The sequence below is a fragment of the Anoxybacillus andreesenii genome (assembly GCF_030813005.1).
GTDB classification, from domain to species: Bacteria; Bacillota; Bacilli; order Bacillales; family Cytobacillaceae; genus Robertmurraya; species Robertmurraya andreesenii.
Map to the genome: position 1 here is coordinate 57,672 of NZ_JAUSTU010000002.1, position 115,343 is coordinate 173,014.

84 protein-coding genes and 5 pseudogenes (2 of these 89 cut by a window edge) are annotated in these 115,343 nt (G+C 38.9%); 26 read left to right on the plus strand and 63 right to left on the minus strand.

The genetic code is table 11. From position 1 onward, the window contains the following. The 3 genes in view from J2S07_RS02365 to J2S07_RS02375 are tightly spaced (at most 29 nt apart) and all read right to left on the minus strand, a layout consistent with a single transcriptional unit that may run on beyond the window. Positions 1-724: the 5' portion of a DUF2800 domain-containing protein gene (locus J2S07_RS02365; RefSeq protein ID WP_307148797.1), read on the minus strand. It extends 428 nt beyond the left edge of the window; 724 of the gene's 1,152 nt are visible here — the first part of the coding sequence; its start codon is at positions 722-724; its stop codon lies off the left edge, out of view. After that, complete coding sequence (locus tag J2S07_RS02370; protein WP_307148798.1) at positions 724-1,038, minus strand: rRNA biogenesis protein rrp5; 315 nt, start codon at positions 1,036-1,038, stop codon at positions 724-726. The genes J2S07_RS02365 and J2S07_RS02370 overlap by 1 nt, the downstream gene beginning before the upstream one ends. Before the next feature lie 29 nt (positions 1,039-1,067). Further along, on the minus strand, positions 1,068-1,322 hold the full coding sequence (locus J2S07_RS02375) for a hypothetical protein (protein ID WP_307148799.1): 255 nt from the start codon (positions 1,320-1,322) through the stop codon (positions 1,068-1,070). A gap of 156 nt (positions 1,323-1,478) precedes the next feature. On the opposite strand from J2S07_RS02375, the gene J2S07_RS02380 reads away from it, so the two are divergent. The 3 genes from J2S07_RS02380 to J2S07_RS02390 are packed head-to-tail and all read left to right on the plus strand — an operon-like array spanning position 1,479 to position 3,331. Further along, the gene (locus J2S07_RS02380; protein ID WP_307148800.1) at positions 1,479-1,844 is read left to right on the plus strand and encodes a helix-turn-helix domain-containing protein; all 366 of its coding nucleotides are present in this window, start codon (positions 1,479-1,481) and stop codon (positions 1,842-1,844) included. Continuing rightward, positions 1,841-2,902, plus strand: coding sequence for an ImmA/IrrE family metallo-endopeptidase (locus J2S07_RS02385; protein ID WP_307148801.1), 1,062 nt, complete (start codon positions 1,841-1,843; stop codon positions 2,900-2,902). The genes J2S07_RS02380 and J2S07_RS02385 overlap by 4 nt, the downstream gene beginning before the upstream one ends. A gap of 36 nt (positions 2,903-2,938) precedes the next feature. After that, the gene (locus tag J2S07_RS02390) at positions 2,939-3,331 is read left to right on the plus strand and encodes a hypothetical protein (protein ID WP_307148802.1); all 393 of its coding nucleotides are present in this window, start codon (positions 2,939-2,941) and stop codon (positions 3,329-3,331) included. Positions 3,332-3,480: 149 nt separating this feature from the next. Here J2S07_RS02390 and galE (J2S07_RS02395) read toward each other — a convergent pair. The 22 genes and pseudogenes from galE (J2S07_RS02395) to J2S07_RS02505 form a co-directional block, all read right to left on the minus strand. Beyond that, positions 3,481-4,254 (minus strand): annotated as a pseudogene (gene galE / locus J2S07_RS02395) (UDP-glucose 4-epimerase GalE); the annotation flags it as partial. 318 nt (positions 4,255-4,572) lie between these two features. Next, entirely contained in the window at positions 4,573-6,825 is a 2,253-nt protein-coding gene (locus tag J2S07_RS02400; protein WP_307148803.1) for a hypothetical protein, read from the minus strand. 353 nt (positions 6,826-7,178) lie between these two features. Then, the gene (gene galE, locus J2S07_RS02410) at positions 7,179-8,168 is read right to left on the minus strand and encodes a UDP-glucose 4-epimerase GalE (protein ID WP_307148804.1); all 990 of its coding nucleotides are present in this window, start codon (positions 8,166-8,168) and stop codon (positions 7,179-7,181) included. Between the two features lie 109 nt (positions 8,169-8,277). After that, positions 8,278-9,378 (minus strand): UDP-galactopyranose mutase, encoded by a 1,101-nt coding sequence (gene glf, locus J2S07_RS02415; RefSeq protein WP_307148805.1) that lies wholly within the window; start codon positions 9,376-9,378, stop codon positions 8,278-8,280. A 6-nt stretch (positions 9,379-9,384) separates the two neighbouring features. Next, positions 9,385-10,824, minus strand: a complete 1,440-nt coding sequence (locus J2S07_RS02420) for a flippase (protein WP_307148806.1) — start codon at positions 10,822-10,824, stop codon at positions 9,385-9,387. 81 nt (positions 10,825-10,905) lie between these two features. Then, positions 10,906-11,958: a glycosyltransferase gene (locus J2S07_RS02425; protein ID WP_307148807.1), complete on the minus strand. Its 1,053-nt coding sequence runs from the start codon at positions 11,956-11,958 to the stop codon at positions 10,906-10,908. A gap of 101 nt (positions 11,959-12,059) precedes the next feature. Next, positions 12,060-13,349 (minus strand): DUF6337 family protein, encoded by a 1,290-nt coding sequence (locus tag J2S07_RS02430; RefSeq protein WP_307148808.1) that lies wholly within the window; start codon positions 13,347-13,349, stop codon positions 12,060-12,062. 33 nt (positions 13,350-13,382) lie between these two features. Next, complete coding sequence (locus J2S07_RS02435) at positions 13,383-14,489, minus strand: glycosyltransferase (RefSeq protein WP_307148809.1); 1,107 nt, start codon at positions 14,487-14,489, stop codon at positions 13,383-13,385. Between the two features lie 134 nt (positions 14,490-14,623). Further along, positions 14,624-15,775, minus strand: coding sequence for a glycosyltransferase family 4 protein (locus J2S07_RS02440; RefSeq protein ID WP_307148810.1), 1,152 nt, complete (start codon positions 15,773-15,775; stop codon positions 14,624-14,626). 41 nt (positions 15,776-15,816) lie between these two features. Then, on the minus strand, positions 15,817-16,983 hold the full coding sequence (locus J2S07_RS02445; RefSeq protein ID WP_307148811.1) for a nucleotide sugar dehydrogenase: 1,167 nt from the start codon (positions 16,981-16,983) through the stop codon (positions 15,817-15,819). A gap of 39 nt (positions 16,984-17,022) precedes the next feature. Continuing rightward, positions 17,023-17,784: a glycosyltransferase family 2 protein gene (locus J2S07_RS02450; RefSeq protein ID WP_307148812.1), complete on the minus strand. Its 762-nt coding sequence runs from the start codon at positions 17,782-17,784 to the stop codon at positions 17,023-17,025. Positions 17,785-17,802: 18 nt separating this feature from the next. Beyond that, positions 17,803-18,438 (minus strand): sugar transferase, encoded by a 636-nt coding sequence (locus tag J2S07_RS02455; RefSeq protein ID WP_307148813.1) that lies wholly within the window; start codon positions 18,436-18,438, stop codon positions 17,803-17,805. Between the two features lie 1,120 nt (positions 18,439-19,558). Further along, a complete protein-coding gene (locus J2S07_RS02460) occupies positions 19,559-19,933 on the minus strand; it encodes a type II secretion system protein (protein ID WP_307148814.1) in 375 nt (124 codons plus the stop codon). A 204-nt stretch (positions 19,934-20,137) separates the two neighbouring features. Further along, positions 20,138-21,019, minus strand: coding sequence for a UTP--glucose-1-phosphate uridylyltransferase GalU (galU, locus tag J2S07_RS02465; protein WP_307148815.1), 882 nt, complete (start codon positions 21,017-21,019; stop codon positions 20,138-20,140). 246 nt (positions 21,020-21,265) lie between these two features. Next, complete coding sequence (locus J2S07_RS02470) at positions 21,266-23,086, minus strand: polysaccharide biosynthesis protein (protein ID WP_307148816.1); 1,821 nt, start codon at positions 23,084-23,086, stop codon at positions 21,266-21,268. Between the two features lie 333 nt (positions 23,087-23,419). Next, positions 23,420-24,187, minus strand: coding sequence for a tyrosine-protein phosphatase (locus tag J2S07_RS02475; protein WP_307148817.1), 768 nt, complete (start codon positions 24,185-24,187; stop codon positions 23,420-23,422). Between the two features lie 98 nt (positions 24,188-24,285). Continuing rightward, positions 24,286-24,981 carry a CpsD/CapB family tyrosine-protein kinase gene (locus J2S07_RS02480; protein ID WP_307148818.1) on the minus strand — a complete coding sequence of 232 codons (696 nt, stop codon included), beginning with the start codon at positions 24,979-24,981 and terminating at the stop codon, positions 24,286-24,288. Next, positions 24,981-25,712 carry a YveK family protein gene (locus J2S07_RS02485; protein WP_307148819.1) on the minus strand — a complete coding sequence of 244 codons (732 nt, stop codon included), beginning with the start codon at positions 25,710-25,712 and terminating at the stop codon, positions 24,981-24,983. Before J2S07_RS02485 ends, J2S07_RS02480 begins: the two co-directional genes overlap by 1 nt. 251 nt (positions 25,713-25,963) lie before the next feature. After that, complete coding sequence (locus tag J2S07_RS02490) at positions 25,964-28,192, minus strand: 5'-nucleotidase C-terminal domain-containing protein (protein WP_307148820.1); 2,229 nt, start codon at positions 28,190-28,192, stop codon at positions 25,964-25,966. Between the two features lie 254 nt (positions 28,193-28,446). After that, complete coding sequence (gene dprA / locus J2S07_RS02495; protein ID WP_307148821.1) at positions 28,447-29,538, minus strand: DNA-processing protein DprA; 1,092 nt, start codon at positions 29,536-29,538, stop codon at positions 28,447-28,449. Positions 29,539-29,540: 2 nt separating this feature from the next. Continuing rightward, positions 29,541-31,067 carry a YifB family Mg chelatase-like AAA ATPase gene (locus tag J2S07_RS02500; RefSeq protein ID WP_307148822.1) on the minus strand — a complete coding sequence of 509 codons (1,527 nt, stop codon included), beginning with the start codon at positions 31,065-31,067 and terminating at the stop codon, positions 29,541-29,543. A gap of 105 nt (positions 31,068-31,172) precedes the next feature. Then, a complete protein-coding gene (locus J2S07_RS02505) occupies positions 31,173-31,757 on the minus strand; it encodes a transposase (RefSeq protein WP_307148823.1) in 585 nt (194 codons plus the stop codon). Positions 31,758-32,055: 298 nt separating this feature from the next. Between J2S07_RS02505 and J2S07_RS02510 the strand changes: the two genes are divergently transcribed. After that, a complete protein-coding gene (locus J2S07_RS02510) occupies positions 32,056-33,927 on the plus strand; it encodes an LTA synthase family protein (RefSeq protein WP_307148824.1) in 1,872 nt (623 codons plus the stop codon). Positions 33,928-34,210: 283 nt separating this feature from the next. Further along, complete coding sequence (locus J2S07_RS02515; protein ID WP_307148825.1) at positions 34,211-35,176, plus strand: NERD domain-containing protein; 966 nt, start codon at positions 34,211-34,213, stop codon at positions 35,174-35,176. A gap of 278 nt (positions 35,177-35,454) precedes the next feature. Here J2S07_RS02515 and J2S07_RS02520 read toward each other — a convergent pair whose 3' ends face one another. The 6 genes from J2S07_RS02520 to J2S07_RS02545 all read right to left on the minus strand — a co-directional run bounded on the left by J2S07_RS02520 (position 35,455) and on the right by J2S07_RS02545 (position 46,866). Then, the gene (locus tag J2S07_RS02520) at positions 35,455-36,786 is read right to left on the minus strand and encodes a D-arabinono-1,4-lactone oxidase (protein WP_307149040.1); all 1,332 of its coding nucleotides are present in this window, start codon (positions 36,784-36,786) and stop codon (positions 35,455-35,457) included. Then, the gene (locus J2S07_RS02525) at positions 36,786-37,952 is read right to left on the minus strand and encodes an amino acid deaminase/aldolase (protein WP_307148826.1); all 1,167 of its coding nucleotides are present in this window, start codon (positions 37,950-37,952) and stop codon (positions 36,786-36,788) included. Before J2S07_RS02525 ends, J2S07_RS02520 begins: the two co-directional genes overlap by 1 nt. Before the next feature lie 522 nt (positions 37,953-38,474). Continuing rightward, a complete protein-coding gene (locus J2S07_RS02530) occupies positions 38,475-40,343 on the minus strand; it encodes an FAD-dependent oxidoreductase (RefSeq protein ID WP_307148827.1) in 1,869 nt (622 codons plus the stop codon). 195 nt (positions 40,344-40,538) lie between these two features. Further along, positions 40,539-42,386, minus strand: coding sequence for an FAD-dependent oxidoreductase (locus J2S07_RS02535; RefSeq protein ID WP_307148828.1), 1,848 nt, complete (start codon positions 42,384-42,386; stop codon positions 40,539-40,541). A gap of 199 nt (positions 42,387-42,585) precedes the next feature. Beyond that, entirely contained in the window at positions 42,586-44,667 is a 2,082-nt protein-coding gene (locus J2S07_RS02540; protein WP_307148829.1) for an S-layer homology domain-containing protein, read from the minus strand. 204 nt (positions 44,668-44,871) lie between these two features. Beyond that, on the minus strand, positions 44,872-46,866 hold the full coding sequence (locus J2S07_RS02545; protein WP_307148830.1) for an S-layer homology domain-containing protein: 1,995 nt from the start codon (positions 46,864-46,866) through the stop codon (positions 44,872-44,874). A gap of 212 nt (positions 46,867-47,078) precedes the next feature. Between J2S07_RS02545 and J2S07_RS02550 the strand changes: the two genes are divergently transcribed. Next, the gene (locus J2S07_RS02550; protein WP_307148831.1) at positions 47,079-47,984 is read left to right on the plus strand and encodes a polysaccharide deacetylase family protein; all 906 of its coding nucleotides are present in this window, start codon (positions 47,079-47,081) and stop codon (positions 47,982-47,984) included. Positions 47,985-48,119: 135 nt separating this feature from the next. On the opposite strand, the gene J2S07_RS02555 is transcribed toward J2S07_RS02550, so the two are convergent. The 6 genes from J2S07_RS02555 to J2S07_RS02580 all read right to left on the minus strand — a co-directional run bounded on the left by J2S07_RS02555 (position 48,120) and on the right by J2S07_RS02580 (position 60,121). Beyond that, positions 48,120-50,429: a M14 family zinc carboxypeptidase gene (locus tag J2S07_RS02555; RefSeq protein ID WP_307148832.1), complete on the minus strand. Its 2,310-nt coding sequence runs from the start codon at positions 50,427-50,429 to the stop codon at positions 48,120-48,122. Positions 50,430-50,728: 299 nt separating this feature from the next. Next, the gene (locus J2S07_RS02560) at positions 50,729-51,790 is read right to left on the minus strand and encodes an S-layer homology domain-containing protein (protein WP_307148833.1); all 1,062 of its coding nucleotides are present in this window, start codon (positions 51,788-51,790) and stop codon (positions 50,729-50,731) included. A gap of 126 nt (positions 51,791-51,916) precedes the next feature. Then, a complete protein-coding gene (locus J2S07_RS02565) occupies positions 51,917-53,035 on the minus strand; it encodes a polysaccharide deacetylase family protein (RefSeq protein WP_307148834.1) in 1,119 nt (372 codons plus the stop codon). Between the two features lie 176 nt (positions 53,036-53,211). Then, a complete protein-coding gene (locus J2S07_RS02570) occupies positions 53,212-56,736 on the minus strand; it encodes a S8 family serine peptidase (RefSeq protein ID WP_307148835.1) in 3,525 nt (1,174 codons plus the stop codon). A gap of 346 nt (positions 56,737-57,082) precedes the next feature. Then, positions 57,083-58,441, minus strand: coding sequence for a protease complex subunit PrcB family protein (locus tag J2S07_RS02575; protein WP_307148836.1), 1,359 nt, complete (start codon positions 58,439-58,441; stop codon positions 57,083-57,085). 216 nt (positions 58,442-58,657) lie between these two features. Further along, entirely contained in the window at positions 58,658-60,121 is a 1,464-nt protein-coding gene (locus J2S07_RS02580; RefSeq protein WP_307148837.1) for an S-layer homology domain-containing protein, read from the minus strand. Between the two features lie 297 nt (positions 60,122-60,418). Here J2S07_RS02580 and J2S07_RS02585 point away from each other — a divergent pair, with 297 nt between their 5' ends. Then, positions 60,419-61,507: an S-layer homology domain-containing protein gene (locus J2S07_RS02585; protein WP_307148838.1), complete on the plus strand. Its 1,089-nt coding sequence runs from the start codon at positions 60,419-60,421 to the stop codon at positions 61,505-61,507. A 152-nt stretch (positions 61,508-61,659) separates the two neighbouring features. Here the strand turns inward: J2S07_RS02585 and J2S07_RS02590 are convergent, their stop codons facing one another. The 3 genes from J2S07_RS02590 to J2S07_RS02600 are packed head-to-tail and all read right to left on the minus strand — an operon-like array spanning position 61,660 to position 64,069. After that, positions 61,660-62,325 (minus strand): S-layer homology domain-containing protein, encoded by a 666-nt coding sequence (locus J2S07_RS02590; RefSeq protein ID WP_307148839.1) that lies wholly within the window; start codon positions 62,323-62,325, stop codon positions 61,660-61,662. Between the two features lie 17 nt (positions 62,326-62,342). Next, the gene (locus tag J2S07_RS02595; protein WP_307148840.1) at positions 62,343-62,990 is read right to left on the minus strand and encodes an Ig-like domain-containing protein; all 648 of its coding nucleotides are present in this window, start codon (positions 62,988-62,990) and stop codon (positions 62,343-62,345) included. Further along, positions 62,990-64,069 carry an Ig-like domain-containing protein gene (locus J2S07_RS02600; protein ID WP_307148841.1) on the minus strand — a complete coding sequence of 360 codons (1,080 nt, stop codon included), beginning with the start codon at positions 64,067-64,069 and terminating at the stop codon, positions 62,990-62,992. Before J2S07_RS02600 ends, J2S07_RS02595 begins: the two co-directional genes overlap by 1 nt. Positions 64,070-64,461: 392 nt before the next feature. Between J2S07_RS02600 and J2S07_RS02605 the strand changes: the two genes are divergently transcribed. Then, entirely contained in the window at positions 64,462-68,601 is a 4,140-nt protein-coding gene (locus J2S07_RS02605) for a S8 family serine peptidase (RefSeq protein ID WP_307148842.1), read from the plus strand. 371 nt (positions 68,602-68,972) lie between these two features. Here the strand turns inward: J2S07_RS02605 and J2S07_RS02610 are convergent, their stop codons facing one another. The 8 genes and pseudogenes from J2S07_RS02610 to J2S07_RS02640 form a co-directional block, all read right to left on the minus strand. Further along, a complete protein-coding gene (locus J2S07_RS02610) occupies positions 68,973-69,548 on the minus strand; it encodes a hypothetical protein (protein WP_307148843.1) in 576 nt (191 codons plus the stop codon). A gap of 401 nt (positions 69,549-69,949) precedes the next feature. Continuing rightward, positions 69,950-70,516 (minus strand): hypothetical protein, encoded by a 567-nt coding sequence (locus J2S07_RS02615; RefSeq protein ID WP_307148844.1) that lies wholly within the window; start codon positions 70,514-70,516, stop codon positions 69,950-69,952. Further along, on the minus strand, positions 70,516-70,839 hold the full coding sequence (locus J2S07_RS02620) for a hypothetical protein (protein WP_307148845.1): 324 nt from the start codon (positions 70,837-70,839) through the stop codon (positions 70,516-70,518). Before J2S07_RS02620 ends, J2S07_RS02615 begins: the two co-directional genes overlap by 1 nt. Beyond that, positions 70,836-71,579 (minus strand): hypothetical protein, encoded by a 744-nt coding sequence (locus J2S07_RS02625; protein ID WP_307148846.1) that lies wholly within the window; start codon positions 71,577-71,579, stop codon positions 70,836-70,838. Before J2S07_RS02625 ends, J2S07_RS02620 begins: the two co-directional genes overlap by 4 nt. Positions 71,580-71,652: 73 nt before the next feature. Next, on the minus strand, positions 71,653-71,865 hold the full coding sequence (locus J2S07_RS02630) for a magnesium chelatase subunit ChlI family protein (RefSeq protein ID WP_307148847.1): 213 nt from the start codon (positions 71,863-71,865) through the stop codon (positions 71,653-71,655). Beyond that, positions 71,866-72,115: pseudogene (locus J2S07_RS21895) on the minus strand (ATP-binding protein). Positions 72,116-72,462: 347 nt separating this feature from the next. Continuing rightward, positions 72,463-72,930, minus strand: a pseudogene (locus tag J2S07_RS02635) (IS110 family transposase); the annotation flags it as partial. A gap of 344 nt (positions 72,931-73,274) precedes the next feature. Continuing rightward, positions 73,275-73,436 carry a YozF family protein gene (locus J2S07_RS02640; protein ID WP_307148848.1) on the minus strand — a complete coding sequence of 54 codons (162 nt, stop codon included), beginning with the start codon at positions 73,434-73,436 and terminating at the stop codon, positions 73,275-73,277. Positions 73,437-74,391: 955 nt separating this feature from the next. On the opposite strand from J2S07_RS02640, the gene J2S07_RS02645 reads away from it, so the two are divergent. From J2S07_RS02645 to J2S07_RS02680, 8 genes are all read left to right on the plus strand, one after another. Beyond that, positions 74,392-75,441, plus strand: coding sequence for a helix-turn-helix domain-containing protein (locus J2S07_RS02645; RefSeq protein WP_307149041.1), 1,050 nt, complete (start codon positions 74,392-74,394; stop codon positions 75,439-75,441). A 23-nt stretch (positions 75,442-75,464) separates the two neighbouring features. Next, entirely contained in the window at positions 75,465-76,421 is a 957-nt protein-coding gene (locus J2S07_RS02650) for an acetamidase/formamidase family protein (protein WP_307148849.1), read from the plus strand. An 85-nt stretch (positions 76,422-76,506) separates the two neighbouring features. Next, on the plus strand, positions 76,507-77,244 hold the full coding sequence (locus J2S07_RS02655) for an alpha/beta fold hydrolase (protein WP_307148850.1): 738 nt from the start codon (positions 76,507-76,509) through the stop codon (positions 77,242-77,244). A gap of 206 nt (positions 77,245-77,450) precedes the next feature. After that, positions 77,451-77,882 (plus strand): helix-turn-helix domain-containing protein, encoded by a 432-nt coding sequence (locus tag J2S07_RS02660; protein WP_307148851.1) that lies wholly within the window; start codon positions 77,451-77,453, stop codon positions 77,880-77,882. Next, positions 77,882-78,616 carry an ABC transporter ATP-binding protein gene (locus J2S07_RS02665; protein ID WP_307148852.1) on the plus strand — a complete coding sequence of 245 codons (735 nt, stop codon included), beginning with the start codon at positions 77,882-77,884 and terminating at the stop codon, positions 78,614-78,616. Before J2S07_RS02660 ends, J2S07_RS02665 begins: the two co-directional genes overlap by 1 nt. After that, entirely contained in the window at positions 78,613-79,344 is a 732-nt protein-coding gene (locus J2S07_RS02670) for an ABC transporter permease (protein WP_307148853.1), read from the plus strand. Before J2S07_RS02665 ends, J2S07_RS02670 begins: the two co-directional genes overlap by 4 nt. Before the next feature lie 191 nt (positions 79,345-79,535). Next, on the plus strand, positions 79,536-79,889 hold the full coding sequence (locus tag J2S07_RS02675; protein ID WP_307148854.1) for a maltose acetyltransferase domain-containing protein: 354 nt from the start codon (positions 79,536-79,538) through the stop codon (positions 79,887-79,889). A 12-nt stretch (positions 79,890-79,901) separates the two neighbouring features. Next, complete coding sequence (locus J2S07_RS02680; protein WP_307149042.1) at positions 79,902-80,060, plus strand: DapH/DapD/GlmU-related protein; 159 nt, start codon at positions 79,902-79,904, stop codon at positions 80,058-80,060. Between the two features lie 345 nt (positions 80,061-80,405). Here J2S07_RS02680 and J2S07_RS02685 read toward each other — a convergent pair whose 3' ends face one another. Then, on the minus strand, positions 80,406-81,641 hold the full coding sequence (locus J2S07_RS02685) for an IS110 family RNA-guided transposase (protein WP_307148855.1): 1,236 nt from the start codon (positions 81,639-81,641) through the stop codon (positions 80,406-80,408). A gap of 325 nt (positions 81,642-81,966) precedes the next feature. On the opposite strand from J2S07_RS02685, the gene J2S07_RS02690 reads away from it, so the two are divergent. From J2S07_RS02690 to J2S07_RS02720, 7 genes are all read left to right on the plus strand, one after another. Continuing rightward, on the plus strand, positions 81,967-82,353 hold the full coding sequence (locus J2S07_RS02690) for a DUF3221 domain-containing protein (protein ID WP_307148856.1): 387 nt from the start codon (positions 81,967-81,969) through the stop codon (positions 82,351-82,353). Positions 82,354-82,778: 425 nt separating this feature from the next. Continuing rightward, complete coding sequence (locus J2S07_RS02695; RefSeq protein ID WP_307148857.1) at positions 82,779-83,537, plus strand: nuclease-related domain-containing protein; 759 nt, start codon at positions 82,779-82,781, stop codon at positions 83,535-83,537. A 166-nt stretch (positions 83,538-83,703) separates the two neighbouring features. Then, positions 83,704-84,597 carry a tyrosine-type recombinase/integrase gene (locus tag J2S07_RS02700; RefSeq protein ID WP_307148858.1) on the plus strand — a complete coding sequence of 298 codons (894 nt, stop codon included), beginning with the start codon at positions 83,704-83,706 and terminating at the stop codon, positions 84,595-84,597. Between the two features lie 5 nt (positions 84,598-84,602). Then, the gene (gene xerA / locus J2S07_RS02705; protein ID WP_307148859.1) at positions 84,603-85,433 is read left to right on the plus strand and encodes a site-specific tyrosine recombinase/integron integrase; all 831 of its coding nucleotides are present in this window, start codon (positions 84,603-84,605) and stop codon (positions 85,431-85,433) included. After that, positions 85,417-86,988: a tyrosine-type recombinase/integrase gene (locus J2S07_RS02710; RefSeq protein WP_307148860.1), complete on the plus strand. Its 1,572-nt coding sequence runs from the start codon at positions 85,417-85,419 to the stop codon at positions 86,986-86,988. The genes xerA and J2S07_RS02710 overlap by 17 nt, the downstream gene beginning before the upstream one ends. A 14-nt stretch (positions 86,989-87,002) precedes the next feature. Further along, positions 87,003-87,842 (plus strand): tyrosine-type recombinase/integrase, encoded by an 840-nt coding sequence (locus J2S07_RS02715; protein WP_307148861.1) that lies wholly within the window; start codon positions 87,003-87,005, stop codon positions 87,840-87,842. A gap of 371 nt (positions 87,843-88,213) precedes the next feature. After that, positions 88,214-90,316: a hypothetical protein gene (locus J2S07_RS02720; protein ID WP_307148862.1), complete on the plus strand. Its 2,103-nt coding sequence runs from the start codon at positions 88,214-88,216 to the stop codon at positions 90,314-90,316. A gap of 379 nt (positions 90,317-90,695) precedes the next feature. Here the strand turns inward: J2S07_RS02720 and J2S07_RS02725 are convergent, their stop codons facing one another. From J2S07_RS02725 to J2S07_RS02745, 5 genes are all read right to left on the minus strand, one after another. Next, positions 90,696-91,913, minus strand: coding sequence for an IS256 family transposase (locus tag J2S07_RS02725; protein WP_307148863.1), 1,218 nt, complete (start codon positions 91,911-91,913; stop codon positions 90,696-90,698). 245 nt (positions 91,914-92,158) lie between these two features. Beyond that, the gene (locus tag J2S07_RS02730) at positions 92,159-93,697 is read right to left on the minus strand and encodes a YifB family Mg chelatase-like AAA ATPase (protein WP_307148864.1); all 1,539 of its coding nucleotides are present in this window, start codon (positions 93,695-93,697) and stop codon (positions 92,159-92,161) included. Positions 93,698-93,707: 10 nt separating this feature from the next. Next, the gene (locus J2S07_RS02735) at positions 93,708-94,484 is read right to left on the minus strand and encodes a transposase (RefSeq protein ID WP_307148865.1); all 777 of its coding nucleotides are present in this window, start codon (positions 94,482-94,484) and stop codon (positions 93,708-93,710) included. Positions 94,485-95,789: 1,305 nt separating this feature from the next. Beyond that, positions 95,790-96,056, minus strand: a complete 267-nt coding sequence (locus J2S07_RS02740; RefSeq protein WP_307148866.1) for a hypothetical protein — start codon at positions 96,054-96,056, stop codon at positions 95,790-95,792. A gap of 415 nt (positions 96,057-96,471) precedes the next feature. Then, the gene (locus tag J2S07_RS02745; protein WP_307148867.1) at positions 96,472-99,102 is read right to left on the minus strand and encodes an S-layer homology domain-containing protein; all 2,631 of its coding nucleotides are present in this window, start codon (positions 99,100-99,102) and stop codon (positions 96,472-96,474) included. A gap of 501 nt (positions 99,103-99,603) precedes the next feature. Here J2S07_RS02745 and J2S07_RS02750 point away from each other — a divergent pair. Next, the gene (locus J2S07_RS02750; protein WP_307148868.1) at positions 99,604-100,596 is read left to right on the plus strand and encodes a C40 family peptidase; all 993 of its coding nucleotides are present in this window, start codon (positions 99,604-99,606) and stop codon (positions 100,594-100,596) included. A gap of 57 nt (positions 100,597-100,653) precedes the next feature. Here J2S07_RS02750 and J2S07_RS02755 read toward each other — a convergent pair whose 3' ends face one another. From J2S07_RS02755 to J2S07_RS02785, 8 genes and pseudogenes are all read right to left on the minus strand, one after another. After that, the gene (locus J2S07_RS02755; protein WP_307148869.1) at positions 100,654-102,288 is read right to left on the minus strand and encodes a S8 family peptidase; all 1,635 of its coding nucleotides are present in this window, start codon (positions 102,286-102,288) and stop codon (positions 100,654-100,656) included. A 67-nt stretch (positions 102,289-102,355) separates the two neighbouring features. Further along, positions 102,356-103,768: an N-acetylmuramoyl-L-alanine amidase gene (locus tag J2S07_RS02760; RefSeq protein ID WP_307148870.1), complete on the minus strand. Its 1,413-nt coding sequence runs from the start codon at positions 103,766-103,768 to the stop codon at positions 102,356-102,358. A 179-nt stretch (positions 103,769-103,947) separates the two neighbouring features. Beyond that, on the minus strand, positions 103,948-105,024 hold the full coding sequence (gene csaB / locus J2S07_RS02765; RefSeq protein ID WP_307148871.1) for a polysaccharide pyruvyl transferase CsaB: 1,077 nt from the start codon (positions 105,022-105,024) through the stop codon (positions 103,948-103,950). Continuing rightward, positions 105,021-108,494 carry a DUF5693 family protein gene (locus tag J2S07_RS02770; RefSeq protein WP_307148872.1) on the minus strand — a complete coding sequence of 1,158 codons (3,474 nt, stop codon included), beginning with the start codon at positions 108,492-108,494 and terminating at the stop codon, positions 105,021-105,023. The genes csaB and J2S07_RS02770 overlap by 4 nt, the downstream gene beginning before the upstream one ends. After that, the gene (locus tag J2S07_RS02775; RefSeq protein ID WP_307148873.1) at positions 108,487-109,227 is read right to left on the minus strand and encodes a WecB/TagA/CpsF family glycosyltransferase; all 741 of its coding nucleotides are present in this window, start codon (positions 109,225-109,227) and stop codon (positions 108,487-108,489) included. Before J2S07_RS02775 ends, J2S07_RS02770 begins: the two co-directional genes overlap by 8 nt. A 355-nt stretch (positions 109,228-109,582) precedes the next feature. Further along, positions 109,583-110,104 (minus strand): annotated as a pseudogene (locus J2S07_RS21900) (N-acetylglucosaminidase); the annotation flags it as partial. 546 nt (positions 110,105-110,650) lie between these two features. Further along, positions 110,651-111,235 (minus strand): annotated as a pseudogene (locus J2S07_RS21905) (S-layer homology domain-containing protein); the annotation flags it as partial. 183 nt (positions 111,236-111,418) lie between these two features. Then, a complete protein-coding gene (locus tag J2S07_RS02785) occupies positions 111,419-112,498 on the minus strand; it encodes an S-layer homology domain-containing protein (RefSeq protein ID WP_307148875.1) in 1,080 nt (359 codons plus the stop codon). Between the two features lie 116 nt (positions 112,499-112,614). On the opposite strand from J2S07_RS02785, the gene J2S07_RS02790 reads away from it, so the two are divergent. Both J2S07_RS02790 and J2S07_RS02795 read left to right on the plus strand, forming a co-directional pair. After that, positions 112,615-112,740, plus strand: coding sequence for a hypothetical protein (locus tag J2S07_RS02790; RefSeq protein WP_307148876.1), 126 nt, complete (start codon positions 112,615-112,617; stop codon positions 112,738-112,740). Positions 112,741-112,804: 64 nt separating this feature from the next. Next, positions 112,805-113,878, plus strand: a complete 1,074-nt coding sequence (locus J2S07_RS02795) for a C40 family peptidase (RefSeq protein ID WP_307148877.1) — start codon at positions 112,805-112,807, stop codon at positions 113,876-113,878. Positions 113,879-114,601: 723 nt separating this feature from the next. Here the strand turns inward: J2S07_RS02795 and J2S07_RS02800 are convergent. After that, positions 114,602-115,343, minus strand: the 3' portion of a protein-coding gene (locus J2S07_RS02800; RefSeq protein WP_307148878.1) for an efflux RND transporter periplasmic adaptor subunit. The gene runs 581 nt beyond the window's last position; the window shows 742 of its 1,323 coding nt (coding positions 582-1,323); its start codon lies off the right edge, out of view; it ends in the stop codon at positions 114,602-114,604.

Consider the following 115,343-nt stretch of genomic DNA (forward strand, 5'->3'; position numbering starts at 1 on the left):
TTTCATTTGCTCTTGCCCTGCAGGTTGCTCGTACTTTACAAAAGCGACAGTGGTCACCAGCAACAAAATCCCCTTCACCTTTAAAGGCTAATTCCGCTCTGGGCCTAACAACCGTTTCTGCCCAATCAAGCAAATCCTCCACAGACATTTCAAAAGTAGAAATGCTGTCGAGCCTTGGTTGGCTAATGGTCATTTGAATCGTCTCAAGGTCATACAAGATACCAAATTGGTTAATTGCTCCGAGAGCATACAGTTTCATTTGTGGATTCTCATATGCACTAACGGCAATTCCTTTACCATACTTCAAATCAATGATTTCTAATGTTTTATCTGTAATAATCGTTGTATCTGAAGTTCCAAACCCTTCAGGCACCCAAGGGCTATAGTCTAATCTTTGCTCCAGCATGATAACGGCATCCTTTGTCGCAGCTTTTGCTTCATTAAACCGCTCGATGCAAAACTCTTTATGAACATCCGTCGCCTTGTCCATTTCTTCTGTAAAAAACGGATCCAAACGAAGCTTTTTAATCCTGTTCGCGTACTTTTGCTTTGAAATGAGCCCTGCTTCCTTTGCAATTTTCAGTTCCGCAATTTCGTGCGCTAGGGTTCCTTCCTCAGCATAGACTGATGTTTCCTCTTCCATCATTTCCTCCAACCTTGGAGCCTTTGTACATTCCATCCAGCGATGTGCGCCAGAAGCGGATAGTAATGCGTGTTGTGCCATTACAATTCCTCCGCTTTCTTGAGTATTTCCACATATTTTTCTGCTGGAACATCACTTAATTTCTTAGCCCCAAACTCAGTAATAAGTGCCTTTACTTCTTTTTGTTTTCCATCTTGCGACAACGCTGCAAGCTTAGCCCTAACCTCTTCTAATGTAGGTTGTTTCGTTTCAGGTTCTGATATCACTTCCGTACTTTCCTTTGTTCCTTTCTTTTCAGGTTGATTCCTTTCAATTGCTATCACCAAGTCTTCAATACTCATGGCTAGGTTTCGTAAATCATTTACAACATTGAGAGCAAGTTTCGTTTTACTCATACGTTTTCTCCTTTCTTTGTTTCTACCAATTAACATCGTTGATTTAATTCAACACTTTCTATAAAAAAATATTTTTCAAATGGCTCATTAGGATACGCATTTTTAAATTTCGCAATAAACTCTTGCCCGACAGCACTACTTTTAGTCTTAATTCTCCAAAGCTGAGATCGACTAACATTTAATTTCTTTGCCATTTCAACTTCAGTTAAATCTCCTTGAAGCTTTAAAAAGTTTGCTAGATTCAATCTGATATTCCCATGAATTCCTTTATTACAAACTATCATTCTGGTTTACTCTCCTTTCCAGCTAAGTGTTGATTTGATGTTACAAAAATCATAACACGACATGTTCCATCGATTCAACAAAAAACACATAATTTCCCAACAATGTTGCATTGATGTTACACTTGTACTATAATGAACATAGAAGGAGGTGCTATTATGTCTACTAATTCTATAAAAAGAGAGATGACTTTAGGAAAATACATTGCTATAAAAAGACAAGAAAAAGGTCTGAGTCAGCGTGAATTAGCAAAGGATACAAAAGTAAGTCATTCTACAATCTCTAGAATTGAAAAAGATGATGGTATTTCTCCTGATAATGCGACATTAAAAGCGTTGGCAACTAGATTAGGACTAGATTATAACTACTTATTAGCACTGAATAATTCAATTGATGATGAACCTGAAATTCGAGTGATCCAAAGAGCAGCCAAAAAGATGACTGATGAAGAAAAAGATAGGATGCTGCAAATTTTAAAACTTTCTTTTAAAGATTTATTCGAGGAGGATGAGGATGTTGAATGACACCGAACTATGATCGAGCAGTAGAAGAAAGTATAAACTTATTACAATTTTATGATATAGATCAAGCTCCCGTTGATCTTGATAAAATCTTAGACGGGATGCGTTTAACCGTTAAATGCTGCCCCTATAGCCGCTTTTCAAAGCAAACAGGTAAAGACATTGATGAGATATGCAACCTTTTTGATAGTGAGCTAGGGGCAGTTGCTTATATTAGAGAAAAAGAAAAATATGTGATTTACTACAATGATACAATGAATCATCGTGGCTTAGAACGCTTTACTATAGCACATGAACTAGGTCATATTTTTTTAGGGCATCATCAGGATGCAAAAACCGACATCCTTCTCAGGAAAAATATTTCTGATGCGCAATATAAAATATATGAAAAAGAAGCAAATTGTTTTGCTCGGAATTTGCTTTCTCCCATTCCACTTGTTGAACGTGTAACCGACGTTAACCAGGACAGCTGTATCCATGATATGATGGAAGCTTTTGATATTTCACATACGGCGGCAGTTGTAAGGCGAAACTGTTACATATTAGATAAATTTAGAATGCAGCTTGACTATTACGAATATTTCAGTAGCTACAATATTCTATACGACTACTACTGCTTGAACTGCGATAATGCGGAGGTTAATACCCAAGGGTATTGTAAAATTTGTGGGGAAAAAGATGTCTATTTTGAACGTAAATGCGATAGAACATACTATGAGGGTATTGAGCTAGATCCAGATCATCGTGTTATTCAGTGTCCAAAGTGTAGGAATGAAGTACACTCAGATATCGCAAGATTCTGCAAAATTTGCGGTACATTTCTATTTAATTTTTGTGAAGGGATACCTATCTATGATTCCGTTGGTAGAGTAATAGACTACATCTACCATATTAACGATGGCAATGCGAGATATTGTACAGAATGTGGTTCACAAACAATCTTCTATAAGGAAAAGTTTTTAAAGGATTGGAAGGATATCATGGTAACAAAATATGAAGTTACCAATTCTTTCTATGGAACGGTTGCTGAAACGAAGTCACCTAAATATAGTCCTAATTAATATAGTGAGACAGGTAGGAAAGGAGAGACATCAATAGTGAGGTATGAAAAGGGGTATGTTGTAGATGACAATATGAGGGTAATGAAATGCCCAAAATGTGACAATGAAGTTTTTTCAACTAATGCTAGCCATTGTAAATTATGCGGCACCGAACTTTATAATAAATGTGAGGGCACACCAGAATATGACGGCTTTGGCAATGTGGTCGACCATGAATATCACAATAATCCCGGCAATGCGAGATATTGCGAAACTTGTGGGGAACCTACCTATTTCTTCAAACAAGGGTTTCTAAAACCATGGGAAGACGAAAAAGCTGAGCTTGAACAAAAAGCTGAAATGGACATGTTAGAGTACCATACTCTAGATGGGGAAGAGGAAACTCCAATATTCGAAAATGATGTTTTTGATGAGAATCTACCTTTTTAGAGGTATTAAGTTCGAAAATAACAGTGGCACAGCAGCACTTAATAAGTTGTGTCACTTTTGTATATTACCGCATTAAAGTGAGTAGGTTAAAAAAAGCTACCCGCCAAGCTGCCAAATTAGACAGCCCAGCGGGTAATAACTAAAATTCCCTACTCTTTATAATTCTTCTCAAACCGCCATGCATCCCGACACATAGCAATAATGTCACGCTTTGCTGTCCACCCTAGTTCCTGCTTTGCTTTTGAAGCATCAGCATAGCAGGCAGCGATATCCCCCGGTCGTCGATCCACGATTTCATAAGGAACGTCAACATCATTCGCTTCTTCAAATGCCTTCACCAATTCCAGGACACTCGTGCCTTTGCCCGTGCCCAGGTTATACACATGCACACCTTCAGTCAGGTTCTCCAGTGCAGCAACGTGGCCTTCTGCAAGATCCACTACATGAATGTAGTCACGGACACCCGTGCCGTCTACTGTCGGGTAGTCCGCGCCAAACACACGCAGCTTCTCTCGTTTGCCGGTTGCTACTTGCGTTATATAGGGCATGAGGTTATTTGGAATACCGTTCGGTTCTTCACCGATTAATCCGCTTTCGTGGGCACCTACTGGGTTGAAATAGCGCAGGATCGACACGGAAAAAGCAGGGTTGGCATGGGCGATGTCCGTTAAAATCCGTTCACTCATCGCTTTTGTTTCACCGTATGGGTTTGTTGTTGGTGAGAGAGCCATTGTTTCTGTAAATGGTGCTTTGTTATCTCCATACACGGTGGCTGATGAGCTGAAGACGAATCGGTTGACCTCATGTTTCTGGCAAGCTTTTGTGAGAACCATTGTGCTGACGATGTTGTTGTAATAGTAGTCGAGCGGTTTTTCCACTGACTCGCCGACTGCTTTTAGGACGGCGAAGTGGATGACGCCGTCGCAGTGTCATTCCGGTGAACACCTTGCTATTTTAGAACACCGGAAAAACGTGTACGAGCAGGCGAGATTGAAACGCCCAGAACGCTGGTCCAGAGCCTCCCGAAACTGGACGGCGAAGGAATTCGTTGCGTTGAACCCAGTCAAAGAGACAGAAGTACCAAAACCGTAATGCCTAGTTTGATCCTTACAGCCTGTTCGTGAAACGGGCTGTAAGGCCACCAAGCGGAAGCGCAGTAGAAACACGCACTTTTTTGTAGGTTTTTTATGAAGCAAAATGCGACAACTATATTGACAAACACCGCCCTTAAATCACCTTATTTAAAGTAGCTTACGCAATTCATCTATTGCTTCAATGTCGTCTTTATTCAATAAAAATTTATTCTCCAATTGTCTACTTGCTTCGTTAAAATATTGATCCATCTTTCCTATTGCTGCTATTTCCAGCGCTAAAAATCGGTATATTTTTTCCTCTGGATTTTGTCGAACGAGGAACTCTACTGTTTTAATGGCGTCATCATGATACTCTAGCCTAGACAAAGCTATGGCTCGATTCATAATTAATACGTTCTGGTTCCAATCAATTCGGATAGCCCCATTTGCAACAGCCTCATAAAAATGTTTGGCTTTCTTCTCATCCTTGATGGACAATTCGTCACCAATTAATATAGCTACTTTTCCATAGTTATGGAGATCAATACATTTTAAAATATCTTTTACCTTTTCCTCATCCACATTCGTTTGTCTCAGCAATCTAGGAATATACCTTTGCAAACAGTTAATAAGTTGAGGGAAATAGGTGGCCTTGGTATATTTTTCGTAATATATTACAAAACCCTGCTCTAAATACATTGAACTTAATAATGTCAAGGAAACTAAAATTTTATTTTGTACTGTTAGCTTATCTAATTGCTGTAAAAGAAAGCTACTAAAGTCTACCTCATCTCCAGAATGTCTCCCTAATCCATTAATCCTTCGAATGCCATTATGCTTAGCATCAATTAAAGCCAACGAATAAAATGCCACTCTGGCAACTAAGGGATCATTCGAGTTGGTATTTTTCTTAAGCAACTCTATGATATCCATCTCATACACATCAGAAATTTCACCGAACATGTCCAGTAATAATAACTTTCCTTCACGATTACTAATATCAGTACTCATCTGATAGAGTAATGTAGATAGAATATGAGATGTACCGATATTGTTCGATTTAATTATTCGGTGTAGAACTCTTATAGTAAGTAAATCATGCTGATTCTCTCTCAGTTTGTTTTCTATAAATTGGTGCACAATTCGATATTCAGGGTATTCATAACGAGTTGCATGCAACCCTATCGGAATTTCTCTTTGCCAAGAGGAGATTGCTTCCGAAGAATAAAATGCACGACCAAAGTAGTCAAGTGCATTGCCATCATCCTTCCCCTCTAGTAATAATGTATCCCAAATATCACTCATCGCCTCATATGTATAAGGTAAAGGTGTAAAGCTCTTTGCTGGAATAGACGAACTATCATAAGCCTTTTCCGGCTGACCAGTTGTCTCAATTGCATCTGGAATAGGTGTTGGGCCCAGTTGACTGATCTTTAGGGTTTGATCCGTCCTACATACACGCTGAAACAATTGCAACATGTCTTGAAAAAGAAAATAAAGATCATTTGGATTTAATGCATCGAACTGTGTAAGTAGTGTCTTCATTGAAGAATTCGAGTCAATATGTGCACCAATTATGTTACGGATTCCCCTGAATCTTTCTACTTCGACTAAAATCTTCATATCACTCTTTACTTTATCGAAAATTGCAACAGCCTCTTGTAAGCTATGTCTCTCCACCACAGTATCTAACCCGTCCATATATTGCTTTGAAGAAGTCGATATGTTACGTGTAAACAAGGTATCTGCAAAACTAATAATATCTACTAATACTAATGTTTTGAAAATTAATCTGAGATCTTGTTGTGAAATTCGACTGAGAACATTTAGTTCATAGTCAATGATTATCTTAAGAGAATTGAGTATCGCAGGCTTTACATGAAGCTCGTGTGTATTTATCGCTGAAACAGTATTATAACGGCTTAAGGCAAGAATATCGGTTCCCATCATGGGTCTTTTCTCAAGATCATGCTGCTCTGATATTTCTTTAAAAACAGCCATATCTTTCTCTTCCAATGTATATTTTTTACGTTGTCCAGGTACGAGAAGGTCAGTTATTTCTTCAGCAAGATCGAAAAAAAATATCATCTTGTCCGCTTGAATCTCACTCCAAAGTTGGATTCTTTCAAAATAATCCTCGTCTTTAAAATGACCGCCAAACTTATTACGTTGATCTTCAAGATATTCTTGGTAAAGATTAGAAAGTGTATTTAACTCTTCTTTCACCTTGGCATGATCTGCTTTTGAGCGATTTCCCTTCGTCTCGTTATTTACCATACGAGCATATCTAATGAAATCAGGAAGTCGAATCAAAATTATTCGAGAAATGACTCTCTTGAAAAAACTACTATTTTTAATAGAAAGAATAGAATTAGCAACTTGCATGTTCCTTAGTGCATACATCATTTTTTCCAAAGCCATTCACGAAACCTCCCTTTTGACAATGTCATTTTCTTAGGATGGGCTTCCAGCAGTGTTCAATCCAATAAAACCAAAGTTAGATGTCAATCCTGTGTTTACTGAATCCGTTTAGTTCCCCAAATAACACTGGGGAAAGTTCATCCTAATGAAATGACTGTTTACTTTATATAGCCCAGCTGGAACCTAGATGTATATGTTAATCATCTATATTGAAAAGGGAGCGTGCACCAGCCACTACTCCCTATACCCCTTCTCAAATCGCCAAGCATCTCGGCACATGGCAATAAGGTCTCGTTTAGCTGTCCAGCCAAGTTCTCGTTCAGCCTTGGAAGCATCAGCAAAGCATGAAATAATTATTTTGTTAAGTAGCCATTTGGATTATTCTTATGCCAATTCCATGCATCAGTTATGATTTTCTCTAATGAATCAAACTGCGGTCTCCAACCTAAGACACGTTTTGCTTTCTCAGATGAAGCAATTAAAATTGCCGGATCTCCCGCTCTTCTCTCTTTTACTTCTGCTGGAATTGGATGATTCGTCACTTTTCTTGCTACATCAATTACTTCTTTGACTGAGTAACCATTTCCGTTACCTAAATTAAAAATTTCACTTGGATTACCTTTTCTTAAGTATTCTAATGATTGATAATGAGCAGAAGCTAAGTCCATTACATGAATATAATCCCTAATACATGTACCATCTTCTGTAGAATAATCATCTCCGAACATATAAATCCTATCTCTCTGACCAAGTGGTACTTGTAAAATCAAAGGAATAAGATGTGTTTCTGGATCATGATCTTCTCCAATATTTCCGCTTTCATTTGCTCCTGCAGCGTTAAAATATCTTAAAGATGCATATTTAATTCCGTAACCTTGATCAAACCACTTCATCATCTTTTCCATTGCTAATTTTGTCTCACCATAAGTGTTCGTAGGATTGGTTTCATTTTCTTCAAGGATTGGGATATTCTTAGGTTCCCCATAGGTAGCTGCTGTTGATGAAAATACAATCTTGCCCACATTATTTTCTTGCATAACATCCAAAAGACACATCATTCCATACACATTGTTATGGTAATATTCATACGGCTTTTCCATACTTTCGCCAACTAAAGAGTTAGCTGCAAAGTGAATCACCGCCTCAATATTATGATTCTTAAAGACCCTGTCTAAAGCTACCTTATCTCTTAGATCTATCTCGTAAAAATGCTCAACATCAATAGATTTTCTATGACCACTCTGCAAATTATCAACAACAACAACATCTTCATTTTGTTCTAAAAAATATTTAACTGTATGGGAGCCAATATACCCCGCTCCACCAGTTATTAGTATGGACACGACTATCTCACCGCCTTTCAAAATCCTTATCAATCAGGAGAAAATTTTTATTATATAATTAATTACCTTAGTAAGAAGCGAATAGAATCCAAAGCTGTCTTTTTCTATCTTATACAGAAAATTCTCTATCAACCGCTACAAGTGCTGCCCCGATTACTTGATGCATATCATAGTATTTATAAGTAGCCAATCTCCCTCCAAAGATAATGTTATCTTCCTTTTCAGCTAGTTCTTTATATTTTGCATATATCTGATTATTCCTATTGTCATTTATTGGATAATATGGCTCATCACCCTTCTCCCACTCTTTTGGATATTCTTTCGTTATTACAGTTTTTTCTTGGGTACCGAATTCAAAATGTTTATGTTCTATAACTCGGGTATACGCTGTTTCTCTATCAGTATAATTAACAACTGCATTTCCTTGATAATTTTCTATATCAAGTACTTCATTCTCAAATTTTAAACTTCTATAATCTAATTGTCCAAATTGATAATCATAGAATTCGTCAATCATACCTGTAAATACTATTTTCTTAGCTTTCCCTTCTAATTCATCTCTATTTGCAAAGAAGTCCGTATTTAATTGCACATCTACACCTTTAAGCATTTTTTCAATGATTACGTTATATCCCCCAATCGGAATACCTTGATATTTATCATTGAAATAATTGTTATCATAAGTAAACCTAACTGGTAACCTCTTTATAATAAAGGAAGGTAATTCTTTAGCAGACCTCCCCCATTGTTTCTCAGTGTACCCCTTAACAAGTTTCTCATAAATATCAGTACCGACTAATGAGATAGCTTGTTCTTCTAAATTATTAGGCTCAGCTATTCCAGCTTCTTTTTTTTGTTCTTCAATCATATTTTTAGCCTCTTGTGGAGTAATAACACCCCAAAGCTTATTAAAAGTATTCATATTAAATGGTAAATTGTATATTTCACCTTTATAATTTGCAACAGGAGAATTTGTGTATCTATTAAACTCTGTAAAACTATTAACATAATCCCATATCTTCTTGTTATTTGTATGGAAAATATGTGCACCATATTTATGAACATTAATACCCTCTATGTTTTCAGTATACACATTTCCACCAACATGATTTCTTCTGTCAATAACGATACACTTTTTACCTCTTTTTGTAGCTTCATATGCAAATACTGATCCAAACAGGCCAGCGCCAACAATCAAATAATCATACATATACACTTACCCCCTATTTTTTACTTTGCGTATTAGGATTGAAATAATCTTATTATTTAGTTTTTCTCTTAATATCCATAAAATCATTACATAAAAACATAGTCCCAAAGAACTTTGGACTAAAATTGTTAAAAATCCATCCTGCATTATATATCCAATCGTTCTTACAATAATAAACATCAGAAAAGCTGCTGTAGCATACTTCAATACCGAAATCAGATAATCTTTTTTATTTATTTCATTTCTTAAGAAATAGTATTGTACTATTGCTACAGAAAATTCAGCAATAACAGTTCCAATAGCAGCACCTGCTGATTTCAATAGTGGTATCAATGCTATATTAAACATTACATTCACAATAACACCAACGATAACAGAGATTGTAAACTCTTTTGTTCTATTAGCCGGTAATAAGTATTGCATTCCCATTACATTACTCATTGCTATAAAAAATAATATTGGCGCTAAAAGTATGAGTAAATAAGTTACTGATTCAAAACCTAAACCAAAAAACCAAGGTACAAACTCATAAGAAATACTAGCTATCCCAATACTCATCGGAATAGCTATATATGCAACACCTTTTAGACTTGAGTTTAGATACTTATTCATAGTCTTTTTGTCACCAGTAGCAAAAATATTGCTCATCCTTGGTAACATAACTACCCCTAAAGCTGTTACTAAAGACAACGCAGCCTTAATAATTTTTTGTGCTTGATCATAGTAACCAACTTCGCTAACATTTGTAAGGAATCCAAGCATAGCCTTATCAAGCACTGCATATACTTGAATTGCTATTTGCGGTATAAATAGTTGTATGGCTGGTACTAAATGTAAAGTCAAATCTTCAAATTTAAGCTTTACTTTACTTACAGTCTTTGGTAAATACATCCATAATACAAGGTTTCCTATTAACATCATTAGCACATTTATCAATACATATAGGTTTGTATCATTTTTTGTCTTTACAAAAATAAATATTAAGCATACCCCTATTATCTTAACTGCTAAATTTCGTATAACAGTCTTCTTGAAATCTTCAAGCCCCATAAACAACCAAGATATATCTACCATAGCTGCAATTAAATTCAGTGTTTGAATCATAAATACCAAATGGTATTCTTCATTGTTCCAAAATAATATTGAATAGAGTAAAGTCGCAATTCCTGTAGTTATAAACCGCAATAATAGAATTGACCAAAAGGTTCTCGACATCTTTTCTTTATCATTACGTGTATACGCAATCTGTCGATTACCATATGTTGTCATACCTAGAGTACCGATAATAATAAAAAACTGTGTGATGGACAATGTATAACCATAAGTACCTATTCCTTCTGCCCCAATTACTCTAGATACATAAGGTAGTGTAATTAATGGAAGAATTATAGTTACTACTTGAAGCAGGACGTTATACATTAGATTTTTTGCTATACTATTCCCCATTCTTAACTTCCTTATCGTCAAAATCCTCTTTCACTTATCTAATCGTTTTTAAATCCTAAAATTCACTGTGACTATTTATTATTAAGGTTCTATTCTTTCTATTACTTGCACAATAGCCTTTTCTGTATAGAAACCAGAGCGCGTCTTATCTCGTAAATTATTTATATTTTTAATGTATTCATTATAAGAAGTATCGTCTAAATCATTAAATCGGTTAGGGATTTCCGACAAACTGTCTATTGTAAAACCTATATTGTTTTCAGTTACAAATTTTGATATCGCAGCTTTAGACCAAACGATTACCGGCAATCCTGCTGCAACATATAACGATAACTTATGTGGATTGTTATACCTAGTATATTCTCCGAATAAACCGTCACACGTTTCTATTGAAGGGCCATCCCATACTAAACCAAAGCTCCCATCTAAATTTTCTACTACCTCATTTGGAGCAAAACTGCCCTTATAAACTATATTTTCATTTTGTATGCGATTACTATCAAAATTTGATCCATATAAGTTCAATTGAAAATTAAGCTCTTTTAAGCTTGATAATTCATCAAGGAAACTACCCTTTTTTAAATTCCCAGCATAAACTACTGTTCTTGATATTTCTCTAGGTTTTGGAGTTGATTTAACTGCAAGATAATCAAATAAATTAAGTTCTTCAACAACCTTTACAGTTAACCCATTTCCCTCTAGCACTTCCCTCATATTATTATTGTGTACAATGAGAGCTGAAGCTTTATTTAATAAAACTATTTCATTATCTAATAGATTATTTCTTTGCTCTTTTGGAGCCCTCAAAGCATCTATATCATGAATAATAAAGCATAGTTTATTTTTCTTTTTTGCAATATTTAATGCACGATGTAAAATCGGGCCTTTAACGACGGGATACTGGCAAAAAATAACTCCCTTTTTTATGGCTATAATTTTGAAAAATAATTGTAAAGCACCTATAAAACTTTTAGCGAAATATTTACTATTTCTTTCGCTCATTTTAGACACGATAGCATTATTGTTAATTTTTCGCCATTCAAAATCTTCAAACATTTTTTCTATATCATTTCGGGCTTTACTTCCTGCATTATGCCCCCTATCACTAAACTCGGATATATAATAAATATTCAAATTTCCACCCCATATCACATTCTAATATGCTATAACTACTATTATTTTATTCATTTGAATAAAATACAAAATGAATAAAACCTAATCTCAAATTATAATATTTATTTTAATATTAATAGTTTTTTTTGATTCAGTTGATTAAAACTTTGTTTCTCCTTAATATCCACTCTCTCAGCAAACGAAATAATCAATAAAGACAAGGCTATTTCCCAAACATTAAAGGTTCCGAAAAAGTTATTAAAGAAAGATAAAGCCAATACTGCACATAAGTAACTATTTAATGGTAATCTTGGCAAACTAGAGTATTTGATCATTTTATAAAAATTATAATAAACAACACATGCTATTATGAGAATTAAAATAATAGAACCAATAAAAGAAGTTTCATAATGTAAAGCCCCAAAAAATGTAAATACATTAGTTGAAGTATATGAACCTTGTAAATCTACTGTAACGAAATCTGCAACAGTTGATGTAAAGTTATTTCCTGACAATAAATTTAAAATATTTATTATTGGAGCAAAAACAATACCAAATCCCGCTGATCCATCTAGATTAAGCTCTAATACTTTTGAAAATGCGTAAAATGAACCAGTCAAATAATACTTAAAGTGATTAAATATAAATTCAAAAGGTATATTCTTAAGGTTAAATCCTTCGGACAAAAATCTAGCGATATAAACAATAATAAACAAACTTGAGGCTATTATACTTATGACACTCAATTTTTTAAAATTTATACGCATATATTTTATATATGAATATTCAAATATAAGTACAAAAACATAAATATACATGGAATATTTAGCTTGTGCTACTAACAAGAATAAAACCCAAAATACGCTTAGGAACAATTGTATTTTCCTTTTCCAGTTACCTCTATTATTAAGAGCTGAAGAAAAATTGATAATCATTAGAACAGTTACAAAGTTTGTAACATGGGCAGGCAAACCATGAGAAAAGAAAGATTTAATCTGAGTTAGTTCAGGTAACCTGACACCAAAAGCTAATAAATAACAAGATATTATATAGGTTAGTAGTATTAGCAGCATACCAAAGTAAATTTTCTCATATTTAAAACCTACTTTAACATTTCTCTTCTCTATTAAGTCCGCTTTTCTCTCTAATCTAGTTGGTAAGAAAATTATACTTAATAATCTTCCTACTATTGAAAAAAATATAATATATACACAACTTAGCAATGGTACCAAAAAAGACATTTTGTAACTCTCATCACTTCCAAAAGTGTCAATAAGAGCTACAAGAATCATAATTATTCCATAAGGACCTCCCAAGGCTAAAACGGGGGTAATCTTGTATTCACTTCTTCTTTCTAGTTTGTAAAAGCATAATACAATTACTATGAATATTATTGATAATAACAATGACATAACTTTCTATAACCTTTCTAGATAGCTATTATTTTACTCCCTTGTGGTTCCTGTAATTCTCTTTAACAACTCTACTTCCTTGCCACTAGTGTTATCCGCAAAGTATCTACTACTCTTTTCATAAGGTACACCGGCCGAGAGTCTTTCAAGTATAAATTGTAAGTCTATTTTTGTATTTTCATTAGAAATAAATTCCACATTTTTAAAACCGTCCAATATTTCATGACATACATTTAAGTTTGAAGTTATTACTGGCATACCATACGTCGCCATCTCACAAGTCATTACACCTTGAGTGTCTCGACGAGTAGGTAACAAACCACACTTCGATTTGTTTAACAAATCTAGCATCTCATTATGTTTTAAAAGCCTATCCATCCAAATAACATTATCAGCTTTTTTTATGTGATTGAAGAACTCTCCTTTACCAATAACCAAGAATTTTAACTCTGGATTATTTATAGCAAGTTCATTTACAATATCTATCCCATAATTCGAACCATCTAATACTCCTCGGATTGTAATAAAATCATACACTTTTTTAACATGTTGATCATATTTTTCTTTTTCAAACACCTCGCCTACACCATTATGAATTATAGAATACTTACCTACTAAAACAGTTGGATTTATTTTTGTCCAATGCAAAAAATCATTATAAAGCTCTCTACTAACAAACACAAAATGAGACTTATTAGCTACTTTAGTAAAGTAATCTTTCCATAATTTTAACTTTAATGTATCATAAATATCCTGTACAAGCCGCATTACTCTTTTAGATTGTTTTTTAAAATAATATGGTTTTGGATATACCGCATTAATTCTCACTACTTCGTGTCCATGAAAGAAAAATACTATTTTTGGAAAGTTCCTCTCATATTTCTTTAGGAACTTATAATGTTGCCTTATATTGGGAGCATGGCAAACGAGAACATCATATTTCTCAGACTGATTTTTATTATATTCATCTAGTGTAATCACCTTAATCCCGTCGATTGTATAGTTTTCATTAGCACGAAAATTCAAGATAGTTATACAAATTCCTTTTTGCTTATAGTATAAGTTTCTAACATGCAGATACATCATTTTACTTTTTTCATTTGGATTAGCATAATCAGGTGCAGCAATCAGCAGTTTCATTTTAAATTCCTTTCTGAAAACTGAATTAATTATATGTGGGAACCTTCAAAAACTTTGACTAAAGATATTAAAATATCTTGAATAAGACTAGAATAAAGTTTTCAAATAAAATCGGCTTTACTTAATTAAACAATTTATTTAATATCTAAAAGTATCTTATTCCACTTATCTTTAATGAAATTCTCATTGAAATCACCACTATTAGATATCTTGAAAGAGTTTAACGCCATTCTAACTAGTTCATCTCTATTTGTGTTTAAAAACATTATCTTATTAAATAAGAAATCAACAATATTATAGTCGATATAGTCTGAATAAATCGTACCCTCCCTATTATTCCAAACATTCTCATTAGGCAAATTGTCATAATTAAAGAATCTGAATTTTGGTTTTGTTAAATAACCATTGTACCCATTTTTTACCATTTCTGGTATTGCATATAAGTCTGTTGTTAGTACTGCATTTCCAGATTTCATTGCTTCTAGAACCACTAATGAAAAACTATCTTGCCTGGTTGGATTTAATAGAATACAAGAGTCGTTATATACCAAATTTAGATCTTCTTTGCTAAACTTAAAGTCAGATATGCTTACATTTTCATTTTCTTCAATTTCTTTTTGGACACTCATATCAATTGAATCTAATTGAGTAATAATTTTTAGCTTTACATTGTTAACTCCCAAATCTTTAAGTTTTTTAAAGGCTAGTAAAATATCTCTACCTCCTTTTAATTTGAAATTAGAAGAAATGAATAAGCATGTAATCACTTCTTTTCGACATTTGACTCTAATACTTTCTTGACTTGTCAAATCATTAGCCTTAACAAGAGGATATAATTGACTAATTTTCACACTATTAGGTATTGAGTAAAATTGATTAACAGTCTCATAACACGCCTTAGATAGGCAAATAATAGATTTTAATTTTGGGTCACTAAGATACTTTCTTAGTCTACCTTTGCTTAGCAAAGTTTTATTTCTGCCCGTTGAATAATGTACCAAAGCTAATGGGTTCTCTAGGTATATTACATATTCTGCTTCTGATTTTAGAAACCGATTATAGCTGAATGCACCTTCAAAAAAACCTTTTTTGACCCTTATCCTTTGGATTAAGCCTAGGTGATCAGCAATCCTAGATTTTACTAGCTTAGATATTAATATTTTCCGCTTTGAATTTGTTTCATATATTTTTTTAGGATCATTAATAAACTCAATATTATCAAATTCACTATTGAACAGGTTCAATAAGAACCCCCTTGCTTTTGTAGCAACATAAATCTTTTTCATATATTACCTTCCTTAATCTTTGTGCATTTGCATACACCTTATTAATCCCTACTAAACAAATCCCTTGTATATACCTTGTCCTCTACATCACGTAAATCATTAGACAATCGATTAGCAACAATGACATCTGAAATTCTCTTAAACTCTTCGAAGTCATTAATTACCCTAGAATTAAAGAATTTCTCCTCATGAAGAACGGGCTCATATACAACCACTTCAATTCCCTTAGCTTTAATACGCTTCATAACACCCTGGATAGCTGATTGTCTAAAGTTATCTGAGTCCATTTTCATGGTAAGCCTATAGATACCAACAATCTTAGGATTCTTCTTAATAATCATTTCAGCAATGTGATCTTTTCTAGTTCTATTTGCATCAACAATGGCTGTCATTATATTATTAGGAACATCCGCATAATTCGCTAGTAACTGTTTTGTGTCTTTAGGCAGGCAGTAACCGCCATAACCAAATGAAGGGTTGTTATAATGAGTACCAATGCGTGGGTCAAGCCCAACCCCATCAATAATCTGCTTACTGTCTAATCCTCTAACTTCTGCATATGAATCTAGCTCATTAAAAAAAGCGACTCTCATCGCAAGGTAAGTGTTAGCAAATAGTTTAATAGCTTCCGCTTCAGTTGAATTTGTAAATAAAACAGGAATATCTTCTTTAATAGCTCCTTGAACAAGTAAGTTAGCAAATACTTTAGCTCTATCGGACTGTTCACCAACAATTATACGTGAAGGATACAAGTTATCATAAAGTGCCTTTCCTTCACGTAAAAATTCAGGTGAGAAAATAATATTGTCTGTTTCAAACTTCTCTTTAATTTTCTCTGTATACCCAACAGGAACTGTTGATTTGATAACCATTACAGCATCAGGATTGATAGATAATACATTAGCTATGACTGCTTCAACAGTTCTTGTATTAAAATAATTCTTATCTGGATCGTAATCTGTTGGAGTAGAGACTATAACATATTCTGCATCTTTATAAGCTTTATAATTATCTGTTGTTGCAATCAAATTTAAATCTTTAGTAGCTAGAAATTCCTCAATCTCGTTATCAATGATAGGAGATTTTTTATTATTAATCATATCTACTTTCTCTTGAATAATATCAAGAGCAATAACTTGATTATGTTGAGCTAGTAAAATAGCATTTGATAATCCCACGTAACCAGTTCCAGCTATAGTGATTCTCATTTTTCGATTCACAGTCCTTTTTAATATTGGTTTTTTTAGTTAGGAAAAATAATACTTTTTAACATTATTTAAAACGTAAAACAAATAGTAATAAATACATTTTATCAGCGGTAATTTAATGACATTTCTATAATTAGACCATTGTCTTTTTAAAGCTTTAAACTTATTGTTTGATAAAGATCCACTCACTCGTCTATACTCAGCGAGGCTTTCATTCAGGCCATATGCAATATGTCCTTTCTTAAGTATCATTAGCCAAGTTAAATTGTCTTGTCCTCGCCTAACTAAGGGCATCCTAAAATCACCAATAATATTTTTGTCTATTACTACAGTTAAACACCCGATAATAGTGTTTTTTAGAGCTTGGCTATAATTGAGCGATTGTGGAACACAAAAGATTTTATCTTTATTATTTTTTTCATCTTTAATATACTCGTAGGATGTAAACGTAAAACCAAAGTTATTACTTAACATAAAATCAATTTGTTTAGATAACTTGTCCTTTTTCCATTTATCATCCGAATCAAGAAAAGCTATAAAACGGCCGTTTGCTTTTTCTAAAGCTTTGTTACGTGCAAAGGCTGCACCAGAATTCTCATTTAGATTTATTAATTTTATTCTTGAATCTTTTTTTATATATTTTCTAATTACTTCTTCAGTATTATCGGTTGACTTATCGTTGACTATAATCATTTCCCAATTGAAGTAAGTTTGAGCAACCACGCTGTCAATTGTTTCAGATATATATTGTCCACAATTATAAGCAGGTGTAATAATCGATACTAAATCTTGATTTTCCATTCATTAAATCTCCATTCTTTATTCTATTATCTGCCCTTTACTACTAGGACCTTCTTTCTTCGCTGTAGTTCCAGTCCCGCCTTCAACAACCCCATCACTCTTCGCTACGCTCACAATGGTCCCAAAAAAACACTTAACATCCATCCAGAAACTAATCTTCTCAACATACTCCCCATCCAGCTTGGATTTAATCTCAATAGGAAGCTCATCCCTACCATTAATCTGTGCCCAACCTGTCAATCCAGGTGGTACGTCATTAGCGCCATATTTATCTCGTTCAGCAATTAGATCATATTGATTCCATAGCGCAGGCCTAGGCCCAATAATACTCATCTGGCCAACAAATATATTCCAGATCTGCGGCAGCTCATCAAGTGAAGTTTTTCTCAGAAATTTACCCATCTTTGTGATATACTGTTCTGGATTACCTAATAAGTGAGTTGGAGTGTCCTTCGGTGTATCTATTCTCATCGTACGGAATTTCAAGATGTTGAAATGTGTCTTGTTAATCCCTACACGCTTTTGCTTAAATAGAACCGGGCCTCTTGAATCCATTTTAATAGCAATGATTAGAATTAAAAATATGGGTGATAAGACAATAAGTCCTATTAAAGAAAGAATGATATCTATCAATCTTTTAACCTTCATATACATCCAGCTACACTCCTTAAAATTTGTTCTTTAGTAGATTAGGACTTACTTGGAATCTTCAAAACTCCAACCAACTACTAAACCACTAAAATTGTTATCTACTACTGATAGCCACCTCGTAAATAATATTCAATATGAGAAATAGATAAAAATATCAACATATAGTATGCTTTGTTGTTAAAAACTGATTTCCAATACTACATATTGTGTTTTGTTATCGATTTCCGATACTCACCTCGCATTATATATGCAATATGCGAAATAGATGAAAAAATCAACATGTAGTATATTTTGTGCAATATATCGAAAATAGACACTATATATTGTGTTTCGTTATCTTATTACGATACTCACCTCGTAATATCTATTCAATCTACGAAGTAAATACGAAATAGATATTCTTGCATTTGTCACCCTAAACCGAGTTTCTTCCTATTATATAAACCATTCAATCAATCTATAATCCTCACTAAAAACGCCTCAACCCCTTATCCCTCAAGGTTTCTAACGTTCAATCTAACTATGATAGTCAGTTCCTTAACTGGATTCAATCTGTTTTCAGAATATTCACACTTAAAAAGCCCGTCAAATCAACGTTTTCAGGTCCCTAAATTTTCCAAATAGCCAATTTATCTACTCCATAGTAACCCCAAGACCAGTATGCGCAATAGACAAATTCCATATTTTGTGTTATTTATTGATTTCCGTGGGTGTTTACACACTATATATCGTGTTGGTCTATAAACCATTCTCACTTCCCAATGTTTATTCAATCATTTTTCCATTTTCAGGAATTTAAAAAGCCCGTCAAATCAACGTTTTAAAAATCCAAAATGCCCGATTTTAGCCATTTTATCTTTATATACTAACAAAATGGTACTATGTTATATAGATAAATCCTATATATTGTATATTTTTGTGATTTTTCACTGATTTTAACACAATATGTTGTGGTTATCTATCGACCATTCTTACTTCCCCACCACCATTCAATAATCTCCAGTAACTCACAAGGCCGCAAGGCCCCCAAAACCACTACCTCCAAATCAAAACTAAAACAACAAAACAACAGGCTGTCACTGACAAATAAATTGTCAGACAGCCTGTATAAGATAATTAATAATTATAAATAAGGAACTTCGCCCTCTTTTTCAGTGTTATCCTTTGGGTGAATGGTACACTGTACTTCTCCATCGAAATAACGATAATCCTCAGTAGAGTCGTCAAGGTTTGCCTTCATAAAAGTTACAAACAGTTGATCCGTATGCTCCAAATCATTAGCGATTAAATGGGATTCATACATTTTCTCAAGCTGTGTTGCGTTAAGTTCGCAAATATCTACTTTTGCTTTTGCTAATGTGCTATGAACCGAAGGAATTGCGATACCAGCGACAAGTCCCATTATTGCAAGGACAGCAAGTAGTTCTACCAATGTTAATCCTTTAGAGTTTGCAAAGCTTTTTTGGAACCTTTGTTTAAAACCTTTAGTACGATTCATCTTTCAATCAACACCTCTGGATATTTATTTAATATCCAGTATGGTCAAAGATAAACGTTAATAAACATATTATTTGAAAATTAAAAATTATTAGAGATGATAGTTAAAATCAATAATTTGAAGAGCTTCGAGTTTCTCTTAACTATGTACATTAGCTATGAAACCGTCATCCCGCAACCACAGGAACTCCCAAATCAACTAGCCTCAAATTACCTTATTCTTCCCCAACATCTCCTCCATATACCCCAACAACTCTTCCCGCAACCCCTCATCCTGCAAAGCAAACTCCAACGTCGTCTTCACAAACCCAAGCTTCTCCCCTACATCATATCGTTTACCCTCAAAATCATAGGCAAAGACACGCTGGATTTGGTTCAGCTGCTGAATCGCATCGGTTAGCTGGATTTCTCCACCAGAACCTGTCTCCTGCTTATCAAGGAACATAAAAATTTCCGGAGTGAGAATGTATCGACCCATAATCGCAAGATTAGATGGTGCGGTACCAGGTGCCGGCTTCTCCACAAAATTCTCCACCTGATACCTTCTTTCAGTTTGAATCGAAGGTTCTACAATCCCATAGCGATGAGTCTCATTATCCGGAACTGTCTGAACCCCAATCACCGAGGAATGAGTTTCCTCATACTGTTCAATTAACTGTCTTAAGCACGGGGTCTCACTTTGAACAATGTCATCCCCAAGTAAAACGGCAAACGGTTCATCACCAATGAAGTTACGGGCACACCAAACGGCATGTCCAAGGCCCTTTGGCTCCTTCTGGCGAATATAATGGATGTCTGCAAGATTGGTAGAATAACGCACCTTTTCTAACAGATTAAGTTTTCCTTTTTCCGCAAGGTTTTGCTCAAGCTCAAAGGCAATGTCGAAATGATCCTCGATTGCACGTTTCCCTTTCCCTGTGACGATAATAATATCTTCAATTCCAGAAGCAACAGCTTCCTCGACAATATATTGAATCGTTGGCTTGTCCACGATCGGCAGCATTTCCTTTGGCATGGCCTTTGTTGCAGGGAGAAATCTGGTCCCTAAGCCAGCTGCCGGAATAATCGCTTTTCTTACTTTTTTCACTTAATCCCTTCCTTTAAAGCTCTTTTCTAAAGGCACTTTTCTCAAATATTGTTGCCTTTACACTAAAAATATATAGATTTAACCTTGTTTAGGCAGTCCATTTATGAAGCTAACAGAGAAAAGTGCGGCTCATTCTATGCGTATCGCAAGCTTAGAATGGAACGGAATGGCTGGTAGTAAAGCCATTCCAAAAACAACAATCCGTACGAAAACAGCCTTTCTCAAACCCTGTTACTTTGACCCTTATTAATTCGCCACCATCTCCACCAATACTCGACGATTATTTGCTAAATCAAGTACATAGTCCGCAAGCTCTTTTTCACTCATATCCTTATATTTCCTCAGCAAATAATCAATCTCTTCCTGTGGCTGTAAGGTGGTCTTTCCAATGAAAATTTTCGGGAATATGGCTTCCTTATGGACTTCATTTTCATTTAATAATTCTTCGAACATCTTCTCTCCAGGACGAATTCCCGAGAATTCGATCCCGATTTCTTCTATTGTATAGCCAGAGAGACGAATAAGGTTACGAGCAAGATCCACGATCTTGATTGGTTCACCCATATCAAGGACAAAGATTTCTCCACCTCGTGCAAGAGCCCCAGCCTGCATCACGAGTCTTGAGGCCTCAGGGATTGTCATGAAGTAGCGTGTCATATCCGGGTGGGTGACGGTAACCGGTCCACCAGCCTGAATTTGCTTTTTGAATAACGGAATAACACTTCCGCGACTTCCTAGGACATTCCCGAATCTGACCGCAACAAATTTCGTATTGCTTCCTTTAGCTAGTTGCTGAATCAGCATTTCGGCAATTCGTTTTGTCGAGCCCATGACATTTGTTGGGTTGACCGCTTTGTCGGAGGAGACAAGTACAAATGTGCCGACGCCAAATGTGTCGGCTGCCTCCGCAACATTTTTCGTTCCGAGGACATTGTTCTTGACTGCTTCCTTCGGATTATATTCCATCAGTGGCACATGCTTATGGGCCGCTGCATGATAGACGACATCTGGCTGATACTGCTCGATTACGTCAAAGATACGCTGTCTGTCCTGAACATCAGCGATCACAGGAATGATTTCCAAACCGTCCTGATATTTGTTTCGCAGCTCTATATCGATCTGGTAAATGGAGTTCTCTCCATGACCAAGAAGGAGAATTCTTTCTGGGTGGAAGCTGCATACCTGGCGGCAGATTTCCGAACCAATTGAGCCGCCGGCACCTGTTACGAGAATCGTCTTTCCTGTTAGCTTTTCTTGAATGCTCTTACTATCGAGTTCCACTGGTTCGCGGCCAAGGAGATCCTCGACCTCCACATCACGGAATTGGTTCACCGATACACTCCCGAGCATGACATCCTCAATAAGAGGCATGATGACGGTCTTGGCATTGGTCTTGGCACATTCTTCATAGATAGCCTTCATTTCTTCTTTCTTCAAGGAAGGAATGGCAATGATGATTTTATCAATTTTTAGTTTTTCTACTACACGGCCAATCCACTTGGAATCTCCTTCGACGTTCAACCCGTGAATTTGTAATTTGTACTTAGCTGGATCGTCATCAATAAATGCAATTGGTTGAATGCCACTGTCATAGCTTTTTAGCAGCTGTCTTGCTAGCATCGTTCCCGCTGCACCTGCACCGACAATCAGAGCACGCTTGACATCTTTTTTCGGTTTAATATAGCGATCGCGGAGTACTCTCCAGGAGAAACGCGAACCCCCGATTAATAAGATATGGAGCATCCACGTTATCGCTAGAGCTCGAAAATAAATATCGTGGAAGACAAATTGTTGTACAATCGCCGTTGTAAAAATAGACAAAGTCACGGCTTTTGCGATCGCAATCAATTCACCGACACTTGCATATTCCCATGCTTTTTTATACAGGTTGTAAGCCCCTGCAAATAGATGATGACTGACGAGTAAGATGAATGACATAAAAAACAGCGTCTGATATGTAAATATTCGTAAAGTTGGATTGATAATGAGATAACTGACATAAATTGCAGTAAGTACAATGATGGAATCTAATATCATTAAGGACGCCACTCTTTTTTGATACGACAACGTTTCTCCCCCCCTTTTTTTCCCCTATATAAAAAATAAATATCTAATGGTTAAACACATTCGTCTCGAGTATGTTCAATCGTTAGATATCTACTTATTTTTTATTTTAATGGGCATCTAACCCGCCCTCACATCACACTATCGACGACTCGCGTCTAAGGACAATACTACGAAAGTCCCACAGTATAACCGAGTGCCTCCATTGATAACGGTAAGGAGACATTGCCGGTCAGGTCTTTGGCCTGACTAATCTGATGTGTTTGACCGGTTGCCTTACTCATAATAGTATGGTTGATATATTGTTTGACACATAGGCCAACATATCTATACAGACTAGAAAATCCCCAGAAACTTCTTTGTTTTCAGTCGTATTGGGATTTCTTTATTAACATTCTTCCCTTGCACAAGAAGGTCTGCATTTTCTTTGAACAAATAAATCATGTCTACGCCATATTTTTTCTCTATCACATCAAGGGCCTCAACCATCTTGAAGGAGCGACTCGAAATATTATGGGCATCAGACGAAACGAAATGTGTGAGATTTGCGTCTATTAATTGAAGAGAGAATTTCTTGATATTTTTCCCGAAGAATCCAGCGACGCTTGCCGCTGTTATTTGGGTGAGTGCACCCTTTTTCACTAGCTGATATAAGGTATCTGGTTGCTCCATTAGCTCTTGGTTTCTCTCCGGATGAACAATGATGGGCGTCAAACCCTTCATTTGAATATCAAAAAGAAGCTGTTCGGTATAACGAGGAACATGATTAGACGGAAGTTCAATAAATAAATATTGATCTCCGTCATTAAGGGTGAGGATCTCCCCATTCTCGTAATCTGGGATGATATCCCCATAGATTCTTGGCTCTTGGCCTGGCAGAACGGTCAACGGAATGTTCTCCTGCTCTAGCACTTGATTAAGCTCCTTCACTCTTTGGAGGATGACTGGTTTTGCATTTTCATAGCGACCGTTCTTATGGTGAGGAGTGGCAATGATTGTATGGATCCCTTCTTGAACAGCCATACGGGCTAAATCAAGGCTGTCATCTAGTTCTTTCGCACCATCATCTATTCCCGACAAAATATGACTATGGATATCAATCATTGCAAAATCCCCCTGTTTTTGACAAATATTAGCATAATCTTAGAGTACTATTATCCTAGCATCACGTCAATATTTGTCACTGAATATTCCTGCTTCCACTATTTATCACCATAATAATAGTAATATTGACTTTGCTTCGCTTTCTTTTGATTTAGAACAACTCCTAGAATCCTCGCCTTTGAATTAACAAGGAGCTCCTTCGCTTTCATGGCAGCCTCAGTTTCTGTCTTCCCACTATTGACTACTAAGATCGTTCCGCTACACTTGTTCGACAAAATCTGCGCGTCCGTCACCGCAAGCACCGGGGGCGTATCGATTAGCACTAAATCAAATTGCTCATTCGCTTCCCGAAGTAGCTCTTCCATTCCTTTAGACCCAAGAATTTCAGCTGGGTTCGGTGGAATTGGACCGCTCGTTAGGATATAGAGATTATCCTCCGACTTTTGGACCGTTTCGGATAAGGTACGCTGCTTTTTCAAAATATTGGTTAGCCCAAAATTATTCTTCATGTGGAAGGTATAGTGAGCTGTGGGCTTTCGCATATCAGCATCAATCAAGAGAACCTTCTTTCCTTGCTGTGAGAATACTACAGCTAAATTGGAAATGGTTGTTGATTTCCCCTCACCAGGTCCCGAAGAGGTGACCACGATTGAACGGATTTCCTCATCAAAGGAGGAATATTCGATGTTTGTACGAATGGTCCGATATTGTTCAGAAATCGGTGAACGCGGGTTCTGCTTTGTGATTAATTGACGGCTATTCGTTCCAAGCTTTTTTTCCCTTTTTTTGAACATTATGCTGTCTCTCCTTTAGGCCTTCTAGACTTCACCGAACGCTCTTCATCCTCAGACGTAATCGTGGTGATAGCTCCTAAAATTGGCAGCCCTAGTACTTTTTCTATATCTTGCTCGCTCTTAATCGTGTTATCCATATACTCTAATAGGAAGGCAATCCCTACACCTACCATCAGTCCTACAACAAAAGCAATCGCCATGTTCAACATCGGCTGCGGCTTAATCGGGCTTGGGTTATCCGCTAATTCTGCAGGAGATAGAATATGAATATTATCAATTCGCATTAATTGGGAAATCTCTCGTTGGAACACCTTTGCGATTTCATTCGCAATCAGAACAGCTTCTGCAGGGTCCTCATTGTTCACACTGATGGTAACAACCTGAGATTGTCCCTGCTGGGAAACACTCACATTCCCATTTAGCTGTTCCGGGGTTGTATCCAAATCTAACTCCTCTATCACTTGATCTAGTATATATGGACTCTTCATGATCACATTATAGGTTTCTATGTACTTCGCATCGGCATCAAAAGAAATTCCAGCGATCGAAGCTAGCGATCCTGCTGCTGCTTGACTTACTAGAATTTGAGTCGAAGCTTGATAAATTGGAGTCAAAAGAAAAAAACTTGCCACCCCACTAACCGCTGTTGCAAGTACTGTTATTACGACAATTAATGACATCCTTTTCCTTAATACTTCAAATAATTCTCTCAGACTTATTGTCTCTTCCATTTTCTCCTCCAAAAGTTCCGTTATTTCTACAAATCTAGTAGATATTATAACATACAATATTTACAAGCAGTAGACCAAAAAAAATTTTACCACAATAGTTTTCCTTGGTGTCTGTACCGCTAAGTGGCACAATAGAAGTACCAGGTACCGCCTGTGGACATTTTGGTAATTCTGTCCAAATAAGGCGGACATTTATAGCAAAGAAAAGGGGAGAACCTATTTGATAAGGTTCTCCCCGAATGGTTTAGCGATTATTTTTTCGTTGGTGCTAGGTCGATGATCCGGCCTTCGACTTTCGGATCAACCGTCTTTAGTTTCACAACATAGTCAAGGAAGTTGCTCCAGTCCGTATGTCCAAGGTCTGTCACACGGCCTTCTTCATAAGCTTTTGCGAACATGCTGTACCCGTCTCCACCCTTTGCAGTGAACGTGCTTGTCGCAATGACATACTCCTTGGCTTTGTCTAATGGAGTAAATTTGCCTTCTTCCTCTGCAACTTCAACAGAAATGACTCTTTCACCTACTGGCTTAGAGCTATCATAGGTGAACTTCATGCCTGATACATGGAGGAAGCCACCGCTTTCTTTTGGTGTCTCTTTCACACTATGCTCAAGTGCAGCGATCAGCTCTGTGCCCTTTAGTGTCATCACAGCGAGAGTATTTCCATATGGCATCGTAGTAAGAATCTCCCCTAATGTGATTGGTCCCTTGTCAATTTCCGCACGGATGCCACCACCGTTGTTCACAGCAATCACGGTCTTCGGAAAGTATTCCTTTGCCTTTGCTAGCATGCCATCAGAGATAAGATTTCCGAGTGGTGTTTCATTGCTTCTGACACTGACGGATACCTTCCCATCACTTTGGCGTGGATTCTCTAGTTTATTGACAGCTACTGCCCCTGTTTCTGTGTTCTTTATTTCATCAATTTTGCTAGAATACCCTTTTAGTAGAGTCGCTGTTTCCGGATCCTCTTTCCGATCGGCGATGGTAATGAGTTCCCCAGCGTAACCAACGATAACTCCATTCTCGTCAAATTCAACATCTAATGTGCCAAGGAATTTATTGTATTCATTGGCTTGGACGATGACCGTTGGTTCCTTCTCTTTTCCGTTTTCATCCTTGTTGATTAATACTGGTTTATTTAGTTGGGTGTGGGTATGACCACCTACAATAATGTCGATACCATCCACAAGCTTTGCAAGCTCTAGATCGTTGTCGATGGCCGGATTGTCATCATAGCCGAGATGCGAAACAGCAACAATTTTGTCTACCCCTGCTTTTTCTAGGTTGGCTACTGCTTCCTCCGCTTTAGCTAAATAATCAAGAAATTCCACTTTTTCAGGGCTTGAAATGTCTGGTGTATCCACCGTTGTGAGACCAAAGATTCCGATCTTTTCTCCATCTACTTCCTTCACAATTCCTGAATAGATGTTGCCATTCTCCGGCTTATCCGTATATGTTCCGCCTTTGTAAAGGCCGTTAAACAAGGTATCTTTTGAAAAATCAACGTTCGCACTGACAAATGGGAATTTCGCTGATTTAACAAAATCGGCTAGAGCCTTATGACCTTCCGCTGTACTGCCAAGATCAAATTCATGGTTCCCAAAGGTCATGACATCATAGCCGATGATGTTCATGAATTCTAAATCTGCCTGTCCCTTGAATTCGTTAAAATAAAGAGTTCCGGACATGACATCCCCCGCATCGATTAAAAGAGAGTTCTTGTTTTTCGCTCTGAAATCCTTAATAGCGGTTGCCTTCTTAGCCACGCTGTCCAGATTAGCATGGGTATCATTGGTGTGCATAACTGCTAGATCGTAGGTATCCTTGTCCAGCGTCTTGAGTGCTCTTTCAAGGAAGACAGCGAATGATGCACGAGTCACGGCGCCTTGTGGATCAAATGAGCCATCCTTGTTTCCGAGCGTGATGCCATTTTGTGCTAGAACGATGACATCAGCCTGGTGGGCTGAACCAATTTTTTTAGAATCAGTGAACTTAATCTCTTGACCCTTCACAGGAGTCTTTAGGTTAAATGCGCGCACTAATACAGAGGCCATCTGCTCGCGTGTAAGAACACCTTTGGCGTTAAATCTCTTATCATAGCCCTCGAAGATTCCCGCCGCCTTCGTTGCAGCTGCCCCCTTGGCAAATTCAGATTTCGAGTCCACATCGTCAAATGCCTTGAGATCTGATGGAACGGTAAGATTGAGTGCAGTTGTCAATAAATTGGCTACATGCCCTCGAATAATTGGTTGATTCGGTTTGTATGTATTGTCTTGGTATCCCTTGATAATCCCTTTTTCTACTAAACTATAAATCTCTTTTGCAGCCCAGTAATCATCCTTCACATCGGAAAACTTCTTCGTTTGGACTGTGGAAGTTGTGTCTGCACTTGCAGCCGGAACGGCCATTGATGCGACAACAGCTACTGCTGTAATCGATGCTAAGAACTTGCGATACAACTTTGGTTGGTAAGACATCATCCTATTCCTCCTAATATACAATTTACTAGAGAATCAACTATTATCTTCCAATTTCTATCATAACAAAAAAAGCATAAGCGGGAAATCACTATTTAAAATATTTACAATATTTTAAAAATGGTACCTGGTACCGCCGGTGGACTTTTCCTCGATTTTGTCCACGTGGGGTGGACAATGCAAAGAAAATGAAAGGGCAGAGAGAACGGATGATGTTCTCTTTACCCTTTCAAAGCTATGTTCCTTAGTATTTTTTAGATCTTTGAGACTAAATTTCCTCTGAGAATAATTATTCCGTTGAGCTCTAGGGTGAGAAGTTCTTCAAGGATGGTTTCTTCAGAGATTTGGCTCTGCCGTGAAAGTTCTAGGAGTGATTTGGGTGCATTGTCGGTGAGGAAGGTTAGAATTTGATGCTGAATTTTTGAGAGGGGATGGAGTGACACACGGGAAGTTCTCTGGTCTAGAGTAACCATCCTGCTTTGTTTCTTAATGCTATCCAGACTTTCTTCTATCCCCATGAACAATTCAGCCTTTCCTTCTGCGATAAGCTGGTTCGTTCCTTCTCCCTCAGGCATACCGATTGGATGGGGAACCGCAAATAGAGAACGGCCTTGGCTTTGGGCAAATTTTGCGGTCCATAGGGCGCCGCTTTTCGCTGTGGCCTCAACAACGACAACCTCGGACGACCAGGCGCTGATGAATGCATTTCGCTGTAGGAAATATTCAGGACGGGCCTTTGTTCCGGGTGGTTGTGAGGAAATGAATACACTTCCTGATTCTAATATCTTCTCGTAAAGTGGGCGCTGTTCCGCTGGATAGCACAAATCCACTCCACCTGCTAGAAAGGCTATCGTGTAGCCTCCTTTGTTGACACATGCGGATTGTGCGTAGCTGTCAATCCCCTTTGCAAAACCGCTGATGAGTGGTACTCCATATTCCGCCAATTGTCTCCCCATTTCCTGTGCCATCTTTTTTCCGTACGAAGTGCAGCGCCTTGAACCAACAACCGCCACGGCCTCCGTTATTGGCTCTAGGGTTCCTTTATAAAATAGGACAACCGGAGATTCTGGGCAGCTTTTGGCATGAGGAGGATATCTTTCATCGTCAAATTGCAAAATTTGGATTTCCTTTTCTCTGCAATTCTGAAGGATGTTTTCAGCGTAGGTCAGGGTTTTACTGTTCAAAAGGGATTGGAGGGCTCTTTTGTTCATAGTGGGTACCTCTGCTAATTCCTTTCCAGCTGCTTCAAACACTTTCCTAGGACAGCCGAAATACCCCAGTAGATTTTTTTGTAAAACCGGGCCAACATATTTTATCAAACTTAACCATATCCAATATCGTTCCATCACTACACTCCTGTAAAAGTAATTTTGTCTTTTTCCAAATCTCTGCTTAAAATGCTTTTTCTCATATGAGGGGCTCGAATGTCCTTTGCTCCCTCTAAATCAGCAATCGTCCTTGCGACCTTGATGATTTTGTGCAGGCTGCGACCACTGTATCGGAATCGATCATAGGCTTTTCTAAGAAGGTCGGTGCTTTCCCGATCTAACTGGCAGAACTTGCTTATAAGAGCGGGCGTAAGCTGGGCATTGCAATTCATTGAAGGAATATGCTGGTAGCGTTCCTCTTGAATTTTTCGAGCGGTTGAAACCCTGTGGCGAATTTCAGCTGAGGATTTTGATGGCTCATTTTCCGCAAATAAATCGACCGGAGCCACATATTTCTGAATGTCCATCCGATCGAGGATTGGGCCGGATAATTTTTGCCGATATTTCACGATTTCATAGTCGGTGCAACGGCATTTCTCCTGACCAAAATAACCGCATGGGCATGGATTCATCGCACCCACTAGCATGAAGTGGGCGGGATATGTATTGGCACCCCACACTCTAGTGATCGTAACCGATTGATCCTCCAAAGGCTGCCTCAATGCATCGAGTGTTTTCTTGCTGAATTCAGCAATTTCATCTAGAAAAAGAACACCGTTATGGGCAAGAGAAATTTCACCCGGCTTTGCTACACTTCCACCACCGATTAGGGCGTTTGTAGAGGCATTGTGATGGGGAGCACGGTACGGCCTTTTCGTGATGAGGGTCCCCTTGTCCTTGAGAAGATTGGCCACGCTGTATATTTTTGTAACCTCTAGCGACTCTTCCTCAGTCATACTGGGTAAAATGGTTGGGATTCGTTTTGCCAGCATTGACTTTCCGCATCCAGGTGGTCCAATCATAAGAAGGTTATGCCCTCCGGCAGCGGCGATAGCGATGTATTCGGTCATTAGGTCCTGCCCTTTTACATCGGAAAAATCATGGTAGGATTGTGCTTTCGGAGGATTTTCTAGGGGCGGTGCTGAAGGAGGAGGTGTCCTTCCAGATAAAAAATGAACGACTTCAGATAGAGTTTGAAAGCCAATAATTTCAATTCCTTTTACAAGAGAGGCCTCTCGGATATTATCCGTGGCGAGGATGACCCTTCTGAGACCAGCCTCTTTCGCTTTTAGAACCATTGGCAACACACCGGAAACAGGGCGAATATTGGCATTTAGGGATAGCTCACCGATAAAACCGGTCTTATTGATGCTTACCCCCTGTAGCTGCCCCGTTCTAGTCAGTAGCCCTATGGCCATCGCCAAATCATAGTGGGTTCCTGTTTTCTTCATATCCGATGGAGCAAGATTGAACACCACCTTTTGAAACGGGAAGGAAAATCCAGAGTGTGTGATGGCCGCTTCAAGACGCTCCCTCGCTTCCTTGACCGCCTTATCCCCAAGACCAACAATCGACACAGAAGGGATCCCCACCATCGTATCGGTTTCCACCTCTACTAGCCGTCCTTCAATTCCCGAAATCCCAAAACAATAAACAACCGACGCCATAACATCACCTCTTCTTATTATTTTTGTTTTTGGTACCTGGTACCGCCGGTGGACTTTTCGTCCAATTTGTCCACATGGGGTGGACAATTCAATATGCCGAATATGCTATACCGGTGCATTTCCTATAATATCGAGATTTGCATACGCTAATGGACTTTCTTCTGCTTGGATGAATTGGATGTAGTTGGAGATTTGGGGCTCAGTGAAATAGGAGAGGATTCTATCAGAGGATATGAGATTATTCTTCTCGTGGAGGACGTAGGCTCTGTAACTGCTCCACGGGTAGTCCTCCGGCTTATTAACTATTCCCGCTTTCAGAGGATTAAGATGAATATATTTGCTTAATTCGATTTCATATCCGATAGAATCGACCAGCTCCCAGAAGTAACGATTGTCAAACACATGACCAGAATAGGAATATTTTTGGTTGAAGTATTTAGCATATTTGAGATTGAGAGCATGCATGATTTTTCCCGGGGGATCATTCGCGGTTTGCAGCTGAAGATGGGTATGATTTGTCATGAGGCAATATGCTTGAAGGGTGAAACCATATTTTTCTTTCGTTTCAGCTAGAAGCGAGAGATATTTGTTGTGATCTTCATCATCCTCAAAAATGGAACTGCTTCTTATGCCTTTACTGATGATATGGTAGGTTGCACCTGGAAACCAGATAAGGGGCTTGCGTGGCAAGATCGATGACCTCCTTTGATATCGTATTTTGGAAGTGAAGTATTTTTGTGTGGTTGGTGAAGGGAATATGGGAGTGAGACATGAATAACTCTTTCCAACTAATATCATACCATTGAAATAAGTAATGTTCTATCAATATTTTCCAAAATCAACATTAGTGTCCATACCAGGTGGACAAATTGAGGTTTTTGTCCACCGGCGGTACCTGGTACCGCCATATTATTAGATTTTACAAACTATTTCATCTAATGTAAGATAAAACCTGATTAGTAGATTATGCCTATGGATGTGATAGAGGTTGTTGAAGAAGCTTGATTTGCAGAGTCATTGGCCGTTTTTTGTGTTTCTTTCTCTTGTTCTATTAAAATTCCTTTTCGTGAGGGGCTTGTTATTTGAGAATGCCAATATCTTTAAAACTATTTTCGTGGAGATTGGGTATTTACTCTTGTTTTTCGGGCTAGTCGAACTCCTTTCGTCAAAGAAGCTGAAAATCATTCTATATATTGCCCTTAATCTAATTTTCACGGTGCTTTTGTTGGCCGTTCTTATTTATCATGATTATTTCGGCTACATTGTGACGGTTCATGTTTTTTCCCAGATTGGACAAGTGGGGACGGTGAAAGATAGCGTTCTCCAGTTGATTAAGCCGGTCTACTTCTTAATATTTGTCGATTTTATCCTTTTACCGATTTACTTTTTTATGAAAAAGAAATCCGGGGCAAAAACAGCGGAACGTATTAATCTAAAGCTAGTGCTCCCAATCATGATTTTGGGTGTTTCTCTAGTTGGATATCAGCTTTTTACCCAAAGGGATGCGAAAATTGCGAATACCGTTCTAGCTGCCGAAAAACAAGGGATTCTTACATATGAAATTCTTGCTGTCAAAGATAAAGCGGAAGCTGCAAGTACTCCTCTTTTAACAAGCGAGGAGAAAGCGAGCCTTCCCGAGAAAATTAGAGAAATAAAAGGAATAGAGCCGATTCCTGCCGAGAATCTGAAGCTAAGAGGGATAGCAGAAGGTAAAAACCTCATCGTGATCCAAGCGGAGGCCTTTCAGGATTTCACAATTAACCTTAAGGTCGATGGAAAGGAAATCACTCCCTTCTTAAATGATTTGCTCCAAGGGAGCTTGTATTTCCCGAATGTCTTTCAACAAATCGGCCCTGGGAATACGTCCGATGCGGAATTCATGTTCAATACTTCCTTGTACCCATCCGCTTGGACTGCAACCTCGGAGACCTTTAGCGACCGAGAAATTCCGAGCCTTCCTAAGCTTTTGAAAAAGGAAGACTACCAAACGATGACCTTCCATGCGAATGATGTCACTTTTTGGAGCAGAGATAAAATGTACCCTGCGCTCGGATTCGACAAGTATTATGACATTGAATTCTTTGGAAACGAGGATGTCATTGGCATTGGCCCATCAGACGAATATGTCTATGAAAAGGCATTGCCCGAGCTAAAGAAACTCCATGATAGCGGACAAAAATTTTATGCGCAGATTGTGACCTTGTCTAGTCATCATCCTTTTAAAATTCCAGATGACAAAAAGACACTCCAGCTTCCCGCTGAATTTGACGGTTCAATCGTTGGAGACTACCTGAAAGCCATCTCCTATACTGATGCCGCCATAGAAAAATTGGTTCAAAGCTTAAAGGATGAAGGGCTCTGGGAGGACACCATTCTTGTTCTTTATGGCGACCACTTTGGATTGCAGCCGAGCGGACTGAAGGAAAACGATTTTGACTTGCTCGAGGGTCTTGTTAACCACGAGTATAGCTTCCTGGATCAATTTAACATCCCGTTTATTGTGGCCGTTGGCGGGGAAAAATTAGGGGAAGTCAATGAAGTGGTTGGCAGTCAGCTCGATATCATGCCGACTGTTGCTAATATGCTTGGGTTGTCACTGGATGATTATGTCCATTTTGGCCAGGATATTGTCAATTACCCGGATAACCTATTCGGAATGAGATACTATATGCCTGTAGGGTCCTTTTTTAACAACAAGATTGTCTTTAAGCCTGCTGAAGGCTTTGCTGATGGAGAGGCTTTCGAACTTCAGAGTCGGGAAACGCTGGCGGACTTTTCCCAATATGAAAAGGATTATGAACGAATATCGGAGCTATTGAATTTGTCAGATGAGTATATGAATAGCTTGCCGAAGAGGTAGAAGAAGGAGACTGTCAACCTAAGGGGGGGCAGTTTTTTAAGTGATGGCTGCTGTAAGTGCGATTTTGCGGGGGAAATTGGCCTATTCTCGGCTGCCAGAATGCGTTATTTGCGAAAAAATCGAGATATTTGCGGAAATTTAAGTTTAATTGCGAAAACGCGAAAGTATTTGCTAAAAAACAATTTTATTTGCTAAAAACAACATATATTAGCGAAACACCCAAAAAAGGATTTCCCCCACCAATGTCGAACTTCTACTTAACACGAGATAAGGAGTGAGTTACTTGTTTATCAACGAAATAGCCAAACCAGTACGTTTAAAGAAACTAGAGGCTCTTAGCCTTCGTATTTCCGATCTTCATCCCAAAGCTCCAGAAGTCACGCAGGACCTCATCAGACAAAAATCCGGCTACAAAGGTGAGCGAGCCGTAGCTTATTATTTAGATTTCTTGCCGGAAAAAGAGACCTTTATTTTTCACAACCTTCGACTCCCCACTGTGAAACACCACTTTCAAATTGACTTTTTGGCCCTCACCCGACATGCCGCGTTCATCCTCGAATGCAAAAATATATTCGGCGAACTATTTTTTGACAGCTCCTTCAATCAACTAATTCGTACTGCTAATAACCAAGAGGAAGGATTTCCCGACCCAGTCTCACAAGTCAAGTGGCATCAAAAACAACTGCACCATTGGCTGGAGCATCACAATCTTGGCCATCTTCCCATACACCCCCTAGTAGTCATGAGCAACCCCACCGCTATCTTGAAAAAGAGCCCAAACGACAGGGAAATTACAAAAACTGTGGTCAAAATTCAAAATCTTATTGAAAGAATGGAAGAAATAGAAAGTAGGAATACACAAGAAATTCTTGAACTTAAAGACATGCGAAAATTAAGTAAGACACTGTTAAGAGTCCATACCCCAGAAGACATAGATATTCTGAAGTATTATGGAATAAATAAATCTGAAATCACGACAGGTGTCCAATGTCCAGAATGCAAGCAATTTGCAATGGTTCGTTGTAAAAGGAAGTGGTTTTGCGAAAAATGTTTGTCTTATTCTAGGGATGCCCACGAAAAAGCGATTGAGGATTACTTCCTTCTCATCGATTCATTCATCACCAACCAAAAATTCCGCGAATTTACCCATCTCCCCTCTATTTTTACCGCAAATCGACTCTTAAACTCTATGAATTTAGCTCCATCTGGCACAAACAAGGGCAGAAGTTACTCGTTGAAGAAGGAGTGATGGAGGTTGTTTGCAAAAACTTAAGTTTATTTGCTAAAAACCAATTATATTTGCGGAAAAAGGCTTTTATTTGCGAAAAAACAATTATATTTGCTAAAAACAAAATTTATTTGCGAAACGGGATTCCAAGCATAAAAAGGCCAAGAAACCCCTATCCCTTTGCTGAATCTACACGCGGCCAGTAAAGTTTGGCCCTACTTTCCAAAAGCAGGGCCAAGCGAGTATAGATATGGAACACTGATGCAGTTGAAAACTCAGACTCAGACTCATATCCAAATTCAACTCCCAGTTCGCTCCTCCGCCTTATCCCACACAAACAGCTCCCGCAGGTATTCATTCAAAAACATCCCGTCCGGATCTAGCTCCTGCCGCACGTTCAGAAAATCAGCAAACCTTGGATAAAGACTAAGTAGCTCAGGATGCTCACGCTTATGCATTTTTCCCCAATGCGGTCGGCCCCCATGCTTCTGCATAATGGCCTCCATATCACGGAAATATCTCTCATAGGGCATGCCCTTGTACATATGGAAGGCGATATAGGCAGAATCCCTTTGATAGGACGGACTTAGCCAAATATCATCAGCTTTGACAGTGCGGCACTCAATTGGGAAGTGCACCTCATATTGATTGGTCTCGATATGCTCTCGAACCTCTTGAATCGCTTCCTTCATGTTCTCAAGAGGGATGCAGTACTCGATTTCATTAAATTTCACTTTTCTCGGTGTGGCAAAAAGCTGGTAGCTGTGAGCAGCAATTGAAGTGGTCCCAATCGCCTTTGCAGAAAGACGGCTGACAAATCGGGTAGTCCTTGGGAACCATCTACACAATTCTGATAGAAGGAAAAAAAGATAGTTTTCAAGCACGAGACTTTCTAAATGGTGGAAGGTCAAACGCTGTGGTTGTCGATTCGTGATATTCATCGTTTTGATTTGAACGAGATCGGAAAAAGGAAACAGGTAAAATTCAAAATGGCGATTAGAATCTATGAGATAGTCGAGCTTCTCTATGAGTTCAGAAAAACGAACCTTATCGCTTCTGTATTCATAGACAGGACTCTTAATCATTCGCAGCTTCACTTTTACAATAATTCCAAGACTGCCAAGTGAAACAAGACTGGCCTTAAAATACTTGTCATTCATCGTTTCCGAGATCGTCATGACTTCACCAGAAGCGGTGACAATCGTTATTTCGAGTACCTGTGACGAAACATTTCCAAATCCTATTCCGTTCCCATGCGTTCCCGTCGAAATCGCTCCAGCAATACTCTGAACATTAATATCCCCAAGGTTTTCCTGAGCAAACCCTCGCCTCCCAAGCTCTTCGCCGATTTGAAAAAGCCTCGTACCACCAAGCACCGTAACTGTCATTTTCCCTTCATCAAGCTCTTCAATTCCACTTAATAGATCTAGAGAAACCAGCCATACATCCGTCTGGACCAGTCTAGTAAAAGAGTGCCCAGCTCCGACAACACGAATCTTTTTCCTTTGCTGCTTCGCCTCCCTCACCAGCGTACACACCTCGTCAATCGTAGCTGGGTAGAGAATTTTTTCAGGATGGCTTTCAACTGATTGAGACCAATTTTTCCATGTCTGACCTTGAACCGTTTTTATCATAAAAAGCAAGCTCCCTCCCCGCGATACGTTGGATAACGATCGACGATTTCTCCATTGGAAATGCATATTATCTCATTGAAACGTTCACAAACCTCTCCCGCTTTAGCTGCGCGAAAAATAATAGGATCTCCAATCTCAAGTGTTTCTTTTTCAAAGAAGACTGGCGTTTGCACCTCGCCTGCACCTTCTAAGGAGAGGAGCTTACCTCCAGGTGGAAACACTGGCTTTGGTTCTTTGTCCTTCCCAATTGCACCGGAAGCAATGTAGCCACCGCCAAGGCATGTGTAAATGTTCGGGGCAGGCCTTCTTACAACTGGCAAGGCGAAAAATAGTGACGGCTTATAGCAGAAGTCCTTGTAGTAATCAAATAACAGTGGGGAGTAAAATCCCGAGCCCACCGTAACCTCCGTTATGTAATCCTCCGTTGTCGTTGTATGTAGACTGCCCGTACCACCGCCGTTAACAAGTGAAAGTGCAAACCCTTTTTTGCGTAGCATTTCAATGATTTTCCCTCTTCGTGATTGAATTTCTGTGATGGATTTTCCTTTTAGATACGTTATGAGTTTGTTTTTCATTTGCTGTGAAGGAACCCGGTCGCCCACACCTGCAATTTGCGCTTCATAGCCCATCACCCCAAGCAATTCGATCCTCTGTGCCTGCTGAATCCGCTCGGCTAGCTCTAAGGCACTATGCTCCGTTTTTATAGGCGAACGTCTCACACCGAAATGGAGTCCTGGAAAGGTGGTACTCATATCCACATCGACGCAGAGATAGAAGCTTCCCTTTGTCTCCTCAGCGATCTTCTCTAGGTAATCGATATGCTCGATACAATCAACCATAAGAACAATCCGGCTTTCGGTGAGCTGAGCAATTTTTGATAAAGCTTCCTTATCCCAGCAAGGATAGCCCATCAAAATATCATCAAATCCTTTTTCGGCTAGAAAAATCGCTTCATGTGGGCTGAAGGTCATAATCCCCTGATAGACGGAATTTGACTCAAGGATTCTTTTTAAAACAGAAACTGAACGAATTGATTTTGAGGCAATCCTTAATTTTTTTCCGTTTGCTTTTTTCGCAATCTCCCGGCAGTTTGCATCAAATGCATCCAGATCTAATAATAGTGAGGGGAGAGAAATGGCGGATAGTACCTTATTTGAAAACAACAGCTACACCTCGCTTAACTGGTTTTCTCTATTATAATAGAAATGTTATGATAATTTATAATATTTTTTAAATTTCCTGTTAAATGTAGTTTGAATGAAGGGTGTGCGGGGATTGTCAATGTTAGCCAAAAAAACATTTAAGAGTGTTTCGCAAATAAAACTGGATTTCCGCAAATATAGTTGTTTTTTAGCAAATAAATTGAAATTTAAGCAAATATATTCTTTTTTTCGCAAATAAAATAGATTTTCCGCAAATATCGGTGTGAACGAGCCCCCGAAATGACTGGTTTGCAGATATTATTCACGTGGAATGACGGGCATTTTTTTAAATTGCTCAGATCTCGCCCACAACATCACCGAACATTGCTGGTACCAGATAAAAAGAAAAGCACCCTTCCAAAAAAGGATGCTCCTTCAATCAAACGTTTGATTAAACTCATAATATATGAGGATTTTCACCAACTGTCCACCCCACACGGACAAAATCGATTTTTTGTCCACCAGCGGTACCTGGTACCATTCTTATTCTTTGATGTATTCGATGACGCTTGCACAGATGGCGTACATTTCTTTGAGCTGGAGTTTGTGGTTCTCGGATTTGATATGGTCAGCTGTCTGAGGGGCAATGAGTCCATTCTCGACGATCGTTCCCCAGCTCTCACCCTCTTTGAAGAACAGCTTTGCCAAAATGGAACTTGCTTCATTTAATTCGAGAGGACCATTCTCCGTGCTGAATGCTTCGGCATGAATAGCCTCAAGCTTGTCCCCGAGTTCCTTTGCCACAACTGGATTCGCACGGTAAACTGCGCCCTTCAGCATGTTCACAAAGCTATGTCTTGTGGCCGCCTCATCTACCTTTAGTTCATTGGAATAGCCGCCGACGACTAAGCCATAGTTCATTAATGTTTGAATCGATTCGTCATACCATTCACCCTGATATGGATAGTCGGTTTCGATATGCTTTACAAATGCTCCTTGCTTCTCCAACGTGTTTCTTAGCGTTTTGATTAATTCCTTATCCTTGCTTAGCTCCCGAAACGACAAGTCTTGCTCCAAAGCAAGCGCCGCCGCAGCGCCTGCCGCTTCCCCTGTGACCATTCCCGTTGGTACAACCCGTGCACTACCCGCTGCCAAAGAAGAAAAGCCTGCCGAGCGACCAACTACCAATAATCCATCAATTCCTTTTGGAACGAGGGAACGGAATGGAATCGCATATTGCTTTGGATCGGATAAAACATAGCCATAATCCTGAGGCGTTTGTGCTTGAACATCAACTGGATAAGCCCCAAATCCGATGCTATCCCAATGGTCCTTATTCGTCCACACATCCGCCATAGGTAGCTGGTACTCCGCCCAAATATGTCTTGTTTCCCTTACATAGAGCTCTGTTGGGAAGCTGGCAATCTCTGCATTCTCAAAGCCTGGAAATTCCTTTTGTAAAAAAGCGAGAATATGCTTCGTTTCTCGTTTCCCTTTTTCAATTGCTTCCTGCTTTGAAGCTTCGTCCAGTCCATCGATGCCAAAAATCTGCAGTGCATTAATATAATATTCATCATCAATTTTCACGAGATTAAGCCCTCGAAGTCTAGTGTTCTCCTCCACAGGCTCGTAATCATAGTGAAGCTTCGAAAATCCCCAAGCAACCGAATCTGTTACTTCAGCAGCACCGAATTTCTCAGATTTCGCTGTTTCTTTGATCTTTTTCCAATCGACATTTTTCAAATGGATCATGAGCGTGACGGCCATTTTTTTATCCTTAATACCAATGTCCTCACCGCCAGTGAAGTATGGAACATTCGACATGGTCGCGAAATCAGCATCCTGAGTCGCATCAATGAAGGCCTTTCCCTTCACCTCAAACTCACCGTTTACGTTCTTCAATCGCACCGCGGTCACCTTATTTCGAGCCATCACCGACTTCACAACATCCGTTTCTGTTGCTAGTGTAAGATTCGGCTCGTCATCGACTAGCTTTTGAAAAGCAGCCTTAGCTTCCAAAATTCCAAATGCATTTCCTCCGCCAACCAGCTTATGCCACTCCCCATAAATTCCTCGGCTGACCGACTTCCCATCCTCACCCTGAGGAATATCGAGAAAGTTCAACATACCATAGGTGAAAAGTCCACCGAGCTCTGCTCGCTTCTCCACAAGGAGCGTCTTGGCACCATTCCGGGCAGCCGATACCGCAGCAGCAACCCCTTCTGGCTCTCCACCAATGACAATAACGTCATATTGCTCAGCTAAATCACTCTGCACACTTGGTTTCTCATACCCTTGTGTCAGATTCTCTACTTCCTGTTTGTCTTGCTTATTATTATAAGATTGATAGCCCCAATATCCTGCTGCGCCAATTAGTAGCAAGGCTACCACCCAAATTAACCTCTTTCCCATAATACCCTCCCTACAGATTCCGCTTTAAAAGGCTGTTTTCGTACGGATTGTTGTTTTGCAATGGTTTTAATGCCAACCATTGCGTTTTGTATTAGACATGGCCCACGGATTATGAAAGTAGCTCTTTTCTCCGTTGCTTCAATGGATAAATTGCATTAAGTCATATCTGATTCATTTTTTGAACAAAAGCAACAATCACTGAGAAAAGAGCTTTAGATAATGAATGAAGGAAGCATTGATTGCGAACATTTCCTTCAAAGTCAACTCTTGATCCTCACTTATTCGATTAGCTAAATCATCACTGATCACTTGCTGTTCTAGCAGTGTTCCCCAGCTAGTAGTTCCAGTTTCTTTATATAACAACTGGGCCAAAATACCGGCTGCCTCGTCTCTCGTAATAGGCCGGTCTTCTTTTTCTATTAGTTGATCATATAGTGTGGCAAGCTCATCTTCTGAGTAAAAATAGCCCTCCTCATCAACCCGAAGCAATATTTCCTTCACCATATTCATAAAAGCATGCGTTGTCGCTACCTCATCAACCTTCATATCATTATCATAGCGGCCAAAGATGAGTCCATAATCAATTAGGGTCTGAATCGATTCATCATACCATTCGCCTTCATATGGATAGCTTGTCTTGATATGTTTGACAAAAGCTCCTTGCTTCGTCAAGGTATCTCGCAGGGCTTCAATCAGTCCTTCATTCCTACTCAATTCCCTAAAAGTAACCTTCTCTTCGATCGCTAGTGCGGCTGCTGCACCAGCTGCCTCACCTGTTGTCATCCCAGTTGGAACCACACGAGCACTTCCTGCCGCAATCGATGAGTAGCCGGCTGCTCGACCGACAACAAGTAGTCCATCGATTTCCTTAGGAACTAACGAGCGGAACGGGATCGCATACTGCTTAGGGTCAGCGACAATATATCCGTAATCCTGAGGGGTCTGTGCCTGAATATCGACCGGATAGCCCCCATAACCAATATTGTCCCAATGATCCCTGTTTGTCCAAACATCTGACATCGGAAGCTGATATTCCGCCCAAATATGCCGTGTTTCTCTAACATAGAGCTCGCTCGGGAAGCTAGCAATCTCTGCATTTTCGAAGCCAGGAAACTCCTTTTGCAAATAGGCAAGAATATTTTCAGTCTCTCGTTTCCCTTTTTCAATCGCAGCCTTCTTGGATTCCTCATCTAGCCCATCCACGCCAAATAGTTGTAGGGCATTAATGAAGTATTCATCATTGATTTTGGCGAGATTTAACCCACGCAATCTCGTATTTTCCTCTACCGGCATGTACACATGATGCAAAGCAGAAAATCCCCATGCGACCTTATCCGTTACAACCGCACTGCCAAATTTCTCGGAGGCTGCTGTCTCCTTAATTCGCTCCCAATCGAGATTCTTCAAATGAATCATGAGTGTCACCGACATTTTCTTATGCTTAATTCCGATGTCCTCTCCCCCAACAAAATAGGGAGCACCTGCCATCACCGCAAAGTCGGCATCCTGGGTCGCATCAATGAAAGCTTTCCCTTTGACCTTGAAAGTGCCGTGTTCGTTCGTCAATTCCACTCCTGCAACGCGATTCTCTTCTAAAATGGCTTCTGAAACCGTCGTCTCTGTCATTAAAGAGAGATTCGATTCATTCTCCACCAGCTGTCTGAAAGCACTCTTTCCTTCTTCGATACCAAAGGCACTTCCTCCACCAACTAATGCATGCCACTCCTTGAAAATCCCCTGGCTCACCGATTCACCATCTTCTCCTTGAGGAATATCAAGGAAATTGAGCATTCCGTATGTAAATAACCCACCTAAATCATCCCGACGTTCCACTAGAAGCGTCTTAGCTCCATTTCGGGCTGCTGATACTGCTGCAGCTACTCCTTCGGGCTCGCCACCGATCACAATAACATCGTATTGCTTCTCTGGTACCGTCGTCTCGGTCGCTTTAGGTACGTCCTTTTTTAACACTTTTATTCCCCATAAACCTACTAATGCTATTAATAAAATGGAAGCAAATAGCAAAGTTTTTCTTTTTACCATAATACCCTCCTATTTCTCCAGTCTATTCATTCTACCATTAAATTGGATAGGGGTGAACAAAGATTTCGGGACCTAGTACCATGGTACCTGGTACTGTGATGATGAAGATCAAAAAAGGGCATCCATCAACTTTCGGATGCCCTTCTAATATTTAAGACGTTATACTTTGGGAGATTCCCACTGCTACTCTAACTATTGCTTATTCAAACCTAGACTGGTATTCCTCTCGAATAACGGTTGCATCACTTGGCTCTAGAGGCCGTTCAGTAATTTTATGCCCTGCAGCCTTCTTGATGTTCGCCACAAAAGTAACGGCTTCTGCTCTAGTTAGAGTTTCTTCACCTTTGTAGCTTTTAACCGAAACTTGATTGGAATCCTTTCCTTTTGCCAAATCATTCACGAGCAAGTACTTGATTGCATCATCACCAGAAAGATTCAAGCCTCTCGTTCCACTAATGATTTCTGCCACTTCTTTTCTAGTAATCGCTTCGCTTGCTTTCTCATGATAAGGGAAGTTCATCGTTTTCATGTAATCGACAACCCCTTTTGGATATGGCGCCTTTTCCAATTCACTGCCCACCCCATAAGAGCGTCCAAGCATGGTCATAAATTCCGCCGTCGTCACCTTATTGTTAGGAAGAAAGGTTCCACCTGGATAGCCAGTTACAATACCGTCTTCTTCTGCCTTCTCAATATCAGCGAAAGCCCAATGTGTATCCTTCACATCGGTGAATTTCCCGATCTTGTTAACCTTTGTAAAACTCCCTTTAAATTCTTTCGTTGCCAAGCGCTTGAAGTTCTTATCAAAGGCAATCACGGTTAAAGGTTGTTTCGGGTCGACTTTCTTGAAATCAATCTTCATATCCCAAGGCTGTGCATAGGATTCTGCAAGCTTTGTCTTACCCTGGTATACGGCTACATAGTAAGGTTGCTTTCCTAATGGCAGCTTCACATAAGCAAATACATTGTGAACACCTGCTACCTCTTTGATTTTCTCAACAGGAACGTATTGAGTTTTGACCGTATCATTTTTGCTATCAACGGTTAAATGATCGAGGAAGTAGGAGCTGCTGATAATGGTTTGATATTTCTTATCTACCACTGGACTTGCAGCTAAATCATAGTTATTGTTTTGGTTATCATAGCTGGTTGTTTGCTTATCAAGGTTAAAATAAGTGATCGCCTTGATTTGCGGATATATTCTTGGCATGAAGCCATACATATTACCGATTTGACCAGAAGCCCATGCAGAATAATCCTTCCTTTGTTCATAGCTATAATGAGAGACAGCACCTTCTGACACCATCATCGGTTTATGACTATATTTTTCATAAATTGGCTTCAAGTAGTCCATTGGATTCCCACCTGGAACCTCTTTACCATGTGAAAAAGGAATTGTGTATAAAGATAGACCCACCCAATCAACATAATTATCGCCTGGATAATATGGGTCAATATTATGACGTGGAAGGAAGTTCGGTGACCAAACCATCGCCACATTTGGCGCTTCCTCCTTCATAATCTTATAAACCAAACGAAACTTCTCAATATATTTCTTTGGGTCCCCACTCCATGGTACCCATTCGCCATTCATTTCTCCTGCAAAACGGAGGAATACTGGAACTCCTGATTCCTTTGCTTCGCGTGCAAATTGGCGAATATATTCCCCGTCCTTTACCTCATTCAGGCCATTCATAGGTTCAAATCCAATTTGGATGGCTGACCCGTTTTGCTTTGCCTTTTTGGCAAAAGTCATTGGGAAATATGTGTTTGTATCTGGGTATTTTTTACCCCAAGTAGTATAGGTTAAGTACATCGCATGATTTTTTCCATAAATATCTTTGACCGGATCTGGATTCGCATTCTCCCTTTTTCCTGCCAAAAACAATCCAAGGTATGTACCACTGGTAGGCTCAAATTTGGCAAGCTTTTGATTTAATGGGAGTGGCTTTTCAACATAAAGCCCTACTTCTGTACGAATATGATCGGCACGAATCGAATTTTGAATACCCCAATCAGCATGTCCAGCCTTCGCCCAGTACATCGCGTTATCATCATAGTATTTGGCAGCAATGTCATACTGACCCTTTTGATCATAATGCTCGGCTAGCTTTTTGCTATAAATCGCAGCATTATTCCAGCTTTTTCTTGCGATTGAGCTCTTTAAGGAGCTTTCCCATGATTTGACCTCAGAAGCAGTAGCAGCACTCACTTCACTCGGCATGTGGAAAAGTGGTACCAAAAGAAAAACAGCAGCAAGCAAACTTAATATTTTTTTCATTTTCTCCTCCATTTATTACAATAGTTACTCATACTCTATTATTCCAATTAATCCCAGTGAAGTCAACCGTAGATTACAGGGAATTTCCTCCAAATGACAAGAGCACCGTTTTCATGAACAGTGCTCTTGTTATTTGGATATTTTTTATACAGAAGGTGGATGGTCTAGTCCTGTTCATTCCGTATCATAAATCTGCTATTTTCCCTATTTATTCTCTACCCGATCCAGCATCGTCGCAAATTCCGCGCGAGAGATTTGGCGATCTGGTTTAAAGGTGCCGTCCTCATAACCGTCTGTTATCTTATTAGCGATGAGAGTATTAATAGTGTCATAGGCCCAATGCTTTGTGCTGACATCGGAGAATTTCGCTGTCGTTGTGCCTGTAAGCTGATAAGCTCTTTTCAAAATAGTAGCCATTTCCGCACGCATCAGCTTGCCATCTGGACTGAAGCTTCCTGCTTCTCTCCCGGTAAGAATTCCCTTTTCGGCAACTGCCGCAATTTCATTGTAGGCATAGTGGGTGCTCTTTACGTCCTTGAAGCTTGGATTGGTCGTCTTCTTCAAATCTAATGCTCTTGCGATAATCGTAGCGGCTTCCGCACGAGTGATCGTGTTATTTGGTTTAAAGGTACCATCTGGATAGCCTTTAATTAACCCACGTGTATTAAGGTATTGAATACTTGGGTAAGCCCAGAAGCTACTTTTTACATCCTTATAAATAGAGTCATCTACTAGGATACTCACTTCTACTTTCGCACCCTCATATTCAACAATTACTTTTCCTGCTCCACCATTAGTCGCTGTAAACTTTGTACCTGCCATGGTTCCGATATTCCCCTGAACCGTGTATTTCAGTTTGGCAGGATCGACAGTAACTGGATTCATATATTCATCAAAAATTTGAGAGACTGTGATATCCATAGATTTTCCTTTTTGAATGCTGCTTGCTACCTTGTTCAGCTTGATTGTTTTTGCTTGACCAGGCGGTGCAGTATTCACAACCTGCAGAATGGCGGAAACTCTTCGTTCACTTCCCCCGGAAGGCTTGTTTGCCAATGCAGGTAAGATCGTAAATGGCTGGCGAACGGCCATCGTTGTTGAACCGCCACCATCAAGATTAATCGCTGCTGAAGCCCCTTTAGAGATTAGAAAAGATGCTAGGTCTTTTAGATTTGTTCCGTTGCTATAGCCACTTTGTCTACCGTCCACCGTCACAAGAAATACGCGTGTTCCTGTTGAATCGACTGCAACGGCCGTACGATCACTGCGTGTGGTTACAAAGGAAGAACTCGTCGGCATGGAAATATTGACCTTGCCGTCTTTTACAAGTAAAGGTCCTGCTGCAAGAATAAACTCAGCATCCTTCCATTTATCATCAATTGATAGATTTACTTCTATTGGAGTGTCCGCCGGCAAAGTGCTAAGCTTTGTAGCAAGCTCCTTGTTCTGAACGGAAACAACAAAGCCATCAGCTGGAATTGCTGAATTTCCAGGCTGCCCATATTGAGTAATACTAGAAACGGTTCCTGTAATCGTATCCCCGAAATAGACTTCTTTTGTACTCTTAGAAGCATTTGTGACAACAATATCAATTCCCCACGGATTTGTCCCCGTCGTTTTCTTTACAGAGGTGTAGAGAACGTTTTTGTTAGCGGTTCTTTCACTATTAATCAGGTCGATCGGATATGTCTGGCCATCTACGGTAAAAGATAGCTTCGTAGTGTAATAGTCTGCTATAGCCTTACCAGAACTAGAGATGCCAAAGGCAACAGGTTTCTGGGTCGGGCTATCAAACTTTTCTCCTAGAATCCCATAGTTAATAATCTGATTATTTTTTGCCAAAAGATTGGCTGGTCCTGTACTTAGGAAAAAGGAAGCATTCACCGCACCAATCACTCGGTGACCCTCATAGCTATTCGCTTTCGCTGTACTAGTTGTTGTTTTGAGAGAATTAAGTGGATTGGGTAAGCCGATTTCCAAGTTTGTATATGTATTTTTGAGGTTAATATCAAGGATATTGACCGCTTCTTTAACGTTTCCAGTTTGATAGTTTTCCATTATATGAGTGACATCAGGCGCCACTACTGTCTTTTTTTCTTGGACTTTCTTGTCAAATACGGCCGCTTTTGTCGTTGGTAAATTGATAGATAACTGTAAAAGCAGCAGGCAGACGACAAGGATCCCCATTTTTCTCTGCAATTCTCCTCACTCCTGTTAGCAAAATATGGTGTCTACTAGAAAATATACCATATATTTATCTATTAAAGTGCAATTCCCAGAAAGATAGTATTGATTTCCTACAAAAAATGACAGTATTCTATTGGTAGATAAGAATTAGTTCATTTGTATTGACTTATACTAGTAGGTTGACGAACCCCTACTAGATGACTATTTTGAGAGGATATGAACCTATGAAGTTAAAGTATTTTCTACTAGGTTTTGTTGTATTCTTGGTAGCTATTTTTACAATCAATGCTCATGGGAAAGCAGCAGAGATAGAAAGGGGCCAAGAGAATAATATGGTTAATATAGCGGCCGCATCCAAATTTGCCGGCAATAATGTAAGAATACCTATTCTGATGTACCATCATCTCCTGCCGAAGGGAGCCTCAGCAGCTGAAATTTCTCCAGAACGTTTTCGTGAGCATATGATGGCGATTAAGAAAAAGGGGTATACAACAATTACGGACAAAGAGCTATTAGATTTCCTTGAAGGAAAAGGGAAACTCCCGAATAAGCCTATTTTGATTACATTAGATGATGGATATAGAAGTAACTATCTCCATGCTTACCCTGTGCTAAAGGAGCTCGGAATGAAGGCGACGGTCTATTTAATTACGAGCAGAGTTGTTGAAGGTAAGAATAAATATCCTAATGAAATCCCGAAGTTTTCATGGGATGAGGCGAAGAAATCCCTTGATGTTTTTTCCTTTCAGGGGCACACCTACGATTTTCACTATAAGGGAAAAAATAGTCGGAAGCAGCTGAAGGGTATGATAACAGGGAGGATGATGCTTCCGAACGGTCGACTAGAATCTCAAATTCAATACCAAACGAGAGTATTACGTGATTTGTCTATGTCCAAAAAAATCATCGAGGATAAACTCGGAACTGAAGTCATTACCCTGGCATATCCTTTCGGCGAATACTCAGAGGATACAATCCGATTGGCGAAGAAAGCAGGATATAAGCTTGGGCTCACCGTTAAACCAGGAGTGGTCGGAAAGGGTGACAATTTATTCACGCTCAACCGCATTACGGCAAACGGGAATCTCACCGGGCAGGAATTGCTTAAGAAAATTGAAAAATATGAGTAGATTACGTGAATCAAACGATTGATTGAGAGGGTGCTTCTTTTGGAGGCACTTTTTTGATCAATCCCCCTTTTCCCCATAACGTCATACAAAAAAGCTAGCCAAAGAAAACTTCAGCTAGCTTTTAAGAATCATATTCTACTCGTTTGTTTCAGTAGTAGAAACTAGTTCGTCACTTTCCGTATCTTCTCCGGTTCCTGCTGAATCCAGCACCGGCTCCTCTGGTAGTGGGGCTGTGGTTTCGTCTTCCACTATCTCATCTGCTGCAAGTAGACCTTTTTCCTGAAGAATCATGACCCTCGCAAGAAGAGCTGCAAATTCAGAGCGTTTGATTGGAGCGTCCGCTCTAAATGTCCCGTCTGGATAACCAGTTGTTAGCTTGTAAGAGCCTAGAATTCCGATAACATCATAAGCCCAATGACTACGAGTGACATCTGGATAAGTCGTTTCTCCCTGGCTTGTAAGTTTATAAGCAGTAACCAAGATTTTCGCCATTTCGGCACGTGTTAGTGTTTGATTTGGATTGAAAAATCCTTTTTCATCCCCTGTCATAATACCATTAGCTGAAATGGTAGCAATATAGCTAAAGAAATCATGATTCTCTCCAACATCCGGGAAGTTAGAATTCAGATTATAATCAAGGTCGATTTTCAAGGCACGAACTAGAAATGCCGCAGCTTCAGCTCGAGAAATATTCTTTTCGACACCAAAGCTACCGTCCGGTAATCCATTTGTTACCTTTCGATCCTTTAAGTATCCGATGTCCTCCTTAGCCCAATGGTTAATGGTATCCGTAAAGCTACTCGTATAAGCGACCGTTGCCGTTGCAGCCTCGCTCATATTCCCCGCTAAGTCGGTAGCTGTAATGGATAAAAGGGTAGCAGCCTGTTGGGCAGGGATTTTTATTTCAAACCTTCCATTTGCTGCTGTCCTACCCTGTCCGAGTAGCTTGCCATCCTTTTTCACTTCAATTAATGCATTGACTTCACTACTTCCAGTAACGGTTAATGATATGTCAGATACTGGATCGATTACTGGCTGAGCTGGTGCCATTTCATCCACCTCTTGAGCTGGCGAAGTAATCAGTGCTGTGGTCGTTTCTGCATCCCAGCCAACCTCCGCCCCAAAGGCTTCCGAAACTGCGCGCAACGGAATCATTGTGTGGTTATTCACCATCTGAGGTGCAACCTCAAGATTAGTAGAAGTTCCGTTAACCTTCATTGTTTTGGAGCCAATCACTAGCTCAATAATCGTAGTACCTTTTCTTGCAGTGATGGTCTTTGTCGATTGCTCCCACTCAACCACAGCGCCGAAATGCTCGAATACGCCACGCAATGGAACAACGGTTTTTCCGTCAATGAGCAATGCAGATTGTTCAAATTTAACAAGTTCACCATCAATCTTTACGTTCACTTCCTGATACTTCGGTTTTCCACCTCTTGCTAGGTATAGCTTGTAGCCCTCGCTAGCAACATATAATCCTACGAATCTATTTTGACTCCAGATTCGACTGAATTCTGAAAGAGGAACATGGGTGTTACCGGCATACCGACCTAGTTCAGGGGTAAAGCCCGGACGTTTGTATGTTGACGTGAACCAGTCGTTATAGCCCCCGCCTGATGGATTTGTCCCAGGATAGACAAGGCTATAGCCTGTGTATTGGCCAATTCTTTTGGCATAGGCATGATCACGATTGTAAAGCTGTCCTGTTTGCTTAAATTTCCAATAAAGAATTTCGCCGCTAGCATGGTAAGACAGTGCCATTTCTGGGTCGACTTCCTTTGTGAACTTAACCATCGTTTTCGTTTCAGCTGCCTGTTCTGGATAGAATCCTTTGTGGTGACTCCAGCTTGGCGACGGCCGGTTACTCTTAATGGTTGCCCAACCAGCATGATATTGTCGATTCAGATCGACCCCTTTGGCATTCGCTTTCCACTTCTTAAAATCGTGGCTGTATTCGTTCATTCTTAATAATGAGCTATGATCTGTAACTGGAAATTTACTAAGCCCAAATTGTTGAAGGGTGACCCCGTCCGGATTAACCATTGGAACAAACCACATGGTTGTATCATCAAGAACGTTTCTGACATTAAAGCCACCAAATGTTTGATTATTCTCATACATTTTGGCATACTGCTCAAGCATGTACATATTTAGGGTAGTAGAAATCCATTCCCTTGCATGATGTGAGCCATTAACGAGTACCCTGGCATTTCCTGTTCCAAGAGATATAGCATAAATAGGCCGATGATATTCGCTACTGCCAATGATTTTGTAATGAATTAGATCTGGATACTGCTGACCTAGTGCCTTAATATCTTGTACCATCTGGTCATACGTGTACGTCTTATTTGGATTGACAATATCTGCTGCATGACTCAAGGCTGGTTTCCACATAAAGAACAAGATAGTAATAGCAAAAGATACTAATAGCTTATGCTGCCTCACCTTTCTCCCCCTTTTTAGAAAATATATATTATTATACCTATTAATATAGTAAAATGTAATACTTGTAATAGTTGAGATACCTGTGAAAAAGTAGGTAAATTATGGGGAGAGTGGCGTTTCGCAAATATATAGAAATTAACGCAAATAAAAATGATTTTTCGCAAATAAATTGATATTTCCGCAAATAAACCTAATTTATCGCAAATATATCAGAAATACCGCAAATATCCCCAGTGGCGACCCAATATTTCAAATGAAAAAAGAGAGCAATCCATCCAGATCGCTCTCTCAGTCTAGTATTATAGCTCGTCTTCACTAAAATATGGGTAGTAGTTGTAGATTTTCCAAGCCCCTGTCACAGAATCTTTCTTAAGTTGATAGGCACCATCCATATCTTCTGTGAAATCCATGTTCATGTCTTTGCTTGTATATTTTACAGTAACCTTCATACCTGTTACCTCAATGGTAGCAAAGCGGTTAGACTTCTCTAGTACTTTTAGTGCTAATTTTTCATCGTCAATGGTGATCGTGTATTCTTCTCCCTCTTCAACAGGAAACTCTACTCCACCAAATTCTGTTCCAAGCACACGGTAGTAACCTGTACCATTTTCCTCATAAAGCTTTACTAATCCTTCAGAATTGTTTGCTTCAGACATTTTATTTTCTTTTAAAATATGGTTCTTCAAAAATGTTACAATCTCTTCATCTGCTGCAACATTAGATTGCTCTTTTTGCAAAGCTCTATGAATGATTACCATCGCTTGAGCCCTTGTTGCATTGGCTTTTGGACTGAATTTACTTCCGCCAGTACCATTTACAAGCTCCGCAGCTGAAGCTTTTTTAATATAGTCTTTAGCCCAATTATCCGTTACATCGGTAAATGTCTTTGATCCTGACTCCGGAAATACAATCGTATTTTTGAACGCCTCGACAATAATCTTTGTCATTTCTTGGCGGTTGATCTTATCATTTGGTGCAAACTTAGTAGCTGATTTTCCATTAACGACGCCTAAGCTGCTTGCAATCTGAACTGGTCCGTAGAACCAGTCCCCTTTCTTCACATCTGTAAAAGTCTGGCTGTTTCCGCTTTCCTTTAAATCTAGTGCTGTCACGATCAACTTAACAAATTCTGCTCTAGTAATATTGTTTTCAGGCTTCACATACATATTGTTGTCGTTATCCATGAATCCATCAACAATATCCGCATTGATTAAGTCATCCATTTCATCATATGCCCAGTGGTCCTCAATACCCTCATCCATAGGAACATAGTTATCATATGTTTTTGGTGTAGCCGCATAGGCAGATTGAAATGGAATTAAAGCAAATAATGAAACTAGAAAAAGTTTGATTGCTTTCAAGTTCGTTCTCCTCTCAATTTATAAAAGTATTATTACAAAAAAATCATATATGATTTACCATATCACGTCTATGGTAATTGTTGATAGATAGCTTTAGTACTATTTTACAAGGCTAGTCCCTTCATCTTATAGCCTCGTATCTCCCCAAAAATTAACAACCTCATGCTTTCCTGGATCATAGCTAACTGGTTCATATCCTTGCTTTCGGACATAATCAATAATTTCTCCTAAAACACTAGCTGACGCTTTTGAATCATGAAGCAGGATAACGATAGGCTTGTTCTTACCCTTTAGCCCTTGCATTCCGCTTTTTACCTTATCTACAATCTTCCACGGCGTCTTTCCATACCGCCAATCCTCTGTATCAATCGTCCAGTCCCACATTTTGAACTTATTCTTCACCATATCGTCCCTGTATGGCTGCTTCATATAGGGCTTACTCCCGTAAGGTACTCTCGTAAGATGCGAGTCAAATCCGGAAATCGTTTGTAGTGTTTTTCGCGTCTTATCCATTTCTGAGGCGACATTTTTCGGATTGGCATAAATCTTATTTTTATCATGGGTTACGCTATGAAGAGCAGGATAGTTCTCTTCCTTGACCATCCTCTTAACCACCTCAGGATAGTGCTTTATATTGCCCTCAATCATAAAAAAGGTAGCGTGGGTATCCTTCTTTTTCAAAATATCAAGGATTTGTGATGTGTAGGCATTCGGCCCGTCATCAAAGGTCAAATACACAATATTCTTCGGCCGAATGTTAAAGTACTTGTCCAATTCCTTTCGGTGCTTTGTTATAAAGTCAGCATCCGTATACTTGTGATTCTTATCAAAAACTCTGACAACCTGATCCTTCGCCAAATATTTCACATTAAACCCGAAATACTCACCAACCAAACGAACGGGTATGTATGGAGTTCCGTTCAGCACTTTCAATGTATCAAGATACTCTAGCTCATTCATTGAGATGCTTTTGTCAACCATTGAAAAAGTAATTCGCTTTTCATTTATAGTAGCTGTATAGATCTTGTTTTGTGGATCATAGGTAGTTTTTGCCTTTATTCCATTAAGAAGTGGTTCCATTGGGGAATAGGCTGTTCCATCGATAATGAGTGGTTTTTGTTCATTAAAACCTATTAAACTATCATTCACACCAATGGTAATCTTAATCTCTCCCGCAAGAGCTGGGTTATCCCCAAGAAAAAACAAACAAATCATAAAAAACAAAATCCACCCAACTTTTTTCATACGATGCTCCCCCTTTATCTCTCGTTACTCTATTATATTGGACGTATAATTTTTTAGAATAGTTGCCGAAAAAAAAAGCTGCCGTAATGGCAACTCATATTGCTCTTTTCTTGAAGAAGCTCCGCTCCAACCATGAAAAAATGCCTACCCTAAATACTAGGATAGGCGTTCTCTGATTATTGAATTTTCAACGTATACGGATCTGTGCTGGCATTTCCATAGACATCTTCTACCTTAAAGTAGTAGACGCCCTTCTTAAGACTAACTTCACGAATTTCGTGATCACCCTTTCCATAGGAATCAAGTACAGCAACTTGAGTTCCGTTGGAGGAATAGATAGTTACCTTGCCATCGATATCAGAAGGAACCTCTAATGTTACTTTTGCTGTTTTTGCTTTGGAAAGGTAGATTTTATAGTAGTCTGTGTCACCTTTACCAGATAGTAGATTTAAGTAGCCTTTTGCTTTCCACTCATTTTTCAGAATAACGGGCTTTGAAGGAACATTGTTTTTCACAGTAGAGCCTTGGTCTTCGTCCTTCAAGTTCGTTTCATCAATTTTGAACACATACGGAATCAGTGAAGAATTGATGCCATTATAATCGAAGGTGACGATAAAATAGCCGGCATCCTTTTTCGTTTTAAGACTGCCTCTTTCTTCCTGACCAAAAATGCCATAATCAATGAAAATTTGCTTCCCTTGCTCTTCATCTTCAAGCTTTCCATTTCCATTCGTATCCTCAATTAACACGATAACCGGATCAATTTCGGACTTTAGAACGCTCGGAACATTTTTATACAAGTTTGGCAATGTTCCTGGAGTGAGCTTGATAGAATACACAGAAGCCTTGCCAGGTTTGAAATAGTACATATCCATATCACTTACACCTGCGAAGTTGCCATAGACCGGTAATGTAGTTACCTTTGTAGCCTTCTCGTAGGTATCATTGCTTTCATTGGCATCTGCTGTATCTTTCACCTTTGTCTTGATGGTGAAGCCATACTCTTCATAGCCAGGACGATACATGATGTCATTGGCACGGAAGTAATAGGTCTCTCCCTTATGAAGTCCGATCATAAAGGATGTAGCAGCAGTGAACCCATCCATGGAGTATCGTTCATTCGAATATAGATATTCAAAATCCTTCAGTTCTTTATTGTAGCGTAGAACAGACATGCCAATCGGATAGCTATCATCGATTTTCACCTCAAAGGTAGAGCTGTGGCTTGGGGTAAAAGCATACCAATCCTCGTCGCCGTAGGATTGAATATAGCCGTTCTTGGTCTCATTTTCATTGATTGCAATCGCCGCATCCATAATTTCTTCATTATCGTTATTGAACGTCACGAATTCGTCGGTAAAAATAACGTCCTGCAGTGCTTTTTTATCTGCTTGATATTTTTCAATATTGCCTTCTGCAAGGGATTCCTCTGGTCTGTCAAATAGACCTAATGGGAGTCCATCCTCATCATTCGGAAGTACTTTCGATTCAATCGATAACTGATAAGGATCCATTGATGAATAGCTGCGCTCATAGTCAATATTCACTCCACCAAACATCAACATGTACTCGTCAATATAAGGTTTGTTTGTTACTTCAATGATATATTCTTGACCGGCAATACCATTAAAGATTAACTCTTCGCCTTTGCCGTAGCCCCCAAAGGAAGAACGCTCCATCTCATAGGACATTTCCTCTCCATTCTCTCTCTGAACATAATGAACGACAATGGTTGAATCAATACCAGCTACTGCTGATAGATTTATTTTGACGGTTTGCATTCCATCCTGTTCGCTACCTGGAAGCTTGAAACGGAAGAAATCGGAATCTCCTGGAACACCTTTGAATTCTTCTTTATCGTTTTCCTCTTCGTCCTCTTTCGTGCCCTCATTCTCTTTTTCTTCTATAATGGTCTCTTCCTTCTCAGTAGCTTCATCCGTGGACTCATTCTCCTCTAATGGTACGAGTTCATCCTTAAAATAATGATTACCCGATTGATATGGAAGGGACGAGACTTGTACTGGCTGCTCCATTGAATTTTCATCGTCTACGAATTCTAGACTCTTCTGCAAAGAGAGCTTGTACGTATATTGACCGTTCTTATCATATTTTCCAAAGCTATCCTTTACAGCAATAACCAAAGTTCCATCTGCAGGTGCTTGGAAAAGGGTACCTTCGTTAAAGCCTGCTCCTACATCATTGATGTCAACTGATTTTGTTTTCTTCCCTTGTTCGAAAAATAACAGTTCGAGCTTCATATCATACTTAGCTAATCCTGCAAGGGAAATCTGGACATATTCGTCCTTCTTAACGTCCAGCTTATAGTAGTCTGTCTGGTCGAGCTTTTGAATTTTCCCGTCTACATCTTTGCTCTCAAAGCTACCAAGTGATTTCGCTTTGGCTAAAATATCCTTTTCCTTTACTGTTGGATCGGCAGGAATTTTCTTCGGATCAAAGGATAAAAGCTTTACCGGGTCCACCATGCCATAGCCATACTTAAGATCATACCCTTTTTCACCCATATCCTTTGCCGTTTCGGTCAGCATATAATTCACTTGATAAGGTGTTAGATTCGGATATTTTGAGAGTAATAGAGCTGCAGCTCCAGCTACGACAGGAGAAGCCATGGATGTACCACTCATTTTGACAAAGGAAGAACCTTTATCCACATCAAATACCGGTGCATATACATCCTGTCCTGGTGCTACAACATCAACAGATGGGCCAAAGGTCGAGAAGAAAGCCAATTGATTCTTCTCATCTGTTGCCCCAACGCTAATCACTCCATCAAAGGAGGCAGGATAATTCAGTACACTTGCACCATCATTTCCAGCCGCAGCTACCACGATGATCCCACTATCAACTGCTTTTTTGACGGCATCCTTTAGGATTGGAGAAGGAAAATAGAATCCGAGACTCATATTGATGACTTTCACCTTCTGATTAATTGCCTCAAGAATCCCTTCCGCCACTATGTAATCTGTAATGAAGAAGGAACGGTTAGAAACATCAATCGAGACGATGTCTGCATTCGGAGCGACCCCATAGCCCCCGATGCCATTGTTTTTCTCACCAGCAATGATGCCAGCGACATGGGTACCGTGTGTGTCCGCGCTTCCCTTTTTCAGAGGGTCCATAATATTCACGTTTGCAACTAAGCGATTTTTTAACTCTGGGTGGTTGGCATCTAGACCGGTGTCAATTACGCCGACCTTTACTTTGTTCTTTCCAGCTAGTGTTTGAGCCTTAGCTAGATTCAAAGTGTTAAGATGATACATTGTTGAAGCTTTCGGATCGGCCGCCAGAGTCTGGCCATAGGCACTTCTAGAAATAGATGTGACATTGCCTAGCTTGGCATAGTTATTAGCTACTTCATTCAGCGTCTTTTTCCCTTGAACTTCAATGACGTCATAGCCAAGGTTGGAAATACGCTTGACTAGCTTTCCACCTGCCTTCTTATGTTCACTTGCAGAAAGCGGGCTCCGGTATTTGATGATGAGCTGATTTTCAGAAAACTGTTTTTGCTCATTTTTTTTGAGCTCACTAGCTTCAAATTGGTTAACATTTAATCTCTCTAGCTGTGGATATGTACGTTCGTTTAACCCTTTTTCCGCTGCGAACGAGGCGCTCGAAATGAATGGACTTAAGGCCAAAGTAGCTGCTAGTCCAAGCGTGACGCCTTTTCGTTTGACTGATTTCACATGTACCCCTCCTATTAATTTGGCAAAATCTGTTCCAATTTTGTTAAACGTGTATCTTAGTTCATGGTACGGTTCACAGTGGAAATCACGATTGCTGCAATGGTAAATGGAGAAGAAATTGTAATACGAGATTAGGATCCACTGTGTTTCTTTTACTATAGATTACTATAATTTGGTATACATTGTATATAAAGGAATTGTCTATTTATAGAATTTAGGGACAAGGTTGTGATCGCCTTGCCCCTTTTCCATCTTCCTCAGTAAATTTAAGAAAAAAGCACTATTTATTATCTAGGCTGTTTTCGCACGGATTGTAGTTCTGGAATATGCTTAATACCGGCCATTTTTATTTTTTGTTTTGCTTCTCTAGACTAATTTTTACTTGGTCATAATAGAGGGAAGTCATCCCTTCAAAGCCCGAATCTGTTCCAAAGAAGACCCAGAGCTCACCGTATTTGTTTGTTTTTACTAGAAGTGGCTCGGACAGACGCAGTTTCTTCAGAGCATACTGTTCTCCAGTAGCCTTTTCCTTGGCGATATGTCCTATGACAACCGCATTTTTGCCTGAGGCTGCCTGTTCCCCTTTGTCTACATTCATTCGCCAATCATTGTTTATGGGTATTACTTTCGGCTCTACAGCGCTCACTCCAGCCTTCATGTATACCGATTCTCCTGGCGCTCCGCCTACCCCAACTAATCCGGGATCGGCATTGGTGTAGAAATCTACCTCCATCTTCAGTAGATAGGTTTGATTCGGAAGTAAGCCTTCTTCTTTTCCAATTCTCTTCTTCGCATACATGAATAAATCATCACTTCGATTCATTCCACTTAGCAGTAGACCCTTTTTAAGTCTTTCCTTTATCGGGATCAGCTCATGACCAAAGCTTAGTTTGTAATCCTTTTGGCTATAATTTATTGGCAAGTCGGAGAAATCCCCTACCCAGCCATGCAGACTTTTGTTGAAATTATAATCGAGTTCAACCGTCTTTAATTGACTCTTCACTTCAAATGGTATGATCGTATGTTTTCCAGTGATTTTATGTTTAATATGGAGTAGATATGTTGCGTCTTGGAGATATTTTTCTAATGGCTTCACGTGTATCGCTTTCTTTTTGATTTTTAGCTTAATAGGGTGAGTCTTTTTTGTTTCGCCAAGCTTTTGGATGTACACTTGATCATTCTTTGAGGATTCTTTTTCTTTTAAGGAAATAGTCCATTCCTTACGGCTGTCTGTGGTGAACTGTTTATCTCTGAAATCCAGCAGCTGCTTTTGTTTATCGAATAATGGTTTATTGCTTGCTGTGTCCATGACAGATAGGGTTGTATAGGGCGGCAAATACAGTCTCCCGACGAGACACGGATACGTGACCACTTGCGGATAAACAACATTTTTTTCTGGAGTTGTTCTTTTAATAAAAATTTTCAGTTGTTCTAAGGTTTGTACTTCCTTTTCCAGCTTCAGCCCGTAGCCTGGATTCGGTTGAACACCCAAGGCGACCACATACAGAGAGCCGTATTGGTGTACCCCTTCGGTTTTTTTTGCAACCTCTACAAAAACCTTCTCGAGCTCTGTTAACGTTTCCTCGCTTACTAGTTCAAACTGTGTGGATATTGCTGGCTCTTTACTATGTTGAGCGGCCATTGCAGATGGGGTCATTGTTAGGATGAGAAAAACGGCCAAACAAGCAACTAGTAACTTTTTCAACTTCGCTTCCCTCCTTTTCTCTCTTTTAGACGAGGGAGAGAGGGAATGGGTTACAGATTTATCCAAAATTTTGTAAGTAATCTGGGTTGGTCGAGTGAGGGGTAGTTTTTGGGAGAAACCGGGGGATTTTAAGCGTTTCGCAAATAAGCTCAACTCTCCCTCCAATTGAAAGAGCCCAAAACCTGATTTCATAGGTTTTGGGCGACACTTTTGTTTTTATCTAGTCAATCGATAGCTTTTATCCATCGAACGAACTAAAAAGACGGCAAATTGCTCTCTTGTAACGGTATTTCCTGGACCAAACGTTGACTTTGTCACTCCGTCTGTAATCCCTGAGGCATAAAGCCGAGCGACTTCATCCTTATACCAGTTCTCTTTCACATCAGTGAATGGGATTTTCATGGTTGTTGCTGGAAACTGATAGAGTCGTTGTAAAACAACAGCCATCTCAGCTCTGGTAAGGGTTTTGTCAGGCTTGAATTCTGTGTCAGATACCCCGTTAAACAAATTCACATCAACGGCAGCGGCGATTTCCTTGTAATAAGGATGGTTTTGGGGAACATCCTTAAAGCCTGGGTCTGGTCGGTTATCTAAGGAGACATGGTTGGCACGAGTGAGAAGTACAACCGCCTGCCAACGAGTTAGACCTTGACCAACACCAAACTTGTCATTGCCAACCCCTTTGAGAATCCCTCGATCTACTAAATAATCAATCTCATCCTCTGCATAATGCTTGGCAGGGATATCTGTGAATCGATACTTCAAGTAACTTGAAGCCACATAGCCCGTTGTTCCATCGCTGCGCTTAACTGGGTACCAGACGAAATGATTCTTCTTATTTTCATATTGGAAAGGTCCTGTAATGGTCAGAACTTCCCCTGTACTGGTTTTCCCTTTTGCAGCACTGTCTGTTGATGGGCTCGTTCTTATGTTTACAGCCGTCGTAGCCGTTACCTTTTGACCCACCTTGAAGGCGTACTTCGATTTGGTAAAAGGAAGATTGAAAGAATAGTTTTTCGTAACAAATTCGATGTTGTTTGTGCTGTTGCTGTCATAGCTGAAATCTTCTTTCTTAAAAGGTAAATCTGCTAGTTTGATAAGCTCAAACTCATTAATCAAACGTTTGATTTTTTCCTGATAAGCATTCGAATTTGGCTGACCAGTCGCTTGTACAATTGGACTATTGACTGGCTTCGTACCATTATAGGCCATAATTGCAAAGTACCAGTTCTCTAGTACATCCCGCTCCTTATTATTAATGGTTGGCAGGTCTGTACGCTTGAACATTTTATCAAGGGTTTCAACACCGGCCTGAATATTGTAGACGATATCATCCTTCAACTGCTGTTCATTATATTGGGATTGGTTCGTGATTTGCATGATTCCGATTCCGTTATCCCCTGTCACAATCGCATTCCCGTTAGTGTCAAACTGGCGCCAGTCCTTGCTCTCCCCTTCAGCAACCGCCTTAACGATTTCAGGTGGGACATCGTACGCCAATGCTGTCTCGGTGAGTAAGCAGTTCAGAGTTTTGAAGTCTGGGTTCACTTTTGCAGTTGAGTTGTACTTACAAGCCTGCCGAATATCTTGGGTTGATGCTTCTGTATCTGCAGCCTTTACAAACGTAGAAGCTCCAGCAGTTATCAAAAAAACAGCCAATACTTTCAGTAAATTTTTCATCATATCCTCCCCTTCTCATTGATTACTAGATTTATAGTAACACGAATTAGATAGAGATTCGAGCATCGAGGAATGGGTTGGTTTTGTTAAATTGGGAATTAAAGGGACTTTTCTATTAAACTCGTACCCTTACTCAGTCTTAGACTTCCTATCCATTATGTTTATACGCTTAGTTCCCTTAGAAGTCATTATCTGGTTATTATGCCATAAAAGTTACATATAAAAGCCAGTTATTTTCCATTACACTATTCCTTGTGATTAAAAAACAAACAAAAACTTTAGGGGGTTACGAATATAATGACTTACCAGTCAAAATTTTCGAAGAAATTTCTAGCACTAACTTTATCAGCAGCAATTGTCGGTGGTGCGGTAGTACCGGCTATTACAAGTGCAGCTGGTTTCAAGGATGTAGAAGACGGAAAATGGTATACAGAAGCGATTAATGCTCTCTCTTCAAAATCTATTATTAATGGGATAGATGGCAACTTCTTTAAGCCTGCTGATAATATGACAAAGGCAGAAGCGGTTAAGATGATTGCTGTAGCAAAAGGGCTTAAAATTGAGGATGTGAAAGCACCTGGTTTCTCTGACGTGAAAGAGGGACAATGGTTCTACAAATATGTAGCAGCTGCCAAAGAAGCTGGTATTGTAAAAGGTGACGGAACTGGAAAATTTGATCCAAACAAAAAAATTGATCGCGCTGAAATGGCCAGTCTCCTTGTAAGTGCCTATAATTTAGATGCCAAGGATGCCAAAATCAATTTCACTGATGTCCAAGCAAGCGACTGGTTCTACGATGAAGTTCAAGCGCTAGTGGCTTCTGGCCTTACAAATGGTACTTCTGAAAAAACCTTTTCACCAAAAAAATCTTTAAATCGTGCTGAAGGCGCCCAATTCATCTATAGAGCAGTAAATAAAGAAGCTGCCGATAAAGTAGCTGCTGAAAAAACAGCACAATTTATCTATGATGTAAACATTATTAAAGGCGAAGGAAATCTAGCAGAAAAATTTGCCGAGCTTAAATACGAAGCTTTTGATAAACTAACTGAAGCACAGCAAACAGAGGTAGCAAAGCTATTCCTATTGAAAAAAGGCGATACTACCTTCAAAACAGTAGACGAAATCACAACAGCTGTTGACACTGCTATTAAGTCTTATAATGAATTAGTTGGTGCTGTAAATAAGGCTGCTAACGCTACTGAAATGAAAACTTCTCTTCAAGCTATCGGCACTTTATTTAATATTGAAGTAACCGATGAAATGACTGATACTGTACTTAAAGCCAAGCCTGAAAATGGTTTTACAACTGTCAAGGAAATGATAGCATTACTTCAGCCCGCTGCTGATGCAGGTACTAATACAGATACTAATACTGCCGCTGAATAAATAGTGAATGCTAACAAGGTCTTTTCTCTTATGGGGGAAGGCCTTTTTTCTATGCGAAGGAAAACTAGAATATTTCTTGTGGTTCTTCTGAGGGTGTGTATCTTTTTAATGCCTCGCCTAAAGCTTATATAGCTTCAGGCAAGGCATTATCATTAATAAATATCAATAACCTTAAAACTGTCATCTCCAGGATTTTTGCCTCCATTTGCAGGGTCTGATAGTTTCATAACTTTAGCCATGAGGGTAGCAAATTCTGCTCGTTTGATGGCATTGTCAGGCCCAAAGGTGTTATTTGGGTAGCCTGTGGATATTTCATGTGCCACAAGTACTTGTATATCCTTGTAGGCCCAATGCTTAGTTGTTACGTCCTTGAAGGAAACTTTGGACGTTTTCTGCTCTAAATCAAACGACCGATTGATGATGGCAGCCATTTCTGCCCTTGATAGTGTTCTGTTTGGGTAAAAGTAGCCGTTCGTACCTTTGAAGATTCCTGCCTCCACGGCTGCGGCAATTTCATTAAACCCATCAGAACCTCTTTTTACATCCTTGAAATTCGGGTTAGATGGATTCGTTGTGTTCAATCCAAGAGCCCTAACCATCATCCTTGCCGCATCAACACGGCGAATCGTGTCCTCTGGTCCAAACTTTCCATTTGGGTACCCGTTGATAATTTTCTTTTCCACTAAATAATCGATCGCATCCTTCGCCCAGTAGTCGCTTCGAACATCGCTGAAGGAGGTCTTAGCAATGGCCGTCATTCCGAAAAGGAGGAAACCTACGAGCGAAGTGACGATTATTATAAAACTAGCTTTCTTCATTGTAGATACCTCCAGCGTTAATTCACTTTATAATCCTTCGAGAATATTCTTTTTCCGTTCATATCATAGGCTTGAATTTTGACTGTACTGCCTGAGCTAATCCCCGTTAATCCTGTGCTATAGGTATTATTCCCCAAATAATGGAGCTCCTTGGAGTTGGCTGTTACCCTAACTACTGTGTCATTACTAATCACATTCACAGTCGTCGCAAAAGCATTTGTGGAGAAGGTAACACTTCTTATAGCATCTCCATCCTGGCCATCTTGAGAATCAGACCCATTGACAACAAAGGGCATGATGATCCCCTTACCTAGCTTTTCTCCTTTTTCGGAGACTATTTCACTGCTTATATTTAGTCGGTATTTCACATTCTCTTGATAAGGCTCTCTTGGTGTGACAATGATGGATTTCTTATCGCTAGAAAGAGTTGCTGTTGTGAAAAACAAGCGGTAATTCTCATCCTCGACGTAAACAGTTGAATCTTTAATCGATGTCGCCTTTAATGGTTTGCTGAAAGCGATGGTCCAAACCTTTTTCGTATCTGTAACTTTTTTCTCACTCCATGTATCTACTGCATCGGTGGCACTTGGGCGGATATTCGGTAACAAGAGTAGTAGCACAAGAGCCGCTAAAACCGAAGTAATGATGGCTTTTCTCTTATTCATCACTGCTGCACCACCCGTACTTTAATCTCATCCATTCGATTTTCATCAAGTAACCCCTGTAAATCACTTGGGCGATTTAATAAATCGTAAAGCGTAAAGGTTCTGCCTGCGTAGCGAAAGCGATCCTTTTGCTTGACCGTTGTAATATTCTTTGACTCTAGTGGAATCTTAACAATTTTTTTGTCTAAAATAATATCATTGCTGTCATAGAGCACTACTTCAATATCGAATGATGTAGTATCCGGTAAACGTGTATAGGCAAAATCAAGCATTTTCTTCCCCGTATTCGAAGTAATATTAAAATTATCCACCGTTTGAGTGGATTGAATGGCAACCCCATTTCGTTTCGGAGTCACTTCAATCCTTTTAACATCTCCAAATGAGTTATCAAGCGTTTTATTTTCAAACGAGATATCGATGTTTGTTACAGACTCTATCGTGCTATTTTGAACTATTTCCTGGCGTTTGTGGATGACTGAAATTTCCTCGAGATAACGGTCTGGAGCTGTGACTCTTATCTTTCTAGGGGTGTAGTCTTCAATGATCTGGTTAATTTCTCTACTACCAGACATCAATTGATAGAATGTCAAAAAACTTGTGCTGATATTGTAGGTAATACTTGGGGATGTTCCATAAAAGGTTAAAAAATTAGCCCCCGTATTATCTAATACGATATGATCGGTGATTTCGAGTCGATAATCTTTATTCTTCACCCATTTCACAGCACCTGCAGGATTTGGCGTAATAATTAGTTTCTTTTTTGACGTATCGAGGCTCATCGTGATCTCGACTGGCAAGCCTGAGCTCAGTTCTATGAGGCGAATTCCGGGATGTGCTGCAGAAGGTCCGAATGAGGAACCGGTATAATATCCTCCAGCATAACTTGTATTCCATTGCACTGGACCATCAAACTCGATAACAATTGGTGATGTTACTTCGAGATATGCTGTGTCGGGGTGCTTCAAAATTGAACGTGCATATGATTTCGATGGTACTGCTAAAGCAGCAAAAGTTGCAAACGCTACCAGCACCATGATTGTTTTAAAAAGAACCTTCCTATTTATTCTAGAGGTCTCCATATCGTCACCTTCCTACCTAAAATTTCATTTATATTAATAATTTACCTTACTAAAATATAACATTATTACTATTGTTTCACAAGATTCGACAGGGGTTGGAAACGTTTGGCAATGCCAAAACCTTTGTAAACAATACAATCATTCATCATTTCAACATCTTGGCCTGAACTCTATTTGCAAGTATTTAGAAGATATCATCCTCCCTAAATGTTTACATATCTTGATGTAATTTTTCCTGAGTTTATGTAAATCCTTGTCGAATATTTACTGATTATTACTTTTATTTAGAAATTTACTATCTTTCAAAATTATTCCTACAATGCTAAAATTATCCTTGTAGTAGAAAGGAGGATAGAGGTAACTACGTAACAACAAACAAAGGAGGAAACCACTTGTTTAAGAAAAGCTTTGCCATTCTCTTAATCTTTCTTTTAGTATTTAGTAGTTCCGCATTCGGAGCAACTCTACCACTAAAAGAAAAAACAGAGAAACCAAAAAGAAGCAGTTACCAGATTAACAAAGAAGAGTTTGATCAACAGTACAAACCAAAGGACAAGGTTAGAATTGTCGTAGAATTAAAGGAAAAACCAGCAATTGACTACGCTCAAGAAAAAGGTATCAAGTTTAGTGACTTACCGACACCAACGAAAGAAAAACTTCAGAAGGATATCCTCACATCTCAAGATAAAGTCAAATCACAAATTAAGTCCAAGCAGATAAAAATTGAATACATCAACCAATTTACTAATGTTGTAAATGGGTTCAGTGCCAAAGTTGAATATGGAAACCTTCCGCTAATCGAACAATTAGAGAATGTGGCAGATGTACATATTGTCAATGAGTACGAGCGCCCAAGTGAAAAACCAGAAATGAAATACAGTAAGGAGCTTGTCCAAGCCCAAGAGGCATGGAGAGATTACAAATTCAAGGGTGAAGGAATGGTTGTCGGTGTTATCGATACCGGAATGGATCCTTCCCATAGAGATATGATTCTTACAGACAATGATACTGCCAAACTAAAAAAATCTGATGTTGAAAATAGAATTGGCACAAACGGTTTGCAAGGCAAGTATTATACGGATAAGGTTCCTTATGGTTACAACTATATGGACCACAATCATACGATTCAAGATAAAGGTGCAGAAGCATCCATGCACGGAATGCATGTTTCAGGAACTGTTGCCGCAAACGGAGATGAAGAAAATAACGGGATTCAAGGAATTGCTCCAGAGGCACAAATCTTAGCCCTCAAGGTATTTGGAAATGATCCCGAGTTCCCATCCACATTTGGGGATATTTATGTAAAGGCCATTGATGACGCAATCGCACTTGGTGCGGATGTTCTAAATATGAGCTTGGGTTCCACTGCAGGATTTGTTTCTCCAGAGGACCCAGAGCAAAAGGCTATTCAAAAAGCGGTCGACAACGGGATTCTAATGGCTATTTCAGCAGGAAACTCCGCACATTTTGGTAATGGATTTGCAAACCCTTATGCAGAAAATCCAGATATTGGTGTTTCAGGATCGCCAGGTCTTTCTTACCATTCCCTACAAGTAGCTTCTTCCGAAAATAAGTTCATGGACTTAGATGCCGTCAGCTACAAAATCGGAGAGGAAACTGGAAAGGCTCCATTCTTATCAGCTAGTAGTGTTCATCCTAATAATGTAGAACCAAAAACCTTTGAATTGGCTTATGGTGGACTTGGGAAACCAGAGGAATTAGCAAATGTTGACGGAAAATATGCCCTCATCGTTCGCGGGGAACTTGCTTTTACTGAGAAAGTATTAAATGCCCAAGCCGCTGGCGCATTAGGTGTTATTATCTACAATAACGCAGACGGATATGTCAATATGCAAAGCGATCCAGCGATTAAAATCCCACAATTGTTCATGCTAAAAGCAAATGGGGACAAACTTGCAAAAGCGTTAAAAGAAAATCAAAAAGTAACCATTACCTTTGAGGGTGATAAAACAACTGCGCCAAACCCTGAAGCTGGAAAAATGAGTGATTTCACATCATGGGGTCTAACACCAAATCTTGATTTCAAGCCTGAAATTACAGCACCTGGTGGACAAATCTATTCAACCCTTGAAAACAACGAGTACGGGATGATGAGCGGTACATCAATGGCAGCACCACATGTTGCGGGTGGTTCGGCACTTGTACTACAGAGGGTTGATAAGGAATTTAAGTTTACTGGCCTTGAGCGAGTGAAAATGGCGAAGAATTTAATGATGAATACAGCGAAGCCTATTATTGATCAAGGAACCATCAATAATATGACTGGTTGGGAAATCCCGTATTCACCTCGTCGTCAGGGATCTGGAATTATGCAGCTACACTCTGCCCTTTCCTCACCAGTTATTGTAACAGAAACATCTACCAACGAAGCAAAGGTAGCACTCAAAGAAGTTGGGGATCAATTTGAGTTCACATTAAAAGCACAGAACTTTAGTGATGCTGCTGTTAAATACGATGTTCAAGCAAATCTGCAGACGGATTTTGTAGGATGGGGAGAATTAGGTTATAATCTCAGCGAACTTGAAGGGCAGCCAATTATAGATGCTGACATTACAATTAATGATGAAAAATCTGGCCAAGTAATAATACCTGCAAAAGGTTCAGTAGAATTTACAGTACAAATTGACTTGAGTAAGGCAAAAATAGTAGAACCAGGATTAACTGGTGGTAGTTTGACAAAAACAGTCGACATTAACAAAGTCTTCCCTAATGGCTACTTCGTGGAAGGATTCGTAACCTTAACAGATCCAGAAGATAAAAACCCTGAGCTTTCTGTCCCATATGTTGGTTTTAAAGGTGATTGGAACGCAGCACCAATTGTTGATGCCTATGCGGATAGTGGAGATTCCTTCTATGACTATACAGGCCTAATAGACGAGAACGGGTACTATTTAGGACAGAATCCATTGATAAAAGGTATTAAACCTGATAAAAATGCGATTTCTCCAAACGGAGACGGCACTCAGGATTCTACAATACCTGTACTCTCCTTCCTACGTAATGCGAAAAAAGTTGAATTTAACATTCTAGATCAGGAAGGTAACCATTTAAGAACAATCCGAACAGAAAATGAAATTCGCAAGAACTATTATGACCGTGGTCTTTCACCGATGTACTCTCTTAACCCTGCAAGAGGTTGGGATGGCAAAATTAATAACGAAGTAGTGGAAGGCGATTATATTTTTGAAGTAAAAGCTACATTAGACTATCCTGGTGCTAAGCCACAAAGCTTCACAATGCCAGTAAAAGTTGATACTACTAAGCCGACACTTGAAGCAAGCTATGCAGATGGCACTGTGACACTCGCAGCAGCCGATAATGAGAATGGAAGCGGTGTTGCCTATATAGATTTGAGAATAGGCGGAAAATCAGTTACCCTTCTTGCCGGTAATGAAACTGAGCACGAGCTTGGCCTTGGATCGGGACAAACATTAACAGTCGTAGCCGTTGACTACGCAGGAAACGAAGTAAAGAAAACTATCCTTAATAAAGATGAAGAGGAAACAGATGTACCAGATATACGCGTTCTCACTCCTGAAGCATTCAGTACTTTAGGTGAGAAGGAAGTTGCTGTTTCTGGATACGTTGCGGACAACTCAGGAATTGAATCATTAACAATCGGTGGTAAAGAGGTTGACGTAGCCTATAATGAAGAAACAGACCGATATGAATTCCACACTACTTTGGAGTTTGAAACCGACGGAGTCCATCGCTTTGATATTGCAGGAGAAGATGGGAATGGAACTGAGATTTCTTTCTCAAGAACGGTCTTTGTGGACACTACAGCACCAACACTAAATGTAACAGGGGCACCTTCCTCTGTTGGGAAAGGTGATCCTAATCCAAAAGTATCTGTTGAAGTAACGGATAATTTTGATGAAATTAGATTGACCCTTAATGGTAGCGAGATTTTATACAACGAATTCAAAGAACCATTCGAAATGCGCTCATTTGAAAAAACCATTAAGGATATTGAGCTTAAATTAAAGGATGGAGTCAATCGCTTCGTCTTTGAAGTAACTGATTTAGCTGGAAACAAGGCAATACAAACCGTCGATATCACAAAACTTACGGAGTCACCTGGTGGTGGAGGTGGTGGAATACCTGTCCCAGTTCAACCGACCTTACCTAGTGATCAAGGGGATTACAAAGTCGATGATAAGGAAGCTACGTTAGTCGTTGATGGCAACAAATTAGAATCTGCTATTAAAGATTCTACAAAAGGAGAAGTGGTCGTAGATTTATCTGCAGCTTCTAACAAGAACATCCCGTCAATCCTAACAGCACTAAAGTCTGACACAATAAAGAAAATTGCAGATAATAATAAATCACTTGTCTTACAAACAGGGAAGGCAGCTGTAACGATCCCTGCATCAGTCTTAGCTGATTTAGCGAAAGCTGCAACTGGAAATGTAGAAATCTCCATAAAGCAGGAAGAGCCAAAAGCTGGTACAAACTTTGTTTCTAAGGTAGAGAAGCACGGGGACGGTTCTCCTGCTTCCCGGTTTTGATCGGGCAAGTAAGATTTGAGGAAATCCCTACTGGATTAAATGAGGAAATATTTTCGTTTTTGGAATGTAACGTTACGGGACAATGGTTAGTTTTTGTTTTGACACACGCAAAGGCACCTCCCTTAAATTTACATTCATAGTAACAGGAGGCGTTGCGTGTTTATAGGCGTTGTTTGGTTGGGCGCTTACAGTTGAAAATCCACTTTTCTTGAGTAAAAAAATCCAGTACAATTTCTCACACATTTTTGTGTATTCGAAATTATACCGGAGGGTGTATATCGGAATACTCAGACTTCAATATTCTTTGTACTGAGTGCCCTAAAAATAGGTTTATGAAATTGTAAAGTATCATAATTTTACGACTACAGTAGTTAGGCAGATCTTGTCTTTTGTACTTCACCATCTTCAGGTCTCATAAGATGTATAGTTAATTTACATAAAAATAAATAATAACCTAAGTCATTTAGTGATAATGTTTTCTTAAAATTACCTTGTTTTAATTGTTCTTCAAACAATTGCCTTGAAAAAGAATTTAGAAGGCTGAAATCAACAACATAATTCGAAATTATAGGATCAGGAAAATATAACAATCTATAAATCTGATTACTCTTTATCGCATGTTCATCCAATTTTAAATCTTTTATTGGAATTAATGGTGCGAAAATCAAAACATCATCTCTCTCGGAATCACAAGTATTTGAAAGTAATATTGCTTTAGTTCTTAAAACAGAGAGATTCCCATCTTTATCTTGTTTAAAAAATGGAATGGCATCACCAAAAATATCTCCCTGAGCTAGATATGGTAAAGCTGAGTGCATTGAAAAATTTCTTTGCACCCCACTCCTATCAAACTGTTGAATAGAAGCTTTAACTTGTTCTTTCGTATAAGGGCGGATAGAAGGAAATAATTCTGTTACAAAGTCAATAAATTCACTCATTGGAAGCACGGGGACGGTTCTCCTGCTTCCCGGTTTTGATCGGCCAAGTAAGATTTGAGGAAATCCCTACTGGATTAAATGAGGAAATATTTTCGTTTTTGGAATGTAACGTTACGGGACAATGGTTAGTTTTTGTTTTGACACACGCAAAGGCACCTCCCTTAAATTTACATTCATAGTAACAGGAGGCGTTGCGTGTTTATAGGCGTTGTTTGGTTGGGCGCTTACAGTTGAAAATCCACTTTTCTTGAGTAAAAAAATCCAGTACAATTTCTCACACATTTTTGTGTATTCGAAATTATACCGGAGGGTGTATATCGGAATACTCAGACTTCAATATTCTTTGTACTGAGTGCCCTAAAAATAGGTTTATGAAATTGTAAAGTATCATAATTTTACGACTACAGTAGTTAGGCAGATCTTGTCTTTTGTACTTCACCATCTTCAGGTCTCATAAGATGTATAGTTAATTTACATAAAAATAAATAATAACCTAAGTCATTTAGTGATAATGTTTTCTTAAAATTACCTTGTTTTAATTGTTCTTCAAACAATTGCCTTGAAAAAGAATTTAGAAGGCTGAAATCAACAACATAATTCGAAATTATAGGATCAGGAAAATATAACAATCTATAAATCTGATTACTCTTTATCGCATGTTCATCCAATTTTAAATCTTTTATTGGAATTAATGGTGCGAAAATCAAAACATCATCTCTCTCGGAATCACAAGTATTTGAAAGTAATATTGCTTTAGTTCTTAAAACAGAGAGATTCCCATCTTTATCTTGTTTAAAAAATGGAATGGCATCACCAAAAATATCTCCCTGAGCTAGATATGGTAAAGCTGAGTGCATTGAAAAATTTCTTTGCACCCCACTCCTATCAAACTGTTGAATAGAAGCTTTAACTTGTTCTTTCGTATAAGGGCGGATAGAAGGAAATAATTCTGTTACAAAGTCAATAAATTCACTCATCATAGCTCAAATATGTTTACTCCTGTTTTTTCAAATAAACTATCTAAAGATTTATTGTAGATTAAAAGTTCCTCTTCACTAAAATCCCTTATAACTGGGAACAATTCTCTCACCTCTTCTATACGATCAAACCTTGCTCCCATAGTTGATATTTCAGGTGTATTCGTTTGCTCTTCATAAAAAATATGCTCAATAATTGGAGAGTTACCAATCATACTAGAGCTATATGCATTCATAGAAATGGAACCAAAAGCAAAAAGTGCACCCACACTTGCTATAATCTTTGGGGAATGGTTTTTTTGTATTAAAGCTTCGGTAGTCATAAATCAAAAACCCCCTCTAAAATCATTTTATGCAATTTATTATCTAATATAGAGCGTGTGATATTAATAACTTTCATAGCATTTTCAATATTTGACGTATACGCATCTTTATAGTTAAATCCATAACGATCATTAATATCTAAGACACAAACGAGATAATGCGCCTTTTCATTTCTTAACATTCCAGGGCTTTGAATATTTAATCCCTCATACACTCTCAAATTTTTGAATGTAATATTAACATAGTATTCCTCTTCAATTACAAACGTTATTTTTTGTTCTATGTCATGTGGATTGGTGTTTGTATCAATGTTGATAAATTTGCTCTTTATCAAATTAATAGGGTCTTTAATCGGTTCCTTATCCGTTAGAGTTTCAAATACAATTTCCGTCGTCAATCCAGAAAAAAAGTAACCTTCATTAGCGTAATTACCAAGAACATTGTATAGAGTATTTACCCTATCCTCCACATATGTTAAGCAATTTTCCCACTTACCTTGAAAAGTATCATCATAATTGGTTATTAATTGGGTATTCGATAATGATATGTTTAATTGAGAATGCCCATTATGGGAAGTTGTTGATATGCGTGGGATTTCTTCAGGAGCATCGTCAGGTACTGGGATTAATGTAACCTGGTGAAAGTAGTCTTTTAGGAGGTCTTCAATATCGAATGCTTTTCTCCTTAAATTACTAATTCTTGGATATACGATATTAAACCGGGTATTTTTTATTAGCATTTATCTCACTCCGAACAGTATTATTACTCTTATTATATTCTAATATTGCCTCCTCAACAATTATTACCTTTAATTATGTTTTTAAGCACGGGGACGGTTCTCCTGCTTCTTCATAGATATTTGCATCATAAGTTGTTTTCGTCTTGTCAGAAGGAGGTGATGTCTTCAGTAATAACTCATATGAAACACGGCCGTTACAAATCTCCCTGCCGTACCTTTCGTATTGCCGTATCCGTACCGCTTGAACCCTTTCTCGTATGGAGGCTGATGTTTTCAATTGAAGCATTTAGGTTTCCATCCATTTTAAGGAATTTTGAAAAAGGATAATAACAAAACGATCGCGAATTGGACCTGAAAGGCGCCCTTGATGGGATTGAATTTGATTATCAGTGCACGTGCAATAATGGGTATGAGAGCCTATATCCACAAGGACATGGATTCATAGCACCTATCAACAGAAATGCCGCTGGATACGTGACAATTGAACGGGCGCGGCTTATAGTTACTTTTCCTGTCTCAATCGGCTGTCTCAGCATATCTAGTGTTTCTTTGGGGATTCTGCCATTTCATCAAGTTGATGAATTACTGTCAAAGGGAAATGCTCAGTAAATCTGATTAAAAGTAGAATTTTCTTCATGGATGTTTACAAGAAGGAGCCTTACGTGTGTAACGGGTTAATGTTGAGATAACCAAAGATCCGATTCTATCATATCCTATTCAAAACATATTTAATTGCCAACTTTGAATAATTGGTCAATATTTTTTATAGGCTTAAAAAAACCACGGAAATCTCACTCCGTCAAGATACCCAATTTGAAAGCCTGTACGTCTACCAATCAAAGCTGGTTGTAGGAAGCAGGAGAACCGTCCCCTTGCTTCCCCCAGCCTGAAATTGAAGCTTAGTTTGAATCATAACGCCTGTAATATTTTCGTGTTGTCTCGTAAGATTACGAAGGTTTAATAACTGAATTCCTCGCTTTTTATATGGCTCTAATTCCTCTTTATAATACAATTCACAGAGTAGGTATGCATCAACCGCATCTGTCTTTACTTTTCTTAGACTTGAACTCTTCGCCTTATACGAAATTAAAGGGTTAATAATAATTAATAGATACCCACGTTCATCTAGGTATTGGACTACTGGTGTTTGATAGTGCCCAGTTGCTTCTAAAATCACAGGAGGTTTCTGACCTGTTTCATTCTGTACTTGATCTAAAAACTCTACAAGTAAACCAAGTCCCTCCAGAGTATGAGATACTTTAAAACTCTTACGAAATGGTTTGCCTTTATCTACAAAAGCTTGAACCTGACTTTCCCCCTTTGAAATATCCAGACCAACGACTGGATTCATCCTCCATCATCTCCTAATCTCTTATTTGCCGGTACCCCTTCTCCTTCTTGCAGTGTCACAGCTTCGCTTGTTATACGAGATCTATGTCCCAACCAGCCTCAATCATGTTTCTACAAGTAGGGGGCAAACTGTTTAGCTAACGGGATCTAGGTCCCACGGGCAGTTACGTTTTACCCCGGCTACCGTTATAATAAAACCATATAAAAAATGGTCAACCAGAAATATTTTCTATTCTGGTTAACCTTATAATACGAACGGGGCAGGTTTTGTTTAACAAGCAGGGAGTTAAAACAAAAATAAAAGCAGCCGATTTCTTAAATCGACTGTTTTACAAATGGCATTAATTATCGGTGAACGAAAGGTCTGCCATTGTTTTTTTCGGTCCAGATAATTTCAACTTCTAATTCTGTGGCTTTTTCAGCTAAAAGAAAGCTGCTATGTTTATAAAATGCACCCTTGTTCATATCTTTTGCTAAAACAACAGCCTTATTCATATCTATTTTCATTGCCATCCATTCCATGAGGACAACTGTGCAAAGCGTATTTCGTTATGGAATTAGGTTCATCTCTATACAAATTAATATAGACAGATCTACATTTGTTCCAATCTTATCAACTTTTAATGAGTAGTTATTAAATTTTCCTTTGGCTGGTTTGACTAAATCCTTTCCCTTTTCGCTTTTCCAACTTGAACAGAACACTGGTTAGATGTTTGAATTATTGGCAACTTCTCAAAAGGTTAATGCTTCTGCGTTTAGCGATGTTGAGATAAGGGATTAGAATAAAAAGCTTCAAGCTCCAAAGACTAACTTTTTAATCATGGGATACCTCCTTTGAAGATGGGGTTATTATTCCTCAAATGAATTAGTTATTCATTAATTGAAACTTTTATTGAACTAATGGGGGCCATATTTCAACACCGAAGTTTCGCTTTTTCCTTCTTTACGTAAGGTGAGTGCACCTATATTAACGGAGGACATTCTTCATTAACGAGAATAGCCTTTTCTTATTGAAGCAAAGGGGCAGTTTGTTTAAGGTCGATGTAAAACTTGTGTTCAACAATTGGGCCAGAATGTGGAATAACAATATTATCTAAAGTGGATAATGTGAAGGTTTACACTTAAAAATATTGTCTCAGGTTAAGGGGACCTGCCGACAAAAATCAGATATAGTAAGCTAAGCAAACTTCAACTAAAAAAGTCGAACTCCTGCTAAGGAACAGACTTTTTAATTTGGCTGCTTGATAAGCTAAGGCCCTCAATAAGCACAATAATTTCAACGATAAAATTATTTACCTCTATTTCTATCCTTAGATTAATGTACCTCTTCCCTAAGAATGACTAGCATCTCATTTGTTTACCTCAGAAAGTATGTAAAGTTATATTCAAGAGTAATTAAATGGTTGCTTTATAACGTTATTTATTTTACTATATAAAGTAAGGGAGGTAAGTTATGGAAAAAATAGATGACTTAAAACTAAATGTAAGTTTATTACGTAGGAAAGTACCGAATCTAACAAGTGCAGCCAGGCTAGTTGGCTTGCGACCAGCTACCGTTTCTAATCTATGCACTGGAAAAATACCTGTTGGTAGAGCGGAAGTTCGAACCTTAGTTGCACTGGCATCATTAGCCGATTGCAGATTAGATGATTTGATTATCAAAGTTGAGAAAACCGAAATGATAGAAACCCAAATTAAAACTTTAGATTTATTTGCTCCATTAGCAAAAGGAGGTACTGTAGGTTTGGTTGCTCGCCCAGGAATGGGGCAGCTCGTTTTATTAGCAGAATTACTTTATCGGTTAAAGAATCAAGCATATAAAACAATCTTTTTAATGCCTGAAGGTGAACACCGAGGATTAAGTGATGTCACTGAAAATGCAGAAATTATTACAAAGACAATTGAAGAAACATATGACAAGATTGCGAATATTGGCGGGGAGCAAGATATTATATTTGTTGCAGACAGAACCCATGTGATTACAGGTGGCATCCAACAACTACAGGAGAATCTTCATGGGATTGGAATTCATTCTGTTACAACTTTCCTCGTTGATTTGACAGGTGAAGTTGTTGATGAAGATTTACCTTATGGACCACTTGAAACATTATGGCAATTCGATGCTGACCTTGTTGCAAGACATCGCTATCCAGCCGTTAATCCTTTAAGTTCAACATCATCGATTCTCGAAGGAGCTCATTTAGATCAGGAACACTTTGTAATTCAACAAAAAGCTCTAAAAATTCTTCGACGTTATCGGGAACTCCGTTCATTAGTGAATGTTAGCGGGATTGAAAAGATTCCGACTTCTGAGTTACAAACGTATCGAAGAGGCGAGAGACTTGAAGCGTATTTAACTCAGCCTTTTTATATTGCCGAGTCCTTTACAATGAATCCAGGCAAAGCGGTTAGTCTTCAAGATACTTTGAATGATGTGAAAGAAATTATGAACGGTGCCGTTGATTCTAAAAATGTATCAGAATTAGAGTTTATTGGGAATTTACAATCCTAGGATTTGAAAGTAGGTCTTCACATATGTCAAAAATCCATCGATTAAACCCGAGTTCAAAGTCACTCCATGGTTTCTTCAGTAAAGATTTAGAACCCGCATTAGAAATAGATTCAGGGGATACAGTTCATTTTCAAACACTAGACAGTGCATGGGGTGTCGAGAAGCGGAAAGCATTAGGGGAACCAAGAACAAGATTCAATGATGTTCAATCTTCCCGGATGCCAAAACAATTTGGCCATTCATTAGTCGGTCCTGTTTACATTAGGGATGCAAAGCCAGGTCAAACTTTAGAGATTAAGATTAATGAAATTATACCTAGCTCATGGGGATGGACTTCAGCAGGGGGATTTCCTAGTTACTGGAATGAGAAATTGGAAATGATCGAAGAAAAAGAAGTGATGCTAGATTTTGAATTAGATACCAATCAAATGATTGGAAAAAGTCAATTTGGAAATTTTGATTTCACTGTAAAGTTAAATCCTTTCATGGGAATTATGGGGATGCCACCCTTTATACCAGGACAACATACAACTATTTCACCTAGAAGGACGGGAGGGAATATTGACTGTAAGGAGTTACAAGCAGGGAGTACATTATATTTACCGATTGAGGTAGAGGGCGGGCTGTTTTCTACCGGAGATGGGCATGCTGTGCAGGGAGATGGAGAAGTTAGCGGGCCTGCATTAGAATGTCCTATGGAAAAAGTAAATATAACGTTTACAGTAAGAGATGACATTCAGATTAAAATGCCAAGAGCAAAAACAAATACTGGGTGGCTAACAATGGGGTTTCATGAAAATCTTGAAGAAGCAATGTGGATAGCTTTAAGTGAGATGCTAGATTTAATGTCAGCTTTATATAAGATCTCACGAACTGAGGCGTATGCATACGCTTCGCTGGTCGTTGACCTGCGAATAACTCAAATTGTTAATGTTTGCAAAGGTGTTCATGCATTTCTCCCTTTTCACGCATTAGGATAATAGAAGATTCAATTTCATAAACTGCACACTTTGCTCAAACTAAATTAAAAATCCATTACTTTATAAAAAAGGTGGGAATGACCAAATGATTTATAACGATAGTTGGGTTGATAATAATGGTATTAACATACACTTTGTGGAAACAAATGCAAATTTAAAGGAGGAGACTCCTTTGGTAATTATTCCTGGACTTTCGGAATCGGCAGAAGATTATATTTCTGTAATTGAAAATCTTTCCCCTAGACACTGTATCATTATCACACTTAGGGGGCGTGGCAAAAGCGCCACTCCAGAAACTGGATATAGTTTGGATGATCATATCAGTGATATAGAAGCTGTTGTTAAACATCTGGAGCTAAAAGACTTTATTTTATTCGGCTACTCTAGAAGCGTTTCATATGTACTTAAATACTCGCTACAAAACAAAAACTTAGTTAAAGGATTAATCATTGGTGACTATCCTGCTATTCATACACAACTCCCACAAGGGTGGGTTGAGTTTTTCTCATCTTTACCGCCTTGGAGGGGAAAACCTCTATCCCAAAGAATGAGTCATACAGCATTATATGGAATACAAAAAGAGTCAGCTCAGGTAATATTTTGGGATGATTTATCATCGATTGAATGCCCCGTCCTTATTATTCGTGCTGGAAAACCTGGAGCAGCGTTATCGTTAGAAGCCGGTGAACAATATTTAGAGAAAATGCCCCAAGCAAACTTAGTCGTATTCGATGAATCGGATCATAATATTTTTGAACCTAATTTAGATACATTCATACAAACTATAGATTTATTTATGAATAAATGTCATGCAGGAATTTGAGAGCTATCGCCCCTTTTTAGGGGTTTTTCTTTTATATGGAGTACCAAAGCAGCGAGACTTCTCAAGTACTTCTCCTATTTTTACCTTTCTTCATTTCGGCTTTAGATTTTATCTGATATGACACGAATAGCAACATTGGTGTAAATGATTGTTGGTAGAAAAAATTTTAATAACGGTACATACTAAATATAGGAGGTATGAAAAATATGATAAATACGAATTTGAAGAAACTACGATTGCATCATAAATTAACACAAGAAGAGGTTGCTCTCAGGATTAATGTGTCAAGACAGGTGGTTGCAAAATGGGAAAAGGGTGAATCAACACCTGATTTAGGGCATTCTCAGGCGTTAGCCAAATTGTATAACGTTTCTCTTGATAATTTAGTGAATTTTGACGGAGAGGATACGAACTTGATTATACCACCGAAGGGAAAGTACTTTTTTGGAGTTGCTAAAATAGGAGACCGTGGGCAAATCGTTGTTCCTAAAAAGGCACGTGATGTATTTCAAATAAAACCAGGGGACGCTCTTGTTATTTTAGGAGATGAAGATCGAGGTCTTGCAATTGTACCAGAAAAGATGATGTATGCATTTTTAAATCTTGTACAAACTCCGTTTCATAAGGAGGATGAATGATGGATTATGCAATTTCGATGAATCACTTAACGAAAAAATACAATGAAAAAACAGTGGTTGATGAAGTATCATTTTCCATCAAAAAGGGGGAGTTGTTTGGTTTATTAGGTGTAAACGGAGCAGGGAAAACAACATTAATCAAAATGCTGTGTTGCTTAATATCTCCTACAAACGGTCAAGCCTCTATACTAGGATATGATATTAAAAAAAATCAAGAACAAGTCAAGGAAATAATCGCAGTCTCCCCGCAAGAAACGGCGATTGCACCTAATTTAACAGTTCGTGAAAACTTGGAATTAATGGCTGGCATTCATGGATACACAAAAAAAGAGGTAAAAGAAAAAACTGCAAATATGATTGCTAATTTTTCATTACGGCCCTATGAAAATCAAAAAAGTAAAAAGTTGTCTGGTGGTTGGCAACGGAAACTCAGCATTGCCCTTGCCCTCATTTCAGAACCTGAAATTTTGTTTTTAGATGAGCCTACATTAGGCTTGGATATTTTAGGACGGCGGGAATTATGGGCTCTAATTGAAAAATTAAAAGAAAAAACAACCATTGTATTAACAACTCACTATTTAGAAGAAGCAGAAGCTTTATGTGATCGTATTTGTGTCATGAGAGATGGACAAGTAAAGGCAATCGGGACAGTCGAAGAACTGATGTTTATGACAAACACTGAAAACTTCGAGGATACCTTTGTGAAAATTGTTACAAAGGAGGAGCTCGTATGAAAACCATTGTTTTTGCTGATCGAGTAATGAAGGAGATCATTAGGGATCCGATTTCGTTGTTTTTTGGTCTGGCATTTCCTCTCATTTTACTAGTACTCCTATCAGCGATTAACAGCAGTATCCCTGCGGACTTATTTAATATTTCCTCATTAGCTCCAGGTATTGCCGTGTTTGGCCTTTCCTTTATGGCATTGTTTGCGGCTCAAGTATTAGCAAAAGATCGTGCTAGTTCTTTTTTAACTAGATTATTTACAACACCGATGACGGCTCATAATTTTATTTTAGGATATATGTTACCTCTGATTACAATGTCAGTTATACAAGTAGCGTTTTGCCTGTTAGCAGCATTATTTCTAGGGCTTGATTTTACCATTACAATTTTTGCGGTAATTATTATAATGATACCTATGGCGTTTGTTTATATTGGCATTGGTCTGATCTGTGGAACGTTGTTTACCGAAAAGGCCGCAGTAGGAATTTGTGGTGCTCTCCTTACTAATGTTTCGGCATGGTTATCAGGAGTTTGGTTTGATTTAGAGTTAGTAGGAGGAATTTTTATGGACATCGCTAATGTACTGCCATTTGTCCATTCGGTTGAAGTCGGTAAAGCTGTTTTGAATGGACATTTTACAAACATGTTTCCACATCTTTGGTGGGTAATTAGTTATGCGGTTATAATCATGGTTATCTCAATAATTGTCTTTAAAAAGAAAACTCAAGAAGTCTAGGCTAATGAATTTTGATTACCAAGAATATAAGCTAACATTAATATTAGTTTGTGAATGAATGTATTGCTGGCCTTTAAGAAGGAGAAGTACCCTTTTTGTTGAAGTTATTGAACTATGGGGCAGCTTAATGGAACAACTAGCAAGGATAAAAAATATAGTCTTTTATATATAGCTGATGAAGGAGTGAGTCTATGCGAGATAAAGAGAAAATCTTTTATGAACGAAGTACAGATGAGCTACGGATGAAGAGCATACGTGCACAAAAACTGACTCAAGATTTTAAAAATTGTCCAATTGAAGATTCAAATAGTAAAGAGGCTATTATAAAGGAACTGTTTGGAAGTGTTGGCTTTAGTCCGAGTATTGAACACAATTTCCATTGTGACTTAGGATACAACCTTCACGTTGGAGATCATTTCTATACAGGTTTTAATTGTACAATATTAGATATGGCAGAAGTAAGAGTTGGCGATAACTGTATGATTGGTCCGAATGTGGGACTATATGCTGCTGGTCATTCAATAGAGCCTAAAGACAGGAATTAGAGTGGCTATGCCATAGGAAACGATGTTTGGATAGGCGGAATTTGTGTTATCTTACCTGGGACTACAATTGGAGATAACTCAATAGTTGCTGCGGGCTTAATTGTAACGAAAGATGTTCCTTCGAATGTAATAGTAGCTGAAAACCCTGCAAAAATACTAAAGAACATATAAGGTTGTGAAGGATACTTAAACTAACACGACGAGCTAAACTTCAATAACAAAATCAGCCAATAAAGCCGAGAATATACGGAATTTTATTCATCCTTGTATGATCTCAATAAGAAGAACAGCCTTTCTTCATAGTAAATAGACTGTTCTTCTTCAACTGCCGGGTGCGTTAATCCAAGATTAATGCTATTTTTGTTAAATTTATTGAACTAAACCAGCTAATAGTTTGTCAATAATTTTCAATAAAAAATTTAAATCATAAATGATATACTAAAAAAGCGCATGACAAATAAACCTTCCGTTATACACCTTCTGGAAGGTTTTGTTTTATTTAGTTAGATATAGGTATTATTCTATATCTTGGAAAGTCGTTCTGCTTTTTAATAAGGCGAAAATCCAATGTAAGAGCTTATTTACGCAAGCAATCACAGCTACTTTAAACGGTTTTCCTTCTTCGCGTTTCTTATCATAAAACTCACGTAATCTCTTATTACACGGGATGATTTCATCCGTTGTTTTCTGTTTTCGACAATCACGAATGGCACAACGAACAGCTATATATAAGGCATGCCGAAGTCTGCTTGAACCTCTTTTAGTAATACGGTTTTGAGTAGCTCTAAATTTACCAGATTCAAATACACTAGGATCAACACCAGCGAAAGCTACAAGCTTTTTAGGATGGTTAAATCGATCTATCTCACCGATTTCAGAAATAATCGTGGCAGCGATTTTTTCTCCAATACCGGGGATGGATTTGATAATATTATATTCTTCAATTTCTTTAGCGAGAGCGTCTATCTCTGACTCTAATTTTGATAGATGCTCTTTGTATTGAAGAATAATGTTAATATACATACCTAAGCTTAATATATGACTCTGGTAGACTGTCTTTTCAAAAGGATTCCGAGCCGCAGCCATTTTAAGTTCTAGAGCTTTTTCATTTGCCCATCTGATTGAGCGACTTTTACATAATTCCTTAATCTTATTCGCAATTGTTTCGTCACTGGCTTTTAATATGTCTTCAGATGACGGAAACTCTTGTAATAATAAGAGTGATACCACAGAATACAGATCGCCAAAAACCCCTCGATATTCAGGAAATACCTGATCAAGTACAGCCTGAAATTGAAGCTTAGTTTGAATCATAACGCCTGTAATATTTTCGTGTTGTCTCGTAAGATTACGAAGGTTTAATAACTGAATTCCTCGCTTTTTATATGGCTCTAATTCCTCTTTATAATACAATTCACAGAGTAGGTATGCATCAACCGCATCTGTCTTTACTTTTCTTAGACTTGAACTCTTCGCCTTATACGAAATTAAAGGGTTAATAATAATTAATAGATACCCACGTTCATCTAGGTATTGGACTACTGGTGTTTGATAGTGCCCAGTTGCTTCTAAAATCACAGGAGGTTTCTGACCTGTTTCATTCTGTACTTGATCTAAAAACTCTACAAGTAAACCAAGTCCCTCCAGAGTATGAGATACTTTAAAACTCTTACGAAATGGTTTGCCTTTATCTACAAAAGCTTGAACCTGACTTTCCCCCTTTGAAATATCCAGACCAACGACTGGATTCATCCTCCATCATCTCCTAATCTCTTATTTGCCGGTACCCCTTCTCCTTCTTGCAGTGTCACAGCTTCGCTTGTTATACGAGATCTATGTCCCAACCAGCCTCAATCATGTTTCTACAAGTAGGGGGCAAACTGTTTAGCTAACGGGATCTAGGTCCCACGGGCAGTTACGTTTTACCCCGGCTACCGTTATAATAAAACCATATAAAAAATGGTCAACCAGAAATATTTTCTATTCTGGTTAACCTTATAATACGAATGGGCAGGATAATTTGATAAACTGACGGAATGAAATAAATAATGTCTAAGTAATAAGGAGAAGTATAAAAATGGATAAAAAAATATTATTTATTCTAATTCTTCCTTTTGTGTTACTAGTATCGGGGTGTTCTGATGAAAGTTCAAATAATAATTTTCATGAAAATAGTCCACCTACAAAAGGATTTGTAGTTAAAAAGATGGAGCCTAATAAAATACTCTTTATACAGAATATCTCTCAAGAAGAAATATCTACGAGTAGTTTAGAAGAATTATTTGAGAAAGCAAGCGTTTTTTTAGAAGAAGGAGATACAAATGGATATGTCGTTAATTTAAAACCAGAGGTTTACCAAACACTTGAGGTTGGTCAAAAAATAAATATTTGGTTCGCTGATGAACAACAGGATTCCTTGCCACCGATTGTTGGGACTAAAAAGGTGGAAATTGTAAACGATTAAGATATTAGTTATTAGAAGGGTAATTTTAGGGCACCCGTTTCTTATTGAAGTAACGAGTGCATCAAGGTAGTTGAATATAATGTCTAAAAAGAAACAAAAAATATTAAATACAAGGAAGATGATATTTTAGAGTCCTTAACTGAGCAACTTGCTGAAGTAGGTAATTTTGACACCTTTCCATCCAGGGCAGCATTATTAGGTACTCCAGATAAAGATTTAAGGCTAATTACAGTTAGTCGCATTCTTCTTGTAATCAGATAAATAAATAATCCAATAGTTTTAATGCATTGATAGAATGAAAGAAGCGTTTCTCTTATGTATATCTTATAAATAGAAGGTGTTGTTCTGTGTTGTCTAAACTGCTTGCCAAGTTTAGTAAAGAAAATAACAAAGATAAATTACCTCCTAAGGAAGTAAAACCTAAAATGGATAAATCCAAGGTTCTATCAAATAGAATAGGTGAAATAGGAGAATATAAAATCAATATACAGCTCGATCAGTTGCTGAATAACTGCAGATATTTCAGTGATGTGGTACTTCCCAATACGAAATCCAGTTCAGGTTACTCCCAGATCGACCATATTGTCCTAAGTCCGTATGCTATCTTTGTTATTGAAACAAAGAACTATGCAGGAACTATCTATGGAAGTAGGAATAGAGCTAAGTGGTCGGTTAATGGAAAGTTCCCTATGAATAACCCATTCAATCAGAACTTTGGTCATAGTAAAGCGATTCAATCTATATTGAGTAATGTAGAAGATGCTCAAATAGTTTCTATTGTCTCCTTTTCTCGAAGATGTACGTTTAAAGTAGATGCGGAACTAAGAAAGATTCAATCGAATGAATTAATTGTTTACGATACAGAGTTATCAGAGTTTATTAATCGGAAGCAGAATGTTTTGCGTTTGCAATCAAACGCTCCTATTTTTACAGAGGATATGCTTCAATCCATGAGTAAGGTATTAAATGAAAATAACATTACAGACGAAGCGATAAGGGAAAATCATATTAAGGAAATCAGAAAGATAGTGAAAGGCGAGGAGCTAACAGAAGCTACTACTAATATTCCAAAATGTAAGACCTGTGGAAAGGATGTATCGAAGAATGTTCAATCTTTTTGTTTGACCAATGAGAAGAGATTTAAGGGTCATGTTTATTGCTTTGAGCATCAAAAAGGTAAGTGATAGTCATTAACTGTTATACATAATCTTAAAAAGTCTCTTGAAGATTTAATCTTTGAGAGACTTTTTCATATTATAAAAAAATGTAAGTAAAAAATGATTAAAAAAGGGAATAATCGGCAAAACTATTTCTATAAAACTATTAATTTATTATTAAGGAGGTGGGAAAATGTCAGTCTTAAATAGATATTGGGAGAGCACAAATGAAAGTATTCCTAATGAATCTAGAACGATATTAAATGAATACTTATTGAGTTTAAAGCTAGAAAATAAGGCCGTTGCAACCATTACTAAATATCGTAGATTCTTAGAAAGATTCCTGAAAGAATGTAAGATTCCTATAGAAGAACTTTCTTCAGAGGATGTACGAAAATGGTTAGATAAATTCTCGGTGGATAAAAAACCAAAAACAGTAGACCTTGTACTAGCCACCCTTTCTTCCTTTTTTAGTTTTTGTCTAAAGGAAGAATATATGGAAACTACGGTGATGAAGAAGAGATGGAAACCCAAAATACCTAAGGCACTTCCTAAGTATTTAGATGAACATGAGTACGCTCATGTTAAGCGGATAGCGGAGCAGTTATCTGTTCGAAATCGAGCCCTTCTTCTCTTCCTTTTTGCTACTGGGTGCCGGGTTTCGGAAGCTTCTAATTTGAATATAGAAGACGTCAATATTAATAAACGAACTGCAGAAGTGACTGGTAAAGGGGGGAAAATCCGTCATGTCCATTTTTCCGAAGAGTGTGCCCTGGTTTTGAAGGAGTATTTACAAACACGAAATAACGAGCCTACTGAACCGTTCTTTATGAATAAATTTGGGCAACGGCTACTAAAAGGTGGAATCCAACAAGTGTTAAAAAAAGTGGGGATAAAAGCTAATCTTCGCCAGAGTTTTCACCCTCATGTTTGTAGACATACCTTTGCAACGAATATGTTAGCGCGGGGAGCTGATCTTCAGTTTATTGCAGATGAGATGGGCCATTTCGACTTGAATACAACCAGAATTTATGCACGAATACCTACAGAAGATATGAAATTAAAATACCAAAATATAATGGGGTGATATTGATGAATCTGGAAGTTCAGCAGTCTTTTTTCAGGGATCAACAAGCTCGCTTCAGCCCAGAAACCGTACGGGCTTACAAGATTGCACTTAAACAATTCTTTGCTTCATGTCAGAAGAATTATAATGAGGTTCAGGCAAGAGATATACGGAACTGGTTAGCCAATATGACTGAGACTGGATTAAAGCCGCGAAGTATCCACATCAAATTATCAGCAATCAAGTCATTTTACCAGTACCTAATGGAAGAAAATTATCTAACAAAGAATCCTACACTCAAAGTAAAAACTCCTAAAAAAGAAGATTCCCTACCATACTATTTAGACAAACGTCAGCTAGCTCAACTTCAAGAATTAACCAAAGAGAATCCAAGAGATCGTGCCATAGTGGAAGCGTTGTATGCAACTGGTGTGCGGATTAGTGAATTGTTAAATATATTGCTAGAAGATGTGAAATGGGATAGTCGTCAAATATGGATTCGTAAAGGGAAAGGGACTAAGGAACGATTTGTTCTTTTTTCATATGATTGTGCCGAACGATTAAAGACGTATCTGAATCAACGGGAGATAGAAAGCAAATACCTTTTTCCCAATAAAAAAGGCGAACCGATAAGCCGTTGTTTAGTAGAAATGAAGTTTCGGCAGTATACAGAAACTTTAGGGTTTCGAGTAACGCCGCATACCATGCGCCATACGTTTGCAGCCCATTTAGCAGAAAAAGGGATGGATTTTACTTATATTCAAGAATTATTGGGTCATGAAAATATAAATAGCACGCGAATATATACTCGATTAATGAATCATGCTCGGAAGAAACAATATGACCGTTATCAATAGAAAGGATCGAGAAAAAATGGAGGGATTATGGGAGGTTAAATGTGACTTTGCTTATGAAGAGAATAAACATGTAATAAACGGGTTTTTGTTATCATTGAAAAATCAAAACAGGAGTAAGAGTACCCTAATACGCTACAGAAGAGTTCTTGAATTCTTTTTTAAGAATAAGGAAGTATCTTTTATCTCCATTTCATCTGATGACATCCAGAGTTGGAAGATGGTACATCAAAAGGAACTGAAAGAAGTAACGATTCAGACTCATATATTTGTATTACGTTCCTTTTATAAATTTTGTAAGGATAATGGCTGCATAGGAGAATCACCTTTCCTAGAAGATAATGCATATGAATGGGAATTAAAAGAACTACTACCAAACAAAGAGAATCAAAAAGTGATTAATGAATTTTTAGGTAGTTTAAAAAATGAAGATAGAAGCAAAAGAATCTTAAGTAATGCTCGAAGCTCCTTGCAATTGTTTTTTAGAAACAAGCCCAATTCGTTTTCGACAGTTACTTCCGAAGAAACTACATTATGGTTTCGTGCTCACCAAAAGGAAAGGAAAAAAAGTACGGCGGACTGTCAGCTCAGTCATCTTCGAGCATTTTATAACTTTTGTTTAGAGGCTGGCTATGTGGACAAAAATCCATTTTTGTATCATTGGGAAAAGGAAAATAAATATTGGGAAGTAGACATCATCTTAGCTAATAACATTAACAAAGAAAGAATCAACGAGTATTTATTAAGTATCTATGTGCTGAATTATAGTAAAGACACCATTAATGGTTATCGATATAATTTGCAGGTGTTTTTTAAGGGGAAAAAGGAATTGTTTTCGACCATTACTTCGGATGAGATTTTACAATGGCTTTCTCATGCTCAAAAAAAGTACAAAGAAAAGACCATTACAAATTATCTAATAACACTTAATTCCTTTTTTAGTTTTTGTGTAGAGGAAGGCTATATAGATAAGTCGCCAATGAAAATGCGATGGTACCCTCGTCTTCCCAAACCGATACCCAAATACTTGAACAAGGAAGAAGTGGCGAAAATTCGTAATCATTGCGAAAAGGAAAACCTCCGAAACCGAGTCTTAGTGGAATTCCTACTCACTTCTGGTTGTCGGATAGGGGAAGTGCATCAACTTAATCGAACAGATGTGGATTTAGAGAATCGAACCGCGATAGTATTCGGAAAAGGAAAGAAATTTCGTCAGGTTCACTTTTCCGTAAAGTGTTGTTTGCTCCTTGAACAGTACCTAGATTTACGAAAGGACAAAGAATTGGCCCTCTTTGTTACAAGTGTAGGGAAGCCAAGGCGTCTCTCAAAAGATTGGTTAAAAAAAATAATTAATAAGGTTGGAAAGGTTTCTGGTATTTCTGGTACTTTACATCCACACCGATTGCGCCATACTTTTGCGACGGATTTATTAAGCAAGGGTGCTGATTTATCGTTTATAGGAGAAGAATTAGGGCATAAACAACTAAAGACGACACAAATTTACGCTAGCTTGCCAGAACAGAAAATCGTAGCTTTATATCGAAAATATATGGGGTAAGGGAGGGAGGATGAATGAATTCAGATGTGATACTTAATCAATTCCTTTTGGAGTACCAATTTCGGATTGGTAAAGATACACTAACACATTATCTGATTAACGTTAGGCAGTTACTACATTTCACGGGGAAATCGATAGACTCCGTTACCAAATCAGATATCCTCGGTTGGTTGGGTTATTTAAAGAAAAAGAAATATAAACCATGGACAGTTTGGGGGAAATTAACAAGCCTAAAAACTTTTTTCAAGTACTGTTTGGAGGAAGGCTATATCCATAAGAACCCAGCAGAAACAATCCCATTTCCCCGCATAGAAGAAAAGCTTCCTTATTATTTGTCTTTAGACCAATTAGGCAAGGTAAGAGAACTTTTACAAGGGAGATTGGAAGAGCGAGCTATCCTAGAGGTTTTGTATGCAACAGGGGTGCGAATAAGTGAATTGTGTGCCATGAAAAAGGAAGACATCAATTGGTCAGAACGAATTATCCATATTCCAAAAGGGAAATATAAGAAAGGTAGAATTGTTCTTTTTACAAGGAATTGTGAAGAACACTTAAAAAGGTATCTAGATTCACGGAGGGATAACCAACCATATGTGTTTTTGAGTGTTGTACTAAAGAACCGACCTATTGATAAGAATACTGTTGGAAGTAGGTTCCGTAAATATTCTAAATGTTTAGAATTTAAGTTTACACCACATACAATTAGGTACACTTTTACAGCCCATTTAGCTCAAAAGGGAATGCCGTTGGAATGTATTCAAACTCTATTAGGTCATGAAGAACCTCAACAAACCCGTTATTATGCAAGATTATACAATCATTCTCGAACAGAGCTTTACGACGAATATATGTAAATTGCAGAAGATATTAGTAATGAGATTTAGATATTGATTTTCGTCAACCGTAATTACCCATCTACTCTCTTTATTTGGAAGGAAGAGAAGAAACTTTGTCCTAGGAGGACGAGAAAAGTGAAAAAAATTATAAGGTCATCCAATATACAAGAAAAAAAGTTCAGAAGAACCACAAGGACACAATTAACCTGAACTTTCGATATCTGAAATAAGCGCCTTACCCCTTGATATGACTGGGATAGGGCGTTTTTTAATGGAATCATTTTCGAGGGGAAAGTGCGATTAACCTTAAGCAATTTACTGTTACTTTTAATACAGCTCTTGATAAAGCAACTGTAGTAAAGGGTAATTTTACCTTTGATAAGAACGTATTGGGTGAAAATGACAAAATCGAATTGAGTGAAGATGGTAAATCGGTTTTAGTAACTCTAAATACTAAAGTTGATAATCAAGCAACTAAAGAACTTTCTATTAAGAATGTAAAAACTACTGCTGGAAAAACAGTAGCTGATTATAAAACTGATATTAAGTTTTCAGACTTTGTGGCCCCGACTTTAGATAAAGTTGTATCAGTAGGTCCTGATAAGTTTAAACTTGTTTTTAACGAGCCAGTTGATGAAACATCAGCACAGACAGTAGCTAATTATAGTATTAATAATGGACAATACTTCATTAAATCAGCAACTGTAACTAATTTAAATGAGGTTCAAGTTGAACTTTATAGCACTTTAGCAGACGGTGAGTATGACATTAAAGTTAAGGATGTTAAAGACCTTGCTGGCTTTAAGATTGCGGAAACTACATTAAAGTTAACTCAAAAGGCAGACACTGAAGCACCTTTTGTTGCAAAAGTTACTGAAGCTACTCCAAACAAAGTTGTATTAGAATTTAACGAAGACATAATTTTAAATGATACAGTTGATAATCTAAAGTCAAAAATCTATCATACTAACTCAAGTAATAAACCTTCCAATATTACTATTGATGGAAAGAAAATGACCCTAACTTTTGCGGATGCTCAAGCATTGCCAAGAAGTGGAACTGCTCATTTAGTAATTGAGAAGGATGTTGTAAAAGACGGTTGGAATAACAAGAATGCTAAATATGAAGCAAACATTACTGTTGTTGTTGATGTTACAAAGCCAACAGTTGCTAAATTAGAGGCACCTAAAGATAACCAACTTAAAGTGACCTACTCAGAAGATGTTACTAATTCAGCGACGACTGCTGCTAACTATACACTATTAAATAGTGAAGGTAAGAAGGTAGATGGTGTTACTCTTGACCCTAAGTTTGAAGTGAAAGACGGAAAAACTAGTGCTCATGTTGTTCTCATTGACCTAAGCAAATCTATTCCTGGTGGTACGTATACACTTGTCGCTGAAAAAGTTAAAGATGTAGCTGGTAATGAAATTGATAAGTCATCTACAAATGTAACTGTAAAAGATACTACTGCTCCAACTGTTCAGGCGGATGGTGTATTATACGGCGGTAAGAAAATTGTTAAAATTCTGTTCTCAGAGCCAATGGCAACATCTGGTGCTGGTTCAGTACTTGACCTAGCTAACTATCAATTTGGTGGAACATATCTTAACACTACAAAGGCTAAGGCTACTATTACCGATAGTGGTAAAGCTGTATTGATTGATTATAGCGAAACTGACCTTACTATAAGCAATAATAATACTATTACAGTTGGTAAAGTTGCAGATGTAACTGGTAACACTACAACTAATTTTACAACTACTGTTACTGTGAAAAATGCAGCAAGTGTTGGAATAAATAAAGTAGAAGCAGTTGATACAAAGACAGTTAAAGTAACTCTTGAGGATACTTTAAGCAAATTCGATGCTAAAGACTTTGTCTTACAAATTGGTGGTGAAAATGCACCAGCAGGAACTGCTACATCAGTATCATTTGCAAACGTCGATGGTAAAGGTGTTATCACTTACACATTAAAAGAGCATTTAAAAACTAATGCTACAACAGATGGTACTAAACAATTAGCTGTTAAAACTGCAGACGCAACAATTGTTTCTGAAAATGCATTTGGAGTTAAAGTTCAACAAAATGCTGATGCAGTTGCTGCTGCCGATAAAATTGCTGCAGTTGTTGAGAAATTTAACCACGATGGTGATCCAATTACAGATGAAGTTTATGATGTACAAGTAAGCTTTATAGATAGTAACAGCAATGGAAAAATTGACAAAGATGAAGAAGCAACATTCTTTGTTAATTACTCAGAAGTTCTTGATGCAAATTCTATTTCAAGACTTTCATTTACTGTTGAAGGATTCAATGTAAAAGCAGTTGCTTTAGGAACTGATAAATCAGTAGTTGAAATCACTGCTTCTGCTTTAGCTGATAATACTGATATTAAAGTTGCTTTAACTCAAGCGCTTGATATCACCGATAACAGTCCAGCTAAGAATGTTGTAAAAGGTGCAACATATACAGTTGCTAAGAAGAAGTAGTACTTCGTAAATAATAATTGGCTGTGGAGAACGATTCCTACATCTAATTAAAATATTATAGGATTGGTAGACATAATGTCTTTCAACATATGGAAGCTCTGTGGAGAGAAATCTCTGCAGGGCTTTTCTTTCGCAAATTTAAGCACGGGTGAAGCACGGGGAGGGAGTATAAATTATTTTGTGTAATTGGAATTTTAGACAATAGCTGTGGCTATACTTTGAACAGGGCTCTTGCCCATTAGGGGGATAGGGCAATGCTGGGGAGCAACCCGAGCACCTAATGGGATTCTGCCAAAAAGGGAGGGACTTTCTGTTCCTCTTTTTTGCTTCCTTTTTGGGAGAACCAAAGCGATAAACCCATTGGGCGATAACCCAATCATTAAAAAGTCAGTTCATCTTTAATACGGTCCTCAAAGATAATTGCTAATTGTGATATACATTCTTTCCATCCTCTTATTGGCATAGTCCATTTCTTCGAAATTTCCATGGTAGCTAAATAGATCATCTTCTTCAGAGAATCATCCGTTGGGTAAGCCGTTTTTGTCTTAGTAACTTTTCTAAGCTGCCTATGATAGCCTTCAATGGTGTTAGTCGTATAAATTAATCTCCTAATCTCAGCTGGGTAGCTAAAATAGGCTGTGAGCTCCAACCAGTTTGCCTCCCAAGATTTGATAATGATAGAATGCTTCTTACCCCATTTTTCTTTGAAATTGGAAAACTCAAGTTCGGCTTCTTCCAAGGTAAGTGCTTGATAGACTTTCTTTAAATCTGCCATGACAGCCTTCTGTTCCTTATACGATACATACTTCATAGAGTTGCGAATTTGGTGAATCACACAAAGCTGAATCTCTGTTTGAGGGAAAACAGAACTAATGGCCTCTGAAAAGCCTGAAAGATTGTCCTTACAAGCGATTAAGATGTCCTGAACCCCTCTATTCTTCAGGTCATTACAAACACCTAACCAGAAACTTGCACTCTCATTTTCCCCAATCCAGATACCAAGAATTTCTTTATGACCTAAAAAGTTTATCCCCAAAACACTATAGGCAGCTTTAGTCACAATGCGGTTTTCTTTCCGAACTTTAAAGTGAATGGCATCAAGAAATACAATCGGATACACTCGGTCTAATGGACGTGATTGCCATTCTACAATCAGAGGCATAATCTTATCGGTTATCTTACTGACCATTGTGGGAGAAACGTCAATCCCATAGATATCTTTCATCTGATCTTCAATGTCCCTTGTGGACATTCCTTTAGAATAAAGACCAATAATTTGGTCCTCTAATCCGTTAGAAGTGGTTTCATATTTCTTAATAATTTGTGGCTCATACTCGCTATTTCGGTCTCTTGGAATTTCCAATTCTGACTTCCCGAACTTTGTTTTCACAGTTCTCTTACTGTAACCATTACGGCTATTTCCAGTGTGGTCCCCTGATTGATTATGTTTGGAATATCCCAAATGGTCATCCATCTCAGCTTCAAAAACCTGTTGAATAGTGTCTTTAAATAACTCCTTTAACTTTTCCTGAATGTCCTCAACGGTACGACAGTCTTTGGCTAATTCCTTGGCCAATGCATTGGTTTTGTTTTGCATAATTGCTCATCTCCTTAATTGGTAAGTATAACCAATTACACAAAACTTTTTACATTCTCCACGGGGACGGTTCTCCCGCTTCCAACCATAAAGTTGATAGCTTGGTTTTTTTTGATTTTCATTATAAATATTAAAGAAAAAGAGGAGAGCTGATTATCATTAGTATAGAAATAGCTCTCCTTTTAACCTCTCATCGTTTTTATTTAACTGAATAGTTCTCCCAATCTTCCTCCTGAGCTAGTTCGTTACTCCCTCACGATTTGCTTCCTTCTCTCTTTTCGGTAATGTTCATTAGACTGAATCATCGACATGGCTTCCCAGAGAGATTCCTCAGATAAATGCTCCTCTTCTTTTAAGTCAGAGATGGTTCTTGCCAAACGAAGGAGTTTTACCTGGACTCGATTGCTCCACTGTTTTTTCATAGACATTTGCATCATAAGTTGTTTCACCCTGTCAGAAGGAGGTGATGTCTTCAGTAATAACTCATATGAAACACGGCCGTTACAAATCTCCCTGCCGTACCTTTCGTATTGCCGTATCCGTGCTGCTTGAACCCTTTCTCGTATGGAGGCCGATGTTTCAATTGAAGCATTCAGGTTCCCATCCATTTTTACGGAATTTAGAAAAAGAGTAATATCAAAGCGATCGCGAATTGGACCTGACAGGCGCCCTTGATAGGATTGAATTTGTTTATCAGTGCACGTGCAATAATGGGTGTGAGAGCCTAAGTATCCACAAGGACATGGATTCATAGCACCTATCAACAGAAATGCTGCTGGATACGTGACAATTGAACGAGCGCGGCTAATCGTTACTTTTCCTGTCTCAATCGGCTGTCTCAGCATATCTAGAGTTTTCTTTGGGAATTCTGCCATTTCATCAAGGAATAAGACGCCACGGTGAGCTAACGAAATTTCTCCAGGCTTTGGATTTTGGCCTCCACCGATTATAGCCACACTTGATGCGGAGTGATGTGGACTCCGAAAAGGTGGTTCATTTATTACTCCAATTTCCATACCGGCTAGTTGGTATAAACTGATCTTTTCAAGTTGGGATTCATTCGAGAGAGGAGGCAAAATAGAAGGGAAGGTTTCTGCTAACAGACTTTTTCCACAACCAGGTGGTCCTGTCATAAATACATGGTGCTCTCCAGCTGATGCTACTTCAAAAGACCGCTTGGCAAAAGAATGGCCAATAATATCGCTGAAATCTCTATCAAAGGAACGTTCACTATTCCCCACATCCTTTTCGGGGGATCTCAGATGAAGAATGCTCTGCCCTGAAAGATGTTTGACTACCTCATGTAGTGATGAGACATAAACGATTTCTATTCCATCCATCCTCATATCTGGGAGATTTGCATCATAGGGCATATACAGTAGAGAAAACCCAAGTTTCTTAGCTGCAAGTGCTGCTGCAAGTAAGCCATCAAAAGGGTGAATTGTACCATCAAGGGAAAGTGCGCCAATAAAGCACGTAGATGCTGAAATCTTAGATTGTATCACGCCTTTGCTTTTTAGTATTCCAATGGCGATCGGTAAATCAAAAATTGGACCATTCTTTTTTTGTTCTGATGGCAATAAATTAACCACAATTTTTTGATCAATTAATTCCTGTCCAAATGAATATAAAGCGGAAGTTACTCGTTCTTTTGATTCCTTTACGGAAGTATCTGGTAAACCTACAATGAGAAAGGTCTCTATACCGTCAAGTATTTGAACCTCAACTTGCACATGATATCCCTCTACTCCCTTTAAACCAATACTCATTATTTTTGAAATCATATTAAACCTCCTAAGCTTTAAAAATAAGATTGGCGGATATTCCCAAAATTCTTGCTGCTTGCCTTTGTGACACACCTTCAATTGTTTTTACTTTTTTCAGAATCTCATTTCTTTCTAGTCTTGGTAAGCTTTTAACATGAGCGATTTCAACCCCGTAAAGAAACTTCTTAATTTCTGACCGAGCCTCATCGTCTGATAACCTTCTCATATACTCAAAGTCATCTAAGCAATTATCATTATTCTGCTTTTCATTGAATTCTTTAAATCTCTTTATCGCAACCCTCTCCACTTTTGAAAACATGTTTATTACGAAATTTCTTTCAATCAAGTTGTTGAAGATGGTTTGTATATCGTAATAGGCCTGACAACTGCTCCACTTCCACTCCTCAACCTTATGCACCATCCCCGCTTTTACAGGATTTTGGTGGATATATCTTACTACCGTTCGTAAATAAGTATCAGTTTCGACGTTTTCACTTTTAAATCTATCTTGAAAAAGATGCCCTGTTGTTTTGTATTTCCAGTTGTAATACATGGCATAACTGACAGCAATTCTTTTCATCGTTGTTGAAAGTTCCTCATTTCCTTCCCTAATAAGAAGGTGTACATGATTCCCCATCAGACACCATGCATAGACGATCAATTGTGACCGATTCTTATATTTTTCTAAAATAGTCGCATATTTAAATCGGTCTTCTTCATCATGAAAAATTTCCTGACGGTTCGCTCCTCTCCACACAATATGATAGATACCACTTTTGCTTTTTTCTCTAGCAGTTCGAGGCACGGGATCACCTCCACTTTGTTATATGATATTTATTCATTAAAGGGGGATTAATAGATTCAAGGAATTAGTTTCTTTTTAATATTCTTTCATCAGCAGAGTAGATTTTTTGCTTTAGGGAATGGTTGGGGAAGTGAATTATAACGCTTGATGAATTACGGTCTAAGGGAAAGGCTCAGTAAATCTGATTAAAATTAGAATTTTTTACGTGGATAGTTTACAAAAAGAGGTCTTACGTGTGTAACAGAATAATGTTGAGAAAAGTAATGATCTGATTCTATCATATCCTATTCTAAAACATATTTCATTGCCAATTTTGAATAATTGGTCAACATTTTGATTCTGAAGTGTTTTACAAGCAAGCCTGCCAACACCTTTCTCATCACCTACAACTCTCATCTAAATAAAATATAAAGGCATGGAGGAGAATGGTCATTATGTATTCAAAATTTTTTCTAGGGTAATTAGATATCCACCATTATAAAAAACTGATACACGTATCGTATTAGGACGTGCAACAGGATTATATTAGGCTCTTTTCTCAAACATTGTTGCTTTTGGATAATATAATCAAGCTAAACTAGTGATTTTGCTCGTATAATTATTAATGAGACGGAGAAACGAGCTGCTTGCAAAATGCGTATCACATGCTACGTATAAAGAGGAATGGCTGGCATTAGAGCCATTCCAAAACAACAATCCGTACGAAAACAGCCTCATATTATATCTCTTATTTGGATATAGGCTTTCAAAAAAAAACACGGAAATCCCACTCCGTAAGGATGCCCATATTTGAAAGCCTATACGTCTACCAATCAAAGCTGGTTGTAGGAAGCGGGAGAACCGTCCCTGTGCTTCCCATAAAACACAGAAAGAAGGCGCTTCTGAGATTTTACTCTTCACCGTGTTCCTTCTTTCATTCGGTTACTGCGAACTAAGGTGGGACGGGGTACCTGTCCCCGTGCTTCTCCATGTGCCTCTAGATAATTAGAATATTTTTATGTATAATGGATATAGATAAAGAGAGAAGTGCGCTAACACTTCTCCCTACAGCTGCTACCGTCAGGGTGGTGGTTGTCTGAAGAATTAATTTTTATTATGAGAACCACCCCTTAGCTTGTGACGGCGCGGGGTGGTTTTCTTGTTATCTAGTACGTTATTTCGAAAGATATGTGCCGCAATTTCACGGACAATTCCTTTCGAAATTTCACTTCATCACCACATGGCTCTATTAACATAGGCTAGCACTTTCTCATACTGGGACGAGAAAAGCTATCCCCTTGCCCCTCATGGAACCATACACACCTATTAGGAAGCGGGAGAACCGTCCCTGTGCTTCTTACGAAACTTCTTCTTTTGTTTAAAATCTTCTAGTAACCATTCATCAACGATATGTTTAATTGGATCCATAACTGGAGAGGGTCTATTCTGCTTAGGTTTAGCCTCTGGGCTGAAATCCTCCTGCTCTGTATACTTCTTTACCGTCCTAGGATCTCTTCCTATTCTCTTACCTATCTCCGAATAGTTCCCATCTTTCGTATTTACTTCATGTCTGATATAATTAATCTCGGCCACTGCCAACATCTCCTTAATACCTCCTGCACTTGGTTGTCCCAACAGGAAGTGTATGTGTATTTTGGAATGTTGACAAGTGGTTTTTTTAATTTATGCAGGCCCCTAGGGGCCTGCATAAATTGAATGCCATAACCCTCATTTATATGATGCCATAAACAATGAGAGGTTAAAAGGAGAGCTATTTCTATACTAATGATAATCAGCTCTCCTCTTTTTCTTTAATATTTATGATGATAATCAAATAAAAACCAAGTTATCAACTTTATGGTTGGAAGCAGGAGAACCGTCCCTGTGCTTCCAAAAGAAAAGCTCCGCGGAGATTTCTCTCCACAGAGCTTTCCATATCTTGAAAGACTTAATGTCTACCAATCCATTACTTATGAGATATAGAAAATATCTCATTATTAATACTTTCTTATTTTGCTACATTAACAGATACATTAGCCTTAACAGTAACACCATTTGCATCCTTAATGTCTGCATCTCCACCTGAAAGTGTCTTAACTGTTACTGTACCAGTAGTTGCAGTTGCCCAGTTTGATGCACCAGGATTAATTGTAATAATTAAGTCCTTTCCAGAAACTGAAGCTGTATGAGTTGCATCTCCTGCAGCAAATGTTGTAGTACCATTAGAAACCTCTAGGTCATCTAAAATATCTGTAACATTAGTAAATACTGTTCCAGTTGCAATATTTTCATTGAAAGTAAGTTTTAAGATATTAGCACCTATTAAGCTTGCGCTTTGTAAAACTGCAGGAGTATTATCTTGAACTTTTACAGTAGCAGATGTTGAAACTACAACTTTACCACCAGCAGTATTAACATTTGAAACACCTAAAGTCGCATTGTTTGCTGAAGTAGAGCCACCAACAGCACCAACATCAACTGAATTTGCTGGTAAAATTATATTTACAAGTTTTTTAGTTGAGTCAGCAAAGTAAATGTCTGTACCCTCTGGAAGTACTCGGCCATCTAGAGTATAGTTTGTTCTGTCTAAAGCAGAGTTGTTAACAGCATCATTATACTCTACACGGAACTGGTTGTTAGTTCCATTTAGGTTAGTAATTGTTGCTTTTAGGTTTGAACTTGTTGCAGATACAGTTGCATTAACTGTAACAACATCAGCTGTGTTAGTATGGCTATCAGCAACTGTACCAGAATTAAGGCGTACAGTATAAGTTCCTGCTGCTAAATCAACAGTATTATCTGGAGAAATTCGTAAAACTTTATTATCTCCGTTTGCATCAGCAATAATACCAACAATTGCGTTTCCACCATTCATTGCTACTGCTACGCCATCTTTGCGTAATGTAACATTAGCATTTGAAGTACCTGCAACTAGGTTTGTGATTACTTCATCAAATGTAACAAGAATGTATTTTCCATCATTTGATACTGCAGCAGAAACTGCTTTAGGTCCAGTAACATCCTTATTCATTGTCACTGATTGTGTAGTAGTACCTAGTTTTTTACCGAAAACATCTGTAATTACGTTATTTGCAAAAACAAATGTTACGCTCTTGCTAGTTGCAGATCCGTAGAAATAATTAGGAGCTGTATAGCCTACTCCAAAAGTAGCAATAATTGTTTTTCCAGAGCTATCATCTGTATCTTTAGCAAATGCAACATTTGCTGCAGAAACTGCTTGACCGTCGATTAAAGCGCTAATTGCACCATCGATAGTAGTATTGTTACTTTGAATTGTTTTGTTAAGAACAATCTTAACTGAATTAGAGCTTAATTGTGTAGTTGAAACAACTTGTAAATCTGATTGGTCGTCAGTAATTACAACACTACCATTGTATGCTGTTAGAAGATTTCCAGCATAATCAGCTCCACCAGAAATATAAACTGAAGCAGTAGTTCCAGCTGCCAATGAAGCAGGCTTCGCTACAGAAAATTTAGTGTTGTTTGAGTTTGCTACTGGAGATAATCCTGTCAAAGGGGCACCGTTTACACGTAGTACTTCCGGTGCAGCAGTTACAGGTTCTGAAGTAGTTACTTCGATATTTCCAGTTGTTGGGTTAAACTCGACTTTGCTAATTGTTGGTGCTACTTTATCAGAAGCAGTAACAGTTGTAGCATAAGCTTTTAACGCTTCGTCTTTTGTTGTTTTTACAGAATCGGAAATCGTTAATGCATAAGTACCGTCAAAGAAAGTAGTGCTAGCAGCAGATAAAGTTAAAGTTTTTCCATCTTCACTTAATTTCCCTGTAACACTTGTTACGTTTTTATTAGGATTGTTAGAGTCAGCAACTGTACGAGAAACTGTTACAGTCCCAGCAGCTAATGTACCATTTGTAGTATTAGAAATAATTGTAGATGTTTTAACAGCTTGGCTAAACTTAACTTCAAGTTGCTTAGCGTTAATCGCACTTACACTAACAACCTTAGCTTCAGTTGTTTCAACTGCTACACGCTCAGAAGGAACTTCTGTACGGTGTACGAATACAGCTGCTTGTGCACGAGTAACGTTTTGGTTTGGACCAAATTTACCAGTAGCAACACCTTCTACAACTCCAAGGCTAGCAAGGATTTCTACTTCTGCTTTACCCCAGTCGTTGTTGTCAGTGAAATTGATGACAGCTGCATCATCTTTCTTAAGGTTATAAGCAGTAACAACCATTTTCGCCATTTCTTGACGAGTGATTTTGTTTTCTGGATTGAATTTGCCATTGTAACCATTGATTACGCCTGGCTTTTCTTTTTGAATTGCTGCAACGTACTTAGAAGCCCAGTGGTTCTTAGTATCAGCAAAGTCAGTTTTTGCATTGTCATCGATCTTAAGATCAAGAGCTAAAGCAAGAACTTTTGCCGCTTGAGCACGAGTTAAGCTATCGTTTGGAGCGAAAGTTCCATTTGGATGTCCTTCGATTGCTCCTTTACCTACTAGGTAATCAACAGCTTTTGTAGCCCAGCTAGGAATTGTGTCTGTGAATTTCTTTTCAGCTGCAAATCCAGCTGCTGGTGCAACTGCTGATGCTACTACTGCAGCTGTAACAGCAGATGCTACGAACTTACGGTGTTTCTTTGATTGGTAAGCCATAAGTCTAATATCCTCCCTTAATATAAAATACATAAATTATTGACTAGTTTCCGAGATTTTTTATGCCATTGTTCGGGAGAACCCTTGCTCTTGACGTATGTATAAACCTCACAAACTAGTTAAACCCAATGTAAAGCAGATGAATACAAGACTAAGTATAAGTGACAAAAAATGGTGAGTCAACTTTTTTCTCATTTTCCAGTAATCTTATATTCTTGTTTTATTTACCTGTTACTCCTTTATCTTACCTTATTTGTGGGGATTTTCAACAGGTAATAGTTGCTAGTTTCCTATAAACTATCATATTTTGGTGTAATTTGTCTATTAATAACTATTTCATTTCCCAAATTAGCCATAATTATAACAATTTTACCATCTAGTGTCTACTATTCTTCATGATTTTGTCTTCTATTTGTTACACAACTGTAAACGAACAGGTTTCGATATCGTGATAGAATAATAATCAGAGATTTAGTCGAAACTTGTCCAGGAGTTGATGCTATGAGGAAACGTTTCACTTTTGTTTTGATCGCCATCTTCACTCTCTCCTCTATGTTCTCATTGAAGGGAGAAGCAGCAGAGGATTTAGGGAAGAAGGTCGTATCTATCGCAGAAGACTATATTGGCGTTCCTTATAAGTATGGAGGAACGACGACAGCTGGATTTGATTGCTCGGGTTTCACCAGCTTTGTTTTTGATAAGGTTGGAATTACCTTGCCTCGAACCTCAAAGGAACAGAATACCGTTGGGGAAACCGTGAAGAAAGAAGATTTGAAGGCTGGAGACCTTGTCTTTTTTACCACCACGAGTTCAAGCATTTCTCATGTCGGAATATACATAGGAGATCTTAAGTTTATCTCAGCAACCACTTCTAAGGGTGTCAAGATTGATTCCCTGAATGACCCCTATTATTGGGGCAGCCGCTATGTTGGGGCGAAGCGTGTGATAGAGGATGAACTTGCACCAGGAGAATATGTTGATGTTCCTTCTTCTTCTTGGATGTATGAACCCGTTCTTGAGCTGAGCAATAGAGGGATTATTAGCGGATATGACGGGAATGTCTTCCACCCAGAGAAAGCGATTACAAGAGCTGAGGCAGCGAAGATGCTAAGCTCAACGTTCACCTTGAAGGCTTCTAGCACAAATACAACCGCCTACGAAGATGTTCCAAAAGAACATTGGGCAGTGAACTTTATTGCTGCTGCCACAGAGAGTCAGTTCTTTAATGGCTATGAAGGGAATGTCTTTAAGCCCGATGAGCCGATTACACGTGCAGAGGTTGCGACTCTGATTACAAGAGCGTTTCAATTGAAGCAAAACGGAGCTGAGATTTCGTTCAAGGATTTGTCTTCTGGATTCTGGGCTTATGATTCTATTCAAACGTTGGCATCTCATCAGATCGTGAAGGGCTATGAGGATCAAACCTTCAAAGCAGAAAAGAAAACAACAAGAGCCGAGTTCTCTTCCTTATTATATAGTGCACTTAAAAAGTAAAATAAAAAAGCGAATGGCCGCTATGGTCATTCGCTTTTTTTGATGGTTTCATATGATTTATCGAAAGGAAGCATCCAACACCCTTGCAAGAAAGACAGAGAATTCTGCTCTTGTGATGTTGTTCAATGGTTTGAATGTCTTATCTGGGTATCCCTCTGAAATTTGATTGTCTACCAAAGCATAAATAGAATCCGCGTAATATTTGTCATTCTTCACGTCAGAAAAACCGGATTTCGTTGAAGATGTGTAGTGATAGGCTCTTTCCAGCATGACTGCCACATCTCCTCGGATAATGGAAGCATTCGGTTTAAAGCTGCCGCCTGGGTATCCAGTGATAATTTGTTCTTCACTAGCCTTTTCAATATATCCTGAAGCGAAATGTCCGCTACTTACATCTGTATATCGTGTTGTGCGCAGTGTCCCATCATATTCTAAGGCTCTCCCGATCATCGTTATCGCTTCTGCACGATTGACTGGGTGGTTAGGGAGAAACTTTTTGTCATCGTAACCCGTTACGATTCCCTTCTTATAAAGATAGCTGATTTCGTCAGCGTACCACTCACCAGTTGGAACGTCTGCAAAGACTCTTGCCGTCGTTGGTGCTTGAACTAACCCGTAGCCGAAGTTCTTATCCTTCCCTGGCTCTCCCAAATCAACAGCATTATTTTGCATGAGCTCACGAATCTGCCTGTGATTTAATTCTGGATAGGCTTGTTTGTATAAAGCTGCGATTCCTGCCACATAGGGTGCGGCCATCGACGTTCCATAACTGTATTGATAGTCTGGTTGATTATAAGTACTATAGATTTTTTCCCCAGGCGCCACAAATTCTAATGATGGGCCAAAATAGGAAAATCTTGATTTATTTAGATTGTTGTTCACAGAACCTACCGCAATCACACTTTGATATCTCGCAGGATATAGAACATCCGTTGTAGCTGGTAGGGTTGTCTGTGTGTTTCCCGATGCGGCAACAATTAGGATTCCACGGTTATAAGCTTTGTCTAGGACTCTTTCAAGAATGGAAGAGCCTTGTTCGGAGGTCAAGCTTAAATTGATGATATCTAGGTTATTCTCGATGCCCCATTCGATTCCAGCAAGAACGTCAGACAGGTTGCCAACCCCTGTATTATTTAGAGCCTTAATCGCATAAATTTGCGCTTCAGGTGCTACCCCTACTGTACCAATATCATTATCAAGGGCTCCAATGATGCCAGCTACATGGGTGCCATGACCTTCATCGTCCGCATAAGAGCTGGTTCCTTCTACAAAAGTAACACCACCAGCAATTTTCAGATCTGGGTGATTAGGACGTATCCCTGTATCGATAATACCGACTTTCACGCCTTTTCCTGTCCAGCCATTGGTTTTCGCTTCATTTGCGAGGACCTGTCTAAAGCCCCAATTTTCAATTTGCTCACTCGTTTCAACCGGGTGATCAGATTCAATTTTTAAAATATTCGGTTGACTCCGCAGGGATGCTAGCTTGGAAGAGGGAACAGTTGCCGAAACTGCCGAAACACTATCATAAATATGATGAATTTCAACCGATTCATCCTGAAGAAGCTGTCCATCTATTGAGTTCTTAAATAAAATTAGGACTCTCTCGCTCCCCTGCTCAGCCGAAGGATAAAGAGGGATGTTCATGATTAATAGAATAGTGGTTAAAAAGAGAAGGAATTGTTTTTTCATCGCTGATTCTCCTTGTCTAGCAAGCTGTGATTCATAAAAAAAACGGACAAAGCAGGTTGTCCGTTTTCTATTTTCTCCAATTATAGTAGTCTACAATTCCTAATGCAATAGCTTCGGCTGCTTTATCCCGATATTCTTCTGAAGCTAGCTTTGTAGAATCATTTTTGTTCGTAATGAACCCCAGTTCTACTAATGCAGATGGCAGTGGGGTCTTCTTAATGACGTGAAATCCAGCCTCTTTGACACCCCGATTTGAGGTTCCTAACGCTTTATATAGACGGTCCTGGATAAACGTCGCAAGCTTCTTGCTATTTTCTGCTCTTGGATTTAAGGCTGCCGTGCTGTAGTATGTTTCTGTTCCACTGGCACTACTATTAGCCGCTGAGTTCGTATGAATGCTGACAAATGTGTCTGCTTTCTGTTTGACGGCTACATCGACACGTTCGCTTAATTCTAAGAAGGTGTCATCGGTTCGTGTCATGACGACGGTATATCCTTTATCCTTGAGGATTTTTTCAACCTTTAAGGCGATAGCCAAGTTGATTTCTTTTTCCTGGAGACCGTTGGCAACGGCGCCTGGGTCCTTCCCACCATGGCCCGCATCAATGGCGATAATTTTCTCAGTCGATGGGGTCGGTGCCGGTTCTTGGGTTGGTGGTGTTGGTAGAGTGTCTACTAAATAGTTTTGGTTGACATAACCACGCAAGCTGCCAGCCGATATGTATACCCAGCTGCCTTCCTCCTTGTAGATCGTCACTAATGTTCCGTTTGCAAGGGCCCCAACAACTGAATAACTGGTACTTGGACCTGTACGTACGTTCAAGGAGCTTGCGTTCACATACGCTTCACCAATTGGTTCCAGATTCATGGAGACACGGAAATCTTTGTTCAGCCCCCGAGCGACGAATAAAGCAAACTCTTCCCTTGTCATCGCATTATTCGGTTTGAAGGTTCCATCGGGATAGCCGTTGGATAGACCCGCTGTTACAATCGCATTGATTGCCTCATATAATGCGCCAGATGCTTTGACATCAGAAATGGAGACTGTTCCTTTTTCTGTGAGGTTAAAAGCCCTTTGAATGAGGTAAGCCATTTCTCCTCTTGTCATCTTGTCCTTGGGACGGAATTTTCCATCTGAGGGTTTTGTGAGAAGCTTATTCTGATAAGCTGTTTCAATATAGCCTGAAGACCAGGCGGTTGCTGGGACATCCTTGAAGGAGGTTTGGCGCTCTTTGCCATTATAGCCAAGTGCCCTTCCTACCATCGTTACTGCTTCTTCTCTTGTCACATTCAGCTTTGGACCAAAGGTTTTGTCGGGGTATCCCGTGACAACATTCCGGTCTAGGAGATAGTTAATCTCTTTGGCATAGCTGGTTGGGATGTCCTTTAGGCTCGCATATGCCTCCTTGCTCGCCAAGGATGTGAGAAATAGACAGGCTACGACAAGGATGGAGATACGATAGACGAATTTCTGTAGCATTTGTTGTTCTACCCTCCCTATTAAAGTATCATTCTGTCATATTGTAACATATTTTTGGAAATCCTTGTCGCAAATACTAAAAATAAGACGAAAGATTCATAGGGCATTGGGTTTGACCGATATCGAAGGGGATTTCTTCCGCTAAAAAACTAAAAAAGAGCCCTCTTTTACAAGGACTCTTAATAGGATTTGAAATATTCAAGCGCTTGAAGTGCAGTTTCCTTCGCTTTTTGTCGAAGCGGAAGGATTTTTTCTCGCAATTGTGCTATTTCCTCCTGCTCATGCTCAAGCTTATTCGCGATGAGCTGGTAGATGGAGTGCTCATCCCAGCCCGTCTCATTCACATGGCCCGCTACTGCCTGGCCGCTGATTTCTGCAAAGGCATCAATCTTCGGATCGTAGGAAAGGGCGATAAATGGGGTCTCCACCACACTAGCAAAAATAAGAGCATGGAGCCTCATACCGACAAGTAGATTGGATTGGCCGATCATTAAAATTTTCTCCTCTATGGATGCATCGTATGGGGCGATGTGGCTTGTCGCTGTCATCATTCCAGCTACTTCCTTGGATGTTTGGTCGTCATGCTCACCATGCATTGGGATAAATACGATCGTCGCCCCATCCCCCGCAGCCTGGTCTAAGCTTTTAGCGATTTTCTCCTTAAAACTCACAGGTGAAGACCAGTCCCGTACGGACACCGTCAACACAGGGCCTTCAAAGCCTTGGGCATCCCACCAATCGCTTTGCTGTGATTGCAAGGAAATTCCCAATACAGGATCAGGCACGATATCAATTGGATTGGGTAATCCGATTTCCGTTAACAAATTTTTAGAAGCTTGATCACGAACCGTTATCTGTGTTCGCTTCAGAATATGCTTCACGATTTTTCGATTATAGCCTTTGTTAATCGGGCCCATTCCCTGTGCATATACAAACACTGGCTTGCCCAGCATTTGAGCCATCTTCATAATCCCCGTGTAATAAGGGATGGAGCGGAAGCCTGTTTCATCCTGCAGCAGGCTTCCTCCCCCGCTGATGAGGCCATCTGCTTTTTTCAAAGCGGAAAAGACCTCCTTCATGCTCCAGCGGTTTACCGCATCAACTCCATAGACCCTTTCCGTCTTCGAGGGCTGATTGGATAGCACCGTTATCTTAATTCCAGCATCCTCTTCTCTTAAGGCCTGAATGATCGAATATAGAATGGCTTCATCCCCAACATTATCAAAACCGTAGTAGCCTGAAAGAACGATTCTCACGAAAACCACCTCGGCTTGATTTGGCTATGATAGATTTTCGTAGCCAATTTATAAAGATAGATGAAGACAAAACCGACGATTAGTCCAAGCACAAGGCTATAGGCTGTGCGTAGAAGCGACACATAAATCGGAATATGCAAATGGGTAAACGTATTGACGATTGATAGAAAGCCGATGACTCCCGGAATAAATAGGAGCACGGCTACTTTTTTATTCTTCGGAACGAAATATAGGCCTAGTACATAGAGCGGGAAGCCAATGAGAAACTCCTTCGTTCTCGGTCTAACATACATCAGATTTTCTAGGTATTGACGAATGGTTAACTCAATTGAGGAAACCGAGCCCTCGTTACCAGTTCGGGTGATATAGTATAGTCCAACAATCCCGATGATTCCAATGACAGCTAAGTGCCAGTAGATGACATTTGATTTAAGCAAGGTTTTGATGTTTCCCCAAATCGCATAGATGAACATGAACGCAATCGGGAATACATAGACAAGAATAACACCTCTAAAGACATCAACTTTTGTCAAGAATTCATTGCCATTGAGAATGCCGATGACGATGGCAATTCCCAACAAGCTGATGAGGGTAGCTCGTCCATAGGAACGAAGGATGCCTCGTTTTTCATCAATTGGAAGAATCGCGAACACCGGTGCTGCCAAAGCCACGAGCAAGGCTAAGCCTTGAATCAGCATCATTTTACCCGTTACAAGGTAGAGCAGGCTGACCGCACCTAATCCGAGAACAGACAGGTAGAATAACCAATTTTTCTTTAGGATGCTAAGGACCGCCAATGAAATAAAGAGAACCGCCGCAAGCAAGGTAAAAATGTAGCTCCATGTAGGAATATGAATTTCCTCAAAAGGCTGTGCCTTTCCAAGATGGAATAGTCCTGGCATACTCTTCTGAACATCCTGCATGAACTGCTCTGTTTTTTCTAGCGTTGCTTGTGGGTCCTTGTCCTCCTCCATTTTGATAAAGAGGGAACGAATATTTCTCTCCTTCACCGCACGAACAGCCCGCTCTACCCCCACTTGAGGGCTGGCAACCTCTTCTAATGCTAAGCTGTGCAAGCGAATGATATTCATATCTAACATATAAGCTAAAGTATGGAAGCCTTTCTGGTCGTCAAATTCAATGGCATAGGCACCGTATCCATGTTCCTTCAACTGTCCTGCGTAATTTCGAATGAGATTGGATTGTGGAAATCCGAGCACATCCTCCCCCATGAAGAGGATTCGATTGGTCTCATCCCCAGCAAGCTCTAGCACCTGTTCGAAAAGAAACGGATCCTCCGAAAGATCAACATTTGGGAGTCTAAGGATAACCGGAAGCCCTTCATCTTTAATGAGCGCAATTTTTCTTGGGGAAAAGCCTAATGGTTTTTCCTTAATCTTCTTTTCTTTTCCTTGAACAAAGACTAAATCTCTTCCTTTGAACGTAACCTGTTCTGTATGTTCAAAAGAGGTCGCAATTTGATCGGTAATTTCTGTTCCCTCATGAATGATGACATATAGTCCATCAGATGGAGTTTCTGGGATAAGCTGTTCGAATTCTTCATCAAATAGGGACATTTCCTTCAGCTTCTCGTAGTTGAGGGTGGTGACATACCCTTTTTCCTCAAGGGACTTAATCGTATCTGGCTCGATGCTGACTCCTTGTAAACCAGCTTCTTTTAGACGATTAAGAACCTCAGTTTCTTCCAAATGCGGATCTCTACGTACAAGATCAGCGACATTTTCAAACGGCATGACCATTTCATAGGTCCGATTCTTCCATTCTGATTGGAACCGGCTTGTAATACCAGGTAAGGACAATAGAAGAGAAAGAATGATGATTCCCCATAGTATTTTCTTCAATTTCCTTGCCTCCTTCCCCTTCTGTTGTTGAGATGTCGTATTCCCATTGTTATGTGTTTTCCTGAAAAGCTTGCTTATTACAGGAAGCTTGGTTAGCTCCTCAAGCTTGATTGTTCTGGTTAGTAAAAGCAAAGCAAAGTATATGCCTGCTCCAATCATGATAGCGATAGTCGAATAGAGAAGCGCACGGGTCCGGCTCCATGCCTCCATTTGGAAAAAGAGTGTCGGTATTCCAATGACTGCTCCCATCACCAGCGAAGAGGCGACCATCGCTGTAGTATGCCTGTTCCAAATGTTGAAACGAGCCGTTTTCCAAATGACATACGTATTTGCTGCAAATATAATGACATAGACCAGTAAAGTTGAATACCCGGCTCCAATCAAACCAAAGTATTTGACAAAGAGCATATTGGTTACTACCTTGACGATGACGGCTGCCAAAATAATGTAGGCAGCTATATTCGCCTTATTCATCCCTTGAAGAATGCCTGTCCCTAAGATTGAAAGGGAAGTAAACACAGCACTAATTCCGATCACACTAAGCACGGCACTTCCCTCTAAATTTGTAAAGAGAGCGAGGTTTAGCGGTAGTGTTAAGGCGAACAAACCAAATGCCGCGGGCCATGACACGAGATGAGTGAGGCGGTGTGTTCTTTCAATAATTGTGGTTGCTTCTTTTATCTTGTTCTCCGCCAATGTCTTTGTCATTAACGGGATAAGCGGCAGCACAATCGATGACGAGAAAACGGTCGCAATCTGTACAAGGGTAAGTCCCCTGCTGTATATTCCGTACGTATGATTAATGCTATCCTCTGCAAACCCCGCATTCCGCAAACTCATTGGAATGGTTAGCGAATCAATCGTATTGGTAAGCGCCATGGTAATCGCTCCGATACAGATTGGGAGCGAAATGAGCAGAATGGTTTTGCTCATGTCCTTAAAATGCTGAAAGGTGTATTTCGATAATGCCTTCGGTTTTAGGGATGACCTGCTAAATGTCCATAATAAAAAAACGGTGGAAGCTAATGCTCCTAATATCGAGGCAAACATGACCCCACCTGAGACAATTTCACTTGTTTCGTTTCTCTGCACCAGTAGGTAGGCAATGATTAGAATAAAGCCCACGCGGATAAATTGCTCTAAGACCTGGGATACCGCTGTTGGTCTCATATCCTGGAATCCCTGGAAATAGCCGCGGTAGACAGCCATGTATGGTGCAATGAGCAAAGTCGCAGCAACTACAATGAGGGATAGCCTCGTACTTGGTCCACCAAGCATATTTGCTAAGGATCCTGAGAAGCTATAAATAAGAGTAAAGCTGATAACCCCAAATAGAATCGTTAATATGGTTGCTGTTCGGTAAATTTTGTGAATTCGGTCCGAATCGTTTTGCACGGTGGCTTGAGAAATAAGCTGAGAGATGGCCACTGGAATCCCTGCGACTGACAGGGTTAGGGCCACCATATAGACCGGATAGACGAGACTGAATATTCCTAATACCTCGTCCCCCGCAATATTTTGCAATGGAATTCGGAATATGCTTCCTAAAATCTTAGATGCTAAGGTGGCAATTGTTAGAATGAGTGTGCTTTTTAAGAAGTTATTCATATTTTCCCGTTACTTTCACCTTTAGTATTTTGAGACCAAATCGAGGTAGGGCAAGCATCCTTTTCCAACGACTTGGTTGTTTAATTAACCGATAGAGCCATTCCAGGTTGGCCTTTTGCCACATTTCTGGGGCCCTCTCAACCGTACCTGCGATGACATCAAAGCTGCCTCCGACCCCAATGCAGACCCCTTTTTCAAAAGCTGAGAGGTTTTGCGCAATCCAATTTTCCTGTCTAGGAACGCCGAGGGCCACAAAAATAAGATCTGGCTTTTTCTCGCTGATTTCCTGTTGGATTGTGTTGCTGCTCCAATCGAAGAAGCCGTTATGTTGGCCTACGATATTGATTTTTGGATAGCTGGCTTTAATATTTGCGACGGCTTTTTCTAAGGTTTCCTGCTGCCCGCCTAGTAGGTAGATGCTATACTGTTTTTCCTGTGCAAGCTCGAGGAGATCCAGCATCGTATCATACCCAGTCACTCGTTCTGGGATGGGCTTGTTTAATAGCTGTGCTGCTTTGACCACACCAATTCCATCCGCCGTGATATAGGTAGCCTGATCGATTACCTTCTTATATTGTTCATCTTCCCTTGCTTTCATGACAATTTCTGGATTTGCCGTTACGACAAATACCTTGTCTTGATTGGCAAGGTGCTCATCTAGCTTTTTTACAAACTGCGCTTTCGTTGTATTCACAAAGGGAATTCCCAAAATATCGACTTTCTCTAAGTTCATTTGTATTCTCCTTAACAAGGGAAATATTCTTGGCCGTTTTTACATGGAATATGTTTATGGAATGGTCCTAATGCCGACCATTCCCTCTAGAATGTAGCACAGCACCACAAATGTGATAACTAAGGCACTTTTCTCAGCTGTTTATGAGTAGACCGCATAGATCATTGGCAGTATTCTTATCCTTTGCATCAAACAACCATATTGAGAAAAGAGCCTAATTCTTAAATAATATACCATAAACGGTGGGGAATTTCTCAAAATTTCTTGCTGTGGATGTATGAAGACGTCAATAATTTGGGGGAAATTTATAAAAAGAGAAGCAGCACTCTTCGTGTTACTTCTCTTTGATCGATTGCTATTTGTATACCGGGACATCATAGTAAAGCAAGTAAGAATCTAATAGCTGGTACATCTGATGAATACGATTTACCTGCTTTGCTGCCCAGCCAATGTCTGTGGCATATTGATGTGTACCCGGTTTTGCTGGATTCCATCTCATTTTATAAAGAGTGTCCTGCTTGTAGGAGGCGTTGTTGATATAATCCTCTGAGATGTACTTGGCACCGCCGATAATCGCCTTTTCAGGAGTGTCCCATCCTTCATTGTAGGCACGTTCAGCACCACATTCTTCTGGGCAGCTGTCATAAGCTCCAATTCCAAACATATTGTATACCGTTTTTTTCGGAACTGTCTTCATTTTTGGCAAACCGTTTTCATCTAGTTTAGGGATCCCTTTGCTGTCACGTTCCACAATTGATTCAATTGTAATCCCCTTTGCTAGCTTAGAGCTTCCACTTCCTGTTTCTAGCAGAGCATGGGAAACGAGATAGATTTCATTAATATTATACTTTTTACTGGCATCAATAAAGGCTTGTCCCTTTCCTGCAAGAATCCCAGTTGAAGAGGTTAAGATTTTGCTATTTAGTTCGGTCGCCGTCACTCCCGCTCTTTTTGACAACAACAGAAACTGAAAGTATTCTTTGGTATTAGGAGTAAAGTTTTTGGGATTCACATAGTAGGCAACATCCTCTGATTTAGCATTGCGCCATGCACCATACTTGATTTCATACCATTTTTCTAGTTTATCATTTTCCACTTCGTTCAAGATTTCAACTTTGGTTGGTGCCTCTAAAATGGAGGTCATCCGCCCAACCTTGCGGAAACTTGTTCCAGGTCCTTCATAGACATCGAGAGAAGTCGTATTTTCGATAAAACCATATTTCTTCCCATTTTCATCTACAAGGTTCGTAAGATTATCCCCAGACACGTATGCTTTATCATTACGGTATTTATCTGTTTGTGGAGAGACTGCCATTTGCTTATTAATCATTTCATTTAGTGTAAGGCTGTAGTTCGTGTAGATAACCTCAGGTTCATTCATGATCTTATTAATCATTCGCACTAATACAGCTGCAACCTGAGCACGAGTAGAATCTTGAGCTGGAGCAAAGACATTTCCATCCATTCCATTCATAATTTCGAGATAGACAATTCTTTGAACATGTTCTTTTGCGTAGGATTGAATTTTGGCCTTGTCCTTGAAGCTAAGGGTTGCTGGTTCTGAATAAATCTCTCTTGCATTTACAGCTCTCATAATCATCGTCGCCATTTGTTCACGCGTGATTTTCTGATTTGGTCGAAACGTGCTGTCTTCAAACCCAGTAATAATTCCTGCCTGAATAGCAGCCATCACATCCGCATAGTACCATTGAGATGGATCATTAGGGTTAAGGTCCTTCATTTCTGGAGCTTCTGAATTCGTTGATCCCCCATTATCCGTTGGTAACTGCTTTAATGTGGTCATCACAAGCTTTGCGAATTCAGCTCTCGTAATCGCTTTATTCGGTTGATAAGTTCCATCTGGATACCCAGTCATAATTCCTTTCTCAACTAGGGCTCGAAGGTCTTTTTCAGCCCAATGACCTTTAATATCATCGGCTGCCTTCGATACTGGCACATACACAAAAAACAGCAACAGCGCTAGGAAGGCTGTGAGATATTTCTTCATTTATTTTCCCCTCTCTACCATTTTCTACATCCAATCTAGCAAAAAAACCTATTTTTCTCCAGAAATATATGTCTATATTTCTATTATTTTGGAAAATAGGTTTTTTTACAGTTAAATTACAATTTGATTATATCTTGATTACTTGTAGAAATCTTTCAGTGAATTATGGAAGAAAAAACTCGATTATCTTATGATGATAATTGGCTTTTTCGTCTCGTTTAACCATTTGAGAATAGTGATTAAGTCACTTTCATTGAGCGCAATACAACCTAATGTATAGTTGGTTGTGCTATTTTTCGTATGAAGGAAAATGGCGCTACCCTTGCCTGAAATAATCGGATCGTCATTATAACGAACGATAACCCCGTATTTGTATAGAGGGTGAGTCATTTTTTCATAGGACTTCCATCGTTTGATTGGATCCCCGTTGTAGTTGACCCATTGGTTATAATCACTGGAGGTAACATCATCCACCCAATAATCATGAGCAGTTGCCTTTTTGAATGGGTAGCTAAGATTGGAGATCGCTGATCCCCATCCAAAGGCCGTCCCAAGAAGATAAGTTCCTGTCGGCGTCTTGCCATCGCCTTCCTTCGTTTTGCCAATGCCATTTTTACCAATGACGGCTTTGTAAGAAGTATTGACATTCTGCCACTTTGTGCCGTTTCGCTGCTGGAGCTGTACGTTGGCGGTGGTCTTGGAGGTAGCCGTTACGATGATTCTTTGCTCTGCCTGTTGTTGTAGAGTCACAATTTTGCGAAATTTTGTATCTAGAACCCTTGCTAAGAAAACAGAGAATTCGGCTCTTGTTACTGTTTTATCAGGTTTAAAGGAGCCATCCTCGTATCCAATGGCAATTTGGTTAGAGGTGAGCTGACTAATGGCCTGATAATACGAGTTGTTGCTATTCACATCGGTGAAAGCGTGTACTTCTTCTTCGGGCAGATCGAAAGCCGTTGCTAATAGGCTGGCAACCTCTCCTCTCGTCAATGGTTTCTTTGGATTGTCCTCTAGAAATGAAATATTTGTGTGCGTCGCTCTTTCCACCATGAGCACTCCATGCTCAGCGATAATCAGATCATTGGGAGCAAAAATGCCATTCCCATAACCCTTAATCAGTCCTTTGTTTGCAAGATATGTAATTTCCTCCTTTGCCCAATGGGTGGTGCTCACATCCTTGAAGCTGATCGAAGCAGCTGTAGAAATGAGGGGAAAAGTCATAAAAAACACAGCTGCGATTACCCCTAAGTACATTCTTCTCATCATTCCAACCTCCTATATCTTCCTAAATTCTAGCATTCAACCAAATTGGCGTATACACCAAATTATGGAAGAATATTATCTTATGAGTTGGTACCAGGTACCGTCGGTGGACAAATGTGACGATCTGTCCACAGGCGGTACCTGGTACCGCCTGTGGACTTTTGAGCGATTTTGTCCGTGTGGGGTGGACAATCAAGGGAGTTTCCCATTATTATGCGGTTGTTGTTGAAATTTATGGGTAATAGTTTGTTAGTTTATGTTAGAATATTGGTAATAACAGCGTAAATTAAAGAGAGGTGTCATATCATGAAGAAAAAGGTCGCAGCCATTACGACTATTGCTATGTTGTCATCTACCTTTGTAACGAACGCCTTTGCGAGTACCTATCAGGTTCAAAAGGGAGATACGCTGACGCAAATTGCGAAGAGACACAGTTCAAGCGTTACCGAGCTAAAGACTATTAATAACCTTTCAACCGATTTGATTTATGTGAATCAAATTCTTAAGGTTACAACAGCTTCTGTGCCTAGTAGTCCCGCTACAGCTCCGGTAACATCTAAGCCATCTTCTGCAGCCGATATAGCTCCAGTGTCTTCTAAGCCTGCAACAGCAACTCTTACATACACAGTAGTTAAAGGAGATACATTAAGTAAAATCGCAAGTCAACATAAGATTACTTTGACTGATTTAATGAAATGGAATAATCTTGACCATCACATTATTTATCCTGGACAGAAACTTAAGGTGTCTGTCGCTTCAACCGCTCCAGACAAAGTGGAAAGTAAAGAACAAAGCCAAGCGACGAAACCATCTCAACCTGTTAGCACATCTGATTATATCGTGCAAAAGGGAGATACACTGGGACTTATTAGTTCAAAGTTCGGTATGACCGTATCAGCCCTAAAAGAAATGAACAATCTTTCTTCTGATTTGATCTATGTAGGCCAAAAGTTAAAGATTACAGGATCTTATACTCCTGAAAAAGAAAATCCTGTAAAAGAGGAAGCGCCTGCTCAAGAGGCAATGAATCTGATTAATCAAGTGATGAAATGGGTAGGAACTCCATATCTATGGGGCGGTAGCACACTCAATGGCTTTGATTGCAGTGGTTTCATCTACTATGCCTTTAACGAATTTGGCACAAAGATTAGCCGCCAATCGACAGGGGGATATTACAGCAGATCTTATTATGTAGATTCGCCGAAAGTGGGAGATTTGGTTTTCTTTAATGATACCTATAAATCGGGAATCTCTCATATGGGGATTTATCTAGGAAACAATGAATTCATTCATGCAAGTTCATCTAAGGGAGTTATGATTTCAAATCTAAACGAAGCCTATTATAAACAACGCTTTGATGGATTTAAGAGGTTTTATTAAGATTTCCTTATTGTTTTGAATTAAAAGAGGGACCTGATACAAGTATTAACTGGTTCTCTTTTGGGGACAAAAAACAAAAATAACATATGATATCACAATAAATTAGCAATGAAAAAACTGCGTTTTTATCTAAAAATCGCAGTTTTTTTATCGTAATTTATCAACTGTTGGATGTTGATGTTACTGTCTTTGAAAAATAAACGGAAAAATTCCGTTTAAATTGGGAAATACCCATATTTCCTTAAAAATAAGGGGAGGTTTTCCGTTTATCTTATCCAAATCTTTGGATTTTGACTTATTTAGAGCAGTTAATCGGAATATCTCCGTTTATATCTGCTTCTTGGGCTTCTCTCTTAGCATTAGCCGGAAATTCTCCGCCTATGAATTTTCGTACCTACACGAAAATCAACAATGAGCAATAATAGGGCCTTTGATATAAAAAATGAACATAAAATCAGTAATCAAAATCGCAGAAAAATAGTATTATACAACAGCTAATGTACAAGGTTAATTTAATGCTAAATCGAGTGCGATTTTAATAATAAAAATGCTACCAATGGCTCAATATCAACAAAAAACACCTACTCAAACAATGCAGTAAGTGTGCGATTTGGTATGCAATTTACTTATTTTGTCCCCTTCAAGAGAACCCGTTATACAAGTACCGGGTCCCTTTTGTTATGTATGCAGGCTCAAAAGCAACAAAGATTGAGAAAAGAGCCTTTATTGATTGCTTAGCAACCCTTGTCCCAAATACTTTAATATTTCCTTCTTCCTCATACCCTGCAAGTCCTTTTTCTTTACTTTACTGACTTCAATAGGGGTGAAGAATGCTGTCTTGTTCTTGATGTTACTTGGATTGTTGAGGACAAGCTCTCCTTTTTCAACATTTTCTGTAATTTCATAGATTCCATTCACCATTATCCCCGTTTTGATCTTGCGTTTTTCAATTTTGCCATTCTGCTTGAGAGCATAGATATATCCATTGCGAATCGTGTCAGCAGGCAAAGTTCGTGCGTCCTCTACTTCCTTAATGACGATTTTGAGATCAACATGGGCACCGTTGAAGACTTTCGAGGGAATATCTTCTGTTTCCACAGCTTCCTCATCTTCATCAGTTACATTCCTGTTTTGGTCGGATTTGTCTTCTTTCGTTTCCTCTGCCTCTGTCGCATCATTCTTATCAGCGAAGGCGTCATCTCCCACTTCAGCAAACTCTACCACAAATTCATACTGACTATTTACATGGACCTGTGGCTCCTGCTCTGGATTCACCGCAATTTTAGCAATCACCCCTTCTAGCTTATTTTTCAATGTCTTGGAGGAAATGATGACCTTCATGCCTTCTTCAACTTCCAAGATCTCTTCTTCATCTAGGAGCCCCTTGATTTGCTGCTTAGAGGAAGTAATTGTCATCACTGGGTTTTGAAGATCATGACTGATTTTTTTTACCACACCGGAAATC

Bases quoted from the DNA above. Each gene is read 5' to 3' on its own strand.
- J2S07_RS02370 (WP_307148798.1), bottom strand. From the start codon at position 1,038: ATGAGTAAAACGAAACTTGCTCTCAATGTTGTAAATGATTTACGAAAC.
- J2S07_RS02375 (WP_307148799.1), bottom strand. From the start codon at position 1,322: ATGATAGTTTGTAATAAAGGAATTCATGGGAATATCAGATTGAATCTA.
- J2S07_RS02380 (WP_307148800.1), top strand. From the start codon at position 1,479: ATGTCTACTAATTCTATAAAAAGAGAGATGACTTTAGGAAAATACATT.
- J2S07_RS02385 (WP_307148801.1), top strand. From the start codon at position 1,841: ATGACACCGAACTATGATCGAGCAGTAGAAGAAAGTATAAACTTATTA.
- J2S07_RS02400 (WP_307148803.1), bottom strand. From the start codon at position 6,825: ATGGCTTTGGAAAAAATGATGTATGCACTAAGGAACATGCAAGTTGCT.
- glf (WP_307148805.1), bottom strand. From the start codon at position 9,378: ATGTATGATTATTTGATTGTTGGCGCTGGCCTGTTTGGATCAGTATTT.
- J2S07_RS02420 (WP_307148806.1), bottom strand. From the start codon at position 10,824: ATGGGGAATAGTATAGCAAAAAATCTAATGTATAACGTCCTGCTTCAA.
- J2S07_RS02430 (WP_307148808.1), bottom strand. From the start codon at position 13,349: ATGTCATTGTTATTATCAATAATATTCATAGTAATTGTATTATGCTTT.
- J2S07_RS02435 (WP_307148809.1), bottom strand. From the start codon at position 14,489: ATGAAACTGCTGATTGCTGCACCTGATTATGCTAATCCAAATGAAAAA.
- J2S07_RS02440 (WP_307148810.1), bottom strand. From the start codon at position 15,775: ATGAAAAAGATTTATGTTGCTACAAAAGCAAGGGGGTTCTTATTGAAC.
- J2S07_RS02445 (WP_307148811.1), bottom strand. From the start codon at position 16,983: ATGAGAATCACTATAGCTGGAACTGGTTACGTGGGATTATCAAATGCT.
- J2S07_RS02450 (WP_307148812.1), bottom strand. From the start codon at position 17,784: ATGGAAAATCAAGATTTAGTATCGATTATTACACCTGCTTATAATTGT.
- J2S07_RS02455 (WP_307148813.1), bottom strand. From the start codon at position 18,438: ATGTATATGAAGGTTAAAAGATTGATAGATATCATTCTTTCTTTAATA.
- J2S07_RS02460 (WP_307148814.1), bottom strand. From the start codon at position 19,933: ATGAATCGTACTAAAGGTTTTAAACAAAGGTTCCAAAAAAGCTTTGCA.
- J2S07_RS02475 (WP_307148817.1), bottom strand. From the start codon at position 24,187: ATGATTGATATCCATAGTCATATTTTGTCGGGAATAGATGATGGTGCG.
- J2S07_RS02480 (WP_307148818.1), bottom strand. From the start codon at position 24,981: ATGTTCAAAAAAAGGGAAAAAAAGCTTGGAACGAATAGCCGTCAATTA.
- J2S07_RS02485 (WP_307148819.1), bottom strand. From the start codon at position 25,712: ATGGAAGAGACAATAAGTCTGAGAGAATTATTTGAAGTATTAAGGAAA.
- J2S07_RS02490 (WP_307148820.1), bottom strand. From the start codon at position 28,192: ATGTCTTACCAACCAAAGTTGTATCGCAAGTTCTTAGCATCGATTACA.
- dprA (WP_307148821.1), bottom strand. From the start codon at position 29,538: ATGGAACGATATTGGATATGGTTAAGTTTGATAAAATATGTTGGCCCG.
- J2S07_RS02500 (WP_307148822.1), bottom strand. From the start codon at position 31,067: ATGGCGTCGGTTGTTTATTGTTTTGGGATTTCGGGAATTGAAGGACGG.
- J2S07_RS02530 (WP_307148827.1), bottom strand. From the start codon at position 40,343: ATGGGAAAGAGGTTAATTTGGGTGGTAGCCTTGCTACTAATTGGCGCA.
- J2S07_RS02535 (WP_307148828.1), bottom strand. From the start codon at position 42,386: ATGGTAAAAAGAAAAACTTTGCTATTTGCTTCCATTTTATTAATAGCA.
- J2S07_RS02540 (WP_307148829.1), bottom strand. From the start codon at position 44,667: ATGAAAAAAATATTAAGTTTGCTTGCTGCTGTTTTTCTTTTGGTACCA.
- J2S07_RS02550 (WP_307148831.1), top strand. From the start codon at position 47,079: ATGAAGTTAAAGTATTTTCTACTAGGTTTTGTTGTATTCTTGGTAGCT.
- J2S07_RS02565 (WP_307148834.1), bottom strand. From the start codon at position 53,035: ATGAAAAAAGTTGGGTGGATTTTGTTTTTTATGATTTGTTTGTTTTTT.
- J2S07_RS02580 (WP_307148837.1), bottom strand. From the start codon at position 60,121: ATGAAAAATTTACTGAAAGTATTGGCTGTTTTTTTGATAACTGCTGGA.
- J2S07_RS02585 (WP_307148838.1), top strand. From the start codon at position 60,419: ATGACTTACCAGTCAAAATTTTCGAAGAAATTTCTAGCACTAACTTTA.
- J2S07_RS02590 (WP_307148839.1), bottom strand. From the start codon at position 62,325: ATGAAGAAAGCTAGTTTTATAATAATCGTCACTTCGCTCGTAGGTTTC.
- J2S07_RS02595 (WP_307148840.1), bottom strand. From the start codon at position 62,990: ATGAATAAGAGAAAAGCCATCATTACTTCGGTTTTAGCGGCTCTTGTG.
- J2S07_RS02600 (WP_307148841.1), bottom strand. From the start codon at position 64,069: ATGGAGACCTCTAGAATAAATAGGAAGGTTCTTTTTAAAACAATCATG.
- J2S07_RS02615 (WP_307148844.1), bottom strand. From the start codon at position 70,516: ATGAGTGAATTTATTGACTTTGTAACAGAATTATTTCCTTCTATCCGC.
- J2S07_RS02620 (WP_307148845.1), bottom strand. From the start codon at position 70,839: ATGACTACCGAAGCTTTAATACAAAAAAACCATTCCCCAAAGATTATA.
- J2S07_RS02625 (WP_307148846.1), bottom strand. From the start codon at position 71,579: ATGCTAATAAAAAATACCCGGTTTAATATCGTATATCCAAGAATTAGT.
- J2S07_RS02630 (WP_307148847.1), bottom strand. From the start codon at position 71,865: ATGCTTCAATTGAAAACATCAGCCTCCATACGAGAAAGGGTTCAAGCG.
- J2S07_RS02640 (WP_307148848.1), bottom strand. From the start codon at position 73,436: ATGAAAATAGATATGAATAAGGCTGTTGTTTTAGCAAAAGATATGAAC.
- J2S07_RS02650 (WP_307148849.1), top strand. From the start codon at position 75,465: ATGTCAAAAATCCATCGATTAAACCCGAGTTCAAAGTCACTCCATGGT.
- J2S07_RS02655 (WP_307148850.1), top strand. From the start codon at position 76,507: ATGATTTATAACGATAGTTGGGTTGATAATAATGGTATTAACATACAC.
- J2S07_RS02660 (WP_307148851.1), top strand. From the start codon at position 77,451: ATGATAAATACGAATTTGAAGAAACTACGATTGCATCATAAATTAACA.
- J2S07_RS02665 (WP_307148852.1), top strand. From the start codon at position 77,882: ATGGATTATGCAATTTCGATGAATCACTTAACGAAAAAATACAATGAA.
- J2S07_RS02670 (WP_307148853.1), top strand. From the start codon at position 78,613: ATGAAAACCATTGTTTTTGCTGATCGAGTAATGAAGGAGATCATTAGG.
- J2S07_RS02675 (WP_307148854.1), top strand. From the start codon at position 79,536: ATGCGAGATAAAGAGAAAATCTTTTATGAACGAAGTACAGATGAGCTA.
- J2S07_RS02685 (WP_307148855.1), bottom strand. From the start codon at position 81,641: ATGAATCCAGTCGTTGGTCTGGATATTTCAAAGGGGGAAAGTCAGGTT.
- J2S07_RS02690 (WP_307148856.1), top strand. From the start codon at position 81,967: ATGGATAAAAAAATATTATTTATTCTAATTCTTCCTTTTGTGTTACTA.
- J2S07_RS02695 (WP_307148857.1), top strand. From the start codon at position 82,779: ATGGATAAATCCAAGGTTCTATCAAATAGAATAGGTGAAATAGGAGAA.
- J2S07_RS02700 (WP_307148858.1), top strand. From the start codon at position 83,704: ATGTCAGTCTTAAATAGATATTGGGAGAGCACAAATGAAAGTATTCCT.
- xerA (WP_307148859.1), top strand. From the start codon at position 84,603: ATGAATCTGGAAGTTCAGCAGTCTTTTTTCAGGGATCAACAAGCTCGC.
- J2S07_RS02710 (WP_307148860.1), top strand. From the start codon at position 85,417: ATGACCGTTATCAATAGAAAGGATCGAGAAAAAATGGAGGGATTATGG.
- J2S07_RS02715 (WP_307148861.1), top strand. From the start codon at position 87,003: ATGAATTCAGATGTGATACTTAATCAATTCCTTTTGGAGTACCAATTT.
- J2S07_RS02725 (WP_307148863.1), bottom strand. From the start codon at position 91,913: ATGCAAAACAAAACCAATGCATTGGCCAAGGAATTAGCCAAAGACTGT.
- J2S07_RS02730 (WP_307148864.1), bottom strand. From the start codon at position 93,697: ATGATTTCAAAAATAATGAGTATTGGTTTAAAGGGAGTAGAGGGATAT.
- J2S07_RS02745 (WP_307148867.1), bottom strand. From the start codon at position 99,102: ATGGCTTACCAATCAAAGAAACACCGTAAGTTCGTAGCATCTGCTGTT.
- J2S07_RS02750 (WP_307148868.1), top strand. From the start codon at position 99,604: ATGAGGAAACGTTTCACTTTTGTTTTGATCGCCATCTTCACTCTCTCC.
- J2S07_RS02755 (WP_307148869.1), bottom strand. From the start codon at position 102,288: ATGAAAAAACAATTCCTTCTCTTTTTAACCACTATTCTATTAATCATG.
- J2S07_RS02760 (WP_307148870.1), bottom strand. From the start codon at position 103,768: ATGCTACAGAAATTCGTCTATCGTATCTCCATCCTTGTCGTAGCCTGT.
- J2S07_RS02770 (WP_307148872.1), bottom strand. From the start codon at position 108,494: ATGAATAACTTCTTAAAAAGCACACTCATTCTAACAATTGCCACCTTA.
- J2S07_RS02775 (WP_307148873.1), bottom strand. From the start codon at position 109,227: ATGAACTTAGAGAAAGTCGATATTTTGGGAATTCCCTTTGTGAATACA.
- J2S07_RS02785 (WP_307148875.1), bottom strand. From the start codon at position 112,498: ATGAGAAGAATGTACTTAGGGGTAATCGCAGCTGTGTTTTTTATGACT.
- J2S07_RS02795 (WP_307148877.1), top strand. From the start codon at position 112,805: ATGAAGAAAAAGGTCGCAGCCATTACGACTATTGCTATGTTGTCATCT.